The following is a 113,680-nucleotide window of genomic DNA, read 5'->3' as shown; positions in this document are numbered from 1 at the left end:
ACGCCGAGATCGACGCCGTCGACACCGTGGGCGAGCCAGGCGGCGGCACGCGCGCGGTGCCGGCGGCCGGGGTGGACCGGGCGCACGTGGTCGGGCACGACTGGGGCGGCGGTGTCGCCTGGGCGCTGGCGGCGGAGCACCCGGACCGGGTGGCCTCGCTCACCGCCGTCTCCACCCCGCACCCCCGCGCCCTGGCCGGCGCGCTGGCGAGCCCGAGCCAGGCGGTGCGGCTGTGGTACACGGGCCTCTTCCAGCTGCCATGGGCGCCGGAGGCGGTGATGCGCCGACGGCTCCGGGCCCTCCTGGCCGCCTCCGGGCTCCCCGACCCGTGGGTGGAGTGCTACACGCGGCGGATGCGCGAGCCGGGTGCGCTGCGGGCGGCGCTGAACTGGTACCGGGCGGTGCCGCTGAGCCGGCTGCGTACCGGGGACGTCGCGGTGCCCACCACCTACCTGTGGGGATCGGGCGACCCCGCCCTGCGGCGTGCGGCGGCCCGCCGCACGGGCAGGCACGTCGACGCCCCGTACCGGTTCGTCGAGCTGCCGGCGGGCCACTGGCTGCCGGAGACGGAGCCGGAGGAGATCGCCGCCGCGGTGCTCGACCTGGCGGCCGTGCCGGGCGGCTGAGGTCCACAATGCCGCCATGGAGGCCGCGGCCGTCGGAGTCCGCCGCCTGCGCGTGGACCGCGGCGGACGCCGTGGCCACGGTCCGGACCCGGCACCAGGGCCCGCCCGCACGCCGCGGCCCGCCCGCGCGTAGGCTCCCTGCCATGGTCACGCGCAGCAACGCCGAGCAGGTGGGGGACGAGCGGCTCCGCGACGCGACGGGACGCAGCCGCGCCGAGTGGTACGCCGTCCTGGACGAGACCGGCGCGCAGGAGTGGGACCACACCCGCATCGCGCGGTGGCTCGGCGGCGAGCACGACGTCGACGGCTGGTGGGCGCAGAGCGTCACCGTCGGCTACGAGCAGTCGCGGGGGATGCGCGCGCCGGGCCAGCGCAGCGACGGCACCTGGGAGGCGGGCGCGACGAAGACGCTCTACACCACGCCCCAGGCGCTCTGGCCGTACCTGGCCGACGACGACCTGCGCCGGGACTGGCTCGACGTCGACTGGCAGATGCTCGGCGTCACCGAGCCGCGGTCCGTGCGCATGACCGCCGACGACGGCTCGCGGATCACCATGCTCGTCGACGAGGTCGCGCCCGGACGGGACGGTCGCGCGAAGGTGCGCCTCTCCGTCCAGCACCTGCGCCTGCCCGACGGCGACGCGGTGGGCGAGACCAAGAAGTTCTGGCGCGACAGCCTCGCCGCGCTCGCCGCCGTCGTCAACGGCTGACCCCCGCCCGTCAGACGGGTCCCGCGCTCCCGCATCGCGAGACGACCGGGAGAGTCCGCACCGGATCCATACCCGCCCTTTACGGTGGAGGCATGGCCGAGGTCGAGATCACCACGCCGCGGGGGGTCCCGCTGGCGGGCACCTTCGAACCCGGCCCGGGGACCACCGCGGTGCTCTTCGCGCACGGCTTCCTCTCGGACCGCCACTCCTCCATGCGCTTCGACATCCTCGCCTCGGCGTACCGCACCGCCGGCCACGCCACCCTGCAGATCGACTTCTCCGGGTGCGGCGCCAGCGGCGACGACATCGTCACGGTCGCGGGCGAGGTCGAGGACCTGCGGTCCGCGTCGGCCTGGCTGACGGAGCAGGGGTACCCGGTGCAGGTGGTCCACGCCCACTCGTTCGGCACGCTCGCCGCCATGCGCGCCCAGCTGCCGGACGTCGTCACGATGGTCCTCACCGGCCCGCTCACCGGCCCGATGTCCTATCCGTGGGAGAAGATCTTCTCCCCCGGCCAGCTCGACGACCTCGAGCAGCACGGCTACGCCCGCATCCCCGACGACAACGAGGCCGCCGCGCGCGAGTACTCGGTGATCTCCAAGCAGACCCTGGCGGACTACTCGCTCATCGACCCCGCCGAGCTGCTGGGCACGGTCCGCGTGCCCGTGCTGCTCGTCCACGGCGAGGAGGACGAGCAGGGCACCGACCTGGTGGCGCTGAGCCGCGAGGGCCTGCCGCTCCTGCCGGCCGGGTCGCGGCTGGAGGTGGTCGACGGCGCCGCGCACGGGATGCGGGACCGGATCGACGCCGTCGTCGAGCTCTCGGTGGACTGGGTCGCCGAGCACCTGCCGTTCGACCAGGAGGAGCTGGGGACCGGCTGACGACCGGGACGCGCCGGACCCGGCGCGGCGGCCTCAGACGGACGCCCCGGCCCCCTCAACCGCGGTGCGGTCACGCCCGGCCGCGCCCCCGCTCTCGCCCTCGTACCGGCGTTGCCAGACGCCCTCCAGGCTCGCCGGCACGAACCCCATGCGCTCGTTGATGGCCAGCATGTGCCGGTTCTCCCCCCGCGTTCCAGGTGTGCAGGCGGCGCACCGCGGGCTGGGTGCGCGCCAGCAGCTCGAGGTTCGCCGCCTTCACCAGCAGGCCGAGCCGGCGGCCGCGGTGCTCGCCGTGGACCAGGGTGTTGTACTGGTACGCCACCTCGGGCAGGCTGCGGGGCAGCACCACGTAGGTGAAGGCCGCGAGCTCCCCGCTCGGCACGTGCTCGGCCGCGCTGAGCACGTAGCGCTGCTCGGACCGCGCCATCTCCTCCTCCATGTCCCGGATGCGCCGCGCGTCCCACGCCTCCTCGCGGAGGTCGAGACCTCCGAGCGGCACGTCGACGCTCATCCGCCGCTGGAGGTCGGCGAGGGTGTCCAGCCACTCCTCCGGGGCACGGTCGCACCACTGCACGAGCCGGTAGTCCGCTCCGGCCACCGCCGCGGCCTCCGCCCGCCAGGCGGCTGCCCGGGCCGGGTCCACGGGCAGGGCGAGGGTGGACTGCCGCTCCCCCTGCTCGAGGGAGAATCCGTGCGAGCGCGCGAAACGCGCCGCGTCGTCGTCGGCCGGGACGCGGCCCACGCCGGTGCGGGGGACGACGGCGACCGTCCCCTCCGGCGCCTCGGCCGCGTGCGACGTCCACGTGGTCACGGTGGAGCGGCCGGTGGACCGGATCCGTTCCTCGACGGCGTGCCACAGCGTGGTCCCGATCCCCCGGTGGCGGGCGGCGGGCCGGACCACCACCTCCACCTCGGCGAGGTGAAGGTTGTCCGTGAGCGGCAGGAAGATGGAGGCGTAGCCGAGGACGTGCGAGGGGTCGGGCGCCCCGGCGGCCCCGGCGTCGTCCCGGACGGCGAGCAGGAGCGTCCTGGCGGCGTGGCGCTGCTCGGCGAGCTTGGCGACCAGCGCGGCCGGCGGGTCGGCGAAGTCGTCGTGGCTCAGGACGTCCCGCATGGACTCGGCGAAGATCTCGTGCCACGCCAGGACCGCTGGCGACGGCGGGGCGTCGGCGTGCGCGGGCCTGCGCACCTCCACGACGCGCACCTCTTCCATGCCGCGAGGATGGCACCGGGAGACCGGGACGCACCACGTTTTTCGGGTCCGCGCTGCCGGCCCGGTCAGGGCTCGAGCGGCTCGAGCCGCGCGACGACGCCGCGGTGGTCGCTGCGGCCGCGCTCGGCGACGAGCGCGGCGGTCACGTCGTACCGGGCGGCGTCGACGAGCACGTGGTCGATCGTCGAGCCGAGGAGCGCCGGCAGTCGCGACGGCCAGGTGGCGATGCCGCCGACCCCGGCCTCGACCGCGGCGTCGGCGCACCGGCCGAGGTCCTGCATCGGCGCGTGGTCGAGGGTGGCGTTGAAGTCCCCGGCCATGATCAGCCCGTCCGGGCCACGGTCCCCGCACGGGGCGACGATCTCGTTCAGGTCCCTCAGCCACAGCTCCCGCTGCTCGCGCACCGGTGCGAGCGCGTGCACGCCGACCAGGACGGGGCCGACGCCGGAGGCCGGCTCGGCCCGCACCGTGCCGTGGTACGTGGCGGGGCCGGAGGTCTGCACGTACTCGCCCATCGACCCCGCGACCAGCAGGGCGGTGGTCGGCTCCTCGGCGGCGCCCTCCTCCTCGGCCGTGGCGGCGAAGACCTGGAAGGCCTCGCCGTCGGCGTTCAGGTACGTGGCGACCTGCTGGGCCTGCAGCTGCGACGTCTCGTTCAGGACGAGGACGTCGGCGCCGGTCTCGTCGGCGAGCGCGGCGACGTCGTCGGCGGTGGTGCGGCCCTCGAGGGTGTTGTAGGTGAGCACGGTGATCGTGCCGTCACCGGGGTCGGCCGCGCGCAGCCCGCGGTCCGCCGTCAGCTCGTGGGGGGTTGGCCAGCCCACGGTCCCACAGGTGCCAGGCGTGCGCCGTCGCGACGGCGAGGAGGGCCGCCCCGAGCAGGAGGCTCTTGTTGCCGCCGGCGAACCACGACTTCCTGACGACCCCGACGATGAGCACGACGACGCCGACGGCGGCGAAGACGGCCACGAGCAACGGGCGCAGCGCGATGACCTGGACGAGGGGGTAGGTGGTCGTGAGGCCGCCCCAGTCGGGGTCGATCTTCGTGAGCCACTCCGGGTTGACGGTGAGCACGGCGGCGGCGCCCAGCAGCAGGACGAGGAGCCAGCCGATCACGCGCACACGGTCATTGAAGCAGCCGCCGCCCGGCCGGCCCGGGCGATCGCGCGGCGTGGTCGACGGCCCCGGCCTACCGCCGTCGCCGCGGCTTCGGGTGCAGCACCACGAAGCGCTCCAGCACCACCGGCATGTCGGGGGGCGAAGGCGCGCCCGACCTGCGCCAGCACGTCGGTGAAGTACGCCGCGTGCGCCTCGCGCCAGTGCTCCAGCGAGCCGTCGCCCTCGCCCTCCGCGGCGGCGTGCCCGGCCGGGACGCGGTCGAACGGCACCACCTCGACGGCCTCGGTGCGGATCAGGGCCCGCGGCTCCCCCGCGCCGTCGCAGAGGATGCCGAGCGCGCCGGGTCCGGGCGGGGTCTCGCCGTCGGCCTCCCACTCCCACAGGGCGCTGGAGGTCGCGGTCTTGCGGCCGGCGAGGACGAGGCCGAGGAGCTCGTCGGCCATCTCGGCGCTGTCGCCGAACGACCACGCCGGCGGGGTGAGCGACCCGGTGGTCCCCACGCCGCCGATCGGCTCGATCTTGGTCAGGCCGAGGACCTTGCGGGCCTCTGCCCAGAAGTACTCGAGGGCGTCGTCGCTCGGGGCCGTGGTCTCCATGGGGCGAGTCTGGCAGGGCCATCGGGCGTTGGCGGAGCCCCGGCACTCAGAGGGCGGGCTCGCGCCGGAGCACGGCCGCCATCGCGCCGGCGGCAAGGGTGAACGCCACCGCCATCACGCCGGACATCGCCAGCACCGAACCGCCCAGCAGCCCCGACAGCGGCGCGCCCACCGCGGCCCCGCCGAACTGCGCGGCGCCGACGAGGGCCGCCGCCGTCCCGGCGTCCTGCGCCTGGCGGGCGAGCGCGATCCCCGGGATGGCCGGGATCATCGCCCCGACCGCGCCGATCGCCGGGAGAAGCACGGCCAGCAGGGGCCAGAGCCTGCCGGGACCGGTTCCCACCGTCAGGGCGACCACCCCGATGCCGAGAGCGCCGCCGAGCGCGACGGCCAGGGCGCCACCGACGATCCGGGTGGCCCGCACGCGACCGAGCAGGAGGCCGGTGACCTGGGTGCCGACCGTGACCGTCACGGCGCCGGCACCGAAGAGCAGCCCGAACTGCTGGGCGCTCAGTCCGTAGGTCTCCTGGAAGACGAACGCCGAGGAGGTGATGTAGGTGAACTGCCCGGCCATGGTCAGGCCGGCCACCGCCACGAGCCCGAGGAAGGTCCGGTCCTGGAGGAGCACGAGGTAGGTGCGTACCGCGACGCGGGTCCCGCCGCGCCGGCGGCTCTCCCGCGGGAGGGTCTCGGGCAGCGCACCGGCGACGAGCGCGAGGAGCGCACCCGCCAGCACCGCCAGCGCCACGAACAGCAGCCGCCAGGAGCCGACCAGCAGCAGCTGCGAGCCGAGCGCCGGCGCGAGCACGGGCGCGACCCCGACCACGAGCATGATCCGGGAGATCGTCCGGCCGACGGACACGCCCTCCGAGGTGTCGCGCACGACGGCGAGCGCCACCACCATCCCCGCCGACCCGAGCAGGCCCTGCACCAGCCGCAGCGCGAGCAGCAGGCCGACGTCCCCCCACGACGGCGATGCCGAGCGAGACGACGACGTAGCCGCCGTAGGCCACCAGCAGCGGGGCCCGCCGGCCGACGGCGTCGGACACCGAGCCGAGGAGGAGCTGCCCGAGGGCGACGCCCGCCAGCGCCGCCGTCATCGTCAGCTGGACCTGGCCCGGCCCCGCACCCAGCTCCTCGGCGATGGCGGGGAAGGCGGGGAGGTAGAGGTTGATGGTCAGCGGCCCGAGGGCGGTGAGGGCGCCGAGCAGGACCACCATGCCACCGGTGGTCCGCCGCCCTTGCTCGCTCACCGCCCGAGGGTACGTCGTCCCCGCGCGGGCGGGTGCCCCTCCGGCCGCCACGGTCAGCAGTCGACGACGCCGAGAGAGGCCTGCCCCGCCGAGGTGCGTGCGGACGCCGTCACCGTGCGGCGGCGGGCCGCGGCCACACGGTCGGCGCCGACCCGCGCACGGAGCCGGGCGAGAAGGACCGCGCCCGGAAGCGCCCGGCGGACCATCCGGTCCGGCTGCTCGCGCACCAGCCGCGCGAGCTCGGCGGCGGCCAGGGCCTCGTCCAGGCGGATCCTGCCCAGGACCTCGTGCGGGTGCCCGACGTAGGGCTCCATCATCTCTCTCCTTCTGGGTGTCGGAACTGCGGTAGATGGTCAGGACTGGTGAGCGGTCGCATCCCGGCCCGCGCCTCAGGCGGCCCGTGGCGGCCAGGCGGTGCTGTCCGTCAGGTGGCTCTGCGGGGACGGGCGGTGGGTGAACGCGTGCCCGCGGTCGTCGTCGGCGACGACGCGGAAGAGGTGGAAGGTGTAGGCCGCGAAGGCGAGTCCGGCGAGCAGCCAGATCAGCAGTGCGATGTCCATGGCAGAAATACTGCTGTCGCTCATCTCCTGCCACTAGTGGCAGGATTGCCCGGTTCCATCGATTTCCTGCCACTCCTGTGGGACGATGGCCGCATGATCAGCAACGTGGTCGCGATCGTCTACGACGGCGTCTCCCCGTTCGAGCTCGGCGTGGTGTGCGAGTCGTGGGGCATGGACCGCTCCGAGATGGGGCTGCCGACCTTCGACTTCGCCGTGTGCGCGCCGGAGCCCGGGACCGTGCCGACGTCGATGGGCTTCGACCTGCTGGTGCACCACGGCCTGGACCGGGTCGCCGCCGCGGACCTCGTGGTCGTCCCGGCGGTGCCGCGGTTCGCCGACGTCCCCCGGCCGGTGGTCGAGGCGCTGCAGGCGGCGCACGCGCGCGGTGCACGGGTGATGTCGGTGTGCTCCGGGGCGTTCGCGCTCGGGGCGGCGGGGCTTCTCGACGGACGGCGGTGCACCGCCCACTGGATGCACACCGACGAGCTGGCCGCCCGCTACCCGAAGGCGCGGGTGGTCCCCGAGGTGCTCTACGTCGACGACGACCGTGTCCTGACCTCCGCCGGCACCGCCGCCGGGCTGGACGCGTGCCTGTACCTGTGGCGCGAGGAGTTCGGCGCCGCAGCGGCCAGCCTCGTCGCGCGCCGCATGGTGGTGCCGCCGCAGCGCGAGGGGGGCCAGGCCCAGTTCATCGCCAACCCGGTGCCCGAGTGCGACAGCGAGACGCTCGGCCCGGTGCTCACATGGATCGTCGAGCACCTGGACGAGGAGCTCGCCGTGGACGACCTCGCGGCGCAGTTCGCGATGTCACCCCGGACCTTCGCCCGGCGCTTCCGCGCCGAGACGGGCACGACGCCGCACGCCTGGATCACCACGCAGCGGCTACACCGGGCCGAGCAGCTGCTCGAGCAGACCGACCGGTCCGTCGACCAGATCGCGAACGACGTCGGGTTCGTGAACGCCGCGACGCTGCGGCACCACCTGCGGCGCGTTCGTGGCCTGAGCCCGCAGCAGTACCGGCGGCGGTTCCGCACCGCCCCGCGCGAGCCCGCAGCGGTCACCGCCTGAGGGCGGAAGTGCCTGCCCCACGTCCACCGGGGCCCCACCTCGAGCCGTTCCGCGCCCAGCTGCGGCGGTGCAGCACCGCCGTCCGGTGCGGGACGAGGCCCCGGGACGAAGCCGCGGGCCGCATCAGTGACAATGGGGGATCGTGAGCACGAACCGGGACGAGTCGCCGGCGGCGCAGGCTGCGCCGTCGTCCTCGCCGACCGGTGAGAGCCGGGGCGCAGAAGGCCGGAACGGCAGGGCGAGCGGCAGGTCCTCGCGGCCGGGGCCGCGCGGTGCACGGTGCGGCGACGGCCCGGGAGGGGCCGAAGTTCGAGGAGCTGACGTCCGAGGGGCTGACGTCTCGGGAACGGCAGCAGTGCCGAGAAGATTGGTTGCCGGGCCGGGCTCGCCGACGTCGCCGGCGGGCGGCCGTATCTGCGTCGTCACGGCCGTGCCCTAGCTGACCGGTCCGGATGGGCAGACGAAGATCGTGTTCATCGTGACCTCGCAGTGGCTGGGGAGATCCAGCGCACCAGCGGTCACGAACGGCCACTGCTACCTCCGACGGTGATCGGGGGTTGATATGGCCGACCTCGCACCGGGTGGGTGCGGGGGGTGACAGGGGGTGAGCACGGGGGGTGTGCCCTACGTGTCGAGCAGGCCCGCGGCGAGAGCGGGAGCGATGGCGGGGCTCGCGGGCAGCCGCGCCAGGAGGGTCGCCTGCAGCGCGTGGTAGACGTCCGGCTTGCCGGCCCACGTCCTGGAGCTCGGCAGGTTGGTGGCGTCGAGCTCGTGCCGCCAGGCCCCCGGCGCCTCGAGCAGGTGCTCCGCGGCGTAGTCCCACCACGTGCGGTACCAGCTCTCGTACTCCTCCCCGCCCGTGACGCGGTGCAGCACGGCCGCGGCCCCGAGCGCCTCGGTGAGCACCCAGTGCATCCGCTCGCGCACCACCGGCCGGCCGTCGAGGTCCACGGTGTAGACGAAGCCGTCCGCACCGTCGACGGCCCACCCCTCGGCGGTGCCGGCGGCGAAGAGCGCGCGTGCGCCGTCGAGCATCCACTCCCCCGCCTCCCTGCCGCGGGAGACCAGCGCGTCGCGCGCCTGGAGGGTCAGCCGGGCCCACTCGAACCAGTGCCCGACGGTTGCGCCGAATGGCCGGAACGGGTGCGCCGGGTCCTCCCGGTTGTACTCCGGCAGCGGCGTCCACGCGGCGTCGAAGTGCTCGGGGATGCGCCACGACGCCGCCCGGGCGAACCGGTCCACCACGCGGGCGACGATGCGCACCGCCCGGTCGAGCCAGACGTCGTCCCCGGTGACGTCCGCGGTGGCGAGGTACGCCTCGACGGTGTGCATGTTGGCGTTGACGCCGCGGTAGGGCTCGGCCTCGGTGAACGCCCGGTCCCAGCTCTCGACGACCATGCCCTCGTCCTCGCGCCAGAAGCGCTCGAGCGAGACGCGGCGCGCCCGCGCGAACAGCTCGTCCGCCCCGGACCGGCCGGCCGCCGTCGCGGAGGAGGTGGCGAGCAGGACGAAGGCGTGCGGGTAGGCCTCCTTGCGCCCGGCCGTCGGCCCGGCCACGCCGGGCCCGACGGCGGAGAACCAGCCCCCGTGCTCCGGGTCCTCGAACGTCTCGGTCAGGCAGGCGAGGCCGTGGTCGACCAGCGGCGCGTACCCGGGCCGCCCGAGCAGCGTGCCGAGCGAGAAGGCGTGCACCATCCGGCAGGTGATCCACAGCTCCGTGGGGCGGGCGCGGTCGACCGCGCCGCCGGCGTCGAGGTACCCGAAGCCGTGCGGCGTCCGGGAGGCACGGGCGAAGCGCAGCAGCGCGTCGGACTCGCTCTCCAGCCATCGTGCGTGCGCGGGCGTGCCCAGCCAGGTCGTCATCGATTCCGCTCCCAGTCGCGTGCTCCGGCACCGCGGCGGGCCGGCCGCCCGCCAGCGTACCGACGCGCCGTTGCACGAATCACCGGACGGACCCGGAATGAAGGACGCGTCGGTCCGGTTGACGCGGTCATGAGCGAACCGATCTCCGTGCACGTCTGGTCCGACATCGCCTGCCCCTGGTGCTACATCGGCAAGCGCCGCTTCGAGAAGGGCGCCGCGCAGTTCGGCGGGGACGTCACGGTCGAGTACCACTCCTTCGAGCTCGCCCCCCGACACACCGGTCGACTTCGAGGGCTCCGCGGCCGACTTCCTCGCCGGGCACAAGCGCCTCCCCAAGGACCAGGTCGCCCAGATGCTCGACCAGGTCACGCAGCTCGCCGCCGCCGAGGGCCTCGACTACGACTACGACGCCGTGCGGCACACCAAGACCCTCAAGGCGCACGAGGTCCTCCATCTCGCCCGGACGAAGGGCGTCCAGCTCGACGTCGTCGAGAAGCTCTTCTCCGCCTACTTCGAGCAGGGACGGCACGTGGGGCACGACGAGGACCTCGTCGCCATCGCGGCCGAGGCCGGTCTGGACGCCGACGAGGTGCGGACCGCGCTCGCCGAGGGGACCTACCGCCCAGCCGTCCAGCAGGACATCGCCCAGGCGCAGGCGTACGGCATCAACGGCGTGCCGTTCTACGTCATCGACAACAGGTACGGCGTCTCCGGCGCCCAGGCCCCCGAGACCTTCGCCCAGGTCCTGCGGAAGGTGGCCGAGGAGAGGGCCGCCGCGTCCGAGGGCGTCCGGTGACGGCGGACCGCGACCCCTTCAGCGCCCGCAGGACGCCCGTCCCCGGCCCCTCGGACGCGCGGACGACGCCGGAGGCCTCGCCGGCCGGCCCGGTCGCCCTGGCGGCGGTTCCCGGGCTGGAGGCGATCGGCGACGACGCCGTCGGGTTCTGCGGACCGGACGGGTGCTTCCCCGCCGGCCCGTACGGCCCGCCGGCCTCGTGACCTCCTCGTGCCGTCCCGCCGGGTGCGTGCTAGGCATGCTCAGGACGACTACGGGAGATCCATGACCGAAACTGCGCCCACCGTCCGGGACGAGCTGATCCGCCGCCCGGGACGATTTCTGCGCACCTGGTTGCGTCACCCGCGCAGCGCGCTGGCGGTCCGCGGCGCCCTGGCCGCCTCCCTGGCGTGGTTCGTCGTGCAGTTCCTGCCCGACCCGGCCGCCGACTACCCGTACTACGCCCCGCTCGGGGCGGTCATCGCCACGACGACGACGCTGGTCGGCTCCGTGCGCGAGTCGCTCCAGACGGTGGCGGCGATCGCCGTCGGCGGAGCGGTCGGGTTCCTCGGCGAGCACCTGGGCTCCTCCGACAGCCCGCTCACCGTGGCCCTGGTCGTCGCGCTCGGGGTGCTCGCCGCCGGCCTGCGTCCCCTGGGCCCGATGGCCAGCTGGGCTCCGACGGCCGCCCTGTTCACGCTGATCATCGGCGGCGGCGAGGCCTTCTACATCGGCGTGTACGCAGGACTGGTGCTGCTCGGGGCCGCCATCGGCGTCGCCGTCAACGCCGTGTTCCCGCCCCTGCCGCTGGCCCCGGCGCAGGCGGCGGTGGCTGACGTGCGGCGCGAGCTCGCCGCCCAGCTCGCCGACGTGGCAGACGCTCTGGACCAGGACGACCTGCTCGACGCCGAGGGCTGGGAGAGACGTCAGCACGACGTCGCCCCGAACCGCTGGCTCATGCGCACGAAGGTCCAGGAGGCCGACGACGCCCGCCGGGGCAACCGCCGGGCACGCGCCTATGCGCACGAGCTGGACCGGCTCGACCGCCAGGCGGCTGCGCTCGACCGCGTGGCGCTCCTCGTCGTCGACCTCACGGACCTGCTCGCCGTGGAGGAGCGCGCCGAGAACGAGACCCTGGCCCTCGGCCGCACGCTCCGGCCCGCGGCCGCCGACATGGTCCGTCACCTCGAGGCGGTCGTGCGCAGCGTCGGCGATCCGGGCGACGCCGCGGAGGAGGTACGGCGGACCCGCGAGTCCATGGAGCGGTTCAAGGCGGAGACCGGCCGGGTCCGCACCGACGAGCCGGGCGGCGGCATCATGGTGGCCGCGTCGCTCGCCGTGACGATCCGTCGCTGCCTGGACGAGCTGGCCTCGGTGGGAGGGCCGGACGAACCCGCACAGCCGTCGGACGCCGTTCGGGCACCGGCAGTACGCGCGGAGGGCGCCTGAGCGCCTCCGCGCCGTCAGCGGCCGGCCGCTACTCGCGGATCTGGCCGTCCCCCTCCACGATCCAGGTGGTCGTCGTCAGCTCCGCCAGGCCCATCGGCCCGCGCGCGTGCAGCTTCTGCGTGGAGATCCCGATCTCCGCCCCGAGACCGAACTGGCCACCGTCGGTGAAACGGGACGACGCGTTGACGATCAGCGCCGCGGAGTCGAGCTCGGTCGTGAACCGCTGCACCGAGCGGGTGTCCCGGGTGCAGATGACCTCCGTGTGCCCCGAGGAGTAGCGGCGGATGTGCTCGAGCGCCTCGTCGAGGGAGCCGACCACCCGCACCGCGAGGTCGAGCGAGAGGTACTCGGTCTCCCAGTCGGTCTCCGTCGCCGGCCGGAACCGCAGGCCCTCCGGGAGGTTCGCGGCGACGGCGTCGTCGCCGTGGACCGTGACGTCCCTGCTCCTCAGTGCCTCGAGCACCGCGGGCAGGAACGCGGGCGCGACGTCCTGGTGGACCAGCAGGGTCTCGGCGGCGTTGCAGACGCCGGTGCGCTGAGTCTTGGAGTTGATCACGATCGGCACAGCCTGGTCCACGTCCGCCGAGGCGTCGACGAACACGTGGCAGTTGCCCACGCCGGTCTCGATGACCGGCACGACGGACTCCGTCACGACGGTGCGGATGAGGTCCGCTCCGCCGCGCGGCACCAGCACGTCGACGAGGCCGCGGGCCCGCATCAGCTCGACCGCGCCGGGCCTGCCGTAGGCGTCGATGGACTGCACGAGCTCACGCGGCAGCCCCTGCGCCTCGAGCGCCTCGCCCAGGACGGCGACGATCATCTCGTTCGAGGCGGCCGCGGCGGAGCCGCCGCGGAGGACGACGGCGTTGCCCGACTTCAGCGCCAGCCCGGCCGCGTCCACGGTCACGTTGGGACGGGCCTCGTAGATCATCCCGACGACGCCCATCGGGACGCGGACCTGGCGCAGCCGCAGGCCGTTGGGCAGCGTCGAGCCGCGCACGATCTCGCCGACCGGGTCGGGCAGCGCGGCAAGCTCACGGAGCGCGCCGGCGATGCCGGCGATCCGGCTCTCGTCGAGGGCGAGCCGGTCCAGCAGGGACTCCTTCATCCCGTTCTCCCGGCCACGCGCGAGGTCGGCGCCGTTGGCCTCGACGATGCGGGCGGCGTTCGCGACGAGCGCGTCGGCCATCGCGTTCAGGGCCGCGTCCTTGGTGGCGCGCGTGGCGGTCGCCAGGGTGCGGGCGGCGGTCTTGGCGGCCAGGGGCGACGGCGCGGACAGCCGTCGCGGGCGTCGTCGGCCGTGGTGGGGGTGCCGGCGTCGCGGCGGCGGAGGCGTCGTCGCCGGGCCGGGCGCTCGTCGGGCGACCCTGCCGCGGCGGGGCTCGGCGCGGGCTCGGCCGCCGGCGAGGCCGCCGCCACGGGGGAGACGACGACGGTGCAGGTCTCGGTCGAGGGCATGCGGTTCACGCCCTCGGTCGTCGAGGTCCCGGCCGGCGACGAGCTCGTCATCGAGCTGACCAACACCGGCACCGACGTCCACGACCTCGTCCTCGAGACCGGCGCGACCACCGGCCGGCTCAGCGTCGGGGAGACCCGCACCCTCGAGGCCGGGGTGATCGGCCACGACGTCGAGGGCTGGTGCTCCGTGGCCGGCCACCGGCAGATGGGCATGACGCTCGAGATCGTCGCCGTCGGAACGGACGACGGCGCAGTGCGCGGCGGTGGCACGGCCGGGACCGCGGCCGGGCACGAGGGGCACGGCGGCTCCGCCGTCGTGGGCGCCGGAGCCGCCGGCCTGCTCGATCTCATGGCCGAGCCGGGCGCGGGCTTCGAGGCCCATGACGCCGCCCTGCCGCCCGCCCCCACGGCCACGGTGCACGAGGAGACGCTCACCGTCTCCGAGGTCGGCGCCGAGGTGGCACCCGGTGTCCGCCAGGAACGGTGGACCTTCGACGGCACCGCGCCCGGGCCCACGCTGCGCGGCAAGGTCGGCGACGTCTTCGAGATCACGCTCGTCAACGACGGCACGATCGGGCACTCCGTCGACTTCCACGCCGGCGCCCTCGCGCCGGACCGGCCCATGCGCACCATCGCGCCGGGGGAGTCGCTGACCTACCGGTTCACCGCCACCCGCAGCGGCATCTGGATGTACCACTGCTCGACGATGCCGCTGTCCATGCACATCGCCAACGGAATGTTCGGCGCGGTGATCATCGACCCGCCCGACCTGCCGCCGGTCGACCGGGAGTACGTGCTCGTCCAGTCCGAGGTCTACCTCGGTGAGGTCGACGGTCCCGCCGACGCGGCGAAGATCGCGGCCGAGGACCCGGACCTCGTCGTCTTCAACGGCTACGCCAACCAGTACGACCACGACCGCCTGCCGGCCCGCGTCGGCGAGACGGTGCGCGTGTGGGTCCTCGACGCCGGGCCGTCCCGCGGCAGCTCCTTCCACGTGATCGGTGGCCAGTTCGACACCGTCTACAGCGAGGGCGCGTACCGGCTGGGTGGTCCCGACGTCGTGGGCGGCGACCCCACCGGCGGCGCGCAGGTGCTGCCGCTCACCGCCGCACAGGGCGGGTTCGTCGAGCTGGAGTTCCCGGAGGCGGGCAACTACCCCTTCGTCTCCCACGCGATGGTCGACGCCGAGCGCGGCGCCCACGGGTTCTTCGCGGTCACGGACTGACGACCCGCCGGCCGGTGCTGGCAATGGTGCCGCGCCCGGCGCATGCCGGGGCGATGCCGCTTCGCCCTGCTGGTCCGTGCCGGACGGCCCGAGCGTCTGGGCGACGTGATGCTTTTCGGCGTTTCCAGCGCCGCGCGACTGATGCGAGCGTTGCTCGCACCGGTCGACCCACGCGCGAACGTGCGCGCCTGGCTGACACGGTTCGCGCGAAGCTGGCGCGGGGCCCGCGGGGGTGGCCGGTACGAGCAGGGCGGGATCCCCTCCGGCCGAGCGGGGCACCGATCCGCCTCAGGTGGAGCCTGCGGGAGGAGTCAGGTCGGCCGGCGGGGCCGGGCCCGGCCGGCGTCGTCGCCCCTCGTTCTCGCCCTCACTCCGCGGACGAGTGCCGCTCGAGGAACTGGTACACCTCGGTGTCGTCCACGCCGGGGAACGTGCCGGGCGGCAGCGCGGCCAGCAGGTGCGAGTGCGCCCGGGCGCTCGGCCAGGCCTGGGACGACCACCGCGCGGCAAGGTCCGCCGGCGGCCGGCGGCAGCACGACGGGTCGGGGCAGGTGGAGCGGGCCCGCACCGTGGTCTCGCGTCCCTGGAACCACTTCACGTGCGCGAACGGGACGCCGACGTCGATGGCGAAGTCGCCGTCGGCCGTGCGCTCCACGTGGGTGGTGCACCAGTACGTTCCCCTCCCCATGTCCGTGTACTGGTAGTGCGTGGCGTAGCGGTCCGGGTTGGCGAAGACCCGGCGCGAGGCCCAGCTCCGGCACACGATCTGCCCCTCGATGGCGCCGGTGACGTCGGTGGGGAAGGTGACGTCGTCGTTCTCGTACGCCTTGTAGATCACGCCGTCCTCGCCGACGCGCATGAAGTGCACCGGCAGGTCGAGGTGCTCGGTGGCCAGGTTGGTGAACCGGTGCGCCGCGGTCTCGTAGGAGACGGCGAAGGTGTCGCGCAGGTCGTCGATGGCCAGGGCCCTGGCCGCCTTGGCCTCCTTGAGGAACGCGACGGCGGGCTTCTCCGGCACGAGCAGGGCCGCGGCGAAGTAGTTGGCCTCGACGCGCTGGCGCAGGAAGTCGGCGTAGCCGGTGGGGTCGGAGTGGCCGAGCGCAAAGTGGCCGAGCGTCTGCAGGACGATGGTGCGCGGGTCGTGACCGCCGCGTTCGACGACGGGCAGATAGATCCGGCGGTTGCGCAGGTCGGAGATCGAGCGGGTGGAACGCGGCAGGTCCGGCACGCGGTGCAGCGTGAAGCCGAGGTGCGTGGTGACGGCGCCGACGCCGCGCTCGGTGAGCGGCCCCCCGCCGTGACCGACGGCGGCCGAGATGCGTGAGGCGGCCTGCTCGATCTCGGCGAAGTAGTTGTTGCGCTCGCGCATGCCCTGACGAAGGGCGGCGTTGGCGCGGCGGGCCTCCTCCGGCGTCGCCGCCTGGATGGTGGCGCGGCGTGCGAGCTCCTCGTGCAGCCCGACCAGGGACTCCAGCACCTCGGTGGGCACCTTCGCTCCCGGCCGCACCCGGGGCAGCCCGAGGGCGACGTACTGCGGACGCCCCTGGGCCTGCTCCAGCGCGATCTCCAGGGCGGCGCGGTGCGACGGCGGCTCGCTCTTCATGAGGTCCGCCACCGGGACGCCGAGCTCGGTCGAGATCGCGCTCAGCAGCGCAAGCCGCGGCTCGCGGCGCCCGTTCTCGATCGAGGAGAGGAGCGACGGCGCTCGCTCCACCCGCGCGGCCAGCTCGGTGAGCGTCAGGCCGGCCCGCTGCCGGGCGTGCCGCACGCGACGACCCAGCGTGGCGAGATCGACCGCGGGGTCCGTCGTCGTCACTTCTTCTCCAGGGGTGAAGATCGAATGAAGTTCACCCAGATTAGCGGTAGTTGTGAAACGGGTCACGCAATCAGAGTGATGTCACGTCGAAGTTTCACCCACCGTGAGGAGACACCATGACCGCCACTCTGGAGCCCACCACCGCCAGCGCCAGCCCGCAGGAACGTATCCGCGCCGAGGCCGCGGAGCTGGAGCGCGAGTGGGCCACGAATCCGCGGTGGAGCGGGATCGCCCGGACCTACAGCGCCGAGGACGTCGCCCGCCTGCGCGGGTCCGTCCGGGAGGAGCACACGATCGCCCGCCGCGGCGCCGAGCGTCTCTGGCGCCTGCTGACCTCCACCGAGTACGTCCACGCCCTCGGCGCCATCACCGGCAACCAGGCGGTGCAGATGGTCCGCGCCGGCCTCAAGGCCATCTACCTCTCCGGCTGGCAGGTGGCCGGCGACGGCAACACCGCCGGGGAGACCTACCCGGACCAGTCGCTGTACCCGGTCAACTCCGTGCCGACCGTCGTGCGCCGCATCAACAACGCCCTGCGCCGCGCCGACCAGATCACCTGGTCCGAGGGCACGGACCCGGGCTTCGACTGGTTCGCGCCGATCGTGGCCGACGCCGAGGCAGGCTTCGGCGGCCAGCTCAACGCCTACGAGCTGGCCCGGGCGATGATCTCCGCCGGTGCCTCCGGCATCCACTACGAGGACCAGCTCGCCGCCGAGAAGAAGTGCGGCCACCTCGGTGGCAAGGTGCTCGTCCCCACCGGCCAGCACGTGCGGACCCTCAACGCCGCCCGCCTCGCCGCCGACGTCATGGGTGTCCCGACGATCATCGTCGCCCGCACCGACTCCCTCGCGGCGAACCTCATCACCTCCGACGTCGACCCGGTGGACCAGCCCTTCCTCACCGGGGAACGCACCCCGGAGGGCTTCTACCGCACCGACCCCGGCCCCGGGCCCGTCATCGCCCGCGCCCTGGCCTACGCGCCGTACGCGGACCTGATCTGGGTGGAGACCGGCACCCCGGACATCGGCCTCGCACGTCGGGTGGCCGAGGCGGTGCACGAGCGGTTCCCCGGCAAGATGCTCGCCTACAACTGCTCCCCGTCGTTCAACTGGAAGGCCAACCTCTCCGACGAGCAGATCGCCGGCTTCCAGCGCGAGCTCGGCGAGCTGGGCTACAAGTTCCAGTTCATCACCCTCGCCGGCTTCCACCAGCTCAACTACGGCATGTTCGAGCTGGCCCGCGGCTACGCGCAGAACGGCATGACCTCCTACGTCGAGCTGCAGGAGAAGGAGTTCGCCGCCGAGGCGCACGGCTACACCGCCACCCGGCACCAGCGCGAGGTCGGCGCCGGCTACTTCGACCTCGTCGCCACCGCCATCAACCCCGACTCGGAGACCCTCGCGCTGCGCGGGTCCACCGAGGAGCAGCAGTTCTAGGCCGCAGCCGGCCGGAAAGGACCACCACCATGACCACCACCGCCCCGCACCCCCCGCCCGCTCGTCGTGGTCGCCCCGAGGCGGACCGGCGCCAAGCCCCTGCGAGTGGTCGCGCCCAGCGCACCCAGCGCACCCAGCGCCGCGACCCCGGCCACGGCGGCGGTGGTGGCCGGGACCGAACCGGCGACGTCACCGTCGGGCACCTCGACGGTCCGCGTCACGAACTCCGAAGTCGGCGGGGCCCGGGAGATCCTTACCCCCGAGGCGCTGACGTTCCTGGCCGAGCTGCACCGCCGCTTCGCGAGCCGGCGGGCCGAGCTGCTGACCGAGCGGCACGAGCGTCGCCGCCGCCTGGCCGACGGGGAGCTGCCGGACCTCCTGCCCGGGACGAAGCGCATCCGGGACGACCGCACGTGGCGGGTCGCTCCGCCGGGCCCCGGGCTGGTCGACCGGCGGGTCGAGATCACCGGCCCGACGGACCGGAAGACGGCGATCAACGCCCTCAGTTCCGGGGCCAAGGTGTGGCTGGCCGACCTCGAGGACGCCAACACGCCGCACTTCGCGAACGTGGTTGACGGGCAGGTCAACCTGCACGACGCCGTCCGCCGCACCATCTCCCTCACCACGCCGGAGGGACAGCGGTACACCCTCGGCGAGGAGACCGCCACGATCGTCGTCCGGCCGCGCGGCTGGCACCTGGTGGAGAAGCACCTCACGGTCGACGGCGAGCCCATGGTCGGCGCCCTGGTGGACTTCGGCCTGTACCTCTTCCACAACGCCGCCGAGCTCGTCGCCCGCGGCTCCGGGCCGTACTTCTCGCTGCCGAAGCTGGAGAACCACCACGAGGCGCGGCTGTGGCACGACGTCTTCGCCTTCGCCGAGGAGGCACTGGGCGTCACGCACGGCACGATCCGCGCCACCGTGCTCATCGAGACGATCATGGCCGCGTTCGAGATGGAGGAGATCCTCTACGAGCTGCGCGAGTACTCCGCCGGCCTCAGCGCCGGCCGGTGGGACTACGTGTTCTCCGTCATCAAGAAGTTCCGTGACTCCGGGCCGGCCTTCGTGCTGCCCGACCGTGCGGACGTCACCATGGACGCGCCGTTCATGCGCGCGTACACCGAGCTGCTGGTCCGCACGTGCCACAGGCGCGGCGCGCACGCCATCGGGGGGATGTCGGCTCTCATCCCCTCCGAGGACCCGGTCCGCGACGCCGAGGCCGAGGAGAGGGTCCGTGCGGAGAAACGGCGCGAGGCGGACGCCGGCTTCGACGGCTCGTCGGTCGCGCACCCGGCGATGGTCGGTCACGTCCGCGAGGTCTTCGACGGCGTCCTCGGCGCCTGCCCGAACCAGGTGTGGCGCGCACGGGAGGACGTCCACGTCACCGCCCGCCAGCTCCTCGACGTCGCCTCGACCCCGGGCGGCGTCACGGAGGCGGGGGTGCGCACCAACGTCGCGGTGGCCCTGCGCTACCTCGAGGCCTGGCTGGGCGGGCGCGGCGCCGTCGCCATCCTCGGCCTGATGGAGGACGCGGCAACCGCGGAGATCTCGCGCTCGCAGCTCTGGCAGTGGATCCGCAGCACCACCCGCCTCGACGACGGCCGCACCGTCACCGGCGCGCTCGTCCGGGCGATCCTCGAGGAGGAGACGGCGCGGCTGCTGGCCGAGGCGGGCGACGACGTCGAGCGGCGTGCCCGGATCGCCGAGGCCACGGAGCTGCTCGCCGAGGTCGTCCTGGGGGAGGAGTTCCCCACGTTCCTCACGGTGCCCGCGTACGCGTGCCGGGTGAGGTGAGGCTGCCCGCCGGTCGACCTCCGTAAACTGAACGACCATGGCACCAGGGCGCACGGACACGCTGGGGCGGATCGACGCCTGGCTCAACGACCCGGCCGATCCGCTCTGGGAGCGGCCCCGCCCCGACCGGGTGCAGGTGCGCCGCGACGTCGTCGGCGCCGCGGTCTTCCTGGCGGTCTCGCTCGCCATGGTGCTCCTGACCAAGAACATGGGCATGCGGGTCGACGGCGAGGAGACCTGGCGCGCCTACGTGGCGGTGGGTCTGCTGATCGTGCCGCTGGCGCTGCGGCGCCGGTTCCCGCTGGCCGTCGCGCTGGTGTCGAGCGGGCTGTTCGTCGGGCTGTCGTACCTCAGCACGGAGGCCAGCATGCAGCTGAGCTTCCAGGCCGCCTACTTCGCGGCCCTCTACGCGGCGGTCGCGTGGGCGCGCGACCGCAGGCTGCTGTGGTTCGTCATCGCTCTCGTCCTGCTGGCCATGGTGCTCTGGCTCGTCGTCGGCTACACGACGACGTCGATGATCGAGAACACGTTCGAGGGCTACGAGTCGCCCGAGGGTCCGTTCGGCCAGCTCACCGCCGCCGTCCTGTACACGTCCGCCGTCAACCTCGCGTACTTCGGCGGGGCGATCGCCGTCGGCCGCACCGCCTGGCGTGCGGCGCTTCAGCGCCAGCGTCTCGCCGAGCAGGCGGACCAGATCAGGGAGCAGTCCGGCGAGCTGGCCCGGCGCGCCGTGGTCGACGAGCGGCTCCGCATCGCCCGTGAGCTCCACGACGTCGTGGCGCATCACGTCGCCGTCATCGGGATCCAGGCCGGAGCGGCGCGCCGCGTGCTCGGGAAGGACCCCGACGCCGCGACCGACGCGCTGCGCACGATCGAGGGCTCCAGCCGCGACGCCGTCGCCGAGATGCGCTCGCTGCTCGGCGTGCTGCGCAGCGACACCGACCTCCGGTCGGGCTCCGACCGTGCGCCGGAGCCCGACCTCGCCGGCCTGCGGGAGCTCGTGGCCGGGCACGCCGACGCGGGGCTCGAGGTCGAGCTGAGCTGCGTCGAGGCGCGGCCGGGAGACCTGGAGCAGGTGCCCGACGCTCTCGCGCTGTCCATCTACCGCACCGTGCAGGAGTCCCTCGCCAACGTCGTCCGTCACTCCACCGCCACCCGTGTCCTCGTCACCCTGCGCTCCGGCCACGCCAGCGAGGGTGACGACGCCGGTCCCGCGGGAGATGCGGGCGCCGGGAGCGGGGGAACGGCGGTCGAGCCAGGTCCGCCGCCCGCACCCGGCGACGGCGAGCCGCGCTGGGTCGAGGTGGAGGTTGTGGACGACGGTCGCCCGCGCGCCGGCACGGAGGGCTCCGGTTTCGGTCTGCGCGGCATCCGCGAGCGGGTCGCCCTGCACGGCGGCGACGCCGAGATCGGGCCCCGGCGCACCGGCACCGGCTGGCGGGTCCGTGCCAGGTTCGCGCTCCGCACGCGGGACGGCGCCCTCACGTGACCGCCCCACGAACCACCGAACGAGGAGACCGATGACCACCCCCGTGCGCGTCCTCATCGCGGACGACCAGGCGCTCGTGCGCTCCGGCTTCGCGATGGTCCTCTCCGTCGAGGACGACATCGAGGTCGTGGGCCAGGCCGCCAACGGCTCCGAGGCCCTCGACGTGCTCGCCGCCACCGGCGCCGACGTCGTCCTGATGGACGTGCAGATGCCCGTGATGGACGGGATCGCGGCCACCCAGCGCGTCGTCGAGCAGGACCTGGCGAAGGTCATCATCCTCACCACGTTCGACCGCGAGGACTACCTCTTCGACGCCCTGGCCGCCGGAGCGAGCGGCTTCCTGCTCAAGAACGCCGACCCGGACGACCTCGTCGACGCCATCCGCGCCGTCGCCGACGGTCACGCGCTGCTCGCCCCCGAGGCCACCGTCAAGGTGATCTCCCGACTGGTCGCGCCCGGACTCGCTCCCGGCGGCCGACGCGCGGCCGGCGGGTGGCCGCGGCGCTGGCCGCCGGCGGGACGGTGGGTCCCGCGCTGGCCCGCCGCCACGACCCAGGCCGGTGACCGGCTGCGCGACCTCCTCGCCCGGATGGGCGCGACGATCGACCTGAGCGACGGCGTCCTCGCCGTCACCGGCCCGGCCGACGGCCTCATCCGGGGGCCTGGACGCGGACCTGCACGACGCCGGCGAGCTCACCCCGACCATCGCGGCGCTGTGCGCCCTGGCGGCCACGCCGTCGCGGCTGCGGGGGGGTGGCGCACCTGCGCGGGCACGAGACGGACCGGCTCGCCGCGCTCGTCACCGAGATCAACCGCCTCGGGGGCCGGGCGCGGGAGACGGACGACGGCGTCCAGATCGACCCCGCCCCGCTGCACGGCGGCCGCGTGGAGACCTACGCCGACCACCGGATGGCGACGTTCGCGGCCGTCCTCGCGCTGCGGGTGCCCGGCGTCGAGATCGTCGACGTCGCCACCACCGCGAAGACCCTGCCCGACTTCACGGGAATGTGGCAGGCGATGCTCGCCGGGAGCCGCTGAGCGATGGTCCGCGACACCGGCACCGACGACGCCCGCGTCCGGGTGCGGCCGAACCCGAGGGGGAACCGGCCGCGCACCAAGAACCGGCCCGCGTACGAGGACGCCGTGCTGGCGCTCGTGCTGGGCGTCGACCGCGGGCGCTACCAGCTCCTGACCGACGACGGCACCCGGCTGGTGGGCATGAAGTCGCGGGAGCTGGGGCGCGGGTCGCGCTCCGCCGTCGTCGTGGGCGACCGGGTCCGGGTGGTCGGGGACGTGTCGGGACGCAGGGACACCCTCGCCCGCATCGTGAAGGTGGAGGAGCGCACCTCCGCGCTGCGGCGCTCCGCCGAGGACGGCGACGCCGCCGGGGTGGAGCGCGTCATCGTGGCCAACGCGGACCAGCTCGTCATCGTCACGGCCCTGGCGGAGCCCGAGCCGCGCCCCCGCATGGTGGACCGGTGCCTCGTGGCGGCGTACGACGCCGGCATGGAGCCGGTGCTGTGCCTGACCAAGGCCGACCTGGCGGACCCCGGTCCGTTCCTCTCCCTCTACGAGGCGCTGGAGGTGCCCGCCCTGGTCACGTCCGTGGCCGACGGCGAGATCCGGGGTGTGGAGGCGGTGCGGGAACGGCTCGCGGGCCGGATGTCGGTGCTCATCGGCCACTCGGGCGTGGGCAAGTCGACGCTCGTGAACGCCCTCGTGCCCGGGGCCGGACGAGCCACCGGCGGGGTGAACGTCGTGACGGGGCGCGGCCGGCACACCTCCTCCTCCGCCGTCGCCCTGCCGCTGCCCGGTGGCGGGTGGGCGATCGACACGCCCGGCGTGCGCTCGTTCGGCCTCAGCCACGTCGGCGCCGACGACCTGCTGGCGGCGTTCGACGACCTGCACGCCGTCGCCCAGGAGTGCCCGCGCGGCTGCACGCACGCCGCCGACGCGCCCGACTGCGCGCTGGACGAGTGGGTGGCGGACGGGAACGGCGGGGCTGCCGGAGAGGCGCGCCTGGCCTCCTTCCGCCGCCTGCTCGCCGCGAAGACCGGCGCCCCCGACTGACCCTCCGCGCCACCTCCCCTCCTCCCCGCGAGACGTCAACTCCTCCGCGAAACGTCAAGCCCTCCGCGAAACGTGGCGGTCTCAAGGGGTCCACGCAACACCTCGATGAGAAGAGGTGGTGCGGGTGCCGCGTCCGATGGTGTGGGTCCCGGGGCGCAGGGCGTTCTGGCGGGCGATCCGGGCCGGGGACTGGACGTTCGAGTCGGCGGCGGCGGCCGGCGGCGTGTCACGCGAGGGGGCACGCACGTGGCTGGCCGAGGCTGGCGGGGTGTGTCCGTTAATCCTCGGCGAGCCCACGGGACGCCGTCTGTGCGTGCAGGAGCGGGACGAGATCGCGGTACGGCGCGCCGCGGGCGAGGGGGTGCGGCAGATCGCACGCGCGCTGGGACGTGCCCCCAGCACGGTCAGCCGGGAGCTGGCCCGTAACCGGGCCGCCCGGCACCCCCATCCCTACCGGGCGCACCTGGCCCAGGCCAAGGCCGACGAGCGGGCCCGGCGCCCCAAGCCGGCCAAGCTCGCCAGCCACCCCCGGCTGCGCGCCTACGTCGAGGCCAAGCTGGGCCTGGGCTGGAGCCCGCAGCAGATCACCAGGCGCCTGCGCGCGGACTTCCCCGACGATGGGTCCATGCGCGTCAGCCACGAGGCGATCTACCAGGCCATCTTCGTCCAGGGGCGCGGTGCGCTGCGCAAGGAGCTGCACGCCTGCCTGCGCACCGGCCGGGCGGCCCGCCGGCCCCGCGGGCGGCGGGCCACCGCCCAGCGCGGTCAGATCCCCCGACATGGTGCTGATCTCCGAGCGTCCCGCCGAGGCCGCCGACCGGGCCGTGCCCGGGCACTGGGAGGGCGACCTGATCACCGGCACCGCCAACGGCTCGGCGATCGGGACCCTGGTCGAGCGCACCACCCGGTTCGTGATGCTGCTGCACCTGCCCGACGGACACGGCGCCGTCGCGGTCAGGGACGCGATCGTCAAGGCCATGCGCACCCTGCCCGAGCAGCTGCGCCGCTCGCTGACCTGGGACCAGGGCCGGGAGATGGCCCGCCACGCCGAGATCACCTTCGCCACCGACCTGCCGGTGTACTTCTGCGACCCGCACAGCCCCTGGCAGCGCGGCTCCAACGAGAACACCAACGGCCTGCTGCGCCAGTACTTCCCCAAGGGCACCGACCTGTCGGTCCACGGCCCCGAACGCCTCGACGAGGTCGCCGCCCTCCTCAACGGCCGCCCCCGCATGACCCTGGACTGGCGCACCCCCGGCCGAGGCTCTCGAGGCGCTACTCTCCACCCACCAACAAGCCGGTGTTGCAACCACCCCTTGAGACCGCCACGTCTCGCGGGAGGGGTCAGGGCTGCCTGGGTGCCGTCATCGACCGGACGTCCAGGGCGGCGTCGAGCTGCTCGGGGGTGACCTCCCCGCGCTCGACGTAGCCCAGGTCCTCGACCGCCGCGCGGACGGTGATCCCCTTGGCGACCGAGTGCTTGGCGATCTTGGCCGCCGCCTCGTAGCCGACGACCCGGTTCAGCGGAGTGACGATCGACGGCGAGGACTCGGCGAGCTCGAGGCACCGCTCCTCGTTCGCGACCAGCCCGTCGACCGTCCTCGTGGCCAGCACCCGCGAGACGTTGCCGACCAGCGTGATCGACTCGAGCAGGTTGCGGGCCATGACCGGCAGCATGACGAGAAGGTCGAAGTTGCCCTGCGCCCCGGCGAAAGCGATCGCCGCGTCGTTGCCGATGACCTGCGCGGCGACCATCACGGTCGCCTCCGGCACCACCGGGTTGACCTTGCCGGGCATGATCGAGGAACCCGGCTGCAGGTCCGGCAGCTGCAGCTCGCCGATGCCCGTGCGGGGGCCTGAGCCCATCCACCGCAGGTCGTTGGCGATCTTGGTGAGCGACACCGCGATCGTGCGCAGCGCGCCCGAGGTCTCCACGAGGGAGTCCTGCGCGGCCTGGGCCTCGAAGTGGTTGCGCGCCTCGGCGAGCGGCAGCCCGGTGTTCTCGGCGATGAGCTCGATGACCCGCTGGGAGAAGCCTGCCGGGGTGTTGATGCCCGTGCCGACGGCGGTGCCGCCCAGGGGAAGCTCGGCCAGCCGCGGCAGGGTCGCGTCGACCCGGGCGATCCCGTAGCGGATCTGGGTGGCGTACCCGGAGAACTCCTGGCCGAGGGTGATCGGGGTGGCGTCCATCAGGTGCGTGCGCCCGGCCTTGACGACGTCCTTCCACTCCTCGGCCTTGCGCTCGAGGGAGGCGGCGAGGACCTCCAGGCCCGGGATCAGCTCCTCCACCACGGCCTGCGTCGCGGCGATGTGGATGGAGGAGGGGAAGACGTCGTTGGAGGACTGGGAGGCGTTGACGTGGTCGTTGGGGTGCACCCGGCGCCCGAGCCGGGCGGAGGCGAGGTTGGCCACGACCTCGTTGGTGTTCATGTTCGAGGAGGTGCCCGAGCCGGTCTGGAACACGTCGACGGGGAAGTGCGCGTCGTGACGGCCCTCGATGACCTCCTCGGCGGCGGCGACGACGGCGTCGGCGACGTCCTGCTCGATCACGCCGAGCTCGGCGTTGGCGATGGCCGCCGCGCGCTTGACCTGGCCGAGCGCGGAGATGTGGTGGGAGGAGAGGCCGCGTCCCGAGATGGGGAAGTTCTCCACCGCACGCTGCGTCTGCGCGGAGTAGAGGGCGTCGCGCGGGACGCGTACCTCGCCCATCGTGTCGTGCTCGATGCGGAAGTCCTCCGCGGTGCCGGGCTGCTGCTGGCTCACTGCTCCATGCCTCTCGTTCGCGTGACCGGCGCTGCCGTGCGCCGGCTCGTGGCCATCCTCTCGCATGCCGCCGACCGGGCCGCAACCACCGCCCGGGCCTCCGGTACGCGGCGCCCGGGCCCGACGGCGCCCGGGACGGGTCCTCGACCGCTCAGGCGTCGAGGTCCGTCGAGAGCAGCTCGACAAGCTCGTCCAGGACGCGCTCGGCGTCGTCGCCCTCCGCCGTGAGGACCACCTCGTCACCGTGCTCCGCACCGAGAGTCATCACGCCGAGGATGCTCGCGGCGTCGACCGGCTCCGCACCCTCCTTGGCGATGGTGACCGGCACGCCGCTCGCGGCCACCGCCTTGACGAAGAGGGCGGCGGGACGGGCGTGGAGTCCGACCTTGGAGGCGACGACGGCGCTGCGCTGGGCCATGGTGTTCCTTCCGTGACGTACGGTCCGGCATCTCCGCCGGTCCCTGGTCCCCCGAGCGTAGCCACGCCCGCGCGACGGTCCGAAATCCCCGGCGCGCCGCGCGCTGCCGACGGCGCGCCCCCCGGACCGCCGCGGGTCTCCCCGGACGCGTCCCGCATGGTGGGACGGTGGCCCGTCCCGGCGCGCGCGGCGCCGGAGGCGTGGGTACCGTTGCGCACTGCTTGCCGACGGCGTCTGCCGGCTCGGCAGCGCCCTCACCGACCTTCTCGCTGGGGTCGGCCCACGTAAGCTCGGTGAAGGGCCGAATCGTGTCAGACCACGAGCCCACGGCGGAGTTCCTCCGCAGACTCGTCGACCATCGCCCGGAGGACCCGCGGCTGGTGTGCAGCGCCAGCCGCCGGGACAAGTGGGGCCGCGGGGTCGCCCAGTGCTCCTTCCAGCCCGGCCACGAGCACGACCATCGCGACGTGCACGTCGGGAGGACGTGGAAGTAGGGGTCAGCCGGCCGCCGGTGCGAGCCAGCGGCCCAGCACCACGCAGTCCTGCTCGCTGTATCCCCTGCCGTGGTAGAAGTCCGCGGCGGGGTTGCCGCCGCGCACCATCAGCTGGACCTTCCTCGCGCCGGCCGCGCCCAGCCAGGCCTCCGCCGCCCGCAGGAGCGCCGAGCCCAGTCCGCGTCCCTGCTCGCGGGGGTCGACGCCGAGGTAGTACAGCCAGCCCCGGTGCCCGTCCACGCCGGCCATGACCGTCCCGACGACCGCGCTGCCCTGCCGGGCGACGAGCACCGTGGACGTCGCCCCCGCCCGTGCCTGGTCGAGGTCGGCCCGGGGGTCGTTCCAGGGCCGGGTGAGCCCGCAGGCCTGCCACAGCGCGACGACCGCCTCCGTCTCGTCGCCCCGCACCTCGCCGATCTCGACGGCGTCGCGGAGCCGGGCCGCGTCGGCGGCCCCGGTCCCGCCGTCGTCCTCCGCGACGGCGACCATCAGTAGGGCGTGTAGGGCGAGACCACGACCTCGACGCGCTGGAACTCCTTGACGTCGGAGTAGCCGGTGGTCGCCATGGTGCGCTTGAGCGCCCCGACGAGGTTGACGGTGCCGTCCGCGGAGCTGGAGGGGCCGTGCAGGATCTCCGCCAGCGTCCCGACGGTCCCCACGCGGACCCGCTCGCCGCGCGGCAGCTCGGGGTGGTGGGCCTCGGACCCCCAGTGCCAGCCCTGACCCGGTGCCTCCGAGGCGCGGGCGAGGGCCGCGCCGAGCATGACGGCGTCGGCGCCGCACGCGACGGCCTTGACGAGGTCCCCCGAGCGGCCGACCCCGCCGTCGGCGATGACGTGGACGTACCGGCCGCCGGACTCGTCGAGGTAGTCGCGGCGGGCGGCGGCGACGTCGGCCACGGCGGACGCCATGGGGGCGTGGATGCCGAGCGAGCGCCGGGTGGTGTGGGCGGCCCCGCCGCCGAACCCGACGAGCACGCCGGCCGCGCCGGTGCGCATGAGGTGCAGCGCCGCCGTGTAGGTGGCCGCGCCGCCGACGATGACGGGCACGTCGAGCTCGTAGATGAACCGCTTGAGGTTCAGCGGCTCGGCGCGGGAGGAGACGTGCTCGGCCGAGACGGTGGTGCCGCGGATGACGAACAGGTCCACGCCGGCCTCGACCACTGTGCGCCAGTGCTCCTGGGTCCGCTGCGGGCTGAGGCTGCCCGCGACCGTCACGCCTGCGTCGCGCACCTGGCGCAGCCGCCGGGTGATGAGCTCGGGCTTGACCGGCTCGGCGTAGATCTCCTGCATGCGGCGGGTGGCGTCGCCGTCGGCCAGGCCGACGATCTCGTCGAGCACCGGCTGCGGATCCTCGTAGCGCGTCCACAGGCCCTCGAGGTCGAGCACACCGATGCCGCCGAGACGGCCCAGCTCGATGGCCGTCGCAGGGCTCATGACGGAATCCATCGGAGCGGCCAGCACGGGCAGCTCGACGTGGTACGCGTCGATCTGCCAGCTCACGGAGACGTCCTCGGGGTCGCGCGTGCGCCGGGACGGGACGACGGCGACGTCGTCGAAGCTGTACGCGCGGCGGGCTCGCTTCCCGCGGCCGATCTCGATCTCGTTGGTCACCGTCGCAGGCTACCGGGAGCCGGGGTGCGCACGCTGACGGGCACCGGTACGTGGCCGCCCGCTGCCTTCAGAGCTCGGGCACCCAGACCCGGCCGCCGTCCTCGCGGCGCATGGTCACCTCACGGGTGGTGTCCCACTCGCGCGCCCAGCCCAGCTCGGCCAGGACGTGGTCCAGCAGGTTGGCCGTCATCCCCCAGACGAGCCCGTCGGGCAGGAGGAACCCGGCGGTCCGCCGCCCGAAGATGTTCACGGTGCGGCGTGCGCCCGGGTCGGTGAGCGCGCCGACCGAGACGCGGATCGTGTGCAGCACCTCACCGGGCTCGACGTGGGCGGCCTCGTGGGCGTGGTCGGTCCAGCCGAGCACCGGGGCGACGACGAACCGCGTGACCGGCACCAGGACGGGTCCCAGCTCGCCGAGCACGTCCACGTGGGCGGGATCCAGACCGATCTCCTCGTGGGTCTCGCGCAGCGCGGCGTCGACGGCGGACTCCCCGGCCTCCAGCCGCCCGCCGGGCAGCGCGATCTCGCCGGGGTGGTGGCGCAGCTCGCGGGAGCGCTGGACGAGAAAGAGGTCGGGCTCCGAGCCGTCGGCGGGCGGCGTGAAGAGGAGGAGCACCGCCGCGCGGCGGAAGCCCTGCGCCAGCCCGGCGTCGTAGGCGTTCAGGCCCCGCAGGGGCGCCACCGAGCCCGCGGCCGTGCGGGCGCCGAGCTCGAGCAACGAGGCCCGGCGCACCTTCCAGGGGTCCTCGCCGGCTTCCACGTGGTCCTCCTCCTCCGCGTCGCCGCGGTCCGGGAGCATTCGACCACACGACGACGGCGCCCGGCGCGCCGCCTGCACCGCCCGTGGCGGGGCCGGTGCGCGTGCCACGCCCGGCAGGATCGCCGGCGGTGTGGGTGGGCCCTGGCAGAGTGCTGCGCAGTCAAGGAGGTTCCATGAGCAGCTGGTGCGACGGCCCGTTCCTCGGGTTCGACACCGAGACCACCGGGGTGGACGTCGCCTCGGACCGCATCGTGACGGCGGCGCTGGTGCACCGCGACGCCGGGTCCACGACGGTCCGCACGTGGCTCGTCGATCCGGGGGTCGACATCCCGCCGGGGACGACGGCGATCCACGGCGTCACCACCGAGCACGCCCGCGCGCACGGGAGAGCGCCGGCGGACGCGCTGGAGGAGATCGCCGCGGAGATCGCGGCGGCGCAGGCCGCGGGCGTCCCCCTCGTCGCGTACAACGCGACCTTCGACCTCTCGCTCCTCGAGCACGAGCTGGCCCGGCACGGCCTGGACAGCCTCGCCCGGCGCCTGCCCGGCGGGGCGCCGCTGGTTCTCGACCCGCTCGTCCTCGACCGGTACGTCGACGGCGTGAGAAAGGGCCCGCGCAAACTGGTCGACCTGTGCGAGGTCTACTCCGTGCCGACCGGTGAGCTGCACACCGCGGAGATCGACGTCGTCGCGACCCTGGACCTGCTCGCCCGGATGGCCGCGCGCCACCCGCGGCTCGCCGCCGCCACCCCGGCGCAGCTGCACGACACGCAGGTGGCCGCGCACCGGGACTGGGCACGCTCGTACGACCGGTGGCGCGCCCGCAGGGGCCTGCCGTGGCCGGGCGCGGACCACGGCTGGCCGCTGCCCGCGCGCCCCGGCTCCGGCACGCGCCTGGCACGACGCCTCTCCTGGTACGCCAACCGGCTGCTCGGACTCCCTCGCCGTCGTGCCCGGCGCCGGGCTCAGCGGGAGGAGTAGTTGGGCGCCTCGACGGTCATCTGGATGTCGTGCGGGGTGGGACTCCTTGAGCCCCGCCGGCGTGATCCGGACGAAGCGGCCGCGCTCCTTGAGCTCGGGGACCGTGCGTGCGCCCACGTAGAACATCGACTGGTGCAGCCCGCCCGTGAGCTGGTACGCGACGGCGGAGAGCCGGCCACGGTACGGGACCTGGCCCTCGATGCCCTCGGGGACGATCTTGTCGTCGGTGTCGACGTCGGCCTGGAAGTAGCGGTCCTTGGAGTAGGAGACCCGGCCGCGGGAGGCCATGGCACCGATGGACCCCATGCCCCGGTACTGCTTGTACTGCTTGCCGTTGACGAAGACGAGCTGGCCGGGGGACTCCTCGCACCCGGCGAGCAGGGAGCCGAGCATGACCGAGTCCGCGCCCGCCACGAGGGCCTTGGCGATGTCGCCCGAGTACTGCAGCCCGCCGTCGGCGATGAGCGGCACGCCGGCGGGCCGGCACGCCTGCGCCGCGAGGTGCACGGCGGTCACCTGCGGCACGCCGACGCCCGCCACGACGCGGGTGGTGCAGATGGAGCCCGGCCCGACGCCGACCTTGACGGCGTCGACCCCGGCGTCGACGAGCGCCTGGGCGCCCTCGCGGGTGGCGACGTTCCCGCCGATGATCTGCACGCCCGAGAACGCGCTGTCCTTCTTCATCCGGGCGATCATGTCGAGCAGCAGCCGGGCCTCGCCGTTCGCGGTGTCGGCCACGAGGACGTCGGCACCGGCCTCGGCCAGGGCGGTGGCGCGCTCCCAGGCGTCGCCCCAGTACCCGATGGCGGCGCCGACGCGCAGCCGGCCCTCGGAGTCCTTGGTGGCGTGGGGGAACTGCTCGGACTTGACGAAGTCCTTCACCGTGATGAGTCCGCGGAGCCTGCCGGCGTCGTCCACCAGCGGCAGCTTCTCGATCTTGTGCTTGGCGAGCAGCGCGGCGGCGTCCTCGGAGCTGATGCCGACGGGCCCGGTGACCAGGGGCATCCGCGTCATGGCCTCGCGCACGCGGCGGCTGCCGAACTCGCTGCCGGGGATGAAGCGCAGGTCGCGGTTGGTGACGATGCCGAGCAGCACGCCCCGCTCGTCGACCACGGGCAGCCCGGAGACGCGGTACTGGCCGCACAGGGCGTCGAGCTCGGCGAGCGTGGCCTCCGGGCCGATCGTCACCGGGTCGGTGACCATGCCGGACTCGGACCGCTTCACCACGGTCACCTGGTGCGCCTGGTCCTCGATGGAGAGGTTGCGGTGCAGGATGCCGATGCCGCCCTCGCGGGCCATCGCGATCGCCATCCGCGCCTCGGTGACGGTGTCCATGGCCGCCGAGATAAGCGGGATCCTCATCGAGATCTCGCGGGTGAGCCGCGCGGTCGTGTCCACCTCCGAGGGGATCACGTCGGTCGCGCCGGGGAGCAGGAGCACGTCGTCGTAGGTGAGGCCTACGAGGGAGAACGGGTCGGCGGTGGGGGTGGGGCTCGGTCATCCTGAGATCCTACGTGCGCGCCGACGGGGCGGGCAGGGGCATCCACCCCCTCGTGGCACGTCCCACATCCCGGCGTGTCAGCCGTGCATCACCGCGGCGATCTCCTCGACGGCGGCCATCGGGGTGCGGACCCGGTGGACGTTGGGCAGCCACAGCTCCGGGGCGTCGGAGCCCAGGAGGAAGACGTCGACGTCGCCGCGCTCGGACACGGTGCGCACGAGGTCCTCGACGCCGTCCGGGCTGCCGAGGACGCCGAGCACCCGCGCGTGCCGCTCCGCGACCGCGCGGAGCGCCTGCTCCCCGCCGCGCACCTGCTCCGCCCTCAGCACCCGCGCCCGGATCCCGCGCTCGGCGAGCCCGCCGCCGATGACGTGGGCCCGCACCCGGCGCTCCTGGGCGGCGCACAGCAGCGCGGTGCCGGTCGGCCCGTCGGCCAGGGACTCCTCTCCGGCGACGACCTTGCGCACGGCTGCGAGCACCGCCGCGACGAGGACTGCCTCCGGGTCGGCGCCGGGGCGGTCGGAGCGGTCGCGCTGGCCGAGCATCGACAGCGCGGGCCTGGCGAGGGTGGTCCAGGCACGCACGATGCCCTTCTCCCCCACCTCCTGGTCGAACATGCGCTGCACGCGCGGCGGATCGGGCTCCACCGCGGCGGCGGCGAGCGAGAGGGGGTCGACGAGAACCCGCTCGTGGGGCTGGGCCGCGTCCCGCCCGCCGGCCACCTCCTCCGGCGGGGGCAGCAGCTGGAGGACATGGTGTGGTCCTTTCGGGTTGTTGGAAGGGTCAGGCGCCGACCGGCTGGGCCGCGCGGGTGCGCGACGTGACCGGGGACGGCTGGGGTCCGACGCCTGGCTCCGGAAGGAGCGCAGGCGCAGGCTGTTGCCGACGACGAAGACGCTGGAGAACGCCATCGCGGCGCCGGCGAGCATGGGGTTGAGCAGACCGAGCGCGGCGAGGGGGATCGCGGCCGTGTTGTAGGCGAACGCCCAGAACAGGTTGGTCCTGACCGCCGCGACCGGCCCCGCGGGACCGGTCGGGCCGGCCGGGGAGGCGGGCGCGGGCGGTCCGGGTGCGCGCGAGGGGAGGGGCGGTGTGCCGGTCATCTCGCCCTCCCTCGTCGTCGTGGGTGATGGGTGCTCTAGGCGGTGGGCGAGGCCGTGGTGCGGCGCCGGCCCCCGGTCGCGTCCGGTGGGTCCCCGACGATGGGGCCGGTGTCCCGGACGTGCCTCAAGATTATCGAACGGGCGTTCGAGAGGGCAAGAGGAACGGCGGTATTCCGCCAAATCTGTGGACAGCGTGGCCTCCCAGCGCCCTGTGGACGTGCGCGACCTCCGGTGCTGTTGAGAGGTGTTCGGTGGCCGCGTCCGGATTCCGCGTGACAAGACGCTGAACGTCTGTGTAGCGTACTGAACATGGGTTCAGCACGACGTGGGCACCTGGACGATCTGACCGCTCGGGCACGGATCCGCGATGCAACGATTCGCCGGTTCGCCGCCGACGGGATGTCTGCGCCGCTACGTGCTGTCGCTGCGGACGCCGGCGTGAGTGCGGGCCTCATCCTCCACCACTTCGGATCGCGGGCCGGCCTTCGTGAGGCCTGCGACGACCACGTCCTCGCCCAGATCAGGGAGAACAAGTCCTCGGTGCTGGGTGCCGCGGGCAGTTCGGCCGCGTTCCTCACGCAGCTCGCACAGGTCGAGGGGTATGCGCCGGTCGTCGGCTACGTCCTCAGGTGCCTGCAGAGCGGTGGCCCGCTCGCCGCGCGGTTCGTGAACCACCTGGTCGACGACGCCGTCGAGTACCTCCGCCAGGCCGAGAAGGCTGGCACCGTCCGCCCCAGCCGCGACCCGGAGGCCCGCGCAAGGCTCATGGCCGAGCAGGCCCTCGGGGCACTGCTGCTGCAGCTTCCCGCGCGGCAGGACCATCTCGATCTCGACGAGCTCCCGGCCTGGCTGCGCGGCTACTTCGAGCGGATCGTCCTGCCGACGCTCGAGCTCTACACCGAGCCGCTGCTGACCGACTCCACGCTGCTCGACGCCTACCTCTCCGCCCGTTCGGCGTCGCCCGACGCCGGCGCAACCACCCCACATACCTGACGAGGAGACCTCATGGCAAACCCCGCCATCGAGACGCGCGACCTCACCAAGACCTTCGGGTCCACCCAGGCCCTCGACGGATTCAGCCTCTCCGTCGAGGAGGGCCAGGTGGCCGGCTTCCTAGGGCCGAACGGCGCGGGAAAGTCCACGACCATCCGGATCCTTCTCGGCATGCTGCGGGCCGACTCAGGGTCCGCACGGGTACTGGGCCTGGACCCGTGGAACGACGCCGTCGCCGTTCACCGCAGAATCGCGTACGTGGCCGGCGACACGAGCCTGTGGCCCAACCTCACCGGCGGCGAGGCGATCGACGTCCTCACCCGCCTCCACGGTGGCGAGCGGCACCGCCGTCGGCGCGAGGAGCTGCTCGAGCGGTTCGAGCTCGACCCCACGAAGAAGGCCCGCACGTACTCCAAGGGCAACCGGCAGAAGGTCGCCCTCGTCGCCGCGCTCGCCTCCGACGCCGAGCTCTACCTGCTCGACGAACCGACCTCCGGGCTCGACCCGCTCATGGAGGCCGTCTTCACCGACGAGGTCCGGCGCCTCCGCGACCAGGGCCGTACGGTCCTGCTCTCCAGCCACATCCTCGCCGAGGTCGAGAAGCTCTGCGACACCGTCACCATCATCCGGGCCGGGCGCGACGTCGAGTCCGGGACCCTCGCCGAGCTGCGTCATCTCACCCGATCCACCGTGACGGCGACGACGACGGCGGACCCCTCCGACCTGGGCGCCGCCCCGGGAGTGCACGACCTCGTCGCCGACGACGGCTTCCTCCGCTTCGACGTCGACAACGCCCGCGTGAACGACGTCCTGCGGCTGCTGGCCGCGGCCGGCGTCGAGAACCTCACCATCGCGCCGCCGTCGCTCGAGGAGCTGTTCATGCGCCACTACGGCGACGATCTCGCCACGGTCGCGGGGGTGACGGCACGGTGACCGCGACCTCGACCCGTACCCGCCCGACGGACCACCGGACCGGAACGCGTGAGCCCTGGACGGGGACCGGCTACCTGCTCCCCCTCAACCTGCGGCTGGACCGCGTCCGCATCCTGGTCTGGACCGTGGCCGTGGGTCTGCTCGTCGCCGGCTCGGTCGTCTCGCTGGAGGAGACGTACCCGACGGCGGAGTCGCTGCAGGCGCGTGCCGCCCTGCTGTCGAACCCGTCGGCCGTGATGATGACCGGTCCCGCGTTCGCGCTGGACAACTACACGTTCGGGGCGATGGTCGCGAGCGAGCTGTCGCTGTACCTGCTCGTCGCGGTGGCGATCATGAGCGTGCTGCTGGTGGTCCGCCACACCCGTGCGGAGGAGGAGTCTGGACGGCTGGAGGTGGTCCGGGCGCTGCCCGTCGGCCGGTTCGCCCCGGCGACGGCGGCCCTGGCCACCGTGGCCGTCGCCGACCTCGTGGTGGGAGCCGTCATCACGCTCGCCCTGGTCGGCACCGGCATGGAGGTGGCCGGCTCGGTCGCTCTCGGAGCGGCGTCCGCGCTAACCGGACTGGTCTTCGGGGCTGTCGCCGGCGTGACGGCCCAGCTGACCGAGCACGCACGCGCAGCCTCAGGGGCGGCGCTCGGGGTTCTCGCCGTGGCCTTCCTCGTGCGCGGGGTGGGCGACGTCATCGACAACCAGGGGTCCTGGCTGTCGTGGCTGTCCCCGCTCGCCTGGGCCCAGCAGACCAGGCTCTACGTCGATCTGCGCTGGTGGCCGCTCGCCGTCTCCGCCGCGACTGCGCTGCTCCTGCTGACCGTCGCCGTCGTCCTCGCCCAGCGCCGGGACCTGGGGGCGGGCCTGCGCGCCCCCAGGCCGGGGCCGGCTGCGGCGTCGGCGGCGCTGCTCTCCCCGGCCGCGCTCACGCGCCGGCTGCTCGCCAGCTCCTTCGTGGGCTGGACGGCGGGAATGTTCTTCTTCGCGATCGCCTTCGGTGCCCTGGCGAACTCGCTCGAGGACATGGTCGACGACATCCCCGATCTCGGCGAGTGGATCGCCGTGGACCTGTCCGACCTGACGACCAGCTTCGCGGCGGCCATGCTGTCCTTCCTCATGATCGCCCCGGTCGCGTTCGCGGTCTCCGCCGTCCTGCGCCTGCGGGCCGAGGAGGAGGCCGGCCGGGTGGAGGCCGTGACCGTCACCGGCAGCTCGCGCCCCGCGCTGCTGGCCGGCTGGCTGGCCGTGACGGCCGCGACCGCCGCCGTCATGGTCCTGATGATGGGCCTCGGCGTGGGTCTCGGCGTCGCCGTCGCTACCGGCGACGCCGGATGGGTCGCCCGGATGACCGGCGCCTCCCTCGTCTATCTGCCGGCGGTCCTGCTGGTCGCTGCTCTCGCGGCCGCCCTGTACGGGCTCGCACCGCGGACCGCGGGGCTCGCCTGGGTGGTCGTGGTGTGGATGGCCCTGACGCTGTTCCTCGGCTCGCTGCTCGGCCTGCCCGACTGGGCCATGGACCTCTCCCCGCTGACGCACACACCGCTGGCGCCGAGCGAGGACGTCGAGGCGACCCCGCTGGTGGCCATGGGACTGGGCGCCGCCGCGCTCGCAGCGCTCGGATTCGTCGGGTTCCGCCGTCGGGACGTGGTCTCCGGGTAGGCGGGGACCCGTCCGGACCGTGCCGCACAGTGAACGCCGACGAAGACGTCGGTGCGGCGAAGGAACGCCACAACTTCGATGCGAAATCTGCACCGAAGTTGTGGCGTTCCGGCGAGGCTGTGCGGTCAGGCCCGGAAGCAGCCGGACGGTGCTGCGACGTCCTGGCGCGGGTCGGCCGGACACCCCAGCGGCTGTGGCACCTCCGCGCACGAGCGCCGGCACGGTTTCCCGTCAGCGCCGGCACGGCGTCCCGCCAGCACCGGCACGCCGGGGCGCTGCGCCGAGGTTCGCCGCCGCGCGTTCCTGCGTACCATCCGGGCTGAGGGGCCCGACGCAGGGCCGGGGCGAGACCGACGGAGGAACCCACCAGCATGGCTGCCACGCGCGAGGCTGACCGCACCGAGGTGCTGAGGGAGGCGGCCGCGGCGGCCGCCGGACTCCCCGAGGCCCCCGAGCCCGACGCCGTCGCCGATCTGCTCGACGGTTACTACCGTGACGTGCTGACCGAGGACCTCGACGCGCAGGACGCCCGCAACCTCCTCGGCGCGGCCCTCTCGCACCGGGCGGCCGCGCACCGGCGCCGGCCCGGCGAGGCCGTCGTCCGCGTCTTCACCCCGACCGACGACGACGACGGCTGGTCGGCCGGCCGCACGGTCGTCGAGATCATCACCGACGACATGCCCTTCCTGGTGGACTCCATCTCCGCGGAGCTCGCCGCCGAGGGCCGGACGATCCGACTCCTCGTCCACCCTCAGCCCGCCGTGCGCCGTGACGACGACGGCACGCTCCTCGACGTCGTGCCGCGCTCCTCTGCGGGGGGAGCCATCCGCGAGTCCTGGATCCACGTCCAGATCGACCGCATCGACGAGACGGCCGAGCGCGAGAAGCTCGCCGTGGCGCTGCGCCGGGTGCTCGCCGACGTGCGCGCCGCCGTCGAGGACTGGCCGCGCATGGAGGCCCGGGCCCGCGACATCTCCGCGCTCCTGCTCCAGTCACCTCCGTCCGGCGTGCCGGAGGACGAGATCCAGCAGGCCCGGCAGCTGCTCGACTGGCTGGTCGGCGGGCAGTTCGTCTTCCTCGGCTACCGGGAGTACAGCTTCACCCGCGGCGCGACCCCGGACGAGGCGACCCTGGAGCCGGTCCACGGCACCGGTCTCGGCATCCTCCGCCACGACGAGTCTGCCCGGCCCACGGTCCTTCCGCCGACCGTGGCGCGGAAGGCGGCCGAGCCCCGCCTCGTGATCGTCACCAAGGCCAACTCCCGCTCGACGGTCCACCGCCCCGTCTACCTCGACTACCTGAGCGTCAAGGTCTTCGACGAGCTGGGCACCGTCGTGGGCGAGCAGCGGTTCCTCGGGCTGTTCACGCTCAGCGCGTACGCCTGGTCCGTCACCGAGGTGCCCTTCGTCAGCGCGAAGGTCTCCGAGGTTCTCAGGCGCTCGGGCTTCGCCCCCGCCAGCCACCTCGGAAAGGACCTCCTCGAGGTCCTCGAGTCCTACCCGCGCGACGAGCTCTTCCAGAGCGACGCCGCCACCCTGACCGACGTCGCGACCGCCGCCGTCCATCTGCGTGAACGCCCGCGAACCCGGCTCTTCGTGCGCAAGGACGACTACGAGCGGTTCATGTCCTGCCTCGTCTACCTGGCACGCGACCGTTACACCCCCCGCGGTCGAGCGCCGCGTGGAGGCCGTGCTGAAGGAGGCGTTCGACGGCGTCAGCGTCGAGACCAGCACCCGCATCTCCGCCTCAGCGCTGGCCCAGCTGCACGTGGTGGTGCGCGCCGGCCACGGGGAGACGGTCCGCGACGTCGACGTCAGCGAGCTCGAGCGCCGCGTGGCCGCGGCGACCCGGACCTGGGAGGAGGACCTCGTCGAGGCCGCCGGGGCCCGGCTGGGCGAGGAGGGGGCGGCCCTGGCCCGGTCCTTCGCGTTCCCGGAGGGGTACAAGGAAGACTTCGACGTCGTCGCGGCCACGGAGGACCTGCGCCACCTCGGCCGGCTCACCCCCGACTCGCTGGGGCTCCACCTCTACCGGCCCGACGGCGCTGGCGAGGAGGAACGTCGCCTCAAGCTCTACCGCCGCGCGGAGATCTCGCTCTCGGCGGTCCTGCCGATCTTCCAGGGTCTCGGGCTCGAGGTGGTCGACGAGCGCCCGCACACCCTGGCCGACGGCGCGGGGTCCATCTACGTCTACGACTTCGGTCTCCGGGGACGTGCGCCCGAGGTCTGGGCCGGCGCCCCCGACGACGTCCGGGACCGCCTGCAGGAGGCGTTCCTCGCGGTCTGGGACCGGCGGGCCGAGAGCGACGGATTCAACGCCCTCGTGCTCACCGCCGGGCTGACCTGGCGCCAGGTGGTCGTCATCCGCGCCGTCGCCGCCTACCTGCGCCAGACGGGGTCGATCTTCTCCCGCGAGTACGTCGAGGCGGCCCTGCGCGAGAACAGTCACCTCGCCCGGCTCCTCGTCGAGCTGTTCGAGACCCGCTTCGACCCCGCAGGCCCCTTCGGGGACGCGGCCGACGACGCCCGCGCGGCCGCCGAGGAGCAGATCGCCAACCGCATCCTCGCGGGGCTCGACGACGTCGCCTCCCTCGACCAGGACCGCATCGTCCGCGCGCTCCTCGGGGTCGTGCGCGCCACCCTGCGCACCAGCTACTACCAGCCCGCCCGCCCCGAGGACGACGGCGGGGACGGCCACCACCCCACCGTCGCCTTCAAGCTCGACCCGCGCAGCCTTCCCGACCTGCCCGCGCCCCGGCCGCTGTACGAGATCTGGGTCTACGGCCCGCGGGTGGAGGGCGTGCACCTGCGCTTCGGCGCCGTCGCCCGCGGCGGGCTGCGCTGGTCGGACCGGCGGGAGGACTTCCGCACCGAGATCCTCGGCCTCGTCAAGGCGCAGACCGTGAAGAACGCCGTCATCGTGCCCGCCGGCTCCAAGGGAGGGTTCTTCCCCAAGAACCTCCCCGACCCGGCCGCGGACCGCGACTCCTGGGTGGCCGAGGGGCGCGCCGCCTACCGGCTGTTCATCTCGTCGATGCTCGACGTCACCGACAACATCGTCGGCGGCGAGGTGGTCCCGCCGGCCGGCGTGGTTCGCCACGACGGTGACGACCCCTACCTCGTGGTCGCCGCGGACAAGGGCACCGCCGCGTTCTCCGACGTCGCGAATGAGGTCTCGCAGGAGTACGGCTTCTGGCTCGACGACGCCTTCGCGTCCGGCGGGTCCGCCGGCTACGACCACAAGAAGATGGGCATCACCGCGCGGGGCGCGTGGGAGGCGGTCAGGCGTCACTTCCGGGAGACGGGCCACGACACCCAGACGAAGGACTTCACCGTCGTCGGCATCGGCGACATGTCGGGCGACGTCTTCGGCAACGGGATGCTGCTCTCCGAGCACATCCGCCTGGTCGCCGCGTTCGACCACCGGCACGTCTTCCTCGACCCGGACCCCGACCCCGCCACCTCGTACGCCGAGCGCCGTCGTCTCTTCGAGCTGCCCCGCTCCTCCTGGGCGGACTACGACGAGAACCTGATCAGCGAGGGTGGCGGGGTCTATCCCCGCACGGCGAAGTCCGTGCCGGTCAGTCCCCAGGTCCGCGAGCGGCTCGGGCTGGACGACGGCGTCACCTCCCTCACGCCGGCCGAGCTCATCAGGGCCGTGCTCACCGCACCGGTGGACCTGCTCTGGAACGGCGGCATCGGCACCTACGTCAAGGCCTCCTCGGAGGCGAACGACCGCATCGGGGACCGCGCCAACGACGCCATCCGCGTCGACGGCAAGGATCTGCGCTGCCGGGTGGTGGGGGAGGGCGGCAACCTCGGCGCCAGCCAGCTCGGGCGCATCGAGGCCGCCCTCGCCGGCGTGCGGATCAACACCGACGCCATCGACAACTCCGCCGGGGTGGACTCCTCCGACCACGAGGTCAACATCAAGATCCTCCTCACCGCCGTCACCAAGGACGGGCGGATGACCCTGCAGGAGCGCAACGAGCTGCTCGGGTCCATGACGGACGAGGTGGCCGGGCGCGTGCTGCGGCAGAACTACGAGCAGAGCGTCCTGCTCGGCAACGCCCGCACGCAGCAGCACCAGATGCTCGGCGCCCACCAGCGGTTCATGCACTGGCTCGAGGAGCGCGGGGACCTCGACCGCGAGCTGGAGTTCCTGCCCTCGGACGCCGAGCTGGCCCGGCGCGCGGAGGCCGGCCGCGGGCTGACCTCGCCGGAGTTCGCCGTCCTCGTCGCCTACGCGAAGCTGGCGCTGAAGTCGGACCTGCTCGAGTCCGACCTGCCGGACGAGCCGTGGTTCGAGACGGAGCTGCGGCAGTACTTCCCGCAGGCGCTGCAGGACCGCTTCGCCGACGAGATGAGCCGCCACCGGCTGCGCCGGGAGATCATCGCGACCCGCGTGGCGAACTCGGTGGTCAACCGCGGCGGCATCACCTTCGTCTACCGGGCCATGGAGGAGACCGGGGCCGGGGCCGCGGAGGTGGCGCGGGCGTTCGTCGTCGCCCGGGAGGTCTTCGGGATCGCACCGTTCGTGCGTGCGGTGGAGGGCCTCGACAACGTCGTCTCCACCGACGCGCAGTCGGCGCTGTACCTGGAGTTCCGCCGTCTGCTGGACCGGGCGGTGCGTTGGTTCGTCCAGCACCGGCCGGACGGCATCGACGTGGCCGCTGAGATCGAGCGCTTCGGGCCCGCCGTGGCGGAGCTCGCCCCGCGGATGCCGGACCTGCTGCGCGGCCGGTCGCGGGCCGAGGCGGAGGAGCGGCACCGGGTGATGACCGAGGCCGGGGTGCCGGAGGACCTCGCACGCCAGGGATCTGTGCTGGTGGAGCAGTACGGCGTGCTCGACGTGGCCGAGCTCGCCGGGCGGACGGGGCAGCCGCTCGAGCGGGTGGCGAGGATGCGCGTCGCCGTCGAGCAGCACTTCGGCGTCGACACCCTCCTCTCGCGCGTGGGCGACCTGCCGGAGGAGGAGCGCTGGGACGCCCTGGCCCGCGCCGCCCTGCGCGACGACCTCTTCGCCGTGCTCGACATCCTGACCGCCACGGTGCTGGCGGAGACGGACGACGGCGATGACCCCGACGCGCGGCTGGACGCCTGGGACGCCGCGAACGGCGCGTACGCCGAGCGGGCGCGCGCAACGATCGAGGGCATCGAGGGACTCGAAGGTGCGTCGCTCGCGCCGTTGTCCGTGGCGCTGCGCGCGCTGCGGGCCGGGGTGCGGTAGGCGGCCCGAGCGGTCGGCTGCTCCGGAGGACCGATGGGTGTGGCCCGGTCTCGCGCAAGGACCGGCGGGTGTGGCCGGACCCTTCTCCTCAGCCTGCGGCGTGCCGCTTCGCCGGCAGCCGCAGGCGTTCGGGGATGCGGTTGCGGTCGTAGGTGATGTCGGTGTACCCGTGCGGTGCCGGGCGGCCGTCCTCGCCGAGGTTGACGAACACGATCTTGTCGATCGTGAGGATGCTCTGGCGCGTGAAGAGGTTGCGCACCTCCGCGCGCATGGTCATCGAGGAGCGGCCGAACGCCGTCGCCACGAGACCCATCTCGACGATGTCGCCCTGCTCGGCCGAGCTGACGAAGTTGATCTCGGACATGTACTTGGTGACGACCCGCTCGTTTCCCAGCTGGATCATCACGTAGATCGCGGCCTCCTCGTCGATCCAGCGCAGCAGACTGCCGCCGAAGAGGGTGCCGTTGGCGTTGAGGTCCTCCGGCTTGATCCACTTGCGGGTGCGGAAGGTGATCCCGTCGTCCGTGGGCATGCTCATGCTCGCCAGGGTACGGGCGGTTCCCGTGCCGAGGCCCGGACGTCCTCCTTGCGGTTCGCTGCCGCGGCGCCGCGGCCCCTGTCTGGGCCGGGACGTTCGGGCCATGCCCTCGGCGAGCGTGGGGATGGTCACGCCCCCGCCGTCGTGCCGGCGGCCGGTCCCGGCTCAGTGCAGGAGACTCTTGAGACCGATCAGCGCGACGCCGAACAGCCCGGCGACCGCGGACAGGCCGACGCGCTCGGCCACGGACAGGCGGCCACCGGCCCCGATCTCCCACCCCGACAGGCACAGCAGGAGCGTGCAGCACCACAGGGCGGAGAGGATCGAGGTGTCCAGGGACGCTCCGGCGAGCCGGGTGAGGAGGAGCACCACCAGCGGAAGGGCCGACGCCGTCACGAACTCCCAGCCGGACGTGAGCTCGCGGCGCACGTGCGACCAGTCGGGCCGGGTGTCGTCGTGGATGCGCGCGGCCACCAGCCGCGCGTACCGCTCGGCGGCCCAGTAGATGACCAGGGTCACCAGCACGGCCAGGTCGACGGCGACCGCGGACTCCGCGTGCGAGGTGGCCAGCACCGCCGCGGCGACGATGATGCCGTAGATTCCCGTTGCGGTCGCGTGCTCGGAGGGATGCCGCACCAGACCCCGACGGCGGCCGCGGGCCTCGTGCGACGCGCCGCCCCGGCCGGCCATCGTGTCCTCGCCCCCCGCGCGGGCGTCCGCTCCCCGTCTCCGAACTCAGCGGCCGCCCACGGTCTCCATCAGGATCCTGCGCTCGCCCTCGGTCAGGTTCGTCTCCAGCAGCCGGGAGTGCCAGCCGCGCAGTCGCTCGCCGAGCCGGTCGAGGTCGGCCTGGTCCGTGACGAGGAAGAGTGCGGAGGTGCCCTCCGTGATCTCCGACCTGATCCGGTCCAGCTGCTCGTCCGTGATCCCGAGGCCCTCCCGGGCCTTGAGCAGCCCGCCCGCCGCCGCACCGGCGGCGACGCCGAGCACCGGGAGGGCGAACATCGCGCCGAACAGCAGGCCCCAGAGGGCGCCCCACCCGGTCCAGCGCATGGTCTCGTCCTTGCCGTGCTTCGTCGTCGGACGGTCTGCGCCCGTCGGCCAGGAGACGACGGCGTGGTCGACGACCTTGACCAGCCCGTACTGCTCGGCCTGCTCGACGACGGACGAGGCCCGGGCGGCGCCGGCCGGGTCGTCGTACTTCCACACGGTGAACGCGGTCATGGTCGTTCCTCTCTCGGGACGGTCCGCCCCCTGCCGGTCCGCCTGGTCAGCCGGTTCGTGCCGGTCGGCTCGCTCGGGGGGTCAGCCGGTTCCGTCCGACCTGCCCCGGTCCTCCGGTCCCCCCTGGTGAGCGTGGACGCCGTCGGGGCGCGGACGCTGGAGACTGACGGGTGACGCTGCTGCGCCCGGGGCCGCGGGAGTCGTCGACGTCGCGCCGGGCGCGGCGGCACCCGGGCCGGCCCGCGCGGTCGGCGCGGGCGGCCAGTCCGTGTCCGCCCGCCGCCGACGAACGCCGCGACGGCTCCGGGCAGACCCTGCCCGCACCGGTGGCCGCGGTCGGCTGACGGGCGCGCCGCGCGAGCCCGGCCGCGCGCCAGGACGCCAGGCCCGGGTCGTCAGATCTCGATGGTGTACATGGCGGAGCCGCGGGTGCGCTCGTAGCCCAGGTTCATGAACAGCGCGGTGGCACCGGTCGGGTTGTCCGCGTCGACGTCGAGGCCCGCGTACTGCATGCCGTCGTCGGCGTAGGCGCGCATCGCGCGGGTCAGCAGGGCCGTCGCCACGTGCTTGCCCCGCCAGTCGGGGAGGACGCCCAGGATCTCGGTGTAGCCCTCGCTCCAGCCGAGCGCCGGCCAGTCCTGGTCGTAACGGCTGGACATCAGGTAGCCGGCCACCTGCGCGCGGTCGCTGGAACGGTCCAGGGCGACGAAGCTCCAGCTCGGCACGTGATGGGTACGGCCCTCTGCCCACGTCTCGGGGGTGTGCGGCTGAGACCCCCACTGGTCGCCGAAGGCCTTGTTGTGCGCGCGCCGCACCGCGTCGTCGATCTCGGGGGTCCACGGCTCGACGGAGAGCGGGCGGTCCAGCTTCACGTCCGGGATGGGCAGGGAGAGGTCGCGCCGCAGCTGGGAGTACCACCGCCGCGGCTGGAAGCCCCGGCGGCGCAGCTGCCCGGCGAGGACCTCCATGTCGTCGTCCACGTGGACGACGATCCGGGCGGGCACCTCCCTGCCGGACTCGGCGAGCATCTGCCGGGCACGGCTCGTCTGCCAGTCCAGCAGCGCCCCGCCGAGTCCCTGGCCGCGCCACTCCGGGGCGACGCCCCCGGAGCAGAACGCGCGGACCTTGACGGTGTCGCCGTTGCGGACGCGGACGAAGCCGAAGGCGACGAGCCGGTCACCCTCCCACGCCCCCAGGGCGCTCCACCGGTGGTTGTCCCCGAAGTACTCCAGCGTCTCCTCGTCGGAGGTGCGGTACGGCGGGTTGTCGGCGTCCTCGATCCGGGAGAGGAGGGAGACGAGGGCGGCGCCGTCGTCCGGCGTGAGCGGACGCCAGGTGAGCCCGCCGCGGTCCGGCGGCGGGAGGAGGACGGCCGGTGCCTGGGCGCGCTCGGCCAGCGGCGCCGGCGCGGGCGGGCGCGCGACGTCGTCGGGGTCGATGACGGGGGTTGGCACGAGCGTGACCCTACGTCGTGGACGGCACGGGAGTCATTTTCCGGACCCGGTGCGGCTCATATCTCGACGGTGTACAGGATCTGGGCGCCCTGGCGCTGGTAGCCCAGGCGCTCGTAGAAGCCGTGGGCGCCGGAGGGGTTCACGGTGTCGACGTCCAGACCGGCCGACTCGATGCCGTCGGCGGCGAGGGCCTCGATGACGCCGACGAGGAGGCTCCGCGCGACGCCGCGTCCGCGGTAGGCGCGCCGGACGCCGACGAGCTCGGTGTAGCCCTCCGAGAAGCCGAGGTTCGCCCACGCGTGCTCGTGACGGGAGGTCAGCGCGTAACCTGCCACCTCCTCGGAGCCGTCGGAGGTGCGGGCGAGGGCGACCTTGGACCACCCTGGCTCGAGCTCGCGGAGGACGCGCCGCCACGACTCCGCCGTCATGGGCTGGGACCCCCAGTGGTCGGCGAAGACCTCGTTGTGGGTACGCCGGATCTCGTCGTCGAGCTCGGGCGAGAAGTTCACCATGCGCATCCCGGACGGGAGCGGCGCCCGGGGGACCGGGTCGGACACCGGCCGGCGCATCTCCTGGAAGACCCGCTTGGGGCTGAACCCGGCGGCCACGTACAGGCGCCGGCGGTCGGCGAGGTGCTCGTCGACGTACGCCGCGAGGCGCGCGGGCAGGTCACGTCCGTCGGCGGCCAGGAGCTGCCGGGCACGCCCGTCCTGCCAGTCCAGCAGCGCGCGACCGATGCCCCCGCCCGCGCCAGGCCGGGTCGATCGTGGCGGTGAGGAACGCCCGCAGGATGTCCGTGTCACCCGGAGGGAGGTACACCACCGCCATCGCCTGCAGCGCACCGTCGGCGGAGAAGCCGCCGAGGGAGTCCCGCACCATGGTGTGGGCGGGGTCGAACGCGTCGGCCACCTGGACGGGGCTCGGCGCCGAGACCGGCCGGTCCACCACGGCGCAGCGGGCGACGAGGTCGAGCACGGCGTCCGCGTCCTCGGCGCCCAGCGTGCGCCAGGTCAGGCCGTGGTGCGGTCCGGGAACCTCGGCGACCTCAGGAGCGCGCAGTCTTGCGGCCAGAGGGGTCCGGGGGCTCGCCTGGGAGGACATGCCCCGATCCTACCGATCGGGACTTTCAGCACTGGCAGGCCGCCGGTGATCGTTCTCACCCACGTGGGCCGTGCGGGTACGGTCGCTACGCTTCCCCGGCGGAGGCGGACCAGGCGCCCGGCCGTCGAGCAACCCGCCGTCGTGAAACCGGCCGACCAGGCGTCCGGCCGTCGCGCAACCCGCTGTCGTAACCGGCAGACCACGCACCCGGCCGTCGTCAGGCGTCGATACGGTCGGCCGAGATCTGGTTGGCGCCGGCGACGATGAAGTCCTTGCGCGGGGCCACCTCGTTGCCCATGAGGAGCTCGAAGATCCGCTCCGCCTCCACGAGCGCCTCCTCGTCCGCCATGGAGATGCGACGCAGGGTGCGGCGGGCGGGGTCCATCGTGGTCTCGGCCAGCTGGTGGGCGTCCATCTCCCCCAGGCCCTTGTACCGCTGGATCGGCTCCTTGTACCGCTTGCCGGTGCGCTCGAGCTTGCGGAGCAGCGTGGTCATCTCGGCCTCGGCGTAGGTGTAGACGACCTCGCCCTTCCGACCGCCCGAGCCGGCGATCTCGACGCGGTGGAGCGGGGGGCACGGCCGCGTAGACGCGTCCGGCCTCGACGAGGGGCCGCATGTACCGGAAGAACAGCGTGAGCAGGAGCGTGCGGATGTGTGCGCCGTCGACGTCGGCGTCGGTCATCAGCACGATCTTGCCGTAGCGGGCCTGAGAGAGGTCGAAGGTGCGGCCGGAGCCCGCGCCGATCACCTGGATGATCGACGCCACCTCCGCATTCTTGAGGATGTCGCCCGGTGATGCCTTCTGGACGTTGAGGATCTTCCCGCGGATCGGCAGCAGCGCCTGGAAGTCGCTGGAGCGCGCCAGCTTGGCGGTGCCCAGGGCGCTGTCGCCCTCCACGATGAACAGCTCCGACCGCTCGACGTCGTCGCTGCGGCAGTCCGCCAGCTTGGCGGGGAGGGTGGAGGACTCCAGCGCGTTCTTCCGGCGCGAGATCTCCTTCTGCAGCCGCGCCGAGACACGGGCACGCATCTCACCGACGACCTTCTCCAGCAGCGCGGCGGCCTGGATCTTCTCCTGACGCCTGGGGGACGTCAGCAGCGCCGTCAGCTCGGTCTCGACGACCTTGGCGACGATGCCGCGGACCGGTGCGGTGCCGAGGACCTCCTTGGTCTGCCCCTCGAACTGAGGCTCGGGGAGGCGGACCGTGACGACGGCGGTGAGCCCAGCGAGCACGTCGTCCTTCTCGACCTTGCCGTCCCGGGCCGTGACCTTCAGCCTGCGGGCGTTGGAGTCGATCTGCTTGCGGAGCGTCTTCAGCAGCCCCTGCTCGAACCCGGCGAGGTGCGTGCCGCCCTTCGGGGTGGCGATGATGTTGACGAAGGCACGGACCGTGGTGTCGTACCCGATGCCCCACCGCAGCGCGATCTCCACCTCGCAGCGCCGCTCCACCTCGACCGGACGCAGATGCCCCCGGCCGTCGAGCTGCTGGACGGTCTCGGTGAAGGTGCCCTCGCCCTGCAGCCGCCAGGTGTCGGTCACGGACGTGTCCGTGGCGAGGAACTCGGCGAAGTCGACGACGCCGCCGTCGTGCCGGAAGACCTCCTCGACCGGAGCCTCCTCCCCCGGCGTCCCCGGAAGGCGGCGCTCGTCCCGGACGGTGAGCGTCAGCCCGGGGACGAGGAAGGACGTCTGCCGTGCGCGCTCGATGAGGTCCTCGTAGGAGAACTCCGCGCTCACCGGGAAGATCTGCCGGTCGGCCCAGTAGCGCACCCTGGTGCCCGTCACGCCGCGCTTGACCTTGCCGCTCACGGCCAGCTCGGAGGCGTCGGTGAACGGCTCGAACGGCGACTCGGGCGAGACGCCCGTCCGGTCGTCGTAGACGCCCGGCTCGCCGCGGTGGAACGACATGCGGTGCGTCCTGCCGCCGCGGTCGACCTCGACGTCCAGGCGTGCGGACAGGGCGTTGACCACGGAGGCGCCCACACCGTGCAGGCCGCCGGAGCTGGCGTAGGAGCCGCCGCCGAACTTGCCGCCCGCGTGCAGCTTGGTGAAGACGACCTCGACCCCGCTCAGGCCGACGGACTCGACCGTGTCGACCGGGATGCCGCGGCCGTCGTCGCGCACCTCCACGGAAGTGTCGGGGTGGAGGACGACGTCGATGTTGCGCGCGTGGCCCTCGAGCGCCTCGTCGACCGCGTTGTCGATGATCTCCCAGAGGCAGTGCATGAGTCCCCGGGAGTCCGTGGAGCCGATGTACATGCCGGGGCGCTTGCGCACGGCCTCGAGCCCCTCGAGCACCGACAGGTGGCGCGCGGTGTAGCTGGATCCGGTGGCGATGGCGGTGGACACCTGATGATCCTAGGTTTTCCGCGGCCGCGGGTCCTGCACCGACCCGCGAGTCGTGCGCCTGATCACGGTCCCCGGCGTGTGGGGGACGCGGTCGACGCCGACGCGACCCGTGGAACGGGCCCGTCCGGGAGGGGCGGCGCTCGGTGCCCGTGGCCACAGCCGCTACGCCCGGAGCGAACCGCCGTGCTCCGGTGGTATGGAAGTCGGTCGGTGGTGGTTGTATGTCAGTGTGAGCACAACGACCGATATCCCCGCCCTGACCGCTCAGGACCGATGTGACGCCTGCGGCGCGCAGGCCTACGTCCGCGTGCAGATGGAGTCCGGTGAGCTGCTCTTCTGCGCCCACCACGCCCGCAAGCACCAGGACGCACTGCGCAAGGTCGCCACGCAGATCCACGACGAGACCGACCGCCTCCACACCGAGGAGGGCGCCGCGGCGCGCTGAGCGTGACCCCGACTGCCGAAGGCCGCTACCCGCGCGGGTGGCGGCCTTCGTCGTGCGGCCGACGGTCAGAGGTGACCGCCGGGGCGTGGCCGGTCCGTGCTGAGGAACGGGGTGCGCCGGCGCGCGCCGCGGCGGGGGCTCAGGCGAGCGGCTCTGCCTCGCAGCATCTCCTCCATCGGCACACCCAGGCTTCGTGCCGTGAAGGCGTCGATCAGGCTCGGGTCCATCATCTCTCCCTCCCCTCGGTCGGTCGGTCGGTGCTCCTGCCGGAGCCGGTCGCCGCGCCCGGGTCGCGGGGGAAGGCGCGGAACTGGATCTCCACGGTGCGGGTCCCCGGTGGCCGTTCGTCCTCGCTCTGCCCGCCGAGCCGCTCGGTCCAGGCGGCCAGCAGCTGCGTGTACTCCTCGACCATCTCGGCGAGCTCCTCACGGGTTGCGTGCAGGTAGGTGTCGAGCTCGGCCGCGGAGGCGGCCCACTCCTCCTCGAGGCCCGAGCGTTTCCGCTCGTGGTAGCGGGCGGCGGACCGGTAGCGAAGCCGCAGCCACTCGTCCCCGAAGATCGCGAGCGCCTCTCGGCCCGCGGGCGTCCGCGCACGCCCGTGCTCGATGCGCGTGTCGGCCTCGACGGCGCGCCAGAACTTCTCGCGCGCGGTGCCCCGCCCCGGGACCTCCTCGATGAAGCCGTGCTTCGCGAGCTGGCGCAGGTGGTAGCTCGTCAGCCCCGACGACTCCCCCAGCCGCTCCGCGAGCTGGCTCGCGGTGGCCGGCCCCGCCATGAGTGCGTCCCACAGCTGGGTGCGCAGCGGGTGCGCCAGCGCCTTGAGCGCCACCACGTCGAGGACGCGCTGGGGCCGCTCGTGCGGGGCCTCGTCGGTCGTCATGAGAACGAGACTACTGGTGCAAACACTCCTTTGCAAGCGCTTCTTTGCAAAGAGCTGTTGTCGTACGGCGCGGCTCCGGTCATCTCCGCGGAACGGCGGGCGAGTCTTCCGCCCGGGCCGCGAGGTGCGGACCCGGGTCTCCCGGGCAGGCGGCAAGGTGCGGACCGCGCCCGGGCACGACCTGCTGCACCGGACGAGCTGAGCGGCTCCTGCACCGGACCTGTGCGGCAGGTCAGCGGTTCGGCGTTCAGCGGGTCAGCCGCGTGCTACGGCGGGTCAGCTGGTCACAGGTCCTTGGTGTAGGCGATGCCCTTGCGGTCGGCCTGGTAGCCGAGCCGGGTGTAGAGGGCGAGGGCGCCGGAGCCGTTCTCCGTGTCGACGCCGAGGTCGGCACGGTCCATGCCCGAGGCGGCGAAGGCTCGCATGGAGGCGGCGAGCAGGGCGGGCGCGATGCCGCGGCGGCGCCACCGCGGACGCACCCCGAGCAGGTCGGTCCAGCCGCAGGTGTACCCCTGGGCCTCCCAGTCCTGCTCGTAGGCCGAGGCGATCGTGTAGCCGGCGACCTCCTCCCCCTCGAGCACCACGAAGCTCCAGTCAGGCCGGAGGTAGCGCGACCCCACCACGGACCGCTGCCAGTCCTCTACCGAACGCGGCTCGCTCCCCCAGTGGCCGGCGAACGACTCGTTGTGCGCCAGCCGCACCGCCTCCGCCGGGGCCTCGGTGAACGGGACGATCCGCAGCGCCGGATCGAGGGAGACCTCCGGGACGGGACGGTCTGCGACGAGCGGTCGTGTCATGTCCACGAACCAGCGCTCGGGCCGGAAGCCTGCGCGCTCGAGCAGCCTGCGGGCGGGCCGGACGTGCTCATCGGCGTGCACGCGCACGACCGCGGGCAGCCCGCGCGCGTCGGCGGCCACCTTCTGCCGGGAGCGCTCCTCCTGCCAGCGCAGGAGCTCGCGGCCGATGCCGCGGCCCCGCCACTGCGGGTGGACGCCGCCCCAGCAGAAGGCGCGCACGGTGCGCGTGTCGCCCGGGCGGACCTCGACGACGCCGAACGCGCGCGGCACGCCGTCGGCGTCGAGCCCGAGCAGCGTGTCCGAGGCCGGGTTCTTCCAGCTCCCGTCCGTCAGCGTGTCAACCAGGTCCTCTGCGGTGTTCCGCTCCGCGGTGTCGTCGAACTGCTCCACGGTCCGGACGAGGTCGTGCCAGGCCGGCACGTCGTCGAGGGTGATCGGGCGCCACGTCATGGCGGCAGAGCGGGGCGGTGCGAGCGGCGTCGTCGTCATGCCCGTGAGCCTAGGGGCGCCGGCCCGGGCTGCTCACGCTGATTTCCGGCGAGGGGAACAGCACGTGGAGCGAGCGCTGCTCCTTCCGGATGGCCCTGCCGGCGGACCACGCGTGGGCCGCGACGCTGGCGAGGGCGCCCGCCACCGCGACCACGACGGCGACCTCGTCCGGCAGACCGAGGAGACCACCGGCCAGGGCCGCCGCCGAGCCGGCGACGACGGAGTTCACCACCGCGACGACGAACGGGGTGGCGGAGAGCAGGTGGGGCACGTGGGACCGGCCCGGCGGCACACCCATCGTGACGCCGACGCCGCGGGCGTCGTCGTAGGTGCTCATCACGAACAGCGGTGCCAGCTCCGGGGCGAGCTCGACGTACGCGTGGCGGATCCGGTTCATGCCGGCGACGCACATCGCGTCGTGGTAGTTCGAGGCGCCCAGCCGTACGAACGTCGTCACGCCGACGAACAGCACGACCGGCAGCACGACGACGGCAGCGAGGCGGAACCCGTGGCCGAACCGGTCCGCCTGGGCGACGAGGGCGAGGGCCACCACCGATCCGGAGAGCGTCGCGAGGTACATGCCGGTCCGGGCGAAGGCCTCCTGCCAGGCGAGGGAGCGGGAGGCGAGCAGGCTCCAGTGCTCGGTCGCGAGGAGCTGGGCGCGCAGCTCGGGCGGGGTGGCAGCCTCGCTGCCCTCGGACGTGCCGGAGACTGCGCCGTCGTCGGTCCGGAAGGCCATCTCGCACCTCCACAACGCGGGACGTCGTCGTCGCCGCCCGTCCTGAGAGCCTACGCCGCCCGGCCGGACGAGCACGAGGCCCGCACCGTGACGGTGCGGGCCTCGTGACGGTCCGGCGGGCCGGTCAGTCCAGGTAGTCGCGCAGGACCTGCGACCGGCTCGGGTGGCGGAGCTTCGACATCGTCTTGCTCTCGATCTGGCGGATCCGCTCGCGCGTCACGCCGTAGACCTTGCCGATCTCGTCGAGGGTCTTGGGCTGACCGTCGGTGAGGCCGAACCGCATGGACACGACGCCCGCCTCACGCTCGGAGAGGGTGTCCAGCACGGCGTGCAGCTGCTCCTGCAGCAGCGTGAAGCTGACCGCGTCGGCCGGGACGACCGCCTCCGAGTCCTCGATGAGGTCACCGAACTCGCTGTCGCCGTCCTCGCCGAGCGGGGTGTGCAGCGAGATCGGCTCTCGTCCGTACTTCTGGACCTCGACGACCTTCTCGGGGGTCATGTCGAGCTCCTTGGCGAGCTCCTCCGGGGTGGGCTCGCGGCCCAGGTCCTGGAGCATCTGCCGCTGGACGCGGGCAAGCTTGTTGATGACCTCCACCATGTGCACCGGGATGCGGATGGTGCGGGCCTGGTCCGCCATGGCGCGGGTGATGGCCTGACGGATCCACCAGGTGGCGTAGGTCGAGAACTTGTAGCCCTTGGTGTAGTCGAACTTCTCCACCGCGCGGATCAGACCGAGGTTGCCCTCCTGGATCAGGTCGAGGAAGAGCATGCCGCGGCCGGTGTACCGCTTCGCGAGCGAGACGACCAGACGCAGGTTGGCCTCGAGCAGGTGGTTCTTGGCCAGGTGACCGTCGTTGGCGATCCACTGCAGCTCGCGGCGCAGCTTCGGCGCGAGACCTTCGCCCTCGCTCGCGAGCTTCTCCTCGGCGAACAGGCCGGCCTCGATGCGCTTGGCGAGCTCGACCTCCTGCTCGGCGTTCAGCAGCGCGACCTTGCCGATCTGCTTGAGGTAGTCCTTCACCGGGTCCGCGGTGGCCCCGGCGGTCACGACCTGCTGGACCGGCGCGTCGTCGTCGTCGGCGTCGGAGACGACGAACCCCGTCTCGCCGGCGGGCACCTCGTCGTCCTTGGTGCCGGAATCCTCGGCGACGTCGGGAACGGCCTTGAGCGAGCCCTTCCTCGTCCGCGCGGAGGGCCTGCCGGCGGTGGTCTCGGCAGGCTCGGCCTTGGCGGCGGGAGCGGCCTTCGGCGCCGTCGCCTTCCTGGCGGCGGTCTTCGACGTCGCCTTCCGCGCCGTGGCCGTCTCGGCCGTCGCAGCCTGGTCCACCGAGGCCTCAGCGGGCTGGCCCGCCGTGCCGGCGGAGGTGGTCTTGGAGGCAGAGGAGGACGTCACGAAAAACCTTTCGGCGGGGTGCGGGGGCCGACGATCGATCCCTTCAGACCGTCGCAACCCTATAATTATAGCCTCGGCACGCCCGCCCGGCACCCTGGTTCGCGGATCTGCGGCACGTGAGGGCGGCGGGCCCGGCTGCCCGCCGCACGGGTCGTAACGTCACGGACGCGCGTGTTATGCCCTGGCCCGGGCTCGACCCCCTCACCGAGTTCTGGTGCGGCCGGTCCCTGCATGGCTCCTGGCGCGGTCGTTCCTGGCCCGGCCGTCGCGCCGTCCACGACGGCGGCCCCCGAGCAGTCCTGTCGAGATCTGCTCGGGGCCGAACGGCGTGCGGCCCTCACCACGGGTGTCCGTCGGGACGCGCGTGTGGCCGGCGGGACGCGCGAGTGGCCGGCGGACGCGCGCCTCGCCGGCGGGACGGGCGAGTGGGCGGCGGGACGCGGATCTCAGGCGGCGCCGCCGCGCTGGTCCGGTGTCACGACGTCGTCCCGTAGGCCTCGACGGGCTGGCAGGCGCAGACGAGATGACGGTCGCCGTAGGCCCCGTCGACCCTGCGCACCGGCGGCCAGTACTTGCCGTCGACGAGCGACGGGACGGGGGTAGACGGCCTCGGCGCGCGTGTACGGGTGGCCCCACTCCCCCGTGAGCATCTGTGCGGTGTGCGGGGCGTTCACGAGTGGGTTGTCCTCGCGCGGCCACGCGCCGGCGGCCACGTGCTGCGCCTCGGCGTGGATGGCGACCATCGCGTCGCAGAACCGGTCGAGCTCCTCGAGGTTCTCGCTCTCCGTCGGTTCCACCATGAGGGTGCCGGCCACCGGGAAGCTCATGGTCGGCGCGTGGAAGCCGTAGTCGATCAGCCGCTTGGCGACGTCGTCGACCGTGACGCCGGTGGCCGCCCGCAGCGGCCGCAGGTCGAGGATGCACTCGTGCGCGACGTGCCCGCCGGCGCCGCGGTAGAGGACGGGGTAGTGCTCCTGCAGCCGGGCGGCCACGTAGTTCGCGGCCAGGACCGCGGCACCGGTGGCGCGCCGCAGACCCTCCCCGCCCATGAGCGCCACGTACGCCCAGCTGATCGGCAGGATCGACGGCGAGCCGTACGGTGCGGCCGAGACGGCCCCGGTGCGCCGGTCGCCGTCCTGCGCGAGCGGGTGGCCGGGCAGGAACGGGGCGAGATGCGCCCGCGCCGCGACGGGACCCACGCCGGGACCGCCGCCCCCGTGCGGGATGCAGAAGGTCTTGTGCAGGTTCAGGTGGGAGACGTCGCCGCCGAAGGCACCGGGACGGGCGTGCCCGACGAGGGCGTTGAGGTTGGCCCCGTCGATGTAGACCTGGCCGCCGGCGTCGTGCACCGCCTCGCAGACCTCGCGGACCTGCTCCTCGTAGACCCCGTGGGTGGACGGGTAGGTGATCATGATGCAGGCGAGCCGGTCGGCATGATCCTGCACCTTGGCGCGCAGGTCGGCCAGGTCGACGTTGCCTCCGTCGTCGGTCGCCACGACCACCACCCGGAGGCCGGCGAGCACCGCGGACGCCGCGTTCGTGCCGTGCGCGGAGGCCGGGATCAGGCAGACGTCCCGCCCGGACTCCCCGCGCGAGCGGTGGTAGCCACGGATCGCCAGCAGGCCGGCGAGCTCCCCCTGGGAGCCGGCGTTGGGCTGGAGGCTGACCGCGTCGTACCCGGTGGCGGCCGCGAGCCATCGCTCGAGGTCGTGGACCAGCTCTAGGTACCCGGCGACGTCCTCGGCGGGCGCGAACGGGTGGATGCGCGCGAACCCCGGCCAGCTGATCGCAGCCATCTCGGCCGCCGCGTTGAGCTTCATCGTGCACGAGCCGAGCGGGATCATGCCCCGGTCGAGCGCGTAGTCCTTGTCCGAGAGCCTGCGCAGGTAGCGCATCATCGCGGTCTCGGTGCGGTAGCTGGAGAAGACGGGGTGCGTGAGGTACTCGCTCGTGCGGCGCAGGTCCTCGGGCAGGGCGACCTCGGCGGCCCCGGCCGGCTCCAGCGGGCCGGGGCCCTCTCCACCGCCGTCGGACCGCGACGCCGCCACGCCGTGGAGCGCGCGCGCGACCGCAGCGGCGAGCGTGGCGACGTCGTCGTCCGTGGTCGCCTCGTCCACCGAGACGCGGACGCGGTCGTCGTCCTCGACCCAGACGGTGATGTTCTCCTCCAGCGCTGCCTGGTGCACGACCTCGGCGCGCCCCGGCACGACGAGCTCCAGGGTGTCGAAGTAGCGCTCGTGGGCCAGGCGGACGCCGACCCGGCGGAGCCCGGCGGCCAGCGCGCGGGTGCGCGTGTGCACGCCCTCGGCGATCTCGCGGAGCCCGTCGGGCCCGTGGTACACGGCGTACATGGACGCCATGACCGCCAGCAGCACCTGGGCGGTGCAGATGTTGGAGGTCGCCTTCTCCCGGCGGATGTGCTGCTCGCGGGTCTGCAGCGCCAGACGGAGGGCTGGAGCGCCGTCGGCGTCGCGCGAGACCCCGACCAGGCGGCCGGGGAGCTGGCGCTCGAGCCCCTTGCGCACGCTGAGGTAGCCGGCGTGGGGACCGCCGAACCCGAGCGGCACCCCGAAGCGCTGGGTGGAGCCGACGGCGACGTCCGCGCCGAGCTCGCCCGCGGGGGTGAGGAGCGTGGCGGCCAGCAGGTCGGCTGCCGCGACGACCTGCGCCCCGGCGTCGTGGGCGGCGCCCACGACCCGCTCGAGCACCGAGCGGGGCAGCACCCGCCCCGAGGCGCCGGGCAGCTGGACGAGGACGCCGAAGACGCCGTCGAGGTCGACCCCGTCGAGCCCCCCGGAGAGGTCGGCGCCCACCAGCTCGATGCCGAGCGGCGCGGCCCGCGTCTCCAGCACCGCCCGGGTCTGGGCGAAGGTGTCCGCGTCGACGACGAAACGGCCCCCCAGCCCCCTTGGTGGCGCGGCGGGCCAGCAGCATCGCCTCCGCGGCCGCCGTCGCCTCGTCGAGCATCGACGCCCCGGCGACCTCGAGGCCGGTGAGGTCGACGACCATCGTCTGGAAGTTCAGCAGGGCCTCGAGACGCCCCTGGGAGATCTCCGGCTGGTACGGGGTGTAGGCGGTGTACCAGGAGGGGTTCTCCAGCACGTTCCGCTGGATGACCGGCGGCGTGAGCGTGTCGTAGTAGCCCTGGCCGATCATCGAGGTGCGCACGGTGTTGCTGTCCGCGAGGCGCCGGAGCCGTGCGAGCACCTCGTGCTCGGAGGCGGCCCCGGGCAGGCCCGCGGGTGCGCCGTCGTCCTGGATCGAGTCCGGGACGGCGGCCGCGACCAGCTCGTCGAGGGTGGCGACCCCGACCGCGGCGAGCATCTGCTCCTGCGCGCCGGCGTCGGTCCCGATGTGGCGGTCGGAGAACGCCCTCACGCGCCCTGCCCCTCGACCAGCGCGGAGTAGCCGTCGGCGTCCAGGAGGTCGCCGGGCAGGTCGGTCACGCGCAGCGTGTAGAGCCAGCCCCCCTCGTACGGGTCGGCGTTGACGGTCTCGGGGGGACTCGACCGCGGCCTCGTTCACGGAGAGCACCTCGCCGCCGGCGGGCGCGACGAGGTCCGAGACCGACTTGGTGGACTCGATCTCGCCGCACGACTCGCCGGCAGTGACGGTCGAGCCGACCTCGGGCAGGTCGAGGTAGACCACGTCGCCGAGAGCCTCCGTCGCGTAGGCGGTGATCCCCACGCGTGCGGTGTCGCCGTCGACGGCGATCCACTCGTGGTCGGCGGTGTACTGGCGGTCGTCGGGGTAGCTCACGGTTGCTCCGTTCGGTGCGGGATCTGCTTGGCGGGGTCGGGGACGGGTGCGGGTCGGTGCGGTGGGCACGGGTGGGGCGAGGGGCCCGTCAGCGCGGACGGCGGTAGAACGGCAGGTCGACGACGGACATCGGCTGCCGGCGTCCGCGCACGTCCACCTCCAGGACGGTTCCGACGGGGGCGCGCGTGCCGTCGACCAGGGCCATCGCCACCGGGTGGCCGAGGGTGGGCGAGAGCACGCCGGAGGTCACCGTGCCGATCTCGTCGCCGCCGTCCAGCACGGCGCTGCCGGCGCGTGCGGCGCGCCGGCCCTCCCCGGCCAGGCCGACGAGCGTGGTACCGCTCGGGTTCCGGGCACGCAGGGCGAGGGCGTCACGGCCGACGAAGTCGTGCTCGAGGTCGACGACGCGGCCGAGGCCCGCCTCGTACGGGGTGACGTCCGCGGTCAGCTCGTGCCCGTACAGGGGCATCCCGGCCTCGAGCCGGAGGGTGTCCCGGCAGGCCAGCCCGCACGGCACGACCCCGGCCTCGTCGCCGGCCTCCAGCAGCGCCGTCCACAGGTCGACGGCGGAGGACGCCGGCGCGGACAGCTCGAAGCCCACCTCGCCGGTGTAGCCGGTACGGGCGAGCAGCACCGGGACGCCCGCCACCTCGGCCGGTGCCGAGGCGTAGTACCGCAGGCCCGCGAGGTCCAGGTCGGTCACGCGCTGGAGCACCTCGGTGGCGGCCGGGCCCTGCAGCGCCACGAGCGCCCGCGCCTCCGTGCGGTCGGCCACGTGGACGCGGTCGCCGGAACGCACGGTGAGCTCGTCGAGGACGGTGGTGCGGTTGGCGGCGTTGGCGACGACGAGGAACTCGCTGTCGGCGAGCCGGTAGACGATGAGGTCGTCGAGCACCCCCGCCGTCCGCGGCGACCATCATCGTGTAGCGGGCCCGTCCGACCGCCAGGGCCGAGCAGCGCGAGACGAGGGCGCGGTCGAGAGCGTCCGCCGCTCCCGGCCCGGACACCTCGATCTGGCCCATGTGGGAGAGGTCGAACAGGCCGGCGCGCTCGCGCACGGCGGCGTGCTCGGCGAGGTCGGAGGTGTAGCGCAGCGGCATCTCCCAGCCCGCGAACGGCGTCGTCGCGGCGCCGGTGTCGCGGTGCACGGGGTACAGCGGGGTGCGCAGGAGTTCGGCGGTCATGCGTGGAGCTCTCCGTCGGTCGTCGGGCCGGTGCGCGGTCGCGCATCCGAGCGGCTCCCCCTCTGTGCTGGGACCTGAGAGCTTCGGGACCTACGGGTCCCTTTCACCGTGGGTGAGCCGTCGCGCGCCGTACCCGCCGCGCGAGGGACTGCTTTCCAGAGTGGCCTGATCGGGGCGGTACCGGGACCTGAGAGATTGCCGGGGCGGTTGCTCCTTCGGTGCGTCGGGACGACGACTCTCCCGCGCCGATTCGTGACGGCCGTGTATGCAGTTGTCGGCGACGCCGGGTACCTGCCGGCGGCCGCGTCGGCTGCACGCTACCACCGGCGGCCGGACAGGCCGGTCTCAGGACGCGGCGTTGAGCGGCTTGACGGCGAGGACGGGGCAGGGCGCGTCGAGCAGGATGCGCTGGGCGTTCGTGCCGAGCACGAGCTTGCCGACCGGCGATCGCCGCCGGAGGCCGATGACGATGAGCTCGGCGCCGACCTCCTCCGCCGTCGACACGAGCGACTCCGCGACGTCCTCGGAGCGGCGCAGCTGCCGGATGTCGTACGCGATGTCCGCGTCGTCGAGGAGGTCGCGGACGGTGTCCGCCTCCGCCTCGAGCGTCGAGGCGTCCTCGCCCTGGGACCGGCGCGCGAGGACCACCACGAGGCGGGAGTTGCGCCGTCGGACCTCCGTGACGGCCGCGTCGAGCGCCGCCGAACCTTCCTTCGTGGTCACGTATCCCACGACGACCGCCATACCTGCTCCGTTCCTGCCGCCGAGAGGGCGGCCCGGGTGACCGTGCCGGGGACGTTACCCGATCGGCGACCCCGCGAGGACCTGCAGAGCAGCCGGGAGGCGAACCTCCCTGCCCCCGGGCGCCGGTGGTTCACGGCATCCGCACCCACGCGGGCGGCATGCCCCCCTCCAGCGCGGCGACGACGAGCTCCGCGAGGCGGTGCCCCGGTTCCTCGGCGAGCGCCTGCCGGGCGACGACGTCGGCGCGTGCGCCCTCGTTGCCCCACCACGCCAGGTAGGCGAGCATCCCCGAGGGCGGCACCCCCCGCCGCCGGGCTCCGCGTGCGCCGCGACGGCGTGCGCGAGCGCGATCGCGGCGCCGACCACGCCGCGGTCCGGAGGAGCGGCGCCGCCAACGCGGTCACGCTCGCGCGCCTCGTGCTCGTCTCCTGGCTCGCCGGGCTCCTCGCCCTCCCCGACCCGCGGGCGTGGCAGGTGGTCCTGGTGGGTCTGTGCTGCCTCGTGCTCGACGGCGTCGACGGCCGGGTGGCGCGCAGGCGCGGGCTCGCCAGTGCGTTCGGGGCGAGGTTCGACGTCGAGGTCGACGCCGCTCTCCTCCTGGTGCTGAGCGTCGCCGTCGCCGACCTGGGCATCGCCGGGTGGTGGGTCGTCTCGATCGGTCTGATGCGTTACGTCTACGTGGGGGCGTCGGTGCGCTGGACGTGGCTGCGTGGTGCCCTGTTCCCGAGCCGGGCACGCAAGGTGGTCGGAGTGTGCGAGGTGGTCGCGGTCCTGGTGGCGCTGCTCTCGCCCCTGCTCGCCGGTCTGTCGGCCGGAGCGTCGCGGGCGCTGCTGCTCGTTGCGCTCGGTGCGCTGTGCTGGTCGTTCGCCCGGGACGTCCGGTGGCAGTATGCGAATCGTCAGAGCCGAGCCGTGTCCGCGCGGACGGCGTAGACGTCCCCGGGCGGAGCAGACCGGGGAAGCGCGCGGAGCTCGGCGACGATCTCCTCGGCGTCGAGCCAACGGTCAGTCGCCCAGCGGAGCGTCTCCAGCGGCGAGTAGGTGAACCGGTAGCTCCCCAGCTCGGCCAGCCGTTCGACGCACGCCGCCGCACGGTGGCTGACGACGGCCAGGTACTCGAAGGATAACGCCGGCAGGGGGCGGCTCAGGCCAAGCAGCACGTCGAGCTCGGAGCCCTCGACGTCGATCTTGCAGAAGCGCGGTTCGCCGTGCCGTTCGACGAGCGAGTCGAGGGTCGTCAGCGGGACGGTGAGCTCCTGGTCCCAGCGCACGGCCGTGAACCGCGGGTCGCTGCGCACCTCGTCGATCCACGACGGCGCAACCGTCGACACCGTGGGCGTGCGGGTGGCGATCTGCAGCGTCGCGGTCCCGGTGCGCGCGCCGACGGCGCAGGTCTCGACGGTGACAAGGGGGTCGCGCCCGTACAGGCGCCTGAGCACGGCCACGAGATCGGGCTGCGGCTCGACGGCGACGACCCGCGTGCCCAGTGTCCGGAAGGCCCGGAGGCGAGTTCCCACGTGCGAGCCGACGTCGAACGCCAGGTCGCCGGGACCGACGAACTGCCCGTAGAACGCGGTCATACGTCGGCGCCGCCAGAAGGCGGCGTAGGACGGCACCAGCGAACGGGCCAGTCCGCGGGCGCGGCCGACGAGCTCACCGCTCATGACTCATCGTGGCACGGGAATGGTCACCCGTCCGCGTCACAGGACGGCTGGACGAGGCGGCCGTACCGCAGCCGCGCGTGCGGAACGCCCCCGGGCGGCCAGCTGGCTGCCCGGGGGCGCTGTCTCAGCTCACCGGGAGCCGATCAGGGCCGGCCGACGGAGGACTGTGCGGCCGCCGCCATGAGGGCGCCCCGCTCCTGACCGGTGACGACGCCGGTGCTCCTGAGGTGCGCGCTCACCTCGGCCACGTGCTGGACGAAGTCGCCGTGGTCGCTCCACCGCTGTTCGTCGAGGACGAGGTCGTCGACCGAGCAGCCCAGGTCGTCCGCGACCACGTTGACGACACCGCTGTCGACCTCCCCGACCACGACGGTCTCGGACGGGTCCGTGGTGCACGGCCCCGTGGCGGTCCCGGTGACGACCAGGTCCCGCATGCGCCCGATGTTGTCGAACGAGCCGAATCCGACCCTTCCCGAGGAGAACGTGGTGTCGACGGCCGTCATCAGCGGCGTGTCCGACCCGTCGACGTAGACGGCGATCTCGCCGGTGTCCGCACAGTGCGTGACCTTGACGTCGTGCCACTCCTCGTCGGTCACGGCCGGCGGTGCGCCGACGGTGCCGTCCCACTGGTGCTCGATGCGGTACCGGTCGGCGTTGTCCACCCGGAAGATCCCGTTGTGGGCGTAGATCGTGTTGTCCTGGGAGAGGTGCGCGTAGTAGAACTCGGTCTCCGACTGGTACCCGAAGACGATGATCACGTCACGGTTGGAGATCGTGGCAGGGGTGTCGAGGCGGACCTCCGCCTCGATCTGGACGTTCCCGAACTCTCGTCCCTCGGTCAGGATCGCGTACTCGAACGGGCGGCGGTAGCCGCCGGGGGTTGACCCCAGCCTCCGCGAGGACGATCTCGTCACCCGGGAACTCCCACTTCTCGGGCGTGAGCGGGTCCCAGTTCTCTCCCGCCATGACGTCGGTGACCCTGGTGTCGCCGAGTTCGCAGCCGGCGAAGCGTCCGCTGCGGCGAGCGCCTCGCCGGCCGCGGCCTGGGCCGCGGCCGGGATCGCACCCAGGGCCAGCGCCAGGGCCGCCCCTGCGCATGCGCGTGCTGTTCTTCTGACTCTCATGTCTCACGTCCTTGTGATGTGTCTCGTGTCTTCGGGGCCCGGCCGGCGCCCGTGGCCCGCGGCGCCGGCCGGACCGGGGGGTGGTCAGTCGCGGCCGTACCGCTCGAACTGGGCCTTGATCTGCCCGTCGGTCGGCACGCTGTCGAGGAACATCAGGTCGTCCATGCGGCAGTTGCAGGGGTTCTGCTCACGCGTGTCCTGCGGGTAGCTCCCGCCGATCTTGATCCCGGCCGGATCGGTGGCGGAGGTCCCGGTGCCGTCCACCCGCCAGGGGTCGCCCGCTGTGGTGTATCCGCCGGGCAGCTTCTCGCCGTTCATGAACAGCTGCATCTCTCCGGCCGCGAAGTCGAACGTCGCGGTGAGGTGCACCCACTCGTCCGTGAGGACCTCCTGCCACGGCGCGTCGGCCGCGTAGGTCCAGGACGACCCGTCGTCGAGCCGGCGTCCGAGCGCCACGACCTTCAGCTCGCCGTCGACGTTGATGACCTCCAGCAGGGCCCGCACGCCGTGCCCGTCGGAGCTGCCCGAGAGGACTCCGGCCAGGCCGATGGCGTTGAAGCGGTCGTCCGGGTTCGCCGTGTTCGAGTTCGGGGCCGGGTGCTCGCCCGTCGTGCGGAACCACCCCATGACGGTGATCTGGTCCGCCTGGTTGAACGCGGAGAGCGAGCCCACGCCGCCGGCTTCGTAGACTCCCGCCTTCCAGTCGTCGTTGCCGGCCGTGGCCGGACTGACCTGCTGGGTCTGCAGCGCCAGTCCGGCGCCGGGGTAGGCCTCGTCGCTCACGCGCATCTGCTCGCCGCCGTTGACAAGGGTGATGTCGGTGCCCGAGCGGCCCTGGTCCGTCTCGATGGCCGGGTCGGTCGCGGGGCTGTCGAACGTGTAATGGGCGACGACGTCTCCGGACAGGCCGGGCAGGACGGCGGACCCGCCGGGAGCCTCGTTCTCCGGCGGCACCTTGTGCGCACCGGTGATCCTCCAGATCTTCCCGTTGGCCTTGGCCACCAGGTACAGGTCACCCTCGTCGTCGCTGCCGAACCTCAGGTCCACCCGCTTGTCGCCGACGAGCTCCTGGAAGGTGGTCTCCTTCCCGTCGGCGACGACCTTGAGGTGCTCGATCGGAGCGAGCCTGCCGCTCTCGCGGTTCATCTCGCCCGCGATGGTGGAGTAGACGTGTCCGCGGACGAGGTCGGCGAACAGGTACCGCCCCTTCAGCAGCGGGATGTCACCGCGGTACACGTAACCGCCCGCCACGGCGACACCGGCGTCGCCCCTCTGGCCGGGGTCCCGGTTGTGGTCGTAGGCGGCCACCGGATAGGTGAAGCCGAACTCGTCGTCGTTGGCGGGCAGCGGGTAGATCTGACGGTTCTCGGCGAGGAACGGCCCCTCGCGCTCGGACCATCCGAAGTTGTCTCCGGCGCGCACCTCGTAGATCGACTCCACCTGCCACTCGCCGATGTGGCCGAGGAACATGCGGTTGTCACCCTGCGGGTCCCAGCTGATGCGGTGCGGGTCCCGCATGCCGACGGCGTAGATCTCGCCCAGGGCCCCTGGCGTGTCCACGAAGGGGTTGGTGCCCGGGACGCCGTACTGCCCGTTCTCGCTGTCGTCGCCGAGCGGGTCGATGCGGAAGATCTTCCCGTGCGGGGTGGCAAGGTCCTGCGGGTTGCTGTTTCCGACGCCGTTGCCACCGTCGCCGACGAGCATGTAGAGCAGCCCGTAGTCCTCGTCGCCCGGTTCCGCGGTGGGGTTGAACTCGATCTGCTGGACGGTGTGCACGCGGCCCGCGAACGGGATGCGCATGACCTCCCGGCTGGTACCCGCGAACGTCTCGGCGGCGGGGTCGTCGGTGGTCCACTCGGTGATCACGGAGTGGTAGGCCGTTCCGCCGTACTCGGGGAAGTCCGGCTCATGCTCCTCGAGCGCGCCGCGGGCCTCCGTGTGGACGGTGTAGAACTTCCCGTTCTCCGCGAATTCCGGGTGGAACTCGACGAACCCGAAGCCGGTGCCGAGACCCGCGTGGTCGTGAATGTGGTCGGCGAAGGCGGCGCGCACGTCGAGGTACTGGACGTAGCCGCCGTCATCCTCGCCCAGGACGTACATCGTGCCGTTCATGTCCGGGACGTACAGCCGGCCCGAACCGTCGGGGATCTCGCCGATGTGGTTGATGCGGTTGTGCCGCACCAGGCGCTGGTCGGTGGGTTCCTGGCGTGGTGAGGATTCGGGGAGCTGTGCGAACTCCTCCACCTCGATCGCCAGGGTGGAGGGCGTTGGGTCCGGCAGCGGGTTGAGCAACGGCTCACCCTCCGCGACCGCCGGCGAGGAGACCAGGGAGAGGCACAGTGCCGAGCCGACCGCTACTGCGGTCGCCACGTTGCGGCGCCGTACCCCCTGGCCCCCGGTGTTTGCTGACGTCATCGTCGGCTCCTTTCGGGAAGCGCTTTCACGGCGATCCCGAAGGTACCGGTGTGTCCGAATCGTGACAATACCCGGGGCCATTTTTCAGAAATTTCGAGGGCTATTGTCGCCGAGAATTATGGCGCGCCGAAATGACCCCCGCGCGGGATATCTCCGGGAGTTGGTGCGGCATCCTGGATGCGCCTGATCGGGTCCTGTTTCCTCCTTCGTCTGCGCTCACGTTCCGGCTGGCGGCGCCGAGCTGGACGGGCTGCGTCCGGCCGGGCGGTGCGGGCGGTCGCCTGGCGGGCTGGGAGCCCGGCTGACGTGCGTGGCTGGCTGGGGGGCTGCGGCTGGCCGGGTGGGGCTGGGTGCCGGCTGGCGGACCTGGGCGACCGTCAGGTCAGTGCGGGAGGTGGACGGCGGTTACGTCACAGGTACGGCTGCACGAGGCGGCCGTACCGTTCCGCGACGACGGCGAGAACGTCGTCGCCGTCGGTGTCCCAGATGTCCTGGTTGAAGATCTCGACCTCGACGTCGCCGGTGTATCCGCTCTCGGCGACCCAGCGCGTGACGGTCGGGAAGTCGATGAACCCGTCGCCCATGTACCCGCGCGAGAGGAGGGGGTCGGCGGCGATCGGCTGGATCCAGTCGCACACCTGGTAGGAGGCGAGGCGGCCGGTCCGTCCGGCGCGGGCGATCTGCCTGCGAAGGTCCGGGTCCCACCACACGTGGTAGGTGTCGACGACGACGCCGACCGTCTCGGGCGCGAACGGTTCCGCGAGGTCGAGGCACTGGGCGAGGGTCGAGAGCACGGCGCGGTCCGCGGCGAAGATGGGGTGCAGGGGCTCGAGGACCAGGCGGACGTCGTGCTCCTGCGCGAAGGGGACGAGCTCGCCGATGCGGTCGGCCACCCGCCGCCGCGCCTCGACGATGTCCTTGTCCCCGCCCGGCCGGGCCGGTGCGTTGGGCCCCGTGGCCGCGGGCAGGCCGCCGACGACCATGATGAGCTCACGGGTGCCGAGGGTGGCCGCCTCGACGACGGCGGCACGGTTGTCCTCGAGGGAGGCCCTTCGGCCGTCGTCGTCGGCCGCCGTGAGGAAGCCGCCGCGGCACAGCGAGGACACGCGCAGCCCGGCGTCCCGGACGAGTCGTGCGGCACGCTCGAGCCCAGCCTCGGCCACCCGGTCGCGCCAGAGCCCGACCGCCGGCAGTCCGGCGCGCACGGCGCCGTCGACCGCCTCCTCGAGCGTCCACGCCTTGGTGGTGGCGGTGTTGAGCGACAGGCGCGTCAGGTCTGCGTCCGGCACGGAGCCGGCGGGGGCGTGCGCCGCGGTGGATCGGCTGGTCATCGCGCAGCCTCCGGGGGCAGGCCGTTGACGGCGAGGTACTGGGCCATCCGCCTGGCGGCGAGGTCCGGGCGGAGGAGCAGCCCCGCGGCGTCGGCGAGGCGGAAGAGCTCCACGAGGTGCGGCACCGAACGTCCGGAGTGCAGTCCGCCCACCATCTGGAACCCGGGCTGGTGGCCGTTCAGCCAGGCGAGGAACGCGATGCCGGTCTTGTAGTAGTAGGTCGGGGCCGCGAAGATGTGCCGCCCGAGGGCCTGCGTCGACGCGAGGATCTCGTGGGCGCGGTCCGGCTGGTCCGTGTCCAGCAGCTGCAGGGCGGTGGAGGCGGCCGGCGCGATGGCGGCGAAGATGCCGAGCAGGGCGTCCGAGTGGCCGCGAGAGTCGCCGACGACGAGGTCGGGGTAGTTGTAGTCGTCTCCCGTGTACATCCGCACGCCCGCGGGCAGCCGCTCGCGGAGCCAGATCTCGAGCTCGGCGTCCAGGAGGGAGACCTTGATTCCGTCGACCTTCTCGGCGTTGTCCCGGATCAGGCCGAGGACGATCTCGGCCGCACGGTAGGGTTCCGTCGTGCCCCAGTAGCCGGCCAGGGCTGGGTCGAAGACCTCGCCGAGCCAGTGCAGGATCACCGGACGGGTGACCTCCCGCAGCAGGGTCGTGCATACGGCGAGGTAGTCCGCCGAGTCACGGGCGACGGCGGCAAGTGCGCGGGAGGCCATGAGGATGGGCTTCGCGCCCGCCTGGGTGACGACCTCCAGCTGGTCGCGGTAGGCCTCGAGGACCCGTCCCAGGGCCTGCTCGGGGGCGAGCCCGGCCACGGCTGAGAGGGCGAGGTGGTCGGTGCCGGCGCCGCAGGCGACCTGCCCGCCCACGGCCCGCGCCTCCGCCGCGGACCGCCGGATGAGCTCGGTGGCGGCGGGCCAGTCGAGCCCCATGCCCCGCTGTGCGGTGTCCATGGCCTCGGCGACGCGGGCGGGTGGACCAGCGCCGCCAGCGTGCGGCCGGCGCGGAGGGCGACGAGTCGCTGCCGTCGGCGTGGCTGACCGTGCGGGTGCCGGCGGCGGAGCTGACGAGCGTCCTCGAGGAGCTGAGAACGATCGGGGAGGTCCGCCAGCTGGACGAGGCGTCCACCGACGTCACGACCGCCGCGCGGGACCTCGACGCCCGGATCAAGGCCCTGCAGACCTCGGTGGACCGCCTGCTCGCCATCATGGCCGGCGCCAGGGACACCGCGGCCCTTCTCGCCACCGAGAGCGAGATCAGCGAGCGTCAGGCCGAGCTCGAGTCCCTCCAGTCCGAGCGCGCGCACCTCGCGGACCAGGTGTCGATGTCGACGCTCCGGGTGGACCTCGTGGCGAAGGACGCGCCGGTCGCCGTCGAGGCGAAGGGGTTCCTGGGCGGCCTGCGCACCGGCTGGGACTCGCTCGTCACGGCGGTCGACGGCGTGCTCGTGGCGCTCGGTGTGCTGCTGCCCTGGCTCGTCGTCCTGGGCGTCCCGCTCGGCGTCGCGCTGTGGCTCGCGCGGCGCCGACGTTTCGCCGGGGTCGCCCGCCCGGCCCCGGCCACCGGGGACGACGCTGCCTGACGTGGCTGCGCCGTCGTCGTCTCAGCGCGGCTTGACCAGCGGGAAGGTGATCGTCTCCCTGATGCCCCGGCCGGTCAGCGCCATCAGCAGCCGGTCGATGCCCATCCCCATGCCGCCGGCCGGCGGCATGCCCTGCTCCATGGCCTCGAGGAAGTCCTCGTCGAGGACCATCGCCTCGGGGTCGCCGGCGGCGGCCGCCAGCGCCTGGGCGGCGAACCGCTCGCGCTGCACGACCGGGTCGACGAGCTCCGAGTAGGCCGTCGCGAGCTCGAAGCCGCGCACGTACAGGTCCCACTTCTCCACGACGCCCGGCCTGGAACGGTGGGCACGGGTCAGCGGGGAGGTGTCGACGGGGAAGTCGCGCACGAACGTCGGCGCGTACAGGTCGTCACCCACGAGGTGCTCGAACAGCTCCTCGACGACCTTGCCGTGGGTGTAGTGCGGCGCGAGATCGAGGCCGAGGCGCTCGGCGTGGGCCTCGAGGACCTCGTCCGGCGTCTCCGGGGTGATCTCCTCGCCGAGCTTCTCCGAGACGGACTCGAACAGGCCGATCTGCGCCCACTCGCCGCCGAGGTCGTACTCGGTGCCGTCCTCGAGCGTCACGGTGGTCGAGCCGTACGCGTCGAGCGCGGCCTGCTGCACAAGCGTGCGGGTCAGCTCGGCCATGGTGTCGTAGGAGCCGTACGCCTCGTACGCCTCGAGCATCGAGAACTCGGGCGAGTGGGTGGAGTCGGCGCCCTCGTTGCGGAAGTTCCGGTTGATCTCGAAGACCCTGTCCACGCCGCCGACGACGGCGCGCTTGAGGAAGAGCTCCGGCGCGATGCGCATGTACAGGTCGATGTCGTAGGCGTTCATGTGGGTCACGAACGGCCGGGCCGCGGCACCGCCGGGCTGGACCTGGAGCATCGGGGTCTCGATCTCGACGAAGTCGCGCGAGTCGAGCGTGCGGCGCAACGACTTCACCACGGCGGCGCGCGTGCGCACCATCTCGCGGGCGGCCGGCCGCATGATGAGGTCGAGGTGACGGCGGCGGACCCGCCCCTCCTCGGAGAGGGCGACGGTCTCGCCGGCCTCGTTCTCGTACGTCTTGGGCAGCGGGCGCAGCGCCTTCGCCGCGAGCTGGAAGGAGTCGGCGAAGACGCTCAGCTCCCCGCGGCGGGAGGCGATGACACGGCCGTGGACGAAGAGGTGGTCGCCGAGGTCGACGTCGGACTTGAAGGACGCCAGGGCCTCGTCACCGACCTCCGCCCTGGAGAGCATGGCCTGGAGCTGGTTGCCGGAACCGTCCTGCAGGGTGGCGAAGCACAGCTTGCCCGTGTTGCGCAGGTACATCACGCGGCCGGCCACGCCGACCACGTTGTCGGTCTCCTCGCCCGCGGCCAGGTCGGCGAACTGCGCGCGCACCTCCGCGACGGTCGTCGTGATCGGCAGGGTGACCGGGTAGGGGTCGACGCCGGAGTCGAGGAGCCGCTGACGCTTCTCGGTCCGCACCCGCACCTGCTCGGGTGCGTCGTGGGTCTGCTCGTCGCGCTCGGCGCCGGTGGTCGCGGCGCTCTTCTCCTCGGTCTGCTCGGTCACCGGTCAAGGGTAGCCGGGGACGGCGGACCGCTCCGCGCGGGGCCTGTGAGGTGCGCCGCCCTCGAAGAGCCCGCGCGACCCGGACGCGTCCCCGGCCGCAGGCACGTCCTCGCCGCCGGCTCAGATCTGGACGGACGGGTCCTCGCCGGGCAGCGACGCACGGTAGGAGGCGGTGGTGATCCCGCTGGACTCCACGTAGGGCGCCTCGCCGGCCTCGGTGTCCGGCACCAGCCCGGGCTCCTCCCCCACGTCGACGATCCTGTTGTCCGCGTCCACGAACACCACGTGAGGCGTGTAGGTGCGGGCGTCGGCGTCGTCGAGCTGGCCGTAGGCAATGAGGATCACCAGGTCGCCGGCGTGGACGAGGTGGGCGGCGGCGCCGTTGATGCACAGCACCCCGGAGCCGCGCTCGCCGGGGATGACGTAGGTGGTGAGCCGGGCGCCGTTGGTGACGTCCACGACGTCGACCTGTTGGCCCGGCAGCAGGTCGGCGGCGTCGAGCAGGTCGGCGTCGACAGTGATCGAGCCGACGTAGTGCAGGTCCGCCGCGGTGATCGTGGCCCGGTGGATCTTGGAGATCATCATGGGGCGCAGCAGTGAGCGGGGGCTGGTCACGGTCGGGGTCCTTGCAGGTCGACGGTCATGTTGTCGATGAGCCGGGTGGTCCCGACCCAGGCGGCCACTGCGAGAAGGCCGGCGCCGGTCGCACGCTCGTCCAGCGGGAGGAACGTGTCCGGATCGACAAGAGCAAGGTAGTCCACCCTGACGCCCTCCGCAGCGCCCAGCACGTCCTCGGCCACCCGCCGGACCTCGGCGACCGCGCCGCCCGCGGCCGCCGCGTCGCGTCCCGCCGCGAGCGCCCGGGACAGCGCCAGGGCACGACGGCGCTCGTCGGGCGAGAGGTAGGCGTTGCGGCTGGACATCGCGAGGCCGTCCTCCTCCCGGCGGATCGGCACCCCGACGATCTGTACGCCGAGATCAAGATCACGCACCAGCGTGCGCACCAGCGCGAGCTGCTGGGCGTCCTTCTGGCCGAAGACCGCGACGTCCGGGCGCACCAGGTTCAGCACCTTCGCGACGATCTGCAGGACGCCGGCGAAATGCCCGGGCCTGGTCCGGCCCTCGAGCACGCCCGCCACCGGGCCCGGGTCGACCCGGACGAGCGGCTGCGCCGGGTACGCCTCCTCGTCCGAGGGGGCGAACACCAGGTCGACACCCTCGTGGGCGAGCAGCGCCACGTCCGCGTCGACGTCACGCGGGTAGGCCTCGAAGTCCTCGCCCGGGCCGAACTGCAGCGGGTTGACGTAGATCGAGACCACCACGTGCTCGGCCCGCGAGCGCGCCTCCCGGACGAGCGAGAGGTGACCGTCGTGCAGGGCGCCCATCGTCATCACGAGCGCCCGGGAGCCGGGCAGCGCCGCGAGCGCGGCCCGCAGCTCGGCCCTCGTGCCCACGACGACCGGCTCGATCGGGGTGGCGGCGGCCCGCGGGAACCGACCGGGGCAGCCGCAGCGCCCGTGCCAGGGCGACGGCGTACAGCGCGGCGGCCGCCATCACGGCCAGCCGCGTCCACGACACCTCCTCCGCCGGCGCCATGCCGGAGGCCACGAACCCGCACAGCACGGCCGCGGCCGCCCACCCGTAGTGCGCCGCGATCCCGACGCCCGCGCCGAGCAGCGCGATCAGCCAGGGCCACCACGAGGTCCCGTTGGTGGCGGCGGCGAGCGCGGCGGCCACCACCATCGCGGGCGCGGCGGCGAGCGTGCGGGCCCAGCCGGCGTTCATCGACAGCACGAGCGAGAACGCGGCGACCAGCACCACCGGGGCCGCCAGGTCCGCCCCGAGAGGTAGCACCAGAAGCATCGGGACACCGACCGCGACGAACAGCAGCACGGCGGCCCCGAGCAGCCGCCGGGGGAACGAGCGCGACGGTTCGTCGCCCATGAGGGCGAGGCTACGCCCCGCCGACGGTGACCTGGCGGTGCCGGGTCGCGTCGGTCCGGGTGCGCCGGACGCCGGGCTCCTCGGCCTGTCAGCCCGCGGTCGACCCGTCAGCTCGCGCCGGTCTCCTCCGCGGTCGGCTCCTCGGTGGCCGGCGCGGTGCCGTCGGCTCCGCCGACCACGGAGTCCTCGTCCCCGCCCGAGGCGGCGAGGATGTCGACGACGAGCACCAGGGTGTCCGTGCCGTGCGCCTGCCCGGGCGGGATGACCAGCAGCACCTGCGAGCCCACCGCCTGGTCGACCAGTCCGTCCCGCAGGCCGTCGATCGTCTCGTCCAGGCGGACGGTCTGGGGAACCTTGCCGCCCTCCCAGGTCGAGTCGTACGGCTCCCCCGACTCCCACTCGACACCGGTGTACTGCACCGTGACGTCCTGCCCGGGCCGGACCTGCTGGCCCTCGCCCCGGATCAGCGGGGCGACGACGAGCTCGGCGGGAGGTTCGGCGTCCGGCACGGCGATGGAGGGTGCGCCGTCCGCGCCGAGCGTGACCTGGGGCAGGCCGTCGCGCGGGGCGACCGCCTCGCCGCGCGCCTGGGTGTAGAGCACGTCGAGGACCAGGACGAGCATCCGCTCCTCGCCGTCCTCCTCCACGGGCTGCTGCACGAGGACGCGGCTGCCCTCCGAGGCGCCGGAGAGCACGGGGAACAGGTCCTCCCCGACGTCCTCCGGGGTCAGCACGAGCGTCCGGGCGACGCCGACGTCGCGGCCCTCCACCAGCGCCCCGTCGTCGCCGTCGTAGGCCGCCAGGCTCAGCAGGATCGGCTCGCCCTCGACGAGCTCACGACCGTCCCCCTCGATCAGGGTCTCGACCTCCGACTCCCGGAGCGGGAGCGGCGGCTCGAAGGTCACCACGGGGACCGACCCGAAGGCTCCCGAGACGGTGACGTCACCGACGCTCTCCTCGTTCTGCACAGGGTCGTCGGTGCACGCTACGAGGAGCACCGCGGTCAGGAGCATCGCCACGAGAGCCGCGATCCGGCTCCGCGCGCCGCGCCGTCGGTTCAGGTACTGCATCACCCGAGCAGCCTACGTGGCGCGCGTTCGTGCCTCTCCGCCGCCCCGCCGTGCCGGGCGCACGTGCACCTCGCCGGCGCACGTGCGTCCCCCCGCCGCCTCAGGCCTGGAGCGCGGCGAGCAGCTTGTCGACGCGCTCGTCGGTCGGCGAGAACGGGTCCTTGAGGACCACGGTGCGCTGGGCGGCGTCGTTGATCTTCAGGTGCACCCAGTCCACGGTGATGTCCCGGCGGCGCTCCTGCGCGGCCGCCACGAACCGCCCGCGCAGGCGCGCCCGGGTGCTCGCCGGCGGGCTGACGACGGCGTCGGCGACCTCCTGGTCGGTGGTGATCCTCGCCATGAGCCCGCGCGCGGCGAGCGTGGCGGCCAGGCCCCGCCGCGGGGAGATGTCGTGGTAGGCCAGCGACAGGCGCGCCACGCGGGGGTCGTCGAGAGCGAGGGTGTGCTTGGCGCGGTAGCGCTCGATGAGCCGCCCCTTGATCGCCCAGTCGAGCTCGGTGTCGACGAGCGTGGGGTTCTGCTCCCGCAGGGCGCGCAGCCCGCGCTCCCACAGCTCCAGGACGCGCCGCTGGGTCTCGCTCAGCTCCGCCGTCTGCCCGGTCGAGTCGAGGTAGCCCGTCACCCGCGCGAGGAACTCCTCCTGCATCTGCAGGGCGCTCATGCGCCGGCCGGAGGACAGCTCGACCGGCACCGTCGCCGTGAGGTCGTGGGAGATCTCCCGGATGGCGCGCATGGGCTCCGCCATCGCCAGGTCCCGCACGCGCACGCCGTCCTCGAGCATGGCGAGGAGCAGGTCGGTCATCCCGACCTTGAGCATCGTCGTCGTCTCGGCCACGGAGGAGTCCCCGACGATGACGTGCATCCGCCGGTAGAGGTCCGCGTCGGCGTGGGGCTCGTCGCGCGTGTTGATGATGGGGCGGGACCGGGTGGTCGCCGAGCTCATGGCGTCCCACATCTGGTCCGCGCGCTGGGAGAACGCGTAGGAGGCGCCGCCGCCCGCACGGGCGCGGACGTGCCCGGCGCCGGTGAGGATCTGCCGGGTGATGAAGAACGGCACCAGCGCGTCGCCCATCGCCTGGAAGTCGCGGCGACGGCGCACGAGGTAGTTCTCGTGGCAGCCGAAGGAGTTGCCGAACGAGTCGACGTTGTTCTTGAACAGGTGGATCGTGCCGGGGACGCCCTCCTCGGCGAGGAGCGCGTTGGCGTCCTCGGTCATCTCGTCGAGGATCGCCTCGCCGGCGCGGTCGTTGGCGACGAGCTGGCGGACGTCGTCGCACTCGGCGGTGGCGTACTCCGGGTGGGACCCGACGTCGAGGTACAGCCGTGCCCCGTTGCGCAGGAACACGTTCGAGGAGCGGCCCAACTGGACCACCTTGCGAAAGAGGTACCGCGCGGCGTCGTCCGCGCTGACGACACGGGGGGCGTCGGCGGCGGCGGTCCTCCCGTCGGCCGGCGCGTCCCTCCCGTCGCCGTCCTCGGGCCCGCCGCGCCAGCGTGACCGCCAGGAGCGCGAGGAGGATCACGCCGATGGTGCGCCGCACGCCCTCGTCCCCCCGCGACGGCGAGGAACGCCGTGCCGGCCAGCACCCCGAGCAGCACGGTGGGGACGAGGCGCCGGAGCGTCGCGAGGTCCGCGTGCGCCCGGTAGGTCCGCACGGCGATCAGGTCGCCGACCAGGAGGAGCACCAGGAGCGCCCCGGTGGAGGCCCGCGCGGGCAGGACCGCCGCGAAGATCGCGACGGAGATGGTCGACGCGCCCGGCACCGCGGTCTTGCTCAGCCCGACCAGCAGGGCGCCGGCGGCCAGGAGGCACCAGGCGAGGGCGGGAAGGTCGGGCACCGCCAGAGCATGCCATCCCGGCCGGCCGGCGCGTACGCACCGGCCGGCCGGTACCCGCTCAGAGGTCGATGCCCTCCAGCAGGTCCGTCACCAGTGCGGAGACGGCGGAACGCTCCGACCGGGTGAGGGTGACGTGCGCGAACAGCTCCTTGCCCTTCAGCGCCTCGACGACGGCGGCCACGCCGTCGTGCCGCCCCACCCGGAGGTTGTCGCGCTGGGCGACGTCGTGGGTGAGCACCACCTTCGAGTTCTGCCCGATCCGGGACAGCACCGTCAGCAGGACGTTGCGCTCGAGGGACTGGGCCTCGTCGACGATCACGAACGCGTCGTGCAGGGACCGGCCGCGGATGTGCGTCAGCGGCAGCACCTCCAGCATGCCGCGGGCGACCACCTCGTCGAGCACCTCCGGCGCCACGACGGCGCCCAGGGTGTCGTAGACCGCCTCGGCCCACGGGTTCATCTTCTCGGCCTGGTCGCCCGGCAGGTAGCCCAGCTCCTGCCCGCCGACCGCGTACAGCGGCCGGAACACGACGACCTTGCGGTGCTCGCGGCGCTCCAGGACGGCCTCCAGGCCCGCGCACAGGGCCAGGGCGGACTTGCCGGTGCCGGCCCGGCCGCCGAGGGACACGATGCCGATGTCGGGGTCGACGAGGTGGTCGATGGCGATGCGCTGCTCGGCGCTGCGGCCGCGCACCCCGAACACCTCCCGGTCGCCGCGCACCAGCCGCAGGAGCCCGTCCGCCGTGACCCGGCCGAGCGCGGAGCCGCGCGGGGAGTGCAGGACGGCGCCGGTGTGGACGGGCACCTGGGCGAGCGGGCCCGGGGTGGCGAGGTCCGCGACGGTGACCTGCCCGTCCTCCCAGAGCTGGGCCATCTCCGACTCGGTCAGCTCCGCCGTCGTCATCCCGGAGTACCCCGAGTCGACGACCTGCTGGGCGCGGTACTCCTCCGCGTGCAGGCCGACGGCGGAGGCCTTGACCCGCATCGGCAGGTCCTTGGAGACGACGGTGACGGCGTGCCCCTCGGCGGCGAGGTTGGCGGCGACGGCGAGGATCCGCGTGTCGTTGTCGCCGAGGCGGAGCCCGGAGGGCAGCACCTGGTCGCTCGAGTGGTTGAGCTCCACGCGGACCGTCCCGCCGTCGTCCCCGACGGGGACGGCGGAGTCCAGCCGGCCGTTGGTGACCCGCAGGTCGTCCAGCAGCCGCAGGGCGCTCCGCGCGAAGTAGCCCAGCTCGGCGTGGTGCCGCTTGGCCTCCAGCTCGCTGATCACCACGACGGGCAGGACCACGTCGTGCTCGGCGAAGCGCAGGATCGCCCGGGGGTCGGAGAGCAGCACGGAGGTGTCCAGCACGTACGTCCGCAACGCTGTGCCGGTCGGTTCGGCCACGCCGATCTCGGCAGCGACGTCGGCACCCGGGGTGGCTTCCCCGGTGACGGCGCCGGTGGGCTGCGGGGCGCTGGTGGTGTGGTCGATGCTCACGGGGGCTCCCTCTGGCGCCAGGCGCCGAGTCAGCTGCGCCTGGGACCACGCGGGACGCGCGGGCCAGGCACGGGTGCGGGGGCGGTGGGCCGGCCCAGGAGGGACCGGCGGCCCCTCCCGTCCGCAGCTGGCTGCTGCATGGGCTGACCTCCCGGAGGACGGCGGGTGTGCCGTCCGTCACAGCTGACGCTACGACGTGCGGCTCGTACGCGCGGCCTGACACGCCCAGGAACCCCTCGCACGACACCCGGTGTTCACGGTGCCGGCACCCGCCGTTCACGCCCGGGGGCGCCCCCGCGGCCTCAGCGCCCGAGCCGGCGCTCCCGCTGGGCGTAGTCGCGCAGCGCCCGCAGGAAGTCCACGCGCCGGAAGTCCGGCCAGTACGCCTCGCAGAAGTAGTACTCGCTGTGGACCGACTGCCACAGCAGGAAGCCGCCCAGGCGCTGCTCGCCGGAGGTGCGGATGACCAGGTCCGGGTCGGGCTGACCCTTGGTGTACAGGTGGTCGGCGATGTCGTCGACCGTCAGGGCCTCGGCGACCGAGTCGAGAGTCTCCCCCGCCTTCGACCGCTCGTGCAGCAGCGAGCGCACCGCGTTGGTGATCTCGTCCCTCCCGCCGTACCCGACGGCGACGTTGACCTGCATGCCGGGGACGTTCTCGGCGTGCGCCTGGGCCGCCCGCAGCCGCCCGGCGACCGGCGCCGGCAGCAGGTCCAGGGAGCCGACGACCCGTAGCGACCAGCGCCCCGTGCGGGCGAGCCTCTCGACCGCGGTGGCGATGATGTCGAGCAGGTCGGCGACCTCGGCCGGGTCGCGCTTGAGGTTGTCGGTGGAGAGCATCCACAGCGTGACGACCTCGACGCCGACCGCGTCGGACCAGGCGAGCAACTCCGTGATCTTGTCCGCCCCCCGGCGGTGCCCGTGCACCGGCGGTGTGCCCACGGCGCGCGCCCAGCGCCGGTTGCCGTCGAGGATGACTCCGACGTGCCGCGGGATGCGGTCGGGGTCCAGACCGGCGAGGAGCCGTCGCTCGTACAGCTGGTACAGCAGGTCCGGCCTACGCATGCCGCCGCATCGCTCCCCTCGAGACGTGTGGCGGCCGACGTCGCCACTTGCGCGGGGCACGGGACCCTCGCTGGGGCGAGGCTACCGCCGCAGCACGGCCGATGCGCGGACCGTTCAACCTACGGTAGCGTAGGTTGCCCGCGCCGACCTCTGCGGCGCCCTTCACGCGGCCTCGCCCGAGGCCACGGTCCCACCCGGGAGGCCCGATGCCACACGCCGTCGACGAGCCCGCGGCCGGGCGCTCGATCGCCGCGGCGGTCAAGCCGCTGCTGCGCGGCTGGATCCACGCCGGAACCGCCCCGGTCGCGCTGGTCGCCGGGCTGGCCCTCGTGCTGCTCTCGCCCACCACCGAGGCTCGGGTATCGACCGCGGTGTTCGCCCTGGCCGGCGTCGTGCTGTTCGGGACCTCGGCGGTCTACCACCGCGGGACATGGTCCCCCCGGGCCTTCGCCCGGCTCCGGCGCGCGGACCACTCGAACATCTTCCTGCTGATCGCCGGCACGTACACGCCGCTCGCGGTCCTGCTGCTCGACCCCCCGACGTCCACCGTCCTGCTCGTCGTCGTCTGGTCCGGGGCGCTCCTCGGGATCGCCGCGCGGCTGCTCTGGCTGGACGCGCCGCGCTGGGTCTACGTGCCCGTCTACGTCGCGCTCGGCTGGGTGGCCGTCGGCTTCATGCCCGCGTTCTGGCGCTCCGGCGGTCCGGCGGTGGTCTGGCTGGTGGCGCTCGGCGGCCTCGCGTACACCCTCGGCGCGACGGCGTACGCGCTCAAGCGCCCGAACCCGAGCCCCCGTTGGTTCGGATTCCACGAGATCTTCCACGTCGGCACGGTCCTCGGGTGGGGCTGCCACTACGTCGCCGTCTCCATGGCGGCGTACCAGGCAGCCTGACGTCGGTGTCCGCGCACCAGGACGTCGTCCCTCCCCGCCGGTAGCCTCGCCGGACCGCCGCACGCACGGCCGCACCACCGGAGGGACCGAGATGACCGACGCCGAGAACCTGTGGACCGAGAAGCCGCAGACTGTCCTGCGCGCGGGGCCCGACTTCGACCTCACGTCCTTCGACCGCGGCGGCAGCCCGGGCTGGGCCGGCGGCAAGAGCGAGGGCGAGTCGTTCACGGCCCGGCGCGGCAACCTGCTCTCGGAGCTGCAGGAGCGGTTGTTCGCCCACGGCCGCAGCGGCGGCGACCGGGCCGTCCTGCTGGTCGTGCAGGGCGTGGACACGGCGGGCAAGGGCGGGATCGTCCGGCACGTGATCGGCATGGTGGACCCGCAGGGCGTCGCGCTGCGGGCGTTCGGCGTGCCCACCGAGGAGGAGCGTCGTCACCACTACCTGTGGCGGGTGCGGCGCTCCCTCCCGCGGCCGGGCCTGATCGGCGTGTTCGACCGCTCCCACTACGAGGACGTGCTCGTCGCCCGCGTCGAGGGCCTCGTGGACGAGAACGTCTGGTCGCGGCGCTACGACGATATCAACCGCTTCGAGGAGGAGATCGCCGCCTCCGGCACCGTGATCGTCAAGGTGGCCCTCATGGTGTCGCACGAGGAGCAGGGGCTGCGCCTCATGGAGCGCCTCGACCGGCCGGACAAGCACTGGAAGTTCAGCCCCGGCGACGTCGACACCCGGCGGAGCTGGGACGCCTACCAGGCCGCCTACGCCGACGTCTTCGCCCGGACGAGCACCGAGGTCGCCCCCTGGCACGTCGTCCCCGCGGACAGGAAGTGGTACGCCCGCCTCGCGGTGACCGAGCTGCTCACCGGCGCCCTCGTGGACCTCGGTCTCGGCTGGCCCGGCGCGGACTGGGACGTGGCCGCACAGAAGGAGCGGCTCGCCGCGACCATGAGCGAGGAGAGCCTGCGGGAGGCCGCGGCGAAGGCCGAGGAGAAGGTCGCCGACTACCGCGAGGCAGAGGCGGAGTACGCGGCCGCGGTGGCGGAGGCTGCCGGCACGGGCCGCGCACGCCGGGGCTGAGAGAGGACGACGACGGACCGCCCCGCGCCGCCCCTGACGTGGACCGGCGGACGCCGGTCCACGTACGGCACCGCCGGCCTGAGGGCGGAGGACGGCGGAGCGTCGCCCGGGCCCGGCACACCGCGGTCCGCGGGCGGAGCGTCGCCCGTCTGGTGCGGCGCACCGACCATCCTCGGCGTACCACTCGCCCCTGCGGGACCGCCCGGCCCCGGCGCGCCGTTCGCCTCGACCCCGCCGGCTCGCAGGAGGTCCTCGACCTCCTGCGGCTCGAGCAGGCGGTTCTTGGGCGAGAGCGGGTCGATCGACGGCGTGATCACGCGGACGCCGCCGGGCTCCAGGAAGCCTGGCCGGTAGACCGCCCTCGTCAGCACCACGCGGTCGACGGCGTCGAGGTAGGGCTCGACGAAGGCCCACGCACGCTCGGACACCTCGTCGGGCACGTCCGTGCCGACGTGGCAGCGCCACACCACGTACACGCCGTGACGGCGCAGCTCCGGCGCCAGGCCGGCGGTGGCCGGGTCGTGCAGGACGACGACGTCGTCGGGCCTGATCTGCTCGGCCACCTCGGCGAGGTTGGACGCCAGGCAGCGTTCGTAGGCGGTCCGTTGGTCGGGCCCGATCCCCTCGCCGCCGTCCGAGCGGCCGTGCAGCGCGTGGTTCAGCCGGGTCGAGAGACTGAAGAATTCGGTGCCGCCGTCGAGGGTGAACCAGCCGACCCGCACCCCCGCGCCGGCGGCGTAGGGGAGGAGCCCGTGGAGCAGGACCCCCACGCCGCCGGTGTCGGTGGCGGAGACGTTCCACACCGTCCGCTCGCCGAGCACCCGGAGGGCGCGGTGGGCGCCGCTCTCCAGACGACGCGCGGACACCTCGTCCAGCGCGCCGGCGAGTGCGGCGAGCGGGGTCGGATCGACGTCGATCGTCCTCATGCCCCGATCAAACTCCGCCGCGACGCCGGGCGAAAGCCCAGACCGCGCGGGGACGGTCGGGAGCGCGTCACCAGCGGTTGACGACGTCCTCCGTGAAGCCGACCAGGCCGTCGACGGACCGCCGCGCGCCGTCGTCGTCGACCACCCACCCCGACCACGTCCCGAAGCACTGGTGGTTGAGGGACGAGATCACGCCCAGCCGGGTGCTGGAGACCCGCTCGAAGAACGGTTCGCACCGGACCTGCACCCGCGGGCCGGTGACGAACCACGGGGCGGTGCGGTCGGAGATGTCGTACGCCCAGGACAGGTCCTCGCCGAGGTAGTGGACCCGGCCGTCCAGCATCAGCGCGTTCTCGGTGGCGCCGGTGCCGTCGGTCCACTTCCCGCCCAGCTGGAGGCCGGTGACCACGCCGTCGACGACACCGGAGCCGGTGCCCCAGTTCCAGGCGACCGAGTACGGCCACCGGCCGCGGCCGAAGTCCTGGACCGCCCAGGAGGGGCCGGCGGCGTCGACGGCGATCTCCTGGTCGTCGAGCCACAGCGACCCCGACACCGGCATCGCGACGTCCTTGACCGTGTACTGGAACTGGCGCTCGTTCCACGGCACCACGACGCCGAGGCACTCGTGGCCCGGTGGCAGGTCGACGGTGAGGTCGAACCGCACGCGCGGGGTGACGCCCCGCAGCCGGAAGTCCGGGCGTGCCGCGTCCCCGGGGACGGGGTCGACGGCGACGGCGAGCCGGCCTGCGCGCGCCCGGACGGGACCGCCCCCGCACCGGCTCGGCATGCGTACGTCGCGGCCGAGCGGCGCGGTGGCCCAGCAGTCGATCTCCTCGCCGGTGGTGCGGTCGAGCGCCCAGACCTGGTGCACGCCCGCGTAGTTCAGCGAGGAGACGGTGAGGCTGACGATGTGCGTGGGGGTGATCACGCACCAGTACTCCCAGCGCTTCGTGCGGCTCCACATCGCCGCGCGCCCCAGCGGGTCGCCGAGCACCCCGTGGTGGTCCGCACTGACCCGGAGGTTTGCCCGGTGCAGCGGCGTCCGCGTCCAGCCCACCGCCGCAGGATTGAGCACCCCCGACGGGAGGCACAGGTCCACCGGGTCGGTGATCTCCGCCAGCACCCAGTCATCATGACCGAGATCCCGTGCGGGTTGGGCGGATACGCCGGTCACGTTTCGGGGACGACCGGCCGGGACGACCGGCGTGACCAACACCGCACCGCCGGCCGTGCCGGGACGCCGCTGCAGGCAGCGGCGCCGCCCCCGCGCGGGTACCGCCGTCGGGCGGCGTGCGCGCCGACCGGCGCGATGGACGCGGGAAGGGTCGCGCGCGCGACGTAGGTAACCTGTGCGGGCAGGACGCCGGACGAGAACGCGGAGGAATCATGACTGACGTGGCCGAGCTGCTGCCGGACACGGTCGAGCGCGCGGCGTCGACCCCCGACCTCGAGCTGCCCTTCCGGGAGCTCGGGCTCAAGCCCGACGAGTACCGGCGCATCGTGGACCTCCTCGGACGCCGCCCCACCGCCGCCGAGCTGGCGATGTACTCCGTCATGTGGTCGGAGCACTGCTCCTACAAGTCGTCCAAGGTCCACCTCCGTCAGTTCGGCGAGAAGACCACCGACGCCATGCGCGAGCACCTGCTCGTCGGCATCGGTGAGAACGCCGGCGTCGTCGACATCGGCCGGGGCTGGGCCGTGACCTTCAAGGTCGAGTCCCACAACCACCCCAGCTACGTCGAGCCGTACCAGGGCGCCGCCACCGGCGTCGGCGGCATCGTCCGCGACATCATCTCGATGGGGGCCCGGCCCGTCGCCGTCATGGACCAGCTCCGCTTCGGCGCGGTCGACCACCCGGACACCGGCCGCGTGGTGCACGGCGTGGTCGCCGGCGTCGGCGGCTACGGCAACTGCCTCGGCCTGCCCAACATCGGCGGAGAGACCGAGTTCGACCCGTCCTACCAGGGCAACCCCCTGGTCAACGCCCTGTGCCTCGGCGTTCTCCGGCACGAGGACATCCACCTCGCCAACGCCTCCGGCACGGGCAACAAGGTCGTCCTCTTCGGGGCGCGCACCGGCGGCGACGGCATCGGCGGCGCCTCCATCCTCGCCTCGGAGACGTTCGAGGGCGGCATGCCCAGCAAGCGCCCGAGCGTGCAGGTGGGCGACCCCTTCATGGAGAAGGTCCTCATCGAGTGCTGCCTGGAGCTGTTCTCCGCAGGGGTCGTCGAGGGTATCCAGGACCTCGGTGCCGCGGGCATCTCCTGCGCGACCTCGGAGCTCGCCTCCAACGGTGACGGCGGGATGCACGTCGACCTCGAGAACGTGCTGCTGCGCGACCCGAGCCTCACCGCCGGCGAGATCCTCATGAGCGAGTCGCAGGAGCGGATGATGGCCGTCGTCGCGCCCGACAAGCTCGACCGCTTCCTCGAGATCACGGCGAGGTGGGACGTGGAGACAGCCGTCATCGGCGAGGTCACCGGCACCGGCCGGCTCACCATCGACCACCACGGGCACCGGATCGTGGACGTGGACCCCCGCACCGTCGCCCACGAGGGCCCGGTCTACCACCGCCCGTACGCCCGCCCCGCCTGGCAGGACGAGCTCAACGACGACGGCGCCTCCGCGCGGCACCTGCCGCGCACCTCAGACGGCGCGACCCTGCGGGAGCAGGTTCTCGCCCTGGTCGCCTCCCCGAACCTGGCCTCGAAGTCGTGGGTCACCGACCAGTACGACCGGTACGTCCAGGGGAACACCGCGCTGGCCCAGCCCGACGACGCGGGCGTGGTGCGCGTCGACGAGGCCACCGGCCTCGGGGTCGCGCTGGCCACGGACGCCAACGGCCGCTTCACCAAGCTCGACCCGCGCACAGGTGCCCGGCAGGCGCTCGCGGAGGCGTACCGCAACGTCGCCACCGTCGGCGCCCGCCCGCTCGCGGTGACGGACTGCCTCAACTTCGGCTCCCCCGAGGACCCGGACGCCATGTGGCAGCTCGTCGAGGCCGTCACCGGCCTGGCCGACGCCTGTCAGGAGCTGGGCGTGCCGGTCACCGGCGGCAACGTCTCCCTGTACAACGGCACCGGCGAGCCGGGGCGGATCGACTCCTCCATCAACCCGACCCCCGTCGTCGGCGTGCTCGGGGTCCTCGACGACGTCGCCCGCGCCACCCCGTCGGGCTGGACCGCGGAGGGGCTCGCCGTCTACCTCCTCGGCACGACGGCGCTCGAGCTGGACGGCTCTGCCTGGGCCGACGTCGTCCACGGCCACCTCGGCGGCCTGCCGCCCCGGGTCGACCTCGACGCCGAGCGCGCGCTCGCCGCGGTGAGCTCGTGCAGCGCCGCCACCCCCACCGGTTCCCTGGCCAGCAGCGGAAGGACGGCGCACCGCCCGGCGTCCTGGGTCAGGGCCTGCTCGATATGGCCGTGCTCGGCGGCCGCCCGGCGCCGCAGCAGCGGGTCGCTGGTCGCGGCGGCGGCGAGGGAGCTGTTCACGACCCAGGCCCACGGTTCGATGCCGGCGCGCCGCAGGTCGGCCAGGAGCGACAGAGCCTCCAGGACGGGGGGTGGCCTCGGGGAGGGTGACGACGACGACCTTGGTGTGGTCGCGGTCCTGCAGCCGCATCATCGGTGTCGTGCACGAGCCGCCCCCGCCCATCTGGCGCACGACGTCGCGGTGGTAGGAACCGGTGGCGTCCAGCAGCAGCAAGGTGTGCCCGGTCGGGGCGGTGTCCATGATCACGAAGCGACGCTTCGCCTCGTTCACGGCCCGGGAGAAGGCCTGGAAGACGGCGATCTCCTCGGTGCACGGGGAGCGCAGGTCCTCCTCCAGGGCCGCCCGGCCCGCCTCGTCCAGGGCCGCCCCCCCCCTGGTCCGCAGCACCGTCGCACGGTAGCGCTCGGTGGCGGTCACGGGGTCCGGTGGCGAGGTGTCCGGCACCAAGGCCCCGCCTCCGCGCGCTGGCGGCGCGACGTTTGACGGCTCTGAGTAGCTCAACGATCATTGAGGTAATGGTCACTGATCGACAGGCGCGACTGCAGCGTCGGGCCGCCCTCCACGCGGCGCTGGCCGATCCGGCACGGCTGCGAATCGTGGACACGCTGCGCCTCGGTGACGCCGCCCCCTCCGAACTTGCCGAGGCCGTCGGCGTGCCTTCGAACCTGCTCGCACACCACCTGAAGGTGCTCGAGCGGGCGGGCGTCGTCAGCCGCACCCGGTCGGAGGGCGACAAGCGCAGGTCGTACGTCCAGCTCGTCCCGGGCGCGCTCGACGGCCTCGTCGCCGGCGATGTGCGGCCGGTGACCCGGGTGCTGTTCGTGTGCACCGCGAACTCCGCCCGCTCCCATCTGGCGGCCGCGCTCTGGCGCCGGGCCAGCGAGATCCCGGCCGTCTCCGCCGGCACCCACCCGGCCGCGCCGTCGCCGCCGGCGCCGTGGACGCCGCGCACCGCCACGACCTCACGCTGCCTCAGGTCCGGCCCCAGCACGTCGACGGCGTGCGTGCCGACGGCGATCTCGTGGTGACGGTCTGCGACCGCGCCCACGAGGAGCTCGGCTTCCCGGTCGATGTCCACTGGTCCATTCCCGACCCGGTCCCCACCGGCACCCCGGAGGCGTTCGACCGCACCGTGGAGGAGATCGGCCGCCGCGTCGACAACCTCGCCCCGCGCCTGTCCCTGCCCACCAGCCCCACCAGCGTCGCGGTCCCCGCGATTCCCTGAGCACTAAGGAGAACCCATGTCGGAGCGCCCCAGCGTCCTGTTCGTCTGCGTCCACAACGCCGGCCGGTCCCAGATGGCCGCCGCCTGGCTGAACCATCTCGCCGGCGGCGCGATCGAGGTCCGCTCCGCCGGCTCCGCCCCCGCCGAGCAGGTCAACCCGTCCGCCGTCGAGGCCATGGCCGAGGTCGGCATCGACATCGCCGCCGAGACGCCCAAGGTCCTGACGACCGAGGCGGTGAAGGAGTCCGACGTCGTCATCACCATGGGCTGCGGCGACGCCTGCCCCATCTTCCCCCGGCAAGCGCTACGAGGACTGGCAGCTCGAGGACCCGGCCGGCAAGAGCGTCGAGGGCGTGCGGCCCGTGCGCGACGAGATCAGGACCCGCGTGGAGGCGCTGGTCGCCGACCTCCTGCACGCGGACGCCTGATCCGCGCTCCGGACACCCCGCCGGGCACGAGCACGTTCGTCACGCTCGACACGGGGGCCGCCACGAACCACGACCGCGTCGATCCCGACGTCGGTGCCGCGCTCCGGCACAAGGCGGCCGGCGACGAGCGGCCGAGGCCCGACGAACGTCGGTGGACGCCCGCTCAGGTCTGGGCGGGCGCGCAGCAGCCGTCGTCGCACGCGCACCCGTCACCCTCGTCCTGGGCGAGAAGCACGCCGACGGGCGTGCAGCAGGCGTCGCCGCGCCAGGCCTCGAGGCCTTCCTTGACCGCGACGCCGGCGATGACCAGGGCGGCCAGAGGGTCGGCCCAGCCCCATCCGAGGGTGGAGTTCAGCACCAGACCGACCAGCAGGACGCCGGAGAGATAGGTGCACATCAGGGTCTGCCTGGAGTCGGCCACGGCGGAGGCGGAGCCGAGCTCGCGGCCGGTGCGGCGCTCGAACCAGGACAGGAACGGCATGACGGCCAGGCTGACCGCGGCCAGGACGATCCCGACCGTCGAGCGGTCCGGCTCCGCCGCCCCCAGGAGCGTGCGCACGGCGTCGACGGAGACGAACACCGCCAGACCGAAGAAGGAGACCGCGATGAACCGCATCGCGACGCGCTCACGCCGGTGCGGGTCCCTGGCGGCGAACTGCCACGCCACGGCGGCGGCCGAGAGCACCTCGACGATCGAGTCGAGCCCGAAGCCGATCAGCGCGGCAGAGGACGCGACCCGCCCGGCGGAGATGGCGACCACGGCCTCGACGACGTTGTAGGTGATCGTCGCCGCGACCGTCAGCCGCACACGCCGTTCGAGCGCGGCCCGGCGTGCGGCGGACAGGGGACGGGCACCGAGCGACATCGCGGTCATAAGCAGGTGCACCCTTCGGGCGAGCAGCACGTCGGATCGACGGTCACCACGAGCTGGAGCAGGTTGCTCAGCGCCGGTGCGAGATGAGGGTCCGCCAGGCGGTACCAGGTGTACCGGCCGTCGGGCACGGCCTCGACCAGGCCGCAGCCGCGCAGGCACGCGAGCTGGTTGGACATCACCTGCCGTGAGACGCCCAGCGCGTCGGCCAGCCCGGAGGGGCGGGCCGGCGCCTCCCGCAGGGACAGCAGGATGCGCGCCCTGGTCTCGTCCGACAGGGCATTCCCGAGCCGCGCGAGCGCCGCGGTGTGCGTCAGCGTGACGGTCCCCATGACCGATGACGTTACACGACAGCGTGTACGGAGCTTGGGCGGGAGTGGGGAGAACGGTCGCGGCGACGCCGTGGTCGTCGCCCACCTCCCGCCCAAGAGTCGTCACGGACTGCTGCGTCACCCTGGCCCCCGGCTCTACGCCCCTCGGGCGCCCCGACCGCGGGGACGTCACCGGCGCACTCCTCAGCATCCTGACCGGACCGGGAACCTGCCGGGCCGAACGGACACCACCGCTTGACGGGGCGCGGGGAACCGTGAGGACCGGACCTTACCGACTGAGCAGGACGACAGGTGCATTCAGGCTCCGTTCAGGCAACCCTCAGCACAGTGGGACACGCAATGAGGCAACCACACACGAGGGAGTCACCCGATGTCTCACAAGACCCTTCTCGGCGGGTTCGCAGCTGCGGCCGTCGGCCTGTCGATGCTCGGCGGTGCGCTCCCTGCGTCCGCAGCCACCACCACCTCCTTCGCGCCCGCAAGCCAGAGCGCCTACCACCACGACAACGAGTGTTGGAACGTCCACTTCTTCAAGCACCGCGGCCACTGGGACGTGAGCTGGCGCGACGACCACGGCAGGCACCGCGAGCACGCCGGCTCGTACCGCAAGGCCGTGAAGGAGTTCAAGGACCACTGCGACGACCACCGCGGTCACCGGTACGACCGCGACCACCACGACCGGTACGACCACGACAAGAAGTACGACCGCGACCACGACCGCGACCACGACAAGAAGTACGACCGCGACCGCGACCACGACAAGAAGACGACCGCGACCACGACCGCGACCACGACAAGAAGTACGACCGCGACCACCGGCGGGCGGCGCCGGGTCCCGGACCGTTCCCGCCGGCGCCGTCAGCCCCGACGACGGCGCGGACGACCTGCCGTACGAGTTCTGACCCGACCGCGCTCGCCCGAGCGCCACCGCCCACCGCCAGCACCCTCCCGACGACGCCCCCACCACCGCCCCGGGTGGTCCGATCACCACCCGCCCCCATCTGACCCGAGGAACCATGCGCACCGCCGAGATCCGCACCCGCTGGCTGGACTACTTCGCCAAGAACGACCACCACATCGCGCCGAGCACCTCGCTCGTCTCGCCGGATCCCTCGATCCTGTTCACGATCGCCGGCATGGTGCCGTTCATCCCCTACATCGTGGGCACGGAGAAGGCGCCCTGGCCGCGGGCCGCCAGCGTGCAGAAGTGCATCCGCACGAACGACATCGAGAACGTCGGCCGCACCACGCGGCACGGCACCTTCTTCCAGATGTGCGGCAACTTCTCCTTCGGCGACTACTTCAAGGAGGGGGCTGTCGACTACGCCTGGGAGCTGCTCACCAGCTCGCAGGACGACGGCGGCTACGGCCTCGAGGGCGACCGCCTCTGGGTGACGATCTGGGACCAGGACGCCGAGGCGCACGCCGCCCTGACCAGGGTCGGCGTCGACCCCGCGCACATCGTTCGGCTGCCCCGCGAGGAGAACTTCTGGGACACCGGCCAGCCCGGCCCCGCCGGCCCGTGCGCGGAGTTCCACTACGACCGCGGCCCCAAGTACGGCCCCGACGCCGAGGGCGGCACGGTCGACCCGGGCGGCGACCGCTACCTCGAGGTGTGGAACCTGGTCTTCGACCAGTACCTGCGCGGCGAGGGCCGCGGCAAGGACTACCCGCTCCTGGGCGAGCTCGACAACAAGGCGATCGACACCGGCCTGGGCCTCGAGCGCGTCGCCTACCTGCTCCAGGGCAAGGAGAACATGTACGAGATCGACGAGGTGTTCCCCGTCATCTCGGCCGCCGAGGAGATGTCCGGCAAGACCTACACCCTCGGGACGAACAGCCAGGACCCCGACGACGTGCGGCTGCGCGTGGTCGCCGACCACGTCCGCTCCTCTCTCATGCTCATCGGCGACGGCGTGCGCCCGGCCAACGACGGGCGCGGCTACGTGCTGCGCCGCCTCATCCGCCGCGCGGTGCGCTCGATGCGCCTGCTCGGCGTCGAGGACCCCAGCCTGCCGGTGCTCCTGCCCGTGTCGAAGGACGCCATGAAGGCGTCCTACCCGAACCTCGAGCAGGACTTCGACCGGATCTCCCAGGTGGCCTACGAGGAGGAGGAGGCGTTCCGGCGCACGCTCACCTCGGGCACCACGATCCTCGACACCGCGGTCGCGAAGGCCAAGCAGGCCGCCCCGAAGGCCCCCGTCCTGGGCGGGAAGGAGGCGTTCGCCCTCCACGACACCTACGGCTTCCCGATCGACCTCACCCTCGAGATGGCGGCCGAGCACGGCGTCGACGTCGACGAGGCGGGCTTCCGCCAGCTGATGGACGAGCAGCGCCAGCGCGCCCGCGCGGACGCCCTGGCCAAGAAGACCGGCCACGTCGACACGTCGCTGTACGCCGAGCTCCAGGAGCGCCTCGGCGGGGACGTGCAGTTCCTCGGCTACACCGACGCGACGGCGGAGGCGCGCCTCGTCGGCCTCCTCGTGGACGGCCGTCCGGCGCCCGCGGCCACGGCGCCGGCGGACGTCGAGGTCGTCCTCGACCGCACCCCGTTCTACGCCGAGGCCGGCGGCCAGCTCGCGGACCAGGGCACCATCGCGTTCGAGGGCGGCGCCCTCGTCGACGTCGCGGACGTCCAGGCCCCGATCCGGGGGCTCTCGGTCCACCGGGGGCGCCTGACCGAGGGCACGCTCACCCTCGACGAGAAGGGCGTCGCGTCCATCGACACCGCCCGGCGCAAGGCGATCGCCCGCGCGCACACGGCCACCCACATGGTGCACAAGGCGCTGCACGAGCACCTCGGCGACCAGGCCACCCAGGCGGGCTCGGAGAACGCCCCGTCGCGGCTGCGCTTCGACTTCCGCCACGGCTCCGCGGTGCCCGCGAACGTCCTGGGCGAGATCGAGGAGCGGGTCAACGCCCAGCTCGCGGAGAACCTCGACGTCACCGACGCGTCATGGACATCGACGACGCCCGCGCCGCCGGCGCCATGGCGCTGTTCGGCGAGAAGTACGGTCGGCGCGTGCGCGTCGTCTCCATCGGCGGCGACTGGTCCAAGGAGCTGTGCGGCGGCACCCACGTCCCGGCGACCGGTTCGATCGGCCTCGTCACGGTGCTCGGCGAGGCCTCGATCGGCTCCGGCGTCCGCCGGGTCGACGCCCTCGTCGGACAGGGCGCCTACGGCTTCCAGGCCAAGGAGCACGCCCTGGTCGGCCAGGTGACGAACCTCGTCGGCGGGCGGCCGGAGGAGCTGCCCGAGCGCATCGACGCCCTCATGAACCGCCTCAAGGCGGCCGAGAAGGAGCTGGCGACGCTCCGCCAGGCCCAGCTCCTCGCAGGGGCGGGCAGGATCGCCGACGGCGCGGCCGTCGTGGGCGCCGCCCGCGTCGTCACCCACGACGCCGGCGAGGTCGCCTCGGGCGACGACCTGCGCACCCTCGCGCTCGACGTCCGCTCCCGCCTCGGCGACGCGGCGCCCGCCGTCGTCGCGGTCGGCGGCGTGGCCAAGGGCCGGCCCCGCCGTCGTCGTGGCCACCAACCCGACGGCGCGGGAGGCCGGCGTCCGCGCCGGTGCGCTTGTCAAGGTCGCGGCCACCACCCTCGGGGGCGGAGGCGGTGGGAAGGACGACGTCGCCCAGGGCGGCGGCACGGACCCCGCCGCGCTCGGTCAGGCGCTCGACGCCGTCCGGGGCGAGGTCGCGGCCCTGGTGGACTCGTGAGCACGGGACCGTCCGGCGACGGTCGGGTCCCGCACGACGTGGGGTCTTCCGGCGGGTCCGGGCCGCCGGCGCTCCGGCGCGGCGTGCGCGTGGGGATCGACGTCGGGACCGTGCGCGTCGGCGTCGCCCGGTGCGACGCGGCCGGGATCCTCGCGACTCCGGTGCGCACCGTCGCCCGCCGCAAGGACGGCGCCGACGTGACCGAGATCGCGGAGCTCGTCCGGGAGCACGAGGCGATCGAGGTGCTGGTCGGGCTGCCGCGGAGCCTCTCCGGCGCCGAGGGGCGATCCGCCCAGGCCGCCCGCGGGTACGCTGTGCGGGTCGCGGCCGCCGTCGACGTCCCGGTACGACTCGTCGACGAGAGGCTGACCACCGTGAGTGCGCACCAGGCGCTGCACGCCTCGGGCCGACCCGGCCGGAGGCACCGCGAGGTGGTCGACCAGGTGGCCGCGGTGATGATCGTGGAGCAGGCGCTCGAGGTCGAACGACGCTCGGGGAACCCCGCGGGTGAGCTCGTCCGCCCGCAGGGCCCGGCGCGGGACGAGGAGAACGCGTGAACAACCTCTTCGAGGGGACCCGGATGCAGGACGAGCGGGTCGAGCCCCGGCGGGACCGGCGGGAGCAGCGCCGCGCCGCCGAGGCGCGCCGGCGTCGGCGGCGCCGGCGATCTGTCGTCGTGCTCGCCGTCGCGGTGGCCATGGTCGTCGCACTGACCGTCTGGGCGTTCCCGCGGGTGCGGGACATGGTCGTGGACCGTCCCAGCGCCGCCGCGACGGACTTCCCCGGGCCGGGTCAGGGGGAGGTCGAGATCCAGGTCCCGTCCGGCGCGTCGGGTGCCGAGATCGGTCTCATCCTCGAGGAGGGCGGGGTGGTCGCCTCGCAGCGCGCCTTCACCGAGGCGTTCAGCGAGAACGTCAACGCCGCGCGCATCCAGCCCGGCACCTACACGCTGCTGCAGGAGATGGCGGCGGCCGACGCCGTCGCCGCGCTCCTGGACCCGGCGAACAAGGCCGAGGTCACCATCACCGTGCCCGAGGGCTTCCACGCCGACCAGGTGTACGAGCGCATCGCGAACGTCGCCGAGCTACCGCTGGAGGAGGTGGAGGCGGCCGCGGCGGACCCCGCTGCGATCGGCCTGCCCGAGGAGGCCGGCGGCAAGCCCGAGGGCTGGCTCGCGGCGGCCACCTACTCCTTCCAGCCGAGCGACGACGCCGAGACGATCCTCGCCGCCATGGTCGACCAGACCGTGTCCCGTCTCGACGAGCGCGGCGTGCCCGCCGACCAGCGCCAGGAGGTCCTCACGAAGGCCTCCATCGTCGAGCGCGAGGTGAACCTTCCCGAGTACTACGGCCACGTCGCCCGCGTCATCGAGAACCGCCTCGTCGACGACGGCGACGTCAACCACCGCCTGCAGATGGACTCGACGGTGCTCTACGGCGTCGGCAAGGTCGGCGGCGTGCCCACCCGGGAGGACCTGGAGAGCGACACCCCGTACAACACGTACAAGAACCCCGGTCTGCCACCCACGGCGATCGGCGCCCCCGGCACGGCGGCGATCGACGCCGTGCTGAACCCGCCGGCCGGCGACTGGTTGTACTTCGCCACGGTCAACCTCGACACCGGGGAGACCAAGTTCGCGGCGACGCTCGAGGAGCACAACGCCAACGTCGCCGCGTTGCGCAAGTGGCTGGCGGACAACCCGCAGTCGGAGGGGTAAGGCCGTCACCCGGGGGCCCCGGTCGGACGGGCGCCCGCGGGCGGAGAGGTAAGGCCGTCACCGGGGCCCTGGTCGGACGGTGCCCGCGGGCGGAGGGGAAGGCCGTCACCGGGGGACGGGGCCTGGGTCGGAGGCGCCCGCGGTCGTCACGGTCCGGGACCGGCCGCTCCCGGCCACGTGGCCGCCCCGTCCCACAGTGTCGCCCCGCCCCTGTGGACGGACGGACCCCGGAACGCTGGTTGCCTGGTAGACCTGGGGTGTCGGTCGTCGGAAGGGGGCGTGCATGTCGGTGGTGGGGCAGGACCTGTCGGCACCGGGGGTGGTGCGACGCGCCGCGGTGCTCGGTCACCCGGTGCGGCACTCGCTCTCGCCCGCGCTGCACCGTGCCGCGTACGCGCAGCTTGACCTGGACGGGTGGGCGTACGGTCTGCAGGACGTCACGGCGGCGGAGCTGCCGGCTGTTCTCGCGCAGGTCGACGGCACCTGGGGCGGGCTGTCGCTCACGATGCCCCTCAAGCAGGCGGTGATCCCCCTGCTCGACGTCGTCGACCCGCTCGCCGAGGTCACCGGCGCGGTGAACACACTCGTGGTCCAACCGGGCAGGGACGGCCGTGCGGGGCCGTTCGTGGGGTTCAACACCGACGTGCGCGGCATCGTCGAGGCGCTGCGCGAGGTCGCTCCGCCGGGGTGGCGGCCGCAGCGACCCCTGGTGCTCGGCGCCCGTGCCACGGCGTCGTCGGCGCTGGCCGCGTTCGGCCGCGGCGCACGCCGGGGCGACCGGTGGGCCCCGCGAGCGCGCGCCACCGGCCGCCGTGGTGATCGTGCGCCGACGTCGCATGCCGACCGTCAGTAGGTGGTCGGCCCCGTGGGCGGAGCCGTCTCCCTGGGAGGAACGGTGCCGCCGCGCGGCATGCCGTCCTGGATCGGGTGCCCCCCGTGGAGCGCCCGGGCCTTCAGCGCCTCGTACTCCGACTGGGTGATGTGGCCGGCCTCGAGGAGCGCTCTCGCCTTGCTGATCTCGTCGCTCGGGCTGCTGCCCGCCACGTCCTTGATGTAGGCCTCGGTCTCCCGCTGAGCGGTCTCCATCGCGCGCACGTTGCGCTGGGCCATGCCCTTGCCCCGCGCGATGAGGTAGGTCAGCGCGGTCAGGAACGGCACGAAGATCAGGAAGAACACCCAGACCGCCTTCCACCAGCCGCTGAGCTCATGGTCGCGGAACAGGTCACCGATGATCTGGAAAAGGATGACGAGATAGGCGGTGAAAGCGAAGATCCACAGGAACCACCACACCACCTCACCGAAGTTCTCCCAGAAATCCATCAGGACCACCACCCCTCCTCGGCGGGATCCGAGGGGCTCCCGACCAGCCGTCTCGACCGGACGTGCCCTCGGTCCCAGCGCACCTCACGTTAGGGAGGGCAGGACTGCGGGACACCCACCGGAGTGGACGAGATGCGTTGCGCGACACCGTCCCGCCGACCGACGCGGAGAAGCCGGCCTCCACCGCTCTGACCTGCACAGATGCGCCGCACGGGCGGACATTCCGTCGGCCGGCCCCGCGGCGGACGTTGGTGCTGCGGCGTCAGGATCGTCCGGCGCGGACGATGCGCACGGGCGCGGCCGGCGCCTCGGCCTCGGGCGATGCGCGCGGGCCCGGTCGTCCAGGTTCGTGGGCCCGTCCGGTCAAGTGCTGATCCGGCGGCCCCGCTCACGCGACCGGGGGCACCGCCCACGTGGCGGGGACGTCAGCGCCGCCCTCCTCGGAGATGCGCGGGCCCACCTTGAGGTAGGCGGGATGGCGCAGCAGACGCCCGGCCACGAGCGCCTCGCCGAGGTGGAACGCGGTCGCACCGACGAGCAGTCCCGACGGGACGAAGGAGAGGAGACGCCCGATGTCGCGCAGGTCGGCCTCCGAGCTCATGCGCATGAGGACGAGGTTGTCGCACTGGGAGACGACGTTCTCGTCGAGCTTGTGCGGTCGCTGCGTCGAGAGGAGGAGATAGAGGCCGTACTTCCGGCCCTCGGCCGCGATCTGCACAAGGGCGCCCGCGGAGAGGCCGCTGAGCTCGTCGGGCGGCTGCGCCGGCCCGACGTTGTGCGCCTCGTCGACGACGACGAGGAACGGTTCACGCCGCGTCCGCAGGTCCCACAGCGTCGTCAGGACGGCCGCCGCGACGAGCCGCTGCTCCCCCGCGGTCGCCAGCGAGCCGAGGTCGACGACGGTGCACCGGGCGGTCGGCCGGCGCAGCTCCTCGACGAGCGAGGGCAGCGTCGGGCTCCAGAGGTGCCAGTCGAGGACCCCGAGGTTCGCGGCGCGCTGGCCGAGGCGGTGCCCGGCCGGGTCCTCGGTGCGGAGCAGCTCGTCGGGCTCCACCAGGGCCTCGCCGGCCCGGCGCCTGTGCAGGAGGTCGGTCAGCGCGGCGTACTCCTCCCGGTCCGCGAGCGGGTCGAGACCGAGGACGGCGGCCTGGACCGCCGGGGTGAGGTCCGCGAAGGCCAGCCTGAGCGGGTGGTCGGCGGCGGTGTCGTCCCGCCAGACCGCGACCCCGCCGGCGACGGAACCGTAGCGGGCGGCCACCTCGGGCGCGGTGCCCGGACGCACCCGGCCCAGGCCGACGTAGTCGGAGTTCGGGTCCAGCACGATCACGGGCAGGCTCGTCCCCAGCAGCACCTGCTCGAGCAGGCCGCCGAGGGCGTAGGTCTTCCCGGAGCCGGACTGCCCGCAGAAGAAGGTGTGCCGGCCGAGCCCGCCGGCGTCGAGTCCGGCGGGGACGCCCGGGGCGTGGAGCAGCTCGCCGACGAGGAGCGTGCTGCGCGGGGAGCGGCTCCGCTCCAGCCAGGAGCCGACCTCTGCCGCGGTCGCCGGCCGTACGGCCGCCTCGTGGAAGGGCCGGCCGTCGGAGTCGACGACGATCCCGCTGCCGCGCGCGAGCTGGAGCTCGACGGCCCCGGCTCCCTCCGCCGTCTCGCTACGGACGCGTTCCGCCGCGATGTCCGTGATCAGCCCGAGCCGCACCGCCCCGCCGTCGTCACTCTCGAGCGCCACGTACCCGCCGCGGCGCAGCTGCAGACCGTGCAGCGAGGCCTGGAAGGTGAACCGTGCCCCCTCCACGGACGTCGCGAGCGGCAGGATCGTGCGCTCGACCTGCTCACGCGTACGTCGGTAGGAGGTCACGCGCCGGTCCAGCTCGGCATCGAGGTCGCTCATCGCTGCGTCTCCGTCCGTCGTGTCCGTGGCTTTTCCCCGGACGCCTCGTGCGGGACACCGGTCTCCCCGGCACCGCCTCCCTCGCGCGCACCTGGCCGCCGGGCCACGGTCCCCCGGCCCCCGCCCTCGTCCCTGGCATCTGGCCGCCGGGCCACGGTCCCCCGGCCCCCGCCCTCGTCCCTGGCACCGGGCTGCCGGTCGGGGATGGCGTCGGTGAGGAACATGGCTGCGAGCGCGATCACGGCCAGCACGGCGAGGGCGGCACGCAGCCCCTGGACACGGGCCTCGCTGTTCTGGTCGGCGACCGCGGTGGCGGTGGCGCCGTCCACGCCCGTGTCCGCCAAGGCGCTCTGCAGCTGGGCGTCAGAGATGAACGGCACCCCTCCGGCGAGCTCGACCTCAGCCTGGGACGCCACCTCTTCCGGGACGTCGGGGTTGTTCTGGATGCCGGAGAGGAAGGAGCTGGTCAGCGCCGCGACGAGCACCGCCCCGCCAAGTGCCGTGCCGACGGACGCACCGAGGTTCGTCCCGGTGTTCTGCAGTCCGCCCACCTCCGAGCTCTGATCGTCCGGCACCGAGGAGACGGTGACGCTGCCCAGCTGCGAGGCCAGCGCACCGATGCCCAGCCCCGCGAGCAGCAGGGGCCACGTGACGATCTCCGGACCGGACCCGAGCTCGAGGAGCACGAAGAGGGCTGCGATCCCCGCGAACAGCATGAGGAACCCGAGCCGGACCACCCGGCGCGGGGAGACGTCCGGGAAGAACTTCGGGATCCCCGCGGCGGCGAGCAGCAGCGTCGCCGAGAGCGGCAGGATCCGCACGCCGGTGGCCACCGCGGAGAGTCCGAGCGCCACGGAAAGATACAGCGGCACGATGAAGAAGAGCCCCGCCTGCAGCAGGTACTGGAAACCGAAGGAGGTCAGGCCGCCGCGGAGCAGGCGGTTGCGGAGGATGCCGGGCTCGACGAGCGTCGGCCGTCCGAGGCGCTCCCGGCGGCGGACCCACAGCTGGAACGCCCGCAGCACGAGGCCACCGGCGAGCACGAGCCAGATCGCCGGGGAGAGCCCGAGCCACGACGGCGCCCCCGCCCTGGGGACGACGAAGCCCCAGGCCCCGCCACGCAGGATGCCGAGCACGACGAGAGCCAGGCCGAGGCCGGACAGCACGGTGCCGACGAGATCCAGGCCGGCCGAGGGGTCCGGCGGCTCGGCGGTCATCCGACGGGCGAGCACCAGGATCGCGGCGACGATGACCACCTCGCCGGCGAAGACCCACCGCCACGACGCGTACGTCGTCAGCAGACCCCCCGATGAGCGGACCGACGGCGACCGCGACCGCGCCCGACGCGGCCACGAGCCCGTAGGCGCGCGGACGCTCCGCCCGGCCGAAGTTCGACGCCACGAGCGCCACGATGGCGGGCAGGATCAGCGCCGCCCCGACCCCCTCGAGCACGGACCAGCCGAGCATCAGCACCGGCAGGCTCTGGGAGAGCGAGGTGGTGAACGAGCCCACCCCGTAGACGACGCAGCCCAGCATGAACGCCCGACGACGGCCCATCGTCTGTCCCAGCTTGCCGCCGGTGATCATCAGGGCGGCCATCACCAGGGTGTAGAAGGTGATCGCGGTCTGGATGCCGGTCACGGAGGTCCCGACGTCCTGGGCGACCGTCGCGATCGCGACGTTCATGACCGAGGTGTCGAGCGTCATGAGGAACTGGGCGCTCGCGAGGGTGAGGAGCACGGCCCCAGGGGCGGACCGTACGGCGGGCGCCGAGACGTCAGCGACCATCGTCGTCCCCTTCCTGGCGCCGGACCGGCCCGCTAGGCCACCAGCGCGGGCGTCTGCGGGCGGAACGGGCGGATCTCGGCCACCCCGGGCCCCACCATCCCGCAGCTGGCCTCCGGCATCTCGTTCCAGGCGCCGGGGAGGTCGCGGAGCGGTTCTGAGACGACGAACCGGGTCTCGGCGCTCAGTCGGTGCAGCACCTCGACCTCCGGGTGGAGCTCGAGAAGGCGGGCGACCTTCGTCGAGAAGAAGAGCGTCCGTGAGTGTCCCTCACTCGAGTAGCGGAAGACCCAGACCGAGGTGCCGTCGCTCGTCGCCACGGTCATCTGGACCGGGAGGGCGACGCCCCGGCGGGCCGCCACCGACTCCACCAGCCCGACCGCCCGCTCGACCCCCACCGTGGGGTCGGCCTCGAGACCGAGGGTGAGGGCGAGGTAGAACAGCGCCTCGGAGTCCGTCGAGCCCTCGACTTCGGCGTAGAGGGTCGGGTCCACCGCCATCATCAGCTCCCGCTTGAGCTCGTGGAAGCCCCGGATCACCCCGTTGTGCATCCACAGCCAGCGTCCGTGGCGGAACGGGTGGCAGTTGCTGCGCTGGACCTCCGTCCCGGTCGAGGCCCGGATGTGCGCGAACAGCAGATGGGTGCGCAGGTGTCGTGCGATCTCGCGGAGGTTCGCGTCGTTCCAGGCCGGGTCCACGTTCTTGAACACGCCCGGCGTGGGATCCTCGGCGTCGTACCAGCCGATCCCGAACCCGTCGCCGTTCGTGGTCGTCGCGCCCATCCGGGAGTGCAGGCTCTGGTCGATGAGCGAGTGCTCCGGCCTGAAGAGCAGCTCCTCCACGAGGATCGGGTCTCCCGAGTACACCATCCATCTGCACATGCGCCCACCGAACCGCATCCGCCCGCCGCGTGGCATCCCCCGCCGGGCATGAGGAGGCCGGGCCCGCAGTGCGCGAGCCCGGCCCGGGAAGAACCTCAGTTGGACGTCCTTGGCGTCATGGGCGCCGTCGCCAGAGCCCAGATGACCAGGATGTCGAGGGCGATGATCGCGAGCGACCACAGCGGGTAGTACGGGATGAACATGAAGTTGGCGAACGCGCTGAACACCGCCAGCACGACGCCGACGACCCGGCCCCAGGTCTGCCCCGAGAGGACCGCGACGCCGGCGAGCAGGACGAGCGCGCCGAGGCCCATGTGTATCCATCCCCACGTGGTCGCGTCGATGGTGAGGGCGTAGCCAGGGACGACGACGAAGAACTCGTCCTCGATGACGGCGATGAACCCCACGAACGCGTGGAACGCGCCCATCATCAGCATGACGACGCCGGCGAACGTCACCAGGCCCATGGCCCAGCTGCTCTGCTCGGTCTGCGCCGGTGTGCCGGTGGGTGCGGTGCTCTGTGTCGCCACTTCCCTCGCCCGCCTTCCGTCGGTCGGTGATCCTTCGGCCTTCCACGGTGGCGTCCGGCCCGCTCGCGTCGCATCACCCGCCCCGGGTGAGTCCAGGGCCGGCACGCGCTCCCGGCCGCATCCCCGTCGGGTGACGCCGGCCCTGCGGCCGCCCGCTCACTCGGTCAGGACGATCCGTGCCGGGGCCGGGGCGCGCACGCTCGTCGTGCCGGCCCGGGTATGCGTCCTGCGGCCGTCGGAGCTGCGAGGAGGGGATCGTCGTGACGCGGGTGACGCTGGAGATCCATCTGACGGGCGACCCTGAGGCGGTCGCCCGCGCCTGCGGACCCGGTGTCGCGGTCTCGTCCGAGACCGTTCTCGTCACCGAGCCGCTCGACCAGGACGGCCTCCACGGCCTGCTCGATCGGCTCTCCGATCTCGGGATCGAGCTCCGGGAGTTCCGCCCGTCCACCGCTGCGGCCGAGGTCGCCGTCGCCAGGGACGGCCGGCGTGGCTGACGCGGCCGCGGTGCGCGTGCCCTACGAGGTCCGGGTCGGCACCGCGCTGGGTCCGATCCTCTGCGCCGCCGTGCCGCACGTGCGGTCGGCGACGACGGCCACCCGCGTGACGCTCGTCCTCGAGGCGGCCAGCCTGGAGGCGGTCGTCGACGTGCTGCGCAGCATTCTCGTTCCCGGCGTGGCGCTGGAGCTGCTCCGCGTGGTCGTCGACCCTGCGGGCCCGGCCACCGGGCGGCTCCCGGCGCGGCGCGTCGGCAGGTGAAGCCCGGGCCGCGGGCCGCCGTGCCGCTCAGCCGGGGATGAGCTGAAGCGAACGCGCCTTCCTGACTGCCTCGTGGCGCCTGGAGACGGCGAGCTTGCGCAGGACGTTGCGCACGTGGGTGCGCACGGTGTTCACGGAGATGAACATCGTCTGCGCGATCTCCTCCGTCGTCAGCAGCTCGCCGAGATGCACCAGCACCTCGAGCTCCTTAGCCGTGAGCGGCTCGACGACGAGAGTCCCGTCCGGCCGGAGGGGCACGAGCGCACGGGAGGCGGCCGGAGCCCGCTGGCCGGTCGGCCGGGACGCACCCGCCGGTGCGCGTGGCTCCGTCGTGCCGACCGCGGCGTCCTGGCCCTCGTGCGGCGTCTCGCGCACGAGCCAGCGGTTCCGCGCCGCGAGAGCACGGTCCCCCCGCATGAGCCGCCGAACCGCGGGCGCAGCCTCGTAGAACGGTCGTCGGAGCAGCTGCGGTGCGGCCAGTCGCAGTGCCTCCTCGAGGCGACGGCGGGCGCCCTCCCCGTCATTGGTGCGCACCAGCCTCGCTGCCGCGGCCAGCTCGTCGTCCACCCGCGCGGCCAGCGACGCTGTCTCCGCCCGCAACCGGCCGGTCGTGGACGCGGGGACGACGGCGTCGGTAGGTGCCCCGTCCGCCTCGACGGCCGCCTCCTCCGCCCGGAGGAGCCCCAGCATCCACCGTGGGAGCCGTGGGTCACGTCCCGCCGCGGCGAGGACCGCCTGGACACCTGGAAGATCTCCGGGGGCGCGACCGGCCCGGACGGTCGTGATGGCGAGCATGACGGCAGGCAGCGGACCGGTGTCCTCCCCCACCGCCCGGGCGCGTGCGGCGTGGACACGGGCGTCGGAGAAGTCGCCCATCTCGGTGCTCACCCACGCCAGGGCCACCTCTGCCGCGCCCACGCTGCGTGCCGCGGGTGTGCGCCCCGACAGCTCGATCGACTGCCTCGCGAGACGGGTGGCGCGCCTGAGCTCGCCGCGGCTGGCCGCCAGCAGCGCCAGCTGCCCGAGGCTCTCGCTCGCGAGCGATTCGGCTCCCGGGCCGGCGCGGCGCGCGCAGGCGGTGAGAGCCTCGACGGCGTCGTCCAGGCGGCCGGCTCGTAGCAGAGCAGCTCCGCGGCCCCGGTCGAGCAGGGCGCCGATCTCCGGGTGCGTCTGCTCGATCCCCAGCCGCCCCACGAGGCGCAGCCCGCCCTCGGCGGTGGCCAGGGCGGCGCGGACGTCGCCGGCGGCGGTCTCGTCCCGGAGCCTGAGCAGCAGGCGGGCCAGAATCGCCCGGTCCGAGGTGTCCTCGTCCGCCTCTGCGACCGGCTGCCGTGGGCGTCCGTACGGTGCGGGCTCCGCGAGCGCCGACCGTACGAGGGCGGCGTTCTCGCCCGGCGCGTCGGCGGGCAGGCCGGCCAGCGCCTGGTGGAGCGCCCCGCCAGACCCTTCGGCCAGCAGCCGACCGACGGCGAGGTCGTCGATGACGTAGCGGCAGGCGTCCTCCCACAATGACGCCGTGGCCGCCTGGCGGACCGCCGCCGCGACCGCACCGTGGTCGGCGAGCCACCGTGCGGCGCGCAGGTGCAGCCGGGCCCCGTCCGCGGGTCGCTCGTACGCCAGCTGGGCCCGCAGCAGCTCCCGGAACAGCGGGTGGTACCTGTAGCAGCCGGGTCCCGCCTCCTCGAGGAAGACGTCAGCCCGGGCAAGTGCGGCCAGGTCCCGGGACGCCGCCGGACCCGCGAGCGCCTCCGCGAGGCCGGGGACGATGACGTCCACCACCGACGTGCGCAGCAGAAGGTTCCGGACGCTGCCGGGCTGGCGTTCGAGGACCTCGGCGAGGAGGTATTCGGAGACGCTCCCGTGGTCACCGCTGACCGTCAGCGCGGCCGCCTCGCTGTCCTCCGTGGCGCTCAGCAGCAACGCCGTGAACCGCAGTCCGGCCGCCCACCCGTGAGTCCGTTCCATCACGCGCGCCAGGGCAGCGCCGGAGAGCTCGAGCCCACTGCGCCGGAGCAGGGCGTCGGCCTCCTGGTCGGTGAACCTGAGGTCGGCGCTGCGGATCTCGAAGATCGAGCCGTCGAGGCGGTACCGGTGGAGCGGCAGCAGAGGGTCCACACGGGTGAGGAGCACGAGCCTGAGCTGCCGCCCGAGCTCCGGAGCAGGGACTCCAGACCGCCGGCGACGTCGAGCGGCAACGAGGTCTGGCAGTCGAGGACGAGGACGACGGGCACGTCGAGCGCGCACAGCGCTCCGCCGAGCGCGACCAGGAAGGCGCGGCCGCCGTCGTAGGGGGTCGCGAGCGGGCCCACGCCGTGCCGGGTGAGGGCGTCGACGACGAGCGGCCAGAAGCTGCCGTCACGGAGGTCGTACTCGTCGAGCGAGACCCAGGCGGGCGGGCCGTCGGGACGGGAGCGGGCCCAGGAGGAGACCAGCACAGTCTTCCCCGACCCGGCCGGCGCGCACACGAGCGTGAGCGGCACGGTGGTCCCGGCGTCGACCATGCGGGACAGGCGTGCGCGACTCACGAGTCCACGCAAGGGGGCAGGGACCGACAGCCGTGCGTCCGCCCGCCTGAGGGGTGGCCGCACGCGCTGCGCCTCCGCCACGGAACCTCCTCGATCCCTCGTGGTGCGGTTCTGGCCGGCGCGACCGGACGCGCCACGCTGCACATCCGACGGGCTCTCCGTCCTGCTCACGGTACGTCCGGCCGAACCGCACCGGAACACGCCTCACGTCCCGGCGGTGCAGATTCACCCGCCCATCACCCGGTCGGACCTCGACCGCCCCCCGCGACGGGCCGGCCTGCGTGGAGAACGCTCCTGCCTCGGCAGGCGGTCATCCGCCCCGGACGACGCCCCGGGGACCGTGCGACGCGAGGATGGCGCGGCACCCGCAGCACCGGCTCGGGCGCCGGCAGGGACGGCAGGCGTCGACAGCCGGACGACACGGAACCCCGTGCCGGAGGCCGCAGCGGTCGGAGGAGGCACATGTCCAGCTCCGGGACCGACTACGAGATCCGGATCCTCGGACCGTTGCCCGAGGAGGCCCTCGAGCTGCTCGGGGAGCTCAGCGTGGCCCCCTCCGAGGCGGCCACGGTGCTGACCATGAGGATCGCGGACCAGCCCGCGCTGCTCGGCGTGCTGGCCCGGCTGCGCTCCCTCCACCTCGATGTCGTGGAGGTACGGCAGCTGCACCTGAGGCGGCCCGCCGTCGAGCGCCCGACCTCATCCATCCAGGACGACGCAGCGGAGCAGGACGGGTCCGCATCCTGAAGGAGACCAGGACAGGCAGGCGTCGAACGGCTGGAGGCAGCGCCATGGCGGAGAACACGGGGTTCGAGACCGAGGGGCTGGAGCAGAGCGGCCCGATCGACTACATCGTGCTGGAGTTCCCGGGCAACCGCATGCGCGGCGAGGCCTTCCCGCTCCTCATCGACCTCGTCGAGCGCGGCATCATCCGCATCCTCGACCTCGTCTTCGTGCGCAAGGAGACCGACGGTTCGGTCTCCGGCCTGACGCTGCGCGACCTCGACGACGACGGCGTGCTGGACCTGACCTTCTTCGAGGGTGCCTCCTCGGGCCTGATCGGGCAGGACGACGTGGACGAGGTCGGCGAGATCCTGGAACCGGGAAGCTCCGCGGGGATCCTCGTGTACGAGAACGTCTGGGCAGCCCCGTTCGCCACCGCGGTACGGCGCGCCGGCGGCCAGCTCGTCGCCAGCGGCCGGATCCCCGTCCAGGCCGTGCTGGCTGCGCTCGACCAGCTCGAGAGTGCGGCCTGAGGACGAACCGGCGAGAGACGGACGAGAGAGAGGGCACGAGAGATGGGACTCATCCGAGGTGTCGCCCGGACGGCCGTCGTGGCCGGGACCGCGACCGCGGTGTCGAACAGGGTGTCCCGCCGGCAGGCGGGACGCTGGGCGGCGCAGGAGCAGCAGTACGCACCGCAGGAGCAGTACCCGCCGCAGCAGTACGCCGCGCCACAGCAGCAGTACGCCCCCGCCCAGCAGTACGCGCCCGAGTACGCCGACCCGGTTGCCCAGCAGCCGGGCGGCATGGACGCCAAGCTCGCCCAGCTCAAGGAGCTCGGCACCCTGCGCGAGCAGGGGGGTGCTGACCGACGCGGAGTTCGAGGCCCAGAAGGCGAGGATCCTCGGCGGGTGAGGCTCCGCCGTCGGCGGCGGGAACCCGCGAAAGGAGCCGTGCGATGACGACCTACGGTCTCAGCATGGAAGAGCGCAGCGAGCTCGAGCGCCTGCGCGCGCAGGTGGCCGCGCTCGAGGCGGAACGCGCGACGCTCGAGGGCGAACGGGCGAGAGCACCCCGCCGGCGCCGCGGGGCGCGCTGGCGCACCGCGGGGGCGACGATCGTCATCGTGCTCGGGTGCCTCCTCGCCCCGCTGTCGGTCGTGGCCGTGTGGCTCGACTCGCAGGTGACGGACACCGACGCCTACGTCGAGACCGTCTCACCCCTCATCGAGGACCCGCGGCTGCAGGCGGCGATGTCGCAGCGCATCACGGCCGAGGTCTTCGACGCCCTGGACGTCGAGGACGTCGCGTCCGACGCCCTCACCGCGATCGTGGGCCAGACCAACCTTCCGCCGCGGGTGGAGGAACGCGCGGTGGGGCTGGCGGTCCCGATCAGCAACGGGGTCGAGAACTTCCTGACCGACCAGGTGAACACGGTCGTGGCCTCCCCGCAGTTCGCAGCGACCTGGGCCGACGCGAACCGTCTCGTGCACCAGGCGCTGGTGACCGCCCTGACTGGCCGGGACAGCGGGACGGTGCAGGTCCAGGGCGGCACGGTCAGCATCAACATCGCGCCGTTCGTCGACCTCGTCAAGCAGCGCCTCGTCGACCGCGGCGTCGGTGTCGCGGCACAGATCCCCGAAGTCAACGCGTCCTTCGTCATCTTCGAGTCGGCGCAGCTCGGCCGGGCCCAGGGAGCCTTCTCGGCGCTGGACACCCTCGGCACCGTCATGCCGTTCGTCGTGCTCGTGGTGATCGCGGCCGGCGTCCTGATCGCCGTGAACCGCCGGCGGGCGCTGGTGGCGGCAGGGATCGGCGTCGCGGTGTCGATGCTGGTGCTGGCGCTGGCCATCATGATCGCCCGCTCGGCGTATCTCGGCGGCATCCCGCCGGACGTCCTGCCGCGCGGTGCCGCGGCGAGCGTCTTCGACACCCTCGTGCGCTTCCTGCGCGCCGGCCTGCGGTCCGCCTTCGTGCTCGGCGTCGTCGTCGCCCTCGTCGCCTACCTGACCGGCCCCTCCCCGGCCGCCGTCGGCATCCGGCGGGGCATCGACTCCGGGATCGGCCGGCTGCGTGCGCTGGGCCGCTCCCCCGGCGGCCTTGCCGGCGAACGGGTGGGCACAGCACTCGCCACGTATCGGCACGTCATCCGGGTGGCCGTGGTCCTGCTCGCCGGCCTCGTCGTCCTCCTCCTGGACCGGCCGTCGGCGGGCACCGTCATCGCGGTGTCCTTCGTGGCGGCGCTCCTGCTCGTGGTGGTGGAGGCGCTCAGCGCACCCGCCGCCGCGGCGGCGGAGCCGGTCCCGGCACATCTAAGCGGGAAGCCTGCTTCAAGATGAGGTTGTTTCCACCACCCTCGTGGTGGGAAGGCCCCCAGCAGACCACTGGGTTGATAGGCCGGACGTGGAAGCGCGGCAACGCGTGGAGCTGACCGGTACTAATTGGCCGACAACTTGCCACAACACCAACACGTGTTGGAAGAAACGAAGAGTGCTACGCGTCCACTGTGCGGTTCCCGAGATACGCACCCCCGACCCGGCCGGTCGGGCACCGATATCTCCATAGAGTTACGGCGGTCACAGCGAGGGGGAAACGCCCGGTCCCATTCCGAACCCGGAAGCTAAGCCCCTCAGCGCCGATGGTACTGCACGGGAGACTGTGTGGGAGAGTAGGACACCGCCGAACACCCATCCCAGAAATGGCCCTCACCACCCGGTGAGGGCCATTTCTGCATCCCAGGGCGCCATCATCCCAAGGGCTATCGGGATTACCTCAACGCCACGGAACCGGTACGGGGACAGGCGGCGCTCGAGTGGCGCAGTGGCTCGGCACCTCGAGGGGCCACACATCGGCATTCCGGTGATGACCGGAACCACTGCCTGCTGCAGCTGGCTCGGCGGTCCCCGGACGCGGGCGCGCGGTTGGTCAGACCCGCTCTCCGGACAGTGTTCCCGCGTCGTCAGCAGCCGGCCCTGAGCGGTGTTGCTTCGCGCGCGCAGGATCTTTGGTCACGGCTGTTCGCGGTACCGCCACCTCCTCCCGACGGAGGCGTGCAGCAGCATCGCCAGCCCGCTGAGCAGGGACACGGCAGCTGAGAGGAGAAGGAGCGGCGCCAGTCCCAGACCGGGGATCACCGCACCGGCGAGCGCTGGAGCAGCGATAGCGGTGAGGGCACCTACGAACAGACAGCCGGTGAACGCTGCGCCTGCGCTGTCAGGCATTAGTTCAGCGGTCCAGACCGCGAGCACCGCCGACCCGGTCATGTAACCGACGCCGAAGATGCACGCCGAGAGTGCCGTCGCGGCCAGGGACTCGCTGGCCAGCGTGAGGAGTGCCAGCGCCGCAGCCACCGCCACGAGGCACGATGCCGCAACCCTGGCGCTTCCCAGGCGCTGGGCGACCGCCCCGGTTGCCAAGGCCACCACGCCGACGAGGCCGACGGCCGTGTAGAACGCCGGGAGTGCGGACGCCGGGAGATCGCCGCGGTCGAGGACGTCCGCAGCGTAGGTGAAGTAGATGACGATGACCGCGAAGTAGACGACGGAGTAGGCGGCCGGGAGCCGCAGAGCTCTTGCCAATGGGAGAGCGCCGCGCCCCCCGTCCGTGCGTGGGGTGGGCTCGGTACGCGGCACCAGGCGAAGGTTGACGGCAGCGGCGGCCACGGCGGAAAGTGCGATACCTCCCCAGACCAGGCGCCAAGATCCAAGCTCGGCGAGGAAGGCGAGGCCGCCGAGTGCGACCAGGCCTCCGCTGGTGCCGGTCGTGATGATCGCCAGCGTTCTCGGTCGGTGCTGTAGGGGCACCGACCGCGTCACGATGTCGGAGTACGGCGCCCAGACCCAGCCGCCCGCGCTGCCGGCCAGGACCGCACCGACGCCGAGCACGCCGGGGGACTGCGCGGCCGTCACGATCACCGCCCCGAGAGCGCCGCACGCCCCGCCCACAGTGGTCGGAGCCCTCGAGCCGCGGCGGGCGCCGAGCGGCCCTGCGAGCAGCAGGCCGGTCAGATAGCCGGCGAACGTGGCGCTGGCCATGAGACCGAGGACCAGTTCGGTGAGTTGGAGATCCTGCCGGATACCCGGCAGAGTCAGACCGTAGGCGTACCTGGCCATACCGAAAGCGACCCCGACCACGCCCGCCCCGGCCAGGCCGACCCGGCCGCCCGCGGAGAGCGTCATGGGGAATGTTCCTCTCCTGCGGCGTGCACTGAACCCCTTGCTGCTGCGGCGAGAACGGCGTCGCCGTGCGCTCAGCGTGACCGCGCACCGGAACTTGAGCCGTCGCAAGCCGGCGAACCGCCCTGCAGCGGCCCAACCTAGACCTTCTTTCGATCCTGCCTGCTCCGACCGACTCGTGCATCGGCAAGCGTTCCACGAGCGCCTCGACCACCGGCACACCTCGGACTCCGCGCCGCGCCATGCACATCACCAGGGACCGGTTCGTGGTCGGCGAGGATCGACCCCGACGGCATCCCCCGTCCACGGCTCGCAAGATCCGTGGGCCCACGGTGTCCCCGGAGCCGGCTCAGGCATGTGATGGGGGGTCATGGGTGGGGGGGTTGATCGTGGGTTCGGGGGGCTGTGTAGTATTGGTGGGCCCTGCCAGGGAGGCACGGACACCGTGAGGGTGGCCGGTCCCGGGGGGGAGTCCTGGTTCTGAGTGTGGTTTCGTGCTGCGCGGGGGGCCGGGTGCCTGTGTCGAATTCTTTGTCCTGGTGAATGTGTCCTGGATTACTCCGGGGGGGATTTGCGGGGGGCGGGTTCGGACGGGGTTAGGTTTGAGAGGTTGCCCCGGAGGGGGTCCGAGAGCGGGAATTGTTTCGGGTTCTGTCTCCGGTGTGTGTCTGTTCTTTGAGAACTCAACAGTGTGCCAAGTTTTTTGATGCCATTTGAATTCTGGGTGTCGTGGCGGCCGGCCTCGTGGTTGGTGTGTCGTGGTGCCTGGGGTTTGTTTTGTTTTGGTTGTCGTGCCTGGTCCTGCCTGTCGGGGCTGGGTGCGTTGGCCTGGATTGGCCCTGGTCCTGCCGGTTGGTGGGGGTGGGGTTCTCCGTATGGATTGTCGGCCGTGCCCTTTGGGGTGTTGGTTCGGCGTGTGTTTTTTAACGGAGAGTTTGATCCTGGCTCAGGACGAACGCTGGCGGCGTGCTTAACACATGCAAGTCGAACGATGAGGGCCCGGGCTTGCCCGGGTCTGATTAGTGGCGAACGGGTGAGTAACACGTGAGTAACCTGCCCCCGACTTCGGGATAACCGCGAGAAATCGTGGCTAATACCGGATATGACGCCCCTGCCGCATGGTGGGGTGTGGAAAGACTGTGTCGGTCGGGGATGGGCTCGCGGCCTATCAGCTTGTTGGTGGGGTGATGGCCTACCAAGGCGACGACGGGTAGCCGGCCTGAGAGGGTGACCGGCCACACTGGGACTGAGACACGGCCCAGACTCCTACGGGAGGCAGCAGTGGGGAATATTGCACAATGGGCGCAAGCCTGATGCAGCGACGCCGCGTGAGGGATGACGGCCTTCGGGTTGTAAACCTCTTTCAGTAGGGAAGAAGCCTCTCGGGGTGACGGTACCTGCAGAAGAAGCGCCGGCTAACTACGTGCCAGCAGCCGCGGTAATACGTAGGGCGCAAGCGTTGTCCGGAATTATTGGGCGTAAAGAGCTCGTAGGCGGTCTGTCGCGTCTGCTGTGAAAAACGCGGGGCTCAACCCCGCGCCTGCAGTGGGTACGGGCAGACTAGAGTGCGGTAGGGGGAGACTGGAATTCCTGGTGTAGCGGTGGAATGCGCAGATATCAGGAGGAACACCGGTGGCGAAGGCGGGTCTCTGGGCCGTTACTGACGCTGAGGAGCGAAAGCATGGGGGAGCGAACAGGATTAGATACCCTGGTAGTCCATGCCGTAAACGTTGGGCACTAGGTGTGGGACCCATTCCACGGGTTCCGTGCCGCAGCTAACGCATTAAGTGCCCCGCCTGGGGAGTACGGCCGCAAGGCTAAAACTCAAAGGAATTGACGGGGGCCCGCACAAGCGGCGGAGCATGCGGATTAATTCGATGCAACGCGAAGAACCTTACCAAGGCTTGACATACACCGGAAACGTCCAGAGATGGGCGCCCCGCAAGGTCGGTGTACAGGTGGTGCATGGTTGTCGTCAGCTCGTGTCGTGAGATGTTGGGTTAGTCCCGCAACGAGCGCAACCCTTGTCCTGTGTTGCCAGCGGGTTATGCCGGGGACTCATGGGAGACTGCCGGGGTCAACTCGGAGGAAGGTGGGGATGACGTCAAATCATCATGCCCCTTATGTCTTGGGCTTCACGCATGCTACAATGGCCGGTACAAAGGGCGGCGATGCCGTAAGGTGGAGCGAATCCCAAAAAGCCGGTCTCAGTTCGGATTGGGGTCTGCAACTCGACCCCATGAAGTCGGAGTCGCTAGTAATCGCAGATCAGCAACGCTGCGGTGAATACGTTCTCGGGCCTTGTACACACCGCCCGTCACGTCACGAAAGTCGGTAACACCCGAAGCCGGTGGCCCAACCCTTGTGGGGGGAGCCGTCGAAGGTGGGACTGGCGATTGGGACGAAGTCGTAACAAGGTAGCCGTACCGGAAGGTGCGGCTGGATCACCTCCTTTCTAAGGAGCTCACTGGCGCCCCTGGGCCGTGTTTCGCGGTCTCGGGGGTGTGGTGGCCGCGCCCGGGCCGAGGGTGTCCGGGGTGGTTCGCTCACGGGTGGAACGTCAAGAGCTTGTGCATGCTGTTGGGTCCTGAGGGAACAGGCCCCGCGGCCCCGTGACCGTCGTGCCCCTTTCGGGGGTGGGGGGCGGGTGGGGTGGTGGGTGGCCGGTTTGCTCTGGTGGCCGCTTCCTGGTCCGTTCCGCCGTTCCCGGTGGGTGCGGGCGGGGAGTCGGTGCGTAGCTTGAGAACTGTACAGTGGACGCGAGCATCTTTGATCTTTTGTGGTCAAGTTTTTAAGAGCATTCGGTGGATGCCTTGGCACCAGGAGCCGAAGAAGGACGTTGTAGCCTGCGATAAGCCTCGGGGAGCTGGCAAACGAGCTGTGATCCGAGGGTGTCCGAATGGGGAAACCCGGCCAGAGTCATGTCTGGTTACCCGCGCCTGAATATATAGGGCGTGTGGGGGGAACGCGGGGAAGTGAAACATCTCAGTACCCGCAGGAAGAGATATTCCGTGAGTAGTGGCGAGCGAAAGCGGACGAGGCTAAACCGGGGGTGTGTGACAGCCGGCGGGCGTTGCACCCTCGGGGTCGTGGGACCTGCTGACCAGCTCTGCCGGGCTGGTGGGGAGTGAGAAAGTCGCGGTGTAGTCGAACGGTCTGGGAAGGCCGGGCACAGTGGGTGAGACCCCCGTAGACGAAACGTCGTGGCCTCCTTGCAGGGATCCCGAGTAGCACGGGGCCCGTGAAATCCCGTGTGAATCTGCCAAGACCACTTGGTAAGCCTAAATACTACCTGGTGACCGATAGCGGACAAGTACCGTGAGGGAAAGGTGAAAAGTACCCCGGGAGGGGAGTGAAATAGTACCTGAAACCGGATGCTTACAATCCGTCGGAGCCTCCATGGCTGGGGTGACGGCGTGCCTTTTGAAGAATGAGCCTGCGAGTTAGTGGCATGTGGCGAGGTTAACCCGGGTGGGGAAGCCGTAGCGAAAGCGAGTCCGAACAGGGCGCACCAGTCGCGTGCTCTAGACCCGAAGCGGAGTGATCTACCCATGGGCAGGTTGAAGCACGTGTAAGAGCGTGTGGAGGACCGAACCCACTTAGGTTGAAAACTGAGGGGATGACCTGTGGGTAGGGGTGAAAGGCCAATCAAACTCCGTGATAGCTGGTTCTCCCCGAAATGCATTTAGGTGCAGCGTCATGTGTTTCTTGCCGGAGGTAGAGCTACTGGATGGCCGATGGGCCCTACAAGGTTACTGACGTCAACCAAACTCCGAATGCCGGTAAGTGAGAGCATGGCAGTGAGACTGCGGGCGATAAGGTTCGTGGTCGAGAGGGAAACAGCCCAGACCACCGGCTAAGGCCCCCAAGCGTGTGCTAAGTGGGAAAGGATGTGGAGTTGCACAGACAACCAGGAGGTTGGCTTAGAAGCAGCCACCCTTGAAAGAGTGCGTAATAGCTCACTGGTCAAGTGATTCTGCGCCGACAATTCAGCGGGGCTCAAGCACACCGCCGAAGCCGTGGCATCCGCGCACACCCCAGCATCCCCTCGAGGGGTGTTCAGGGGCGCGGGTGGGTAGGGGAGCGTCGTGTGGGAGGTGAAGCTGCGGGGTGACCCAGTGGTGGATCCCACACGAGTGAGAATGCAGGCATGAGTAGCGAATGACGGGTGAGAAACCCGTCCGCCGAATGACCAAGGGTTCCAGGGCCAGGTTAATCCGCCCTGGGTAAGTCGGGACCTAAGGCGAGGCCGACAGGCGTAGTCGATGGACAACGGGTTGATATTCCCGTACCGGCGAAGGACCGACCATGCCGACCCCGGTGATGCTAACCACCCAACGTCTCGTGGGTTCCTTCGGGAACCGGCGGGACCGCGCGTGGGACCCGATCCGGCAGTAAGCAAGCGTGTTAACAGGGGTGACGCAGACAGGTAGCCACCGCGTGCTTAATGGCAATGCACGTCTAAGGATGCAGGGCGGGGTGCAGGCAAATCCGCACCCCACGAAGCCTCAGGTCCGACAGTGACCCCGTATGGGGGAAGCAGGGTGATCCTATGCTGCCGAGAAAAGCCTCGACGCGAGGGACTAGCCGCCCGTACCCTAAACCGACTCAGGTGGTCAGGTAGAGAATACCAAGGCGATCGAGAGAATCGTGGTTAAGGAACTCGGCAAAATGCCCCCGTAACTTCGGGAGAAGGGGGGCCTGAGGGGTGAGGCCACTAGCTGGCTAGCCCTTTCGGGCCGCAGAGACCAGGGAGAAGCGACTGTTTACTAAAAACACAGGTCCGTGCGAAGTCGCAAGACGATGTATACGGACTGACGCCTGCCCGGTGCTGGAAGGTTAAGAGGACGGGTCAGCCGCGAGGCGAAGCTCAGAATTTAAGCCCCAGTAAACGGCGGTGGTAACTATAACCATCCTAAGGTAGCGAAATTCCTTGTCGGGTAAGTTCCGACCTGCACGAATGGCGTAACGACTTCTCCGCTGTCTCGACCGCGAACTCGGCGAAATTGCACTACGAGTAAAGATGCTCGTTTCGCGCAGCAGGACGGAAAGACCCCGGGACCTTTACTATAGCTTGGTATTGGTGTTCGGTACGGCTTGTGTAGGATAGGTGGGAGACCGTGAAGCCGCCACGCCAGTGGTGGTGGAGTCGCCGTTGAAATACCACTCTGGTCGTACTGCACATCTAACCTCGGTCCGTGATCCGGACCAGGGACAGTGCCTGGTGGGTAGTTTAACTGGGGCGGTTGCCTCCCAAAATGTAACGGAGGCGCTCAAAGGTTCCCTCAGCCTGGTTGGCAATCAGGTGTCGAGTGCAAGTGCACAAGGGAGCTTGACTGTGAGACTGACAGGTCGAGCAGGGACGAAAGTCGGAACTAGTGATCCGGCGGTGGCTTGTGGAAGCGCCGTCGCTCAACGGATAAAAGGTACCCCGGGGATAACAGGCTGATCTTGCCCAAGAGTCCATATCGACGGCATGGTTTGGCACCTCGATGTCGGCTCGTCGCATCCTGGGGCTGGAGTAGGTCCCAAGGGTTGGGCTGTTCGCCCATTAAAGCGGTACGCGAGCTGGGTTTAGAACGTCGTGAGACAGTTCGGTCCCTATCCGCTGCGCGCGCAGGAAACTTGAGAAGGGCTGTCCCTAGTACGAGAGGACCGGGACGGACGAACCTCTGGTGTGCCAGTTGTTCCGCCAGGAGCATGGCTGGTTGGCTACGTTCGGAAGGGATAACCGCTGAAAGCATCTAAGCGGGAAGCCTGCTTCAAGATGAGGTTTCCACCACCCTCGTGGTGGGAAGGCCCCCAGCAGACCACTGGGTTGATAGGCCGGACGTGGAAGCGCGGCAACGCGTGGAGCTGACCGGTACTAATTGGCCGACAACTTGCCACAACACCAACACGTGTTGGAAGAAACGAAGAGTGCTACGCGTCCACTGTGCGGTTCCCGAGATACGCACCCCCGACCCGGCCGGTCGGGCACCGATATCTCCATAGAGTTACGGCGGTCACAGCGAGGGGGAAACGCCCGGTCCCATTCCGAACCCGGAAGCTAAGCCCCTCAGCGCCGATGGTACTGCACGGGAGACTGTGTGGGAGAGTAGGACACCGCCGAACACCCATCCCAGAAATGGCCCTCACCACCCGGTGAGGGCCATTTCTGCATCCCTGGCGCATACCCCCGGCCGAATTCCCACGCCCATACGCCGGTGCGGAACCCCGGACCGCCGAACACGACCGCCCGGTGGTCCGGCAGCAGCGCAGAACGCGGAGCACCCCGGCCCGCCGACGGCCCGCCGACGGCCCGACGGGGCACGGCGTCGCAGAGGGCCGGCGTGTGCAACCTGACTTCGGCCACGATTCCGGATCTTGAGGACCAGCACCGCTGTGACCTGCTGTGATGTGATCGTTTAGTGCCTTTCGTGTGCACTAAATCTGAGTCGTAGAGTGCGGCGGTGGCCTACATCCGCACCGTGAAGACCGCCTCGGGGGCGCGGGCGGTGCAGATCGTTCACTCGAACCGGCGCGGCAAGAAGGACATCGAGCACATCGGCTCGGCCCACACCGACGAGGACCACGAGCTATTGCTGGCCGCCGCGCGGCAGCGGCTGACCGCGGGGCAGGGCGAGCTCGACCTCGGACTGGACACGGCGGGTCAGGGCGGGCCGCTGCCGATCACCGCCACGAGGATGGAGCACCTGATCGGCGCGATCGAGCGGATCTACGCCGACCTGGGGTTCGCCGAGGCCGCCGGTGACGACGCGGTGTTCTACCTGCTGGTGCTGGCCCGGCTGATCGAGCCGACCAGCAAGCTGGACTCGTTGCGGATGATCGAGGAGACCGGCCTGGCCCCGCCGGCGTACCGGACCGTGACCCGGCGCCTGCCGCGCTACGCCGACCCGGAGTTCCGCCAGGGCCTGGCCGCGGCCCTGGCGGCGCGGGCGGACCTGGGCCCGGCGGCGCTGATTTTGTACGACGTGAGCACGCTGTACTTCGAGACCGACGAGGGCGACGGATTCCGGGAGCCGGGCTACTCCAAGGAGCGCCGGATCGACCCGCAGATCACCATCGGTCTGCTCACCGACGCCACCGGCTTCCCGCTGATGATCAACGCCTTCGAGGGCAACAAGGGCGAGACGAAGACGATCGTCCCGGTCATCGAGGCCTACCGCACCGCGCACAACATCTCCGACGTCACGGTGGTCGCCGACGCGGGGATGTTCAGCTACGACAACCGCCAGGGCATCATCGACGCCGGCCTGTCGTACATCCTCGGCGCCCGGATACCCGAGGTCCCGTACGTCATCGAGCAGTGGATGAGGGCCAACCCCGACACCGCCCCGGAGGACGGGCAGATCTTCACCGCCCGTACCCACACCGGTCCCGCCGGCCAGCGGCGCGAGCACCGGATCCACTACCAATACCGCGCCGCCCGCGCCCGGCGCACCCTGCGCGGGATCGACGCCCAGGTCGCCAAGGCCGAGAAGGCCGCCGCCGGCAACACGACCGTCAAGCGCAATCGGTTCCTCACCGTCACCGACCAGGAACGCGCCGTCAACCGCGAGCTGGAGGCCAAGGCGCGGGCGCTGGCCGGGTACAAGGGCTACATCACCAACCTACCCCCGGAGAAGGCGTCGGCCGAGTTCGTCATCGACGCCTACCACCGGCTCTGGCAGATCGAGAAGTCCTTCCGGATGTCCAAGCACGACCTCGCCGCCCGGCCGATCTATCACCGGCTGCAGGACTCCATCGAGGCCCACCTGAGCGTGGTCTTCGCCGCCCTGGCCGTCGCCCGCCGCCTCGAGGCCACCACCGGCTGGTCGCTGAAGAAGTTCATCACCACCGCCCGCCGGTACAAGACCATCACCATCCGCGCCGGCGACCACGACATCACCGCCGCCGACCCCCTACCCGAGGACCTACGCCACGCGCTCGACCGAATCCACCGGGGACAGCCCAACGACAGTGCGCACTAAATTGGCCGAAGTCAGGACTGTGTGGGAGAGTAGGACACCGCCGAACACCCATCCCAGAAATGGCCCTCACCACCCGGTGAGGGCCATTTCTGCATCCCTGGCGCATACCCCCCGGCCGAATTCCCACGCCCATACGCCGGTGCGGAACCCCGGACCGCCGAACACGACCGCCCGGTGGTCCGGCAGCAGCGCAGAACGCGGAGCACCCCGGCCCGCCGACGGCCCGCCGACGGCCCGACGGGGCACGGCGTCGCAGAGGGCCGGCGTGTGCAAGGCTGCGCCCGGGCCGACCCGGGTCTGGCTAGGAGTTCCGCCAAGGGGCGGGCGTGACCGTCAGGTCGGTAACTACCGCATCTGCCGGGGCCGTCAGGACGTACCGGACGGCGGCCGCGACGGAGGCGGCGCTCATGGCGGTCTCCGGGTC

92 protein-coding genes, 4 rRNA genes, 17 pseudogenes and 1 riboswitch (3 of these 114 running past the window's edge) are annotated in these 113,680 nt (G+C 72.6%); of the genes and pseudogenes, 47 read left to right on the top strand and 66 right to left on the bottom strand.

The genetic code is table 11. The features are described 5' to 3' along the window. A protein-coding gene (locus tag DA06_RS09885) for a hypothetical protein (protein ID WP_418607568.1) crosses the window boundary here: on the bottom strand, window positions 1-2 show a 2-nt sliver of it. Its footprint begins 532 nt before the window's first position; a 2-nt sliver of its 534-nt coding sequence is all that appears in the window; the start codon is cut by the window's left edge — 2 of its three bases fall inside, at window positions 1-2; its stop codon lies beyond the left edge, outside the window. Between DA06_RS09885 and DA06_RS09880 the strand changes: the two genes are divergently transcribed. The 3 genes from DA06_RS09880 to DA06_RS09870 form a co-directional block, all read left to right on the top strand. Then, window positions 1-626: the 3' portion of an alpha/beta fold hydrolase gene (locus tag DA06_RS09880; RefSeq protein ID WP_418607566.1), read on the top strand. It extends 28 nt beyond the left edge of the window; the window shows 626 of its 654 coding nt (coding positions 29-654); its start codon lies off the left edge, out of view; its stop codon occupies window positions 624-626. The two genes, DA06_RS09885 and DA06_RS09880, sit on opposite strands and share 30 nt — an antisense overlap. 143 nt (window positions 627-769) lie before the next feature. Beyond that, window positions 770-1,336, top strand: coding sequence for a hypothetical protein (locus tag DA06_RS09875; protein ID WP_418607565.1), 567 nt, complete (start codon window positions 770-772; stop codon window positions 1,334-1,336). Window positions 1,337-1,428: 92 nt separating this feature from the next. Further along, the gene (locus DA06_RS09870; protein WP_043499538.1) at window positions 1,429-2,217 is read left to right on the top strand and encodes an alpha/beta hydrolase family protein; all 789 of its coding nucleotides are present in this window, start codon (window positions 1,429-1,431) and stop codon (window positions 2,215-2,217) included. Window positions 2,218-2,287: 70 nt separating this feature from the next. On the opposite strand, the gene DA06_RS09865 is transcribed toward DA06_RS09870, so the two are convergent. The 8 genes and pseudogenes from DA06_RS09865 to DA06_RS09830 form a co-directional block, all read right to left on the bottom strand. Continuing rightward, window positions 2,288-3,430 carry a GNAT family N-acetyltransferase gene (locus DA06_RS09865; RefSeq protein ID WP_052436601.1) on the bottom strand — a complete coding sequence of 381 codons (1,143 nt, stop codon included), beginning with the start codon at window positions 3,428-3,430 and terminating at the stop codon, window positions 2,288-2,290. Between the two features lie 65 nt (window positions 3,431-3,495). Beyond that, the gene (locus DA06_RS09860; RefSeq protein ID WP_418607563.1) at window positions 3,496-4,254 is read right to left on the bottom strand and encodes an endonuclease/exonuclease/phosphatase family protein; all 759 of its coding nucleotides are present in this window, start codon (window positions 4,252-4,254) and stop codon (window positions 3,496-3,498) included. Then, the gene (locus DA06_RS09855; RefSeq protein WP_418607562.1) at window positions 4,190-4,546 is read right to left on the bottom strand and encodes a hypothetical protein; all 357 of its coding nucleotides are present in this window, start codon (window positions 4,544-4,546) and stop codon (window positions 4,190-4,192) included. Before DA06_RS09855 ends, DA06_RS09860 begins: the two co-directional genes overlap by 65 nt. After that, entirely contained in the window at window positions 4,543-5,145 is a 603-nt protein-coding gene (locus DA06_RS09850) for an ASCH domain-containing protein (protein WP_418607560.1), read from the bottom strand. The genes DA06_RS09855 and DA06_RS09850 overlap by 4 nt, the downstream gene beginning before the upstream one ends. A gap of 46 nt (window positions 5,146-5,191) precedes the next feature. Further along, the gene (locus DA06_RS09845) at window positions 5,192-6,097 is read right to left on the bottom strand and encodes an MFS transporter (RefSeq protein ID WP_418607961.1); all 906 of its coding nucleotides are present in this window, start codon (window positions 6,095-6,097) and stop codon (window positions 5,192-5,194) included. A gap of 28 nt (window positions 6,098-6,125) precedes the next feature. Continuing rightward, a pseudogene (locus DA06_RS09840) lies at window positions 6,126-6,365 on the bottom strand (MFS transporter); the annotation flags it as partial. 86 nt (window positions 6,366-6,451) lie between these two features. Continuing rightward, complete coding sequence (locus tag DA06_RS09835) at window positions 6,452-6,712, bottom strand: hypothetical protein (RefSeq protein WP_418607558.1); 261 nt, start codon at window positions 6,710-6,712, stop codon at window positions 6,452-6,454. Window positions 6,713-6,787: 75 nt separating this feature from the next. Continuing rightward, the gene (locus DA06_RS09830; RefSeq protein WP_418607557.1) at window positions 6,788-6,982 is read right to left on the bottom strand and encodes a hypothetical protein; all 195 of its coding nucleotides are present in this window, start codon (window positions 6,980-6,982) and stop codon (window positions 6,788-6,790) included. Between the two features lie 69 nt (window positions 6,983-7,051). Between DA06_RS09830 and DA06_RS09825 the strand changes: the two genes are divergently transcribed. After that, window positions 7,052-8,026 (top strand): helix-turn-helix domain-containing protein, encoded by a 975-nt coding sequence (locus DA06_RS09825; RefSeq protein ID WP_043499534.1) that lies wholly within the window; start codon window positions 7,052-7,054, stop codon window positions 8,024-8,026. A gap of 624 nt (window positions 8,027-8,650) precedes the next feature. On the opposite strand, the gene DA06_RS09820 is transcribed toward DA06_RS09825, so the two are convergent. Continuing rightward, window positions 8,651-9,889: an AGE family epimerase/isomerase gene (locus DA06_RS09820; RefSeq protein ID WP_043499526.1), complete on the bottom strand. Its 1,239-nt coding sequence runs from the start codon at window positions 9,887-9,889 to the stop codon at window positions 8,651-8,653. Window positions 9,890-10,018: 129 nt separating this feature from the next. Here DA06_RS09820 and DA06_RS09815 point away from each other — a divergent pair. The 3 genes and pseudogenes from DA06_RS09815 to DA06_RS09805 all read left to right on the top strand — a co-directional run bounded on the left by DA06_RS09815 (window position 10,019) and on the right by DA06_RS09805 (window position 12,113). Continuing rightward, window positions 10,019-10,685, top strand: a pseudogene (locus tag DA06_RS09815) (DsbA family oxidoreductase). Next, window positions 10,682-10,888 carry a hypothetical protein gene (locus tag DA06_RS09810; protein ID WP_043499524.1) on the top strand — a complete coding sequence of 69 codons (207 nt, stop codon included), beginning with the start codon at window positions 10,682-10,684 and terminating at the stop codon, window positions 10,886-10,888. Before DA06_RS09815 ends, DA06_RS09810 begins: the two are co-directional and overlap by 4 nt. 61 nt (window positions 10,889-10,949) lie before the next feature. After that, window positions 10,950-12,113, top strand: coding sequence for an FUSC family protein (locus tag DA06_RS09805; RefSeq protein ID WP_052436596.1), 1,164 nt, complete (start codon window positions 10,950-10,952; stop codon window positions 12,111-12,113). A gap of 28 nt (window positions 12,114-12,141) precedes the next feature. Here DA06_RS09805 and DA06_RS09800 read toward each other — a convergent pair whose 3' ends face one another. Beyond that, window positions 12,142-13,392 (bottom strand): glutamate-5-semialdehyde dehydrogenase, encoded by a 1,251-nt coding sequence (locus DA06_RS09800; RefSeq protein ID WP_052436597.1) that lies wholly within the window; start codon window positions 13,390-13,392, stop codon window positions 12,142-12,144. A 177-nt stretch (window positions 13,393-13,569) separates the two neighbouring features. Here DA06_RS09800 and DA06_RS09795 point away from each other — a divergent pair, with 177 nt between their 5' ends. Next, window positions 13,570-14,796: a multicopper oxidase domain-containing protein gene (locus tag DA06_RS09795; protein ID WP_418607554.1), complete on the top strand. Its 1,227-nt coding sequence runs from the start codon at window positions 13,570-13,572 to the stop codon at window positions 14,794-14,796. 367 nt (window positions 14,797-15,163) lie between these two features. On the opposite strand, the gene DA06_RS09790 is transcribed toward DA06_RS09795, so the two are convergent. Further along, window positions 15,164-16,612, bottom strand: coding sequence for a helix-turn-helix transcriptional regulator (locus tag DA06_RS09790; protein ID WP_052436594.1), 1,449 nt, complete (start codon window positions 16,610-16,612; stop codon window positions 15,164-15,166). Window positions 16,613-16,728: 116 nt separating this feature from the next. Here DA06_RS09790 and aceA point away from each other — a divergent pair, with 116 nt between their 5' ends. The 6 genes and pseudogenes from aceA (at window position 16,729) to rsgA (ending at window position 23,401) form a co-directional block, all read left to right on the top strand. After that, entirely contained in the window at window positions 16,729-18,048 is a 1,320-nt protein-coding gene (gene aceA / locus DA06_RS09785) for an isocitrate lyase (protein WP_418607552.1), read from the top strand. 165 nt (window positions 18,049-18,213) lie between these two features. Continuing rightward, window positions 18,214-19,842 carry a malate synthase A gene (aceB, locus tag DA06_RS09780; RefSeq protein WP_418607959.1) on the top strand — a complete coding sequence of 543 codons (1,629 nt, stop codon included), beginning with the start codon at window positions 18,214-18,216 and terminating at the stop codon, window positions 19,840-19,842. A 37-nt stretch (window positions 19,843-19,879) separates the two neighbouring features. Continuing rightward, window positions 19,880-21,331, top strand: a complete 1,452-nt coding sequence (locus DA06_RS09775) for a histidine kinase (RefSeq protein ID WP_052436593.1) — start codon at window positions 19,880-19,882, stop codon at window positions 21,329-21,331. Window positions 21,332-21,362: 31 nt separating this feature from the next. Then, window positions 21,363-21,656, top strand: a pseudogene (locus tag DA06_RS09770) (response regulator); the annotation flags it as partial. A gap of 428 nt (window positions 21,657-22,084) precedes the next feature. After that, window positions 22,085-22,369 carry a hypothetical protein gene (locus tag DA06_RS09765; protein WP_052436591.1) on the top strand — a complete coding sequence of 95 codons (285 nt, stop codon included), beginning with the start codon at window positions 22,085-22,087 and terminating at the stop codon, window positions 22,367-22,369. 3 nt (window positions 22,370-22,372) lie between these two features. Further along, window positions 22,373-23,401 (top strand): ribosome small subunit-dependent GTPase A, encoded by a 1,029-nt coding sequence (rsgA, locus tag DA06_RS09760; RefSeq protein WP_043499500.1) that lies wholly within the window; start codon window positions 22,373-22,375, stop codon window positions 23,399-23,401. An 81-nt stretch (window positions 23,402-23,482) separates the two neighbouring features. Here rsgA and DA06_RS09755 read toward each other — a convergent pair whose 3' ends face one another. After that, window positions 23,483-23,647 (bottom strand): hypothetical protein, encoded by a 165-nt coding sequence (locus tag DA06_RS09755; RefSeq protein WP_418608337.1) that lies wholly within the window; start codon window positions 23,645-23,647, stop codon window positions 23,483-23,485. Here DA06_RS09755 and DA06_RS09750 point away from each other — a divergent pair. Further along, window positions 23,625-24,721, top strand: a pseudogene (locus tag DA06_RS09750) (IS30 family transposase). The gene DA06_RS09755 and the pseudogene DA06_RS09750 overlap by 23 nt on opposite strands. A 24-nt stretch (window positions 24,722-24,745) precedes the next feature. On the opposite strand, the gene DA06_RS09745 reads toward DA06_RS09750, so the two are convergent. Then, the gene (locus DA06_RS09745) at window positions 24,746-26,110 is read right to left on the bottom strand and encodes a class II fumarate hydratase (RefSeq protein ID WP_052436592.1); all 1,365 of its coding nucleotides are present in this window, start codon (window positions 26,108-26,110) and stop codon (window positions 24,746-24,748) included. 205 nt (window positions 26,111-26,315) lie between these two features. Further along, a complete protein-coding gene (locus tag DA06_RS09740) occupies window positions 26,316-26,582 on the bottom strand; it encodes an HPr family phosphocarrier protein (protein ID WP_043499492.1) in 267 nt (88 codons plus the stop codon). A gap of 308 nt (window positions 26,583-26,890) precedes the next feature. Between DA06_RS09740 and DA06_RS09735 the strand changes: the two genes are divergently transcribed. Next, window positions 26,891-27,076, top strand: coding sequence for a hypothetical protein (locus tag DA06_RS09735; RefSeq protein WP_418607550.1), 186 nt, complete (start codon window positions 26,891-26,893; stop codon window positions 27,074-27,076). Window positions 27,077-27,079: 3 nt separating this feature from the next. Here the strand turns inward: DA06_RS09735 and DA06_RS09730 are convergent, their stop codons facing one another. From DA06_RS09730 to DA06_RS09720, 3 genes are all read right to left on the bottom strand, one after another. Then, window positions 27,080-27,565, bottom strand: a complete 486-nt coding sequence (locus DA06_RS09730) for a GNAT family acetyltransferase (protein WP_418607548.1) — start codon at window positions 27,563-27,565, stop codon at window positions 27,080-27,082. After that, entirely contained in the window at window positions 27,565-28,689 is a 1,125-nt protein-coding gene (locus DA06_RS09725; RefSeq protein WP_043499488.1) for a GuaB3 family IMP dehydrogenase-related protein, read from the bottom strand. The genes DA06_RS09730 and DA06_RS09725 overlap by 1 nt, the downstream gene beginning before the upstream one ends. A gap of 67 nt (window positions 28,690-28,756) precedes the next feature. Beyond that, window positions 28,757-29,449, bottom strand: a complete 693-nt coding sequence (locus tag DA06_RS09720) for an NUDIX hydrolase (RefSeq protein WP_418607547.1) — start codon at window positions 29,447-29,449, stop codon at window positions 28,757-28,759. 173 nt (window positions 29,450-29,622) lie between these two features. Here DA06_RS09720 and DA06_RS09715 point away from each other — a divergent pair, with 173 nt between their 5' ends. Next, window positions 29,623-30,429 carry an exonuclease domain-containing protein gene (locus DA06_RS09715; protein ID WP_052436589.1) on the top strand — a complete coding sequence of 269 codons (807 nt, stop codon included), beginning with the start codon at window positions 29,623-29,625 and terminating at the stop codon, window positions 30,427-30,429. Here the strand turns inward: DA06_RS09715 and guaB are convergent. Both guaB and DA06_RS09705 read right to left on the bottom strand, forming a co-directional pair. Further along, a pseudogene (gene guaB, locus DA06_RS09710) lies at window positions 30,414-31,869 on the bottom strand (IMP dehydrogenase). The gene DA06_RS09715 and the pseudogene guaB sit on opposite strands and share 16 nt — an antisense overlap. A gap of 861 nt (window positions 31,870-32,730) precedes the next feature. Then, window positions 32,731-32,937: pseudogene (locus DA06_RS09705) on the bottom strand (hypothetical protein); the annotation flags it as partial. Between the two features lie 405 nt (window positions 32,938-33,342). Here DA06_RS09705 and DA06_RS09700 point away from each other — a divergent pair. The 5 genes and pseudogenes from DA06_RS09700 to DA06_RS09680 all read left to right on the top strand — a co-directional run bounded on the left by DA06_RS09700 (window position 33,343) and on the right by DA06_RS09680 (window position 41,834). Beyond that, on the top strand, window positions 33,343-34,026 hold the full coding sequence (locus DA06_RS09700) for a TetR/AcrR family transcriptional regulator (RefSeq protein WP_043499474.1): 684 nt from the start codon (window positions 33,343-33,345) through the stop codon (window positions 34,024-34,026). 12 nt (window positions 34,027-34,038) lie between these two features. Then, on the top strand, window positions 34,039-34,959 hold the full coding sequence (locus DA06_RS09695; protein WP_043499472.1) for an ABC transporter ATP-binding protein: 921 nt from the start codon (window positions 34,039-34,041) through the stop codon (window positions 34,957-34,959). Then, on the top strand, window positions 34,956-36,605 hold the full coding sequence (locus DA06_RS09690; protein WP_418607545.1) for an ABC transporter permease: 1,650 nt from the start codon (window positions 34,956-34,958) through the stop codon (window positions 36,603-36,605). Before DA06_RS09695 ends, DA06_RS09690 begins: the two co-directional genes overlap by 4 nt. A gap of 371 nt (window positions 36,606-36,976) precedes the next feature. Further along, window positions 36,977-38,239, top strand: a pseudogene (locus tag DA06_RS09685) (NAD-glutamate dehydrogenase); the annotation flags it as partial. Between the two features lie 46 nt (window positions 38,240-38,285). Continuing rightward, window positions 38,286-41,834: an NAD-glutamate dehydrogenase gene (locus DA06_RS09680; RefSeq protein WP_418607543.1), complete on the top strand. Its 3,549-nt coding sequence runs from the start codon at window positions 38,286-38,288 to the stop codon at window positions 41,832-41,834. Window positions 41,835-41,922: 88 nt separating this feature from the next. Here the strand turns inward: DA06_RS09680 and DA06_RS09675 are convergent, their stop codons facing one another. The 3 genes from DA06_RS09675 to DA06_RS09665 all read right to left on the bottom strand — a co-directional run bounded on the left by DA06_RS09675 (window position 41,923) and on the right by DA06_RS09665 (window position 43,596). Further along, entirely contained in the window at window positions 41,923-42,366 is a 444-nt protein-coding gene (locus DA06_RS09675) for an acyl-CoA thioesterase (RefSeq protein ID WP_418607958.1), read from the bottom strand. Window positions 42,367-42,537: 171 nt separating this feature from the next. Then, on the bottom strand, window positions 42,538-43,062 hold the full coding sequence (locus DA06_RS09670) for a hypothetical protein (RefSeq protein WP_052436588.1): 525 nt from the start codon (window positions 43,060-43,062) through the stop codon (window positions 42,538-42,540). A 45-nt stretch (window positions 43,063-43,107) separates the two neighbouring features. Further along, on the bottom strand, window positions 43,108-43,596 hold the full coding sequence (locus DA06_RS09665; RefSeq protein WP_043499471.1) for a DUF1269 domain-containing protein: 489 nt from the start codon (window positions 43,594-43,596) through the stop codon (window positions 43,108-43,110). 170 nt (window positions 43,597-43,766) lie between these two features. Between DA06_RS09665 and DA06_RS09660 the strand changes: the two genes are divergently transcribed. Further along, window positions 43,767-43,940: a hypothetical protein gene (locus DA06_RS09660; protein ID WP_418607542.1), complete on the top strand. Its 174-nt coding sequence runs from the start codon at window positions 43,767-43,769 to the stop codon at window positions 43,938-43,940. Between the two features lie 51 nt (window positions 43,941-43,991). On the opposite strand, the gene DA06_RS09655 is transcribed toward DA06_RS09660, so the two are convergent. The 4 genes and pseudogenes from DA06_RS09655 to DA06_RS09640 form a co-directional block, all read right to left on the bottom strand. Continuing rightward, window positions 43,992-45,050: a GNAT family N-acetyltransferase gene (locus tag DA06_RS09655; protein ID WP_418607540.1), complete on the bottom strand. Its 1,059-nt coding sequence runs from the start codon at window positions 45,048-45,050 to the stop codon at window positions 43,992-43,994. A 56-nt stretch (window positions 45,051-45,106) separates the two neighbouring features. Continuing rightward, window positions 45,107-45,562, bottom strand: a complete 456-nt coding sequence (locus DA06_RS09650) for a GNAT family N-acetyltransferase (RefSeq protein ID WP_418607956.1) — start codon at window positions 45,560-45,562, stop codon at window positions 45,107-45,109. 157 nt (window positions 45,563-45,719) lie between these two features. Then, complete coding sequence (locus DA06_RS09645; protein ID WP_052436586.1) at window positions 45,720-46,151, bottom strand: hypothetical protein; 432 nt, start codon at window positions 46,149-46,151, stop codon at window positions 45,720-45,722. Between the two features lie 217 nt (window positions 46,152-46,368). After that, window positions 46,369-48,502 (bottom strand): annotated as a pseudogene (locus DA06_RS09640) (DNA gyrase/topoisomerase IV subunit B). Between the two features lie 196 nt (window positions 48,503-48,698). Between DA06_RS09640 and DA06_RS09635 the strand changes: the two are divergent. Further along, the gene (locus tag DA06_RS09635) at window positions 48,699-48,947 is read left to right on the top strand and encodes a DUF7455 domain-containing protein (protein ID WP_052436585.1); all 249 of its coding nucleotides are present in this window, start codon (window positions 48,699-48,701) and stop codon (window positions 48,945-48,947) included. 65 nt (window positions 48,948-49,012) lie between these two features. On the opposite strand, the gene DA06_RS09630 is transcribed toward DA06_RS09635, so the two are convergent. The 11 genes and pseudogenes from DA06_RS09630 to DA06_RS09580 all read right to left on the bottom strand — a co-directional run bounded on the left by DA06_RS09630 (window position 49,013) and on the right by DA06_RS09580 (window position 59,218). Further along, on the bottom strand, window positions 49,013-49,177 hold the full coding sequence (locus DA06_RS09630; RefSeq protein ID WP_418607539.1) for a hypothetical protein: 165 nt from the start codon (window positions 49,175-49,177) through the stop codon (window positions 49,013-49,015). Further along, on the bottom strand, window positions 49,174-49,827 hold the full coding sequence (locus DA06_RS09625) for a winged helix-turn-helix domain-containing protein (RefSeq protein WP_052436584.1): 654 nt from the start codon (window positions 49,825-49,827) through the stop codon (window positions 49,174-49,176). The genes DA06_RS09630 and DA06_RS09625 overlap by 4 nt, the downstream gene beginning before the upstream one ends. A gap of 284 nt (window positions 49,828-50,111) precedes the next feature. Then, window positions 50,112-51,113 carry a GNAT family N-acetyltransferase gene (locus DA06_RS09620; protein WP_043499455.1) on the bottom strand — a complete coding sequence of 334 codons (1,002 nt, stop codon included), beginning with the start codon at window positions 51,111-51,113 and terminating at the stop codon, window positions 50,112-50,114. Window positions 51,114-51,123: 10 nt separating this feature from the next. Beyond that, window positions 51,124-51,852, bottom strand: coding sequence for a hypothetical protein (locus DA06_RS09615; RefSeq protein WP_052436582.1), 729 nt, complete (start codon window positions 51,850-51,852; stop codon window positions 51,124-51,126). A 124-nt stretch (window positions 51,853-51,976) separates the two neighbouring features. Beyond that, entirely contained in the window at window positions 51,977-53,314 is a 1,338-nt protein-coding gene (locus DA06_RS09610) for an RNA polymerase sigma factor (protein ID WP_418607955.1), read from the bottom strand. A gap of 406 nt (window positions 53,315-53,720) precedes the next feature. Further along, a pseudogene (gene gcvP, locus DA06_RS09605) lies at window positions 53,721-56,569 on the bottom strand (aminomethyl-transferring glycine dehydrogenase). A 50-nt stretch (window positions 56,570-56,619) separates the two neighbouring features. Continuing rightward, a complete protein-coding gene (locus DA06_RS09600) occupies window positions 56,620-56,697 on the bottom strand; it encodes a hypothetical protein (RefSeq protein ID WP_418607954.1) in 78 nt (25 codons plus the stop codon). Window positions 56,698-56,809: 112 nt separating this feature from the next. Then, window positions 56,810-56,932 (bottom strand): annotated as a pseudogene (locus DA06_RS09595) (glycine cleavage system protein H); the annotation flags it as partial. A gap of 160 nt (window positions 56,933-57,092) precedes the next feature. Beyond that, window positions 57,093-58,188: pseudogene (gcvT, locus tag DA06_RS09590) on the bottom strand (glycine cleavage system aminomethyltransferase GcvT). Between the two features lie 165 nt (window positions 58,189-58,353). After that, window positions 58,354-58,441, bottom strand: a riboswitch (glycine riboswitch). A 92-nt stretch (window positions 58,442-58,533) separates the two neighbouring features. Next, window positions 58,534-58,932, bottom strand: coding sequence for a universal stress protein (locus DA06_RS09585; RefSeq protein WP_043499449.1), 399 nt, complete (start codon window positions 58,930-58,932; stop codon window positions 58,534-58,536). Window positions 58,933-59,062: 130 nt separating this feature from the next. Then, window positions 59,063-59,218 carry a DUF4192 family protein gene (locus DA06_RS09580; RefSeq protein ID WP_418607536.1) on the bottom strand — a complete coding sequence of 52 codons (156 nt, stop codon included), beginning with the start codon at window positions 59,216-59,218 and terminating at the stop codon, window positions 59,063-59,065. Between the two features lie 35 nt (window positions 59,219-59,253). Here DA06_RS09580 and DA06_RS09575 point away from each other — a divergent pair, with 35 nt between their 5' ends. Next, window positions 59,254-59,865: a CDP-alcohol phosphatidyltransferase family protein gene (locus DA06_RS09575; protein WP_418607535.1), complete on the top strand. Its 612-nt coding sequence runs from the start codon at window positions 59,254-59,256 to the stop codon at window positions 59,863-59,865. Here DA06_RS09575 and DA06_RS09570 read toward each other — a convergent pair. The 5 genes from DA06_RS09570 to DA06_RS09550 form a co-directional block, all read right to left on the bottom strand. Further along, a complete protein-coding gene (locus tag DA06_RS09570) occupies window positions 59,832-60,596 on the bottom strand; it encodes an FkbM family methyltransferase (protein WP_043499439.1) in 765 nt (254 codons plus the stop codon). The genes DA06_RS09575 and DA06_RS09570 overlap by 34 nt on opposite strands. Before the next feature lie 143 nt (window positions 60,597-60,739). Continuing rightward, window positions 60,740-61,510: a hypothetical protein gene (locus DA06_RS09565; protein ID WP_418607533.1), complete on the bottom strand. Its 771-nt coding sequence runs from the start codon at window positions 61,508-61,510 to the stop codon at window positions 60,740-60,742. A gap of 294 nt (window positions 61,511-61,804) precedes the next feature. Further along, complete coding sequence (locus tag DA06_RS09560) at window positions 61,805-64,135, bottom strand: PQQ-dependent sugar dehydrogenase (protein WP_052436580.1); 2,331 nt, start codon at window positions 64,133-64,135, stop codon at window positions 61,805-61,807. A 410-nt stretch (window positions 64,136-64,545) separates the two neighbouring features. Next, entirely contained in the window at window positions 64,546-65,466 is a 921-nt protein-coding gene (locus tag DA06_RS09555; protein ID WP_052436579.1) for a sugar phosphate isomerase/epimerase family protein, read from the bottom strand. After that, window positions 65,463-66,416 carry a DUF993 family protein gene (locus tag DA06_RS09550; RefSeq protein ID WP_418607532.1) on the bottom strand — a complete coding sequence of 318 codons (954 nt, stop codon included), beginning with the start codon at window positions 66,414-66,416 and terminating at the stop codon, window positions 65,463-65,465. The genes DA06_RS09555 and DA06_RS09550 overlap by 4 nt, the downstream gene beginning before the upstream one ends. A 20-nt stretch (window positions 66,417-66,436) precedes the next feature. Between DA06_RS09550 and DA06_RS09545 the strand changes: the two genes are divergently transcribed. Beyond that, window positions 66,437-67,045 (top strand): DUF4349 domain-containing protein, encoded by a 609-nt coding sequence (locus DA06_RS09545; RefSeq protein WP_052436577.1) that lies wholly within the window; start codon window positions 66,437-66,439, stop codon window positions 67,043-67,045. Between the two features lie 21 nt (window positions 67,046-67,066). On the opposite strand, the gene lysS is transcribed toward DA06_RS09545, so the two are convergent. The 7 genes and pseudogenes from lysS to DA06_RS09510 form a co-directional block, all read right to left on the bottom strand. Beyond that, window positions 67,067-68,623 (bottom strand): lysine--tRNA ligase, encoded by a 1,557-nt coding sequence (gene lysS, locus DA06_RS09540; RefSeq protein WP_043499424.1) that lies wholly within the window; start codon window positions 68,621-68,623, stop codon window positions 67,067-67,069. Window positions 68,624-68,743: 120 nt separating this feature from the next. Continuing rightward, window positions 68,744-69,208, bottom strand: a complete 465-nt coding sequence (gene panD / locus DA06_RS09535) for an aspartate 1-decarboxylase (protein ID WP_052436578.1) — start codon at window positions 69,206-69,208, stop codon at window positions 68,744-68,746. A gap of 26 nt (window positions 69,209-69,234) precedes the next feature. Continuing rightward, a complete protein-coding gene (panC, locus tag DA06_RS09530) occupies window positions 69,235-70,077 on the bottom strand; it encodes a pantoate--beta-alanine ligase (RefSeq protein ID WP_418607530.1) in 843 nt (280 codons plus the stop codon). A gap of 597 nt (window positions 70,078-70,674) precedes the next feature. Then, window positions 70,675-71,637, bottom strand: coding sequence for an FKBP-type peptidyl-prolyl cis-trans isomerase (locus DA06_RS09525; protein WP_418607952.1), 963 nt, complete (start codon window positions 71,635-71,637; stop codon window positions 70,675-70,677). Between the two features lie 100 nt (window positions 71,638-71,737). Next, window positions 71,738-73,081: pseudogene (gene pafA, locus DA06_RS09520) on the bottom strand (Pup--protein ligase); the annotation flags it as partial. Window positions 73,082-73,534: 453 nt separating this feature from the next. After that, the gene (locus DA06_RS09515; RefSeq protein WP_043499410.1) at window positions 73,535-74,863 is read right to left on the bottom strand and encodes a PhoH family protein; all 1,329 of its coding nucleotides are present in this window, start codon (window positions 74,861-74,863) and stop codon (window positions 73,535-73,537) included. A gap of 395 nt (window positions 74,864-75,258) precedes the next feature. Beyond that, the gene (locus DA06_RS09510; protein ID WP_043499404.1) at window positions 75,259-76,020 is read right to left on the bottom strand and encodes an isoprenyl transferase; all 762 of its coding nucleotides are present in this window, start codon (window positions 76,018-76,020) and stop codon (window positions 75,259-75,261) included. A 206-nt stretch (window positions 76,021-76,226) separates the two neighbouring features. Here DA06_RS09510 and trhA point away from each other — a divergent pair, with 206 nt between their 5' ends. Together trhA and DA06_RS09500 are read left to right on the top strand one after the other, a co-directional pair. Then, entirely contained in the window at window positions 76,227-76,910 is a 684-nt protein-coding gene (trhA, locus tag DA06_RS09505) for a PAQR family membrane homeostasis protein TrhA (protein WP_052436573.1), read from the top strand. Between the two features lie 91 nt (window positions 76,911-77,001). Beyond that, window positions 77,002-77,988 (top strand): PPK2 family polyphosphate kinase, encoded by a 987-nt coding sequence (locus tag DA06_RS09500; RefSeq protein ID WP_418607527.1) that lies wholly within the window; start codon window positions 77,002-77,004, stop codon window positions 77,986-77,988. Here DA06_RS09500 and DA06_RS09495 read toward each other — a convergent pair. Continuing rightward, complete coding sequence (locus DA06_RS09495) at window positions 77,913-78,914, bottom strand: hypothetical protein (RefSeq protein ID WP_418607526.1); 1,002 nt, start codon at window positions 78,912-78,914, stop codon at window positions 77,913-77,915. The genes DA06_RS09500 and DA06_RS09495 overlap by 76 nt on opposite strands. 67 nt (window positions 78,915-78,981) lie before the next feature. Continuing rightward, window positions 78,982-80,037: a DUF2804 domain-containing protein gene (locus DA06_RS09490; protein ID WP_043499398.1), complete on the bottom strand. Its 1,056-nt coding sequence runs from the start codon at window positions 80,035-80,037 to the stop codon at window positions 78,982-78,984. A gap of 263 nt (window positions 80,038-80,300) precedes the next feature. Here DA06_RS09490 and purL point away from each other — a divergent pair. After that, a pseudogene (gene purL / locus DA06_RS09485) lies at window positions 80,301-82,238 on the top strand (phosphoribosylformylglycinamidine synthase subunit PurL); the annotation flags it as partial. 420 nt (window positions 82,239-82,658) lie between these two features. On the opposite strand, the pseudogene DA06_RS09480 reads toward purL, so the two are convergent. Then, a pseudogene (locus tag DA06_RS09480) lies at window positions 82,659-82,793 on the bottom strand (hypothetical protein); the annotation flags it as partial. Between the two features lie 128 nt (window positions 82,794-82,921). On the opposite strand from DA06_RS09480, the gene DA06_RS09475 reads away from it, so the two are divergent. The 3 genes and pseudogenes from DA06_RS09475 (at window position 82,922) to DA06_RS09465 (ending at window position 84,059) form a co-directional block, all read left to right on the top strand. Then, window positions 82,922-83,434: a helix-turn-helix domain-containing protein gene (locus DA06_RS09475; RefSeq protein WP_418607524.1), complete on the top strand. Its 513-nt coding sequence runs from the start codon at window positions 82,922-82,924 to the stop codon at window positions 83,432-83,434. Next, complete coding sequence (locus DA06_RS09470) at window positions 83,407-83,631, top strand: hypothetical protein (protein ID WP_418607523.1); 225 nt, start codon at window positions 83,407-83,409, stop codon at window positions 83,629-83,631. Before DA06_RS09475 ends, DA06_RS09470 begins: the two co-directional genes overlap by 28 nt. A gap of 16 nt (window positions 83,632-83,647) precedes the next feature. After that, window positions 83,648-84,059 (top strand): annotated as a pseudogene (locus DA06_RS09465) (arsenate reductase ArsC). A 163-nt stretch (window positions 84,060-84,222) separates the two neighbouring features. Here DA06_RS09465 and DA06_RS09460 read toward each other — a convergent pair. From DA06_RS09460 to DA06_RS09450, 3 genes are all read right to left on the bottom strand, one after another. Further along, window positions 84,223-84,933 carry a cation transporter gene (locus DA06_RS09460; RefSeq protein ID WP_043499388.1) on the bottom strand — a complete coding sequence of 237 codons (711 nt, stop codon included), beginning with the start codon at window positions 84,931-84,933 and terminating at the stop codon, window positions 84,223-84,225. Continuing rightward, window positions 84,930-85,262, bottom strand: coding sequence for an ArsR/SmtB family transcription factor (locus DA06_RS09455; RefSeq protein ID WP_043499386.1), 333 nt, complete (start codon window positions 85,260-85,262; stop codon window positions 84,930-84,932). The genes DA06_RS09460 and DA06_RS09455 overlap by 4 nt, the downstream gene beginning before the upstream one ends. A gap of 319 nt (window positions 85,263-85,581) precedes the next feature. Then, window positions 85,582-86,019 carry a hypothetical protein gene (locus tag DA06_RS09450; RefSeq protein WP_418607519.1) on the bottom strand — a complete coding sequence of 146 codons (438 nt, stop codon included), beginning with the start codon at window positions 86,017-86,019 and terminating at the stop codon, window positions 85,582-85,584. A 259-nt stretch (window positions 86,020-86,278) separates the two neighbouring features. Here DA06_RS09450 and alaS point away from each other — a divergent pair. From alaS to DA06_RS09430, 4 genes and pseudogenes are all read left to right on the top strand, one after another. After that, window positions 86,279-88,981: pseudogene (alaS, locus tag DA06_RS09445) on the top strand (alanine--tRNA ligase). Continuing rightward, entirely contained in the window at window positions 88,978-89,538 is a 561-nt protein-coding gene (gene ruvX, locus DA06_RS09440; RefSeq protein WP_043499376.1) for a Holliday junction resolvase RuvX, read from the top strand. The pseudogene alaS and the gene ruvX overlap by 4 nt, the downstream one beginning before the upstream one ends. After that, complete coding sequence (gene mltG, locus DA06_RS09435; protein ID WP_418607517.1) at window positions 89,535-90,698, top strand: endolytic transglycosylase MltG; 1,164 nt, start codon at window positions 89,535-89,537, stop codon at window positions 90,696-90,698. The genes ruvX and mltG overlap by 4 nt, the downstream gene beginning before the upstream one ends. Window positions 90,699-90,981: 283 nt before the next feature. Further along, window positions 90,982-91,551: a shikimate dehydrogenase family protein gene (locus DA06_RS09430; RefSeq protein ID WP_418607515.1), complete on the top strand. Its 570-nt coding sequence runs from the start codon at window positions 90,982-90,984 to the stop codon at window positions 91,549-91,551. Here the strand turns inward: DA06_RS09430 and DA06_RS09425 are convergent. The 6 genes and pseudogenes from DA06_RS09425 to DA06_RS09400 all read right to left on the bottom strand — a co-directional run bounded on the left by DA06_RS09425 (window position 91,545) and on the right by DA06_RS09400 (window position 97,102). Beyond that, complete coding sequence (locus DA06_RS09425) at window positions 91,545-92,018, bottom strand: SHOCT domain-containing protein (protein ID WP_418607951.1); 474 nt, start codon at window positions 92,016-92,018, stop codon at window positions 91,545-91,547. The two genes, DA06_RS09430 and DA06_RS09425, sit on opposite strands and share 7 nt — an antisense overlap. Before the next feature lie 388 nt (window positions 92,019-92,406). Further along, window positions 92,407-93,906, bottom strand: a complete 1,500-nt coding sequence (locus DA06_RS09420; RefSeq protein ID WP_052436570.1) for an ATP-binding protein — start codon at window positions 93,904-93,906, stop codon at window positions 92,407-92,409. Next, a complete protein-coding gene (locus tag DA06_RS09415; protein ID WP_418607513.1) occupies window positions 93,903-95,162 on the bottom strand; it encodes an MFS transporter in 1,260 nt (419 codons plus the stop codon). Before DA06_RS09415 ends, DA06_RS09420 begins: the two co-directional genes overlap by 4 nt. Window positions 95,163-95,274: 112 nt before the next feature. Continuing rightward, window positions 95,275-95,592 (bottom strand): annotated as a pseudogene (locus tag DA06_RS09410) (MFS transporter); the annotation flags it as partial. A gap of 134 nt (window positions 95,593-95,726) precedes the next feature. Next, a complete protein-coding gene (locus DA06_RS09405; protein ID WP_418607512.1) occupies window positions 95,727-96,572 on the bottom strand; it encodes a class II glutamine amidotransferase in 846 nt (281 codons plus the stop codon). Window positions 96,573-96,667: 95 nt separating this feature from the next. Then, window positions 96,668-97,102 (bottom strand): DUF7144 family membrane protein, encoded by a 435-nt coding sequence (locus tag DA06_RS09400; protein ID WP_418607510.1) that lies wholly within the window; start codon window positions 97,100-97,102, stop codon window positions 96,668-96,670. Between the two features lie 260 nt (window positions 97,103-97,362). On the opposite strand from DA06_RS09400, the gene DA06_RS09395 reads away from it, so the two are divergent. Further along, entirely contained in the window at window positions 97,363-97,599 is a 237-nt protein-coding gene (locus DA06_RS09395) for a hypothetical protein (protein WP_043499365.1), read from the top strand. Then, window positions 97,592-97,861 (top strand): hypothetical protein, encoded by a 270-nt coding sequence (locus tag DA06_RS09390; RefSeq protein WP_043499363.1) that lies wholly within the window; start codon window positions 97,592-97,594, stop codon window positions 97,859-97,861. The genes DA06_RS09395 and DA06_RS09390 overlap by 8 nt, the downstream gene beginning before the upstream one ends. 27 nt (window positions 97,862-97,888) lie before the next feature. Here the strand turns inward: DA06_RS09390 and DA06_RS09385 are convergent, their stop codons facing one another. Both DA06_RS09385 and DA06_RS09380 read right to left on the bottom strand, forming a co-directional pair. After that, on the bottom strand, window positions 97,889-98,278 hold the full coding sequence (locus DA06_RS09385; RefSeq protein WP_418607950.1) for a response regulator transcription factor: 390 nt from the start codon (window positions 98,276-98,278) through the stop codon (window positions 97,889-97,891). 1,547 nt (window positions 98,279-99,825) lie between these two features. Beyond that, window positions 99,826-100,386 carry a hypothetical protein gene (locus DA06_RS09380; protein ID WP_418607508.1) on the bottom strand — a complete coding sequence of 187 codons (561 nt, stop codon included), beginning with the start codon at window positions 100,384-100,386 and terminating at the stop codon, window positions 99,826-99,828. Between the two features lie 462 nt (window positions 100,387-100,848). On the opposite strand from DA06_RS09380, the gene DA06_RS09375 reads away from it, so the two are divergent. The 5 genes from DA06_RS09375 to rrf (DA06_RS09355) all read left to right on the top strand — a co-directional run bounded on the left by DA06_RS09375 (window position 100,849) and on the right by rrf (DA06_RS09355) (window position 103,793). Continuing rightward, window positions 100,849-101,133, top strand: a complete 285-nt coding sequence (locus DA06_RS09375; RefSeq protein WP_043499361.1) for a hypothetical protein — start codon at window positions 100,849-100,851, stop codon at window positions 101,131-101,133. Between the two features lie 44 nt (window positions 101,134-101,177). Then, the gene (locus DA06_RS09370; protein ID WP_052436568.1) at window positions 101,178-101,642 is read left to right on the top strand and encodes a DUF6325 family protein; all 465 of its coding nucleotides are present in this window, start codon (window positions 101,178-101,180) and stop codon (window positions 101,640-101,642) included. Between the two features lie 42 nt (window positions 101,643-101,684). Continuing rightward, window positions 101,685-102,071, top strand: coding sequence for an SHOCT domain-containing protein (locus tag DA06_RS09365; protein ID WP_418607506.1), 387 nt, complete (start codon window positions 101,685-101,687; stop codon window positions 102,069-102,071). Further along, window positions 102,068-103,447, top strand: a complete 1,380-nt coding sequence (locus DA06_RS09360) for a hypothetical protein (protein ID WP_418607504.1) — start codon at window positions 102,068-102,070, stop codon at window positions 103,445-103,447. Before DA06_RS09365 ends, DA06_RS09360 begins: the two co-directional genes overlap by 4 nt. A 229-nt stretch (window positions 103,448-103,676) precedes the next feature. Further along, window positions 103,677-103,793 (top strand): 5S ribosomal RNA (gene rrf, locus DA06_RS09355). A 323-nt stretch (window positions 103,794-104,116) separates the two neighbouring features. Here the strand turns inward: rrf (DA06_RS09355) and DA06_RS09350 are convergent. After that, window positions 104,117-105,286 carry an MFS transporter gene (locus tag DA06_RS09350; RefSeq protein WP_043499356.1) on the bottom strand — a complete coding sequence of 390 codons (1,170 nt, stop codon included), beginning with the start codon at window positions 105,284-105,286 and terminating at the stop codon, window positions 104,117-104,119. 920 nt (window positions 105,287-106,206) lie between these two features. On the opposite strand from DA06_RS09350, the gene DA06_RS09345 reads away from it, so the two are divergent. The 4 genes from DA06_RS09345 (at window position 106,207) to DA06_RS09330 (ending at window position 113,256) form a co-directional block, all read left to right on the top strand. Beyond that, window positions 106,207-107,738: ribosomal RNA gene (locus tag DA06_RS09345) — 16S ribosomal RNA — on the top strand. Between the two features lie 326 nt (window positions 107,739-108,064). Further along, window positions 108,065-111,173: ribosomal RNA gene (locus tag DA06_RS09340) — 23S ribosomal RNA — on the top strand. 107 nt (window positions 111,174-111,280) lie between these two features. After that, window positions 111,281-111,397 (top strand): 5S ribosomal RNA (gene rrf / locus DA06_RS09335). Together the 16S, 23S and 5S rRNA genes form the textbook arrangement of a ribosomal RNA operon. 338 nt (window positions 111,398-111,735) lie before the next feature. Continuing rightward, window positions 111,736-113,256: an IS1634 family transposase gene (locus tag DA06_RS09330; RefSeq protein WP_043499354.1), complete on the top strand. Its 1,521-nt coding sequence runs from the start codon at window positions 111,736-111,738 to the stop codon at window positions 113,254-113,256. Between the two features lie 301 nt (window positions 113,257-113,557). On the opposite strand, the gene DA06_RS09325 is transcribed toward DA06_RS09330, so the two are convergent. Further along, window positions 113,558-113,680, bottom strand: the final stretch of a protein-coding gene (locus DA06_RS09325) for an SDR family oxidoreductase (RefSeq protein WP_418607502.1). The gene runs 621 nt beyond the window's last position; the window shows 123 of its 744 coding nt (coding positions 622-744); its start codon lies off the right edge, out of view — the gene reads right to left on this strand; it ends in the stop codon at window positions 113,558-113,560.

Origin of the sequence: Georgenia sp. SUBG003, from assembly GCF_000715355.2 — a bacterium.
In the GTDB taxonomy this organism is placed as follows: domain Bacteria; phylum Actinomycetota; class Actinomycetes; order Actinomycetales; family Actinomycetaceae; genus Georgenia.
Note: the sequence above shows the minus strand (reverse complement) of the source record. Positions and strands in the feature narration are given on the sequence as shown.

Excerpts from the sequence above, each read along its gene's own strand:
- DA06_RS09850 (WP_418607560.1), bottom strand. The coding sequence starts at position 5,145 with ATGGAGACCACGGCCCCGAGCGACGACGCCCTCGAGTACTTCTGGGCA.
- DA06_RS09525 (WP_418607952.1), bottom strand. The coding sequence starts at position 71,637 with ATGCAGTACCTGAACCGACGGCGCGGCGCGCGGAGCCGGATCGCGGCT.
- DA06_RS09555 (WP_052436579.1), bottom strand. The coding sequence starts at position 65,466 with ATGACCAGCCGATCCACCGCGGCGCACGCCCCCGCCGGCTCCGTGCCG.
- DA06_RS09430 (WP_418607515.1), top strand. The coding sequence starts at position 90,982 with ATGTCGGTGGTGGGGCAGGACCTGTCGGCACCGGGGGTGGTGCGACGC.
- DA06_RS09630 (WP_418607539.1), bottom strand. The coding sequence starts at position 49,177 with ATGATGGACCCGAGCCTGATCGACGCCTTCACGGCACGAAGCCTGGGT.
- DA06_RS09475 (WP_418607524.1), top strand. The coding sequence starts at position 82,922 with ATGGTCACTGATCGACAGGCGCGACTGCAGCGTCGGGCCGCCCTCCAC.
- DA06_RS09700 (WP_043499474.1), top strand. The coding sequence starts at position 33,343 with ATGGGTTCAGCACGACGTGGGCACCTGGACGATCTGACCGCTCGGGCA.
- aceA (WP_418607552.1), top strand. The coding sequence starts at position 16,729 with ATGACCGCCACTCTGGAGCCCACCACCGCCAGCGCCAGCCCGCAGGAA.
- DA06_RS09745 (WP_052436592.1), bottom strand. The coding sequence starts at position 26,110 with ATGGGCGAGGTACGCGTCCCGCGCGACGCCCTCTACTCCGCGCAGACG.
- DA06_RS09620 (WP_043499455.1), bottom strand. The coding sequence starts at position 51,113 with ATGACGACGACGCCGCTCGCACCGCCCCGCTCTGCCGCCATGACGTGG.
- DA06_RS09365 (WP_418607506.1), top strand. The coding sequence starts at position 101,685 with ATGGGACTCATCCGAGGTGTCGCCCGGACGGCCGTCGTGGCCGGGACC.
- DA06_RS09550 (WP_418607532.1), bottom strand. The coding sequence starts at position 66,416 with ATGGACACCGCACAGCGGGGCATGGGGCTCGACTGGCCCGCCGCCACC.
- DA06_RS09870 (WP_043499538.1), top strand. The coding sequence starts at position 1,429 with ATGGCCGAGGTCGAGATCACCACGCCGCGGGGGGTCCCGCTGGCGGGC.
- DA06_RS09665 (WP_043499471.1), bottom strand. The coding sequence starts at position 43,596 with ATGACCGCGTTCACCGTGTGGAAGTACGACGACCCGGCCGGCGCCGCC.
- DA06_RS09795 (WP_418607554.1), top strand. The coding sequence starts at position 13,570 with ATGCGGTTCACGCCCTCGGTCGTCGAGGTCCCGGCCGGCGACGAGCTC.
- DA06_RS09675 (WP_418607958.1), bottom strand. The coding sequence starts at position 42,366 with ATGCCCACGGACGACGGGATCACCTTCCGCACCCGCAAGTGGATCAAG.
- DA06_RS09455 (WP_043499386.1), bottom strand. The coding sequence starts at position 85,262 with ATGGGGACCGTCACGCTGACGCACACCGCGGCGCTCGCGCGGCTCGGG.
- DA06_RS09645 (WP_052436586.1), bottom strand. The coding sequence starts at position 46,151 with ATGTCCTCCCAGGCGAGCCCCCGGACCCCTCTGGCCGCAAGACTGCGC.
- DA06_RS09615 (WP_052436582.1), bottom strand. The coding sequence starts at position 51,852 with ATGGCCTTCCGGACCGACGACGGCGCAGTCTCCGGCACGTCCGAGGGC.
- rsgA (WP_043499500.1), top strand. The coding sequence starts at position 22,373 with ATGGTCCGCGACACCGGCACCGACGACGCCCGCGTCCGGGTGCGGCCG.
- DA06_RS09695 (WP_043499472.1), top strand. The coding sequence starts at position 34,039 with ATGGCAAACCCCGCCATCGAGACGCGCGACCTCACCAAGACCTTCGGG.
- DA06_RS09650 (WP_418607956.1), bottom strand. The coding sequence starts at position 45,562 with ATGGTGAACTTCTCGCCCGAGCTCGACGACGAGATCCGGCGTACCCAC.
- trhA (WP_052436573.1), top strand. The coding sequence starts at position 76,227 with ATGCCACACGCCGTCGACGAGCCCGCGGCCGGGCGCTCGATCGCCGCG.
- DA06_RS09375 (WP_043499361.1), top strand. The coding sequence starts at position 100,849 with ATGTCCAGCTCCGGGACCGACTACGAGATCCGGATCCTCGGACCGTTG.
- DA06_RS09865 (WP_052436601.1), bottom strand. The coding sequence starts at position 3,430 with ATGGAAGAGGTGCGCGTCGTGGAGGTGCGCAGGCCCGCGCACGCCGAC.
- DA06_RS09425 (WP_418607951.1), bottom strand. The coding sequence starts at position 92,018 with ATGGATTTCTGGGAGAACTTCGGTGAGGTGGTGTGGTGGTTCCTGTGG.
- DA06_RS09570 (WP_043499439.1), bottom strand. The coding sequence starts at position 60,596 with ATGAGCGGTGAGCTCGTCGGCCGCGCCCGCGGACTGGCCCGTTCGCTG.
- DA06_RS09460 (WP_043499388.1), bottom strand. The coding sequence starts at position 84,933 with ATGACCGCGATGTCGCTCGGTGCCCGTCCCCTGTCCGCCGCACGCCGG.
- DA06_RS09510 (WP_043499404.1), bottom strand. The coding sequence starts at position 76,020 with ATGCGTAGGCCGGACCTGCTGTACCAGCTGTACGAGCGACGGCTCCTC.
- DA06_RS09495 (WP_418607526.1), bottom strand. The coding sequence starts at position 78,914 with ATGAGGACGATCGACGTCGATCCGACCCCGCTCGCCGCACTCGCCGGC.
- DA06_RS09825 (WP_043499534.1), top strand. The coding sequence starts at position 7,052 with ATGATCAGCAACGTGGTCGCGATCGTCTACGACGGCGTCTCCCCGTTC.
- DA06_RS09635 (WP_052436585.1), top strand. The coding sequence starts at position 48,699 with ATGGAAGTCGGTCGGTGGTGGTTGTATGTCAGTGTGAGCACAACGACC.
- DA06_RS09405 (WP_418607512.1), bottom strand. The coding sequence starts at position 96,572 with ATGTGCAGATGGATGGTGTACTCGGGAGACCCGATCCTCGTGGAGGAG.
- DA06_RS09580 (WP_418607536.1), bottom strand. The coding sequence starts at position 59,218 with ATGCTCGCCTACCTGGCGTGGTGGGGCAACGAGGGCGCACGCGCCGAC.
- DA06_RS09560 (WP_052436580.1), bottom strand. The coding sequence starts at position 64,135 with ATGACGTCAGCAAACACCGGGGGCCAGGGGGTACGGCGCCGCAACGTG.
- DA06_RS09385 (WP_418607950.1), bottom strand. The coding sequence starts at position 98,278 with ATGCGGGGGGACCGTGCTCTCGCGGCGCGGAACCGCTGGCTCGTGCGC.
- DA06_RS09360 (WP_418607504.1), top strand. The coding sequence starts at position 102,068 with ATGACGACCTACGGTCTCAGCATGGAAGAGCGCAGCGAGCTCGAGCGC.
- DA06_RS09500 (WP_418607527.1), top strand. The coding sequence starts at position 77,002 with ATGACCGACGCCGAGAACCTGTGGACCGAGAAGCCGCAGACTGTCCTG.
- DA06_RS09625 (WP_052436584.1), bottom strand. The coding sequence starts at position 49,827 with ATGACGACCGACGAGGCCCCGCACGAGCGGCCCCAGCGCGTCCTCGAC.
- DA06_RS09830 (WP_418607557.1), bottom strand. The coding sequence starts at position 6,982 with ATGAGCGACAGCAGTATTTCTGCCATGGACATCGCACTGCTGATCTGG.
- DA06_RS09370 (WP_052436568.1), top strand. The coding sequence starts at position 101,178 with ATGGCGGAGAACACGGGGTTCGAGACCGAGGGGCTGGAGCAGAGCGGC.
- DA06_RS09715 (WP_052436589.1), top strand. The coding sequence starts at position 29,623 with ATGAGCAGCTGGTGCGACGGCCCGTTCCTCGGGTTCGACACCGAGACC.
- panD (WP_052436578.1), bottom strand. The coding sequence starts at position 69,208 with ATGATGATCTCCAAGATCCACCGGGCCACGATCACCGCGGCGGACCTG.
- DA06_RS09350 (WP_043499356.1), bottom strand. The coding sequence starts at position 105,286 with ATGACGCTCTCCGCGGGCGGCCGGGTCGGCCTGGCCGGGGCGGGCGTG.
- DA06_RS09420 (WP_052436570.1), bottom strand. The coding sequence starts at position 93,906 with ATGAGCGACCTCGATGCCGAGCTGGACCGGCGCGTGACCTCCTACCGA.
- DA06_RS09730 (WP_418607548.1), bottom strand. The coding sequence starts at position 27,565 with ATGGTCGCCGTCGCGGAGGACGACGGCGGGACCGGGGCCGCCGACGCG.
- DA06_RS09820 (WP_043499526.1), bottom strand. The coding sequence starts at position 9,889 with ATGACGACCTGGCTGGGCACGCCCGCGCACGCACGATGGCTGGAGAGC.
- DA06_RS09670 (WP_052436588.1), bottom strand. The coding sequence starts at position 43,062 with ATGGCCGGCCGGGGCGGCGCGTCGCACGAGGCCCGCGGCCGCCGTCGG.
- DA06_RS09875 (WP_418607565.1), top strand. The coding sequence starts at position 770 with ATGGTCACGCGCAGCAACGCCGAGCAGGTGGGGGACGAGCGGCTCCGC.
- DA06_RS09805 (WP_052436596.1), top strand. The coding sequence starts at position 10,950 with ATGACCGAAACTGCGCCCACCGTCCGGGACGAGCTGATCCGCCGCCCG.
- DA06_RS09835 (WP_418607558.1), bottom strand. The coding sequence starts at position 6,712 with ATGGAGCCCTACGTCGGGCACCCGCACGAGGTCCTGGGCAGGATCCGC.
- DA06_RS09585 (WP_043499449.1), bottom strand. The coding sequence starts at position 58,932 with ATGGCGGTCGTCGTGGGATACGTGACCACGAAGGAAGGTTCGGCGGCG.
- DA06_RS09740 (WP_043499492.1), bottom strand. The coding sequence starts at position 26,582 with ATGGCCCAGCGCAGCGCCGTCGTCGCCTCCAAGGTCGGACTCCACGCC.
- DA06_RS09775 (WP_052436593.1), top strand. The coding sequence starts at position 19,880 with ATGGCACCAGGGCGCACGGACACGCTGGGGCGGATCGACGCCTGGCTC.